The organism is Nocardia sp. NPDC004604 (assembly GCF_040609795.1).
Taxonomy (GTDB): Bacteria; Actinomycetota; Actinomycetes; order Mycobacteriales; family Mycobacteriaceae; genus Nocardia.
This window is the reverse complement of sequence record NZ_JBEXLC010000015.1, coordinates 1-84679: the sequence shown is the minus strand read 5'-3', so window position 1 is coordinate 84679 and position 84679 is coordinate 1. Positions and strand designations below refer to the sequence as shown.

At 66.2% G+C, this 84679-nt stretch carries 74 protein-coding genes and 2 tRNA genes; 42 read left to right on the top strand and 34 right to left on the bottom strand.

Features of this window, described 5'->3' with window-relative positions; genetic code table 11:
• The 3 genes from ABZW16_RS08455 to ABZW16_RS08445 form a co-directional block, all read left to right on the top strand.
• Window positions 1-792 (top strand): acyl-CoA dehydrogenase family protein (locus ABZW16_RS08455; protein ID WP_354953600.1); only part of this gene is annotated, 792 nt, incomplete at its 5' end.
• A gap of 426 nt (window positions 793-1218) precedes the next feature.
• Window positions 1219-1623, top strand: a complete 405-nt coding sequence (locus tag ABZW16_RS08450) for a DUF6875 domain-containing protein (protein WP_354953598.1) — start codon at window positions 1219-1221, stop codon at window positions 1621-1623.
• Between the two features lie 57 nt (window positions 1624-1680).
• A complete protein-coding gene (locus ABZW16_RS08445; RefSeq protein WP_354953596.1) occupies window positions 1681-15096 on the top strand; it encodes an amino acid adenylation domain-containing protein in 13416 nt (4471 codons plus the stop codon).
• Between the two features lie 70 nt (window positions 15097-15166).
• On the opposite strand, the gene ABZW16_RS08440 is transcribed toward ABZW16_RS08445, so the two are convergent.
• Together ABZW16_RS08440 and ABZW16_RS08435 are read right to left on the bottom strand one after the other, a co-directional pair.
• Window positions 15167-15451 (bottom strand): GNAT family N-acetyltransferase, encoded by a 285-nt coding sequence (locus ABZW16_RS08440; RefSeq protein ID WP_354953594.1) that lies wholly within the window; start codon window positions 15449-15451, stop codon window positions 15167-15169.
• Window positions 15452-15486: 35 nt separating this feature from the next.
• On the bottom strand, window positions 15487-16845 hold the full coding sequence (locus tag ABZW16_RS08435; protein ID WP_354953592.1) for an FAD-linked oxidase C-terminal domain-containing protein: 1359 nt from the start codon (window positions 16843-16845) through the stop codon (window positions 15487-15489).
• A gap of 222 nt (window positions 16846-17067) precedes the next feature.
• Here ABZW16_RS08435 and ABZW16_RS08430 point away from each other — a divergent pair, with 222 nt between their 5' ends.
• Window positions 17068-17379 (top strand): hypothetical protein, encoded by a 312-nt coding sequence (locus tag ABZW16_RS08430; protein WP_354953590.1) that lies wholly within the window; start codon window positions 17068-17070, stop codon window positions 17377-17379.
• A gap of 137 nt (window positions 17380-17516) precedes the next feature.
• A complete protein-coding gene (locus ABZW16_RS08425; protein ID WP_354953608.1) occupies window positions 17517-18002 on the top strand; it encodes a GtrA family protein in 486 nt (161 codons plus the stop codon).
• 25 nt (window positions 18003-18027) lie between these two features.
• On the opposite strand, the gene ABZW16_RS08420 is transcribed toward ABZW16_RS08425, so the two are convergent.
• The 3 genes from ABZW16_RS08420 to ABZW16_RS08410 are packed head-to-tail and all read right to left on the bottom strand — an operon-like array spanning window position 18028 to window position 20006.
• Complete coding sequence (locus ABZW16_RS08420) at window positions 18028-18666, bottom strand: Type 1 glutamine amidotransferase-like domain-containing protein (protein ID WP_354953588.1); 639 nt, start codon at window positions 18664-18666, stop codon at window positions 18028-18030.
• 6 nt (window positions 18667-18672) lie between these two features.
• Window positions 18673-19512 carry a maleylpyruvate isomerase family mycothiol-dependent enzyme gene (locus tag ABZW16_RS08415; RefSeq protein WP_354953586.1) on the bottom strand — a complete coding sequence of 280 codons (840 nt, stop codon included), beginning with the start codon at window positions 19510-19512 and terminating at the stop codon, window positions 18673-18675.
• On the bottom strand, window positions 19509-20006 hold the full coding sequence (locus ABZW16_RS08410; RefSeq protein ID WP_354953584.1) for an HIT family protein: 498 nt from the start codon (window positions 20004-20006) through the stop codon (window positions 19509-19511). The genes ABZW16_RS08415 and ABZW16_RS08410 overlap by 4 nt, the downstream gene beginning before the upstream one ends.
• A 395-nt stretch (window positions 20007-20401) precedes the next feature.
• Between ABZW16_RS08410 and ABZW16_RS08405 the strand changes: the two genes are divergently transcribed.
• From ABZW16_RS08405 to ABZW16_RS08395, 3 genes are read left to right on the top strand one after another with little or no spacing between them, the layout of a single operon-like run.
• Window positions 20402-21520 (top strand): Re/Si-specific NAD(P)(+) transhydrogenase subunit alpha, encoded by a 1119-nt coding sequence (locus ABZW16_RS08405; RefSeq protein ID WP_354953582.1) that lies wholly within the window; start codon window positions 20402-20404, stop codon window positions 21518-21520.
• Window positions 21520-21858 (top strand): NAD(P) transhydrogenase subunit alpha, encoded by a 339-nt coding sequence (locus ABZW16_RS08400; RefSeq protein ID WP_354953580.1) that lies wholly within the window; start codon window positions 21520-21522, stop codon window positions 21856-21858. The genes ABZW16_RS08405 and ABZW16_RS08400 overlap by 1 nt, the downstream gene beginning before the upstream one ends.
• Window positions 21858-23288, top strand: coding sequence for an NAD(P)(+) transhydrogenase (Re/Si-specific) subunit beta (locus ABZW16_RS08395; RefSeq protein ID WP_354953578.1), 1431 nt, complete (start codon window positions 21858-21860; stop codon window positions 23286-23288). The genes ABZW16_RS08400 and ABZW16_RS08395 overlap by 1 nt, the downstream gene beginning before the upstream one ends.
• Before the next feature lie 145 nt (window positions 23289-23433).
• On the opposite strand, the gene ABZW16_RS08390 is transcribed toward ABZW16_RS08395, so the two are convergent.
• Both ABZW16_RS08390 and ABZW16_RS08385 read right to left on the bottom strand, forming a co-directional pair.
• Entirely contained in the window at window positions 23434-23673 is a 240-nt protein-coding gene (locus ABZW16_RS08390) for a hypothetical protein (RefSeq protein ID WP_354953576.1), read from the bottom strand.
• Between the two features lie 228 nt (window positions 23674-23901).
• Window positions 23902-24786: a LysR family transcriptional regulator gene (locus tag ABZW16_RS08385; RefSeq protein WP_354953574.1), complete on the bottom strand. Its 885-nt coding sequence runs from the start codon at window positions 24784-24786 to the stop codon at window positions 23902-23904.
• Window positions 24787-24989: 203 nt separating this feature from the next.
• Between ABZW16_RS08385 and ABZW16_RS08380 the strand changes: the two genes are divergently transcribed.
• Together ABZW16_RS08380 and ABZW16_RS08375 are read left to right on the top strand one after the other, a co-directional pair.
• Window positions 24990-25400, top strand: a complete 411-nt coding sequence (locus ABZW16_RS08380) for a VOC family protein (RefSeq protein WP_354953572.1) — start codon at window positions 24990-24992, stop codon at window positions 25398-25400.
• 78 nt (window positions 25401-25478) lie between these two features.
• Window positions 25479-25817: a hypothetical protein gene (locus ABZW16_RS08375; protein ID WP_354953570.1), complete on the top strand. Its 339-nt coding sequence runs from the start codon at window positions 25479-25481 to the stop codon at window positions 25815-25817.
• Window positions 25818-25869: 52 nt separating this feature from the next.
• On the opposite strand, the gene ABZW16_RS08370 is transcribed toward ABZW16_RS08375, so the two are convergent.
• Window positions 25870-27180, bottom strand: a complete 1311-nt coding sequence (locus ABZW16_RS08370; protein WP_354953568.1) for an MFS transporter — start codon at window positions 27178-27180, stop codon at window positions 25870-25872.
• Here ABZW16_RS08370 and ABZW16_RS08365 point away from each other — a divergent pair.
• Window positions 27173-27415 (top strand): hypothetical protein, encoded by a 243-nt coding sequence (locus ABZW16_RS08365; protein WP_354953566.1) that lies wholly within the window; start codon window positions 27173-27175, stop codon window positions 27413-27415. The two genes, ABZW16_RS08370 and ABZW16_RS08365, sit on opposite strands and share 8 nt — an antisense overlap.
• On the opposite strand, the gene ABZW16_RS08360 is transcribed toward ABZW16_RS08365, so the two are convergent.
• Window positions 27403-28251 carry an NAD(P)H-binding protein gene (locus ABZW16_RS08360; RefSeq protein WP_354953564.1) on the bottom strand — a complete coding sequence of 283 codons (849 nt, stop codon included), beginning with the start codon at window positions 28249-28251 and terminating at the stop codon, window positions 27403-27405. The two genes, ABZW16_RS08365 and ABZW16_RS08360, sit on opposite strands and share 13 nt — an antisense overlap.
• Window positions 28252-28331: 80 nt before the next feature.
• Here ABZW16_RS08360 and ABZW16_RS08355 point away from each other — a divergent pair, with 80 nt between their 5' ends.
• Genes ABZW16_RS08355 through ABZW16_RS08340 form a run of 4 tightly spaced genes read left to right on the top strand, consistent with a single transcriptional unit; the run spans window position 28332 to window position 30199 of the window.
• Window positions 28332-29291, top strand: coding sequence for an AraC family transcriptional regulator (locus ABZW16_RS08355; protein WP_354953562.1), 960 nt, complete (start codon window positions 28332-28334; stop codon window positions 29289-29291).
• The gene (locus tag ABZW16_RS08350) at window positions 29288-29710 is read left to right on the top strand and encodes a thioesterase family protein (protein WP_354953560.1); all 423 of its coding nucleotides are present in this window, start codon (window positions 29288-29290) and stop codon (window positions 29708-29710) included. Before ABZW16_RS08355 ends, ABZW16_RS08350 begins: the two co-directional genes overlap by 4 nt.
• 49 nt (window positions 29711-29759) lie before the next feature.
• Window positions 29760-29981 (top strand): type II toxin-antitoxin system HicB family antitoxin, encoded by a 222-nt coding sequence (locus tag ABZW16_RS08345; protein WP_327095706.1) that lies wholly within the window; start codon window positions 29760-29762, stop codon window positions 29979-29981.
• A complete protein-coding gene (locus ABZW16_RS08340) occupies window positions 29978-30199 on the top strand; it encodes a type II toxin-antitoxin system HicA family toxin (RefSeq protein ID WP_354953558.1) in 222 nt (73 codons plus the stop codon). Before ABZW16_RS08345 ends, ABZW16_RS08340 begins: the two co-directional genes overlap by 4 nt.
• An 88-nt stretch (window positions 30200-30287) precedes the next feature.
• On the opposite strand, the gene ABZW16_RS08335 is transcribed toward ABZW16_RS08340, so the two are convergent.
• Window positions 30288-30779, bottom strand: a complete 492-nt coding sequence (locus ABZW16_RS08335; RefSeq protein ID WP_354953556.1) for an Lrp/AsnC family transcriptional regulator — start codon at window positions 30777-30779, stop codon at window positions 30288-30290.
• Between the two features lie 146 nt (window positions 30780-30925).
• On the opposite strand from ABZW16_RS08335, the gene pdhA reads away from it, so the two are divergent.
• Genes pdhA through ABZW16_RS08320 form a run of 3 tightly spaced genes read left to right on the top strand, consistent with a single transcriptional unit; the run spans window position 30926 to window position 34429 of the window.
• On the top strand, window positions 30926-32038 hold the full coding sequence (pdhA, locus tag ABZW16_RS08330; protein ID WP_354953554.1) for a pyruvate dehydrogenase (acetyl-transferring) E1 component subunit alpha: 1113 nt from the start codon (window positions 30926-30928) through the stop codon (window positions 32036-32038).
• On the top strand, window positions 32035-33006 hold the full coding sequence (locus ABZW16_RS08325; RefSeq protein ID WP_354953552.1) for an alpha-ketoacid dehydrogenase subunit beta: 972 nt from the start codon (window positions 32035-32037) through the stop codon (window positions 33004-33006). Before pdhA ends, ABZW16_RS08325 begins: the two co-directional genes overlap by 4 nt.
• A 25-nt stretch (window positions 33007-33031) precedes the next feature.
• On the top strand, window positions 33032-34429 hold the full coding sequence (locus ABZW16_RS08320) for a dihydrolipoamide acetyltransferase family protein (protein WP_354953551.1): 1398 nt from the start codon (window positions 33032-33034) through the stop codon (window positions 34427-34429).
• Window positions 34430-34560: 131 nt separating this feature from the next.
• Here ABZW16_RS08320 and ABZW16_RS08315 read toward each other — a convergent pair whose 3' ends face one another.
• On the bottom strand, window positions 34561-35781 hold the full coding sequence (locus tag ABZW16_RS08315; RefSeq protein ID WP_354953550.1) for a benzoate/H(+) symporter BenE family transporter: 1221 nt from the start codon (window positions 35779-35781) through the stop codon (window positions 34561-34563).
• A gap of 234 nt (window positions 35782-36015) precedes the next feature.
• On the opposite strand from ABZW16_RS08315, the gene ABZW16_RS08310 reads away from it, so the two are divergent.
• Window positions 36016-36822 (top strand): sulfurtransferase, encoded by an 807-nt coding sequence (locus ABZW16_RS08310; RefSeq protein WP_354953606.1) that lies wholly within the window; start codon window positions 36016-36018, stop codon window positions 36820-36822.
• Between the two features lie 73 nt (window positions 36823-36895).
• Here the strand turns inward: ABZW16_RS08310 and ABZW16_RS08305 are convergent, their stop codons facing one another.
• The 4 genes from ABZW16_RS08305 to ABZW16_RS08290 form a co-directional block, all read right to left on the bottom strand.
• The gene (locus ABZW16_RS08305) at window positions 36896-37672 is read right to left on the bottom strand and encodes an HNH endonuclease family protein (protein WP_354953548.1); all 777 of its coding nucleotides are present in this window, start codon (window positions 37670-37672) and stop codon (window positions 36896-36898) included.
• Window positions 37673-37718: 46 nt separating this feature from the next.
• Window positions 37719-38081 (bottom strand): hypothetical protein, encoded by a 363-nt coding sequence (locus tag ABZW16_RS08300; RefSeq protein ID WP_354953546.1) that lies wholly within the window; start codon window positions 38079-38081, stop codon window positions 37719-37721.
• Window positions 38082-38328: 247 nt separating this feature from the next.
• Window positions 38329-39390, bottom strand: a complete 1062-nt coding sequence (locus ABZW16_RS08295; protein ID WP_354953544.1) for an XRE family transcriptional regulator — start codon at window positions 39388-39390, stop codon at window positions 38329-38331.
• Window positions 39387-40334 (bottom strand): helix-turn-helix transcriptional regulator, encoded by a 948-nt coding sequence (locus ABZW16_RS08290; RefSeq protein ID WP_354953542.1) that lies wholly within the window; start codon window positions 40332-40334, stop codon window positions 39387-39389. The genes ABZW16_RS08295 and ABZW16_RS08290 overlap by 4 nt, the downstream gene beginning before the upstream one ends.
• 175 nt (window positions 40335-40509) lie before the next feature.
• Between ABZW16_RS08290 and ABZW16_RS08285 the strand changes: the two genes are divergently transcribed.
• Together ABZW16_RS08285 and ABZW16_RS08280 are read left to right on the top strand one after the other, a co-directional pair.
• Window positions 40510-40749, top strand: a complete 240-nt coding sequence (locus ABZW16_RS08285) for a hypothetical protein (RefSeq protein ID WP_354953540.1) — start codon at window positions 40510-40512, stop codon at window positions 40747-40749.
• Window positions 40746-40901 (top strand): hypothetical protein, encoded by a 156-nt coding sequence (locus tag ABZW16_RS08280; RefSeq protein WP_354953538.1) that lies wholly within the window; start codon window positions 40746-40748, stop codon window positions 40899-40901. The genes ABZW16_RS08285 and ABZW16_RS08280 overlap by 4 nt, the downstream gene beginning before the upstream one ends.
• Before the next feature lie 249 nt (window positions 40902-41150).
• Here ABZW16_RS08280 and ABZW16_RS08275 read toward each other — a convergent pair whose 3' ends face one another.
• Window positions 41151-41702: a helix-turn-helix domain-containing protein gene (locus ABZW16_RS08275; RefSeq protein ID WP_354953536.1), complete on the bottom strand. Its 552-nt coding sequence runs from the start codon at window positions 41700-41702 to the stop codon at window positions 41151-41153.
• Between the two features lie 31 nt (window positions 41703-41733).
• Window positions 41734-42054 (bottom strand): hypothetical protein, encoded by a 321-nt coding sequence (locus ABZW16_RS08270; protein ID WP_354953534.1) that lies wholly within the window; start codon window positions 42052-42054, stop codon window positions 41734-41736.
• 490 nt (window positions 42055-42544) lie between these two features.
• Between ABZW16_RS08270 and ABZW16_RS08265 the strand changes: the two genes are divergently transcribed.
• From ABZW16_RS08265 to ABZW16_RS08250, 4 genes are all read left to right on the top strand, one after another.
• On the top strand, window positions 42545-43054 hold the full coding sequence (locus tag ABZW16_RS08265; protein ID WP_354953532.1) for a hypothetical protein: 510 nt from the start codon (window positions 42545-42547) through the stop codon (window positions 43052-43054).
• Between the two features lie 92 nt (window positions 43055-43146).
• Entirely contained in the window at window positions 43147-44382 is a 1236-nt protein-coding gene (locus ABZW16_RS08260; RefSeq protein ID WP_354953530.1) for a serine hydrolase, read from the top strand.
• 198 nt (window positions 44383-44580) lie between these two features.
• Complete coding sequence (locus ABZW16_RS08255) at window positions 44581-47571, top strand: DEAD/DEAH box helicase (protein ID WP_354953528.1); 2991 nt, start codon at window positions 44581-44583, stop codon at window positions 47569-47571.
• A complete protein-coding gene (locus ABZW16_RS08250; RefSeq protein WP_354953526.1) occupies window positions 47568-48335 on the top strand; it encodes an SWIM zinc finger family protein in 768 nt (255 codons plus the stop codon). Before ABZW16_RS08255 ends, ABZW16_RS08250 begins: the two co-directional genes overlap by 4 nt.
• 7 nt (window positions 48336-48342) lie before the next feature.
• On the opposite strand, the gene ABZW16_RS08245 is transcribed toward ABZW16_RS08250, so the two are convergent.
• Window positions 48343-48825: a hypothetical protein gene (locus ABZW16_RS08245; protein WP_354953524.1), complete on the bottom strand. Its 483-nt coding sequence runs from the start codon at window positions 48823-48825 to the stop codon at window positions 48343-48345.
• A gap of 73 nt (window positions 48826-48898) precedes the next feature.
• On the opposite strand from ABZW16_RS08245, the gene ABZW16_RS08240 reads away from it, so the two are divergent.
• Window positions 48899-49423 (top strand): TetR/AcrR family transcriptional regulator, encoded by a 525-nt coding sequence (locus ABZW16_RS08240; RefSeq protein ID WP_354953522.1) that lies wholly within the window; start codon window positions 48899-48901, stop codon window positions 49421-49423.
• Entirely contained in the window at window positions 49420-50205 is a 786-nt protein-coding gene (locus ABZW16_RS08235) for a helical backbone metal receptor (RefSeq protein WP_354953520.1), read from the top strand. The genes ABZW16_RS08240 and ABZW16_RS08235 overlap by 4 nt, the downstream gene beginning before the upstream one ends.
• Here the strand turns inward: ABZW16_RS08235 and ABZW16_RS08230 are convergent.
• The 3 genes from ABZW16_RS08230 to ABZW16_RS08220 all read right to left on the bottom strand — a co-directional run bounded on the left by ABZW16_RS08230 (window position 50190) and on the right by ABZW16_RS08220 (window position 52433).
• Window positions 50190-50597: a DUF3224 domain-containing protein gene (locus tag ABZW16_RS08230; RefSeq protein WP_354953518.1), complete on the bottom strand. Its 408-nt coding sequence runs from the start codon at window positions 50595-50597 to the stop codon at window positions 50190-50192. The genes ABZW16_RS08235 and ABZW16_RS08230 overlap by 16 nt on opposite strands.
• Before the next feature lie 68 nt (window positions 50598-50665).
• Window positions 50666-51730 (bottom strand): amidohydrolase family protein, encoded by a 1065-nt coding sequence (locus ABZW16_RS08225; RefSeq protein ID WP_354953517.1) that lies wholly within the window; start codon window positions 51728-51730, stop codon window positions 50666-50668.
• Between the two features lie 73 nt (window positions 51731-51803).
• Window positions 51804-52433: a TetR/AcrR family transcriptional regulator gene (locus ABZW16_RS08220; protein ID WP_354953515.1), complete on the bottom strand. Its 630-nt coding sequence runs from the start codon at window positions 52431-52433 to the stop codon at window positions 51804-51806.
• Window positions 52434-52543: 110 nt separating this feature from the next.
• Between ABZW16_RS08220 and ABZW16_RS08215 the strand changes: the two genes are divergently transcribed.
• Window positions 52544-52948, top strand: a complete 405-nt coding sequence (locus tag ABZW16_RS08215) for a Dabb family protein (protein ID WP_354953513.1) — start codon at window positions 52544-52546, stop codon at window positions 52946-52948.
• Between the two features lie 14 nt (window positions 52949-52962).
• Here ABZW16_RS08215 and icmF read toward each other — a convergent pair whose 3' ends face one another.
• Window positions 52963-56181, bottom strand: coding sequence for a fused isobutyryl-CoA mutase/GTPase IcmF (gene icmF / locus ABZW16_RS08210; RefSeq protein ID WP_354953511.1), 3219 nt, complete (start codon window positions 56179-56181; stop codon window positions 52963-52965).
• A gap of 271 nt (window positions 56182-56452) precedes the next feature.
• Between icmF and ABZW16_RS08205 the strand changes: the two genes are divergently transcribed.
• From ABZW16_RS08205 to ABZW16_RS08185, 5 genes are read left to right on the top strand one after another with little or no spacing between them, the layout of a single operon-like run.
• Window positions 56453-57952: a CoA-acylating methylmalonate-semialdehyde dehydrogenase gene (locus ABZW16_RS08205; protein WP_354953604.1), complete on the top strand. Its 1500-nt coding sequence runs from the start codon at window positions 56453-56455 to the stop codon at window positions 57950-57952.
• 29 nt (window positions 57953-57981) lie between these two features.
• Window positions 57982-59121 (top strand): acyl-CoA dehydrogenase family protein, encoded by a 1140-nt coding sequence (locus ABZW16_RS08200; RefSeq protein ID WP_354953509.1) that lies wholly within the window; start codon window positions 57982-57984, stop codon window positions 59119-59121.
• Entirely contained in the window at window positions 59118-60212 is a 1095-nt protein-coding gene (locus ABZW16_RS08195) for an enoyl-CoA hydratase/isomerase family protein (RefSeq protein WP_354953507.1), read from the top strand. The genes ABZW16_RS08200 and ABZW16_RS08195 overlap by 4 nt, the downstream gene beginning before the upstream one ends.
• Window positions 60209-61105, top strand: a complete 897-nt coding sequence (gene mmsB, locus ABZW16_RS08190) for a 3-hydroxyisobutyrate dehydrogenase (RefSeq protein ID WP_354953505.1) — start codon at window positions 60209-60211, stop codon at window positions 61103-61105. The genes ABZW16_RS08195 and mmsB overlap by 4 nt, the downstream gene beginning before the upstream one ends.
• 1 nt (window position 61106) lies before the next feature.
• Window positions 61107-61934: an enoyl-CoA hydratase gene (locus ABZW16_RS08185; RefSeq protein ID WP_354953503.1), complete on the top strand. Its 828-nt coding sequence runs from the start codon at window positions 61107-61109 to the stop codon at window positions 61932-61934.
• 255 nt (window positions 61935-62189) lie between these two features.
• On the opposite strand, the gene ABZW16_RS08180 is transcribed toward ABZW16_RS08185, so the two are convergent.
• A complete protein-coding gene (locus ABZW16_RS08180; protein ID WP_354953501.1) occupies window positions 62190-63248 on the bottom strand; it encodes an Hsp70 family protein in 1059 nt (352 codons plus the stop codon).
• A 128-nt stretch (window positions 63249-63376) separates the two neighbouring features.
• Entirely contained in the window at window positions 63377-63925 is a 549-nt protein-coding gene (locus tag ABZW16_RS08175; RefSeq protein WP_354953499.1) for a MarR family transcriptional regulator, read from the bottom strand.
• A 268-nt stretch (window positions 63926-64193) separates the two neighbouring features.
• Here ABZW16_RS08175 and ABZW16_RS08170 point away from each other — a divergent pair.
• Window positions 64194-64268: transfer RNA gene (locus tag ABZW16_RS08170), tRNA-Cys, on the top strand.
• A 66-nt stretch (window positions 64269-64334) separates the two neighbouring features.
• On the opposite strand, the gene ABZW16_RS08165 is transcribed toward ABZW16_RS08170, so the two are convergent.
• The 10 genes from ABZW16_RS08165 to ABZW16_RS08120 all read right to left on the bottom strand — a co-directional run bounded on the left by ABZW16_RS08165 (window position 64335) and on the right by ABZW16_RS08120 (window position 74559).
• Window positions 64335-65387 carry an ABC transporter ATP-binding protein gene (locus ABZW16_RS08165; RefSeq protein ID WP_354953497.1) on the bottom strand — a complete coding sequence of 351 codons (1053 nt, stop codon included), beginning with the start codon at window positions 65385-65387 and terminating at the stop codon, window positions 64335-64337.
• Window positions 65384-66937 carry an iron ABC transporter permease gene (locus tag ABZW16_RS08160; protein ID WP_354953495.1) on the bottom strand — a complete coding sequence of 518 codons (1554 nt, stop codon included), beginning with the start codon at window positions 66935-66937 and terminating at the stop codon, window positions 65384-65386. Before ABZW16_RS08160 ends, ABZW16_RS08165 begins: the two co-directional genes overlap by 4 nt.
• 2 nt (window positions 66938-66939) lie before the next feature.
• Window positions 66940-67959: an iron ABC transporter substrate-binding protein gene (locus ABZW16_RS08155; RefSeq protein ID WP_354953494.1), complete on the bottom strand. Its 1020-nt coding sequence runs from the start codon at window positions 67957-67959 to the stop codon at window positions 66940-66942.
• A gap of 126 nt (window positions 67960-68085) precedes the next feature.
• Window positions 68086-69492: a metallophosphoesterase family protein gene (locus tag ABZW16_RS08150; RefSeq protein ID WP_354953492.1), complete on the bottom strand. Its 1407-nt coding sequence runs from the start codon at window positions 69490-69492 to the stop codon at window positions 68086-68088.
• A gap of 14 nt (window positions 69493-69506) precedes the next feature.
• Complete coding sequence (locus ABZW16_RS08145) at window positions 69507-70226, bottom strand: hypothetical protein (protein WP_354953490.1); 720 nt, start codon at window positions 70224-70226, stop codon at window positions 69507-69509.
• A gap of 140 nt (window positions 70227-70366) precedes the next feature.
• Window positions 70367-71008, bottom strand: coding sequence for a UTRA domain-containing protein (locus tag ABZW16_RS08140; RefSeq protein WP_354953488.1), 642 nt, complete (start codon window positions 71006-71008; stop codon window positions 70367-70369).
• Between the two features lie 230 nt (window positions 71009-71238).
• Window positions 71239-72249 (bottom strand): asparagine synthase-related protein, encoded by a 1011-nt coding sequence (locus ABZW16_RS08135; protein ID WP_354953486.1) that lies wholly within the window; start codon window positions 72247-72249, stop codon window positions 71239-71241.
• Between the two features lie 416 nt (window positions 72250-72665).
• Window positions 72666-72738, bottom strand: a tRNA-Arg gene (locus ABZW16_RS08130).
• A gap of 126 nt (window positions 72739-72864) precedes the next feature.
• A complete protein-coding gene (locus ABZW16_RS08125; protein ID WP_354953484.1) occupies window positions 72865-73596 on the bottom strand; it encodes a DUF305 domain-containing protein in 732 nt (243 codons plus the stop codon).
• Window positions 73597-74559, bottom strand: a complete 963-nt coding sequence (locus tag ABZW16_RS08120; protein ID WP_354953602.1) for a DUF3105 domain-containing protein — start codon at window positions 74557-74559, stop codon at window positions 73597-73599. It lies immediately after the preceding gene.
• A gap of 112 nt (window positions 74560-74671) precedes the next feature.
• Between ABZW16_RS08120 and argS the strand changes: the two genes are divergently transcribed.
• The 8 genes from argS to rpmE all read left to right on the top strand — a co-directional run bounded on the left by argS (window position 74672) and on the right by rpmE (window position 84673).
• A complete protein-coding gene (argS, locus tag ABZW16_RS08115; protein ID WP_354953482.1) occupies window positions 74672-76330 on the top strand; it encodes an arginine--tRNA ligase in 1659 nt (552 codons plus the stop codon).
• On the top strand, window positions 76327-77745 hold the full coding sequence (gene lysA / locus ABZW16_RS08110) for a diaminopimelate decarboxylase (RefSeq protein ID WP_354953480.1): 1419 nt from the start codon (window positions 76327-76329) through the stop codon (window positions 77743-77745). The genes argS and lysA overlap by 4 nt, the downstream gene beginning before the upstream one ends.
• Entirely contained in the window at window positions 77742-79151 is a 1410-nt protein-coding gene (locus ABZW16_RS08105) for a homoserine dehydrogenase (protein WP_354953478.1), read from the top strand. Before lysA ends, ABZW16_RS08105 begins: the two co-directional genes overlap by 4 nt.
• A complete protein-coding gene (gene thrC / locus ABZW16_RS08100; RefSeq protein WP_354953476.1) occupies window positions 79148-80296 on the top strand; it encodes a threonine synthase in 1149 nt (382 codons plus the stop codon). Before ABZW16_RS08105 ends, thrC begins: the two co-directional genes overlap by 4 nt.
• Window positions 80297-80321: 25 nt before the next feature.
• Entirely contained in the window at window positions 80322-81278 is a 957-nt protein-coding gene (thrB, locus tag ABZW16_RS08095; RefSeq protein WP_354953474.1) for a homoserine kinase, read from the top strand.
• 344 nt (window positions 81279-81622) lie between these two features.
• Window positions 81623-83662 (top strand): transcription termination factor Rho, encoded by a 2040-nt coding sequence (gene rho, locus ABZW16_RS08090; RefSeq protein WP_354953472.1) that lies wholly within the window; start codon window positions 81623-81625, stop codon window positions 83660-83662.
• 223 nt (window positions 83663-83885) lie between these two features.
• Window positions 83886-84008 (top strand): hypothetical protein, encoded by a 123-nt coding sequence (locus ABZW16_RS08085; protein ID WP_354953470.1) that lies wholly within the window; start codon window positions 83886-83888, stop codon window positions 84006-84008.
• A gap of 428 nt (window positions 84009-84436) precedes the next feature.
• A complete protein-coding gene (gene rpmE / locus ABZW16_RS08080; RefSeq protein WP_354953468.1) occupies window positions 84437-84673 on the top strand; it encodes a 50S ribosomal protein L31 in 237 nt (78 codons plus the stop codon).
• Window positions 84674-84679 lie beyond the last annotated feature (6 nt).

The window sequence follows — 84679 nt, the reverse complement described above, 5'->3', positions numbered from 1 at the left end:
GAGATGGCCTCCTACGCGCTGTCCGAGCGTGAGGCGGGCTCCGATGCCGCCAGCATGCGCACCCGCGCCAAGCAGGACGGCGACGACTGGGTCATCAACGGCTCCAAGTGCTGGATCACCAACGGCGGCAAGTCCTCCTGGTACACCGTGATGGCGGTGACCGACGCGGACAAGGGTGCCAACGGCATTTCGGCGTTCCTGGTGCACAAGGACGACGAGGGCTTCGTGGTCGGCCCGCTCGAGCACAAGCTCGGCATCAAGGGATCGCCGACTGCCGAACTGTATTTCGAGAACTGCCGGGTGCCGGGTGATCGGATCGTCGGCGCGCCGGGCACCGGTTTCAAGACCGCGCTGCAGACCCTCGATCACACCCGCCCGACCATCGGCGCGCAGGCCGTCGGCATCGCGCAGGGCGCGCTGGACGCCGCGATCGCGTACACCAAGGACCGCAAGCAGTTCGGCACCGCGATCGCCGACTTCCAGAACACCCAGTTCATGCTCGCCGATATGGCGATGAAGATCGAGGCCGCCCGCCTCATGGTCTACACCTCGGCCGCCCGTGCCGAGCGTGGCGAGAAGAACCTCGGCTTCATCTCCGCCGCTGCCAAGTGCTTCGCCTCGGATGTGGCCATGGAGGTCACCACCAATGCCGTGCAGCTCTTCGGCGGCGCGGGCTACACCACCGACTTCCCGGTGGAGCGGATGATGCGCGACGCGAAGATCACCCAGATCTACGAGGGCACCAACCAGATCCAGCGCGTCGTCATGTCGCGCGCGCTGCTGCGGGGCTGACGGCTCAATCCGACCGGGTGTTCCGAATTCTTCCGAATATGGAACACCCGGTCTTTTTTATGCCCTCGAAACCCCCAATATTTTGGGGCACGGTCTTGCGTCTAAATAATTTCGAAGCCGTTCGGTTGTTTGTTCGTGTCCACAGCAGCAGCGATTCGATACATGGCATCGCGGATAAAGAGTTGCGAAATAGGTCACGGGCCGATTCGGCCGGAATTCACTGGAAATTGGCGCAGCCTCATACGCTGGCCTGCGATGCGCTGAGCACGGTCTTCGTAGTTATGTCGGATCTGATCGGCGAATCGTTACGCTTTCTTGCACCCTACTTTGTGTAAAAGTTGCCCAAGGAATTCGGGCGCTTCGTTACCTATTTAACTAGCTATCATTGGGGGATACTCTATTTCGTAAACAATGCGAGGTGGGGTCATGATCAAGATCGTAATTGGGCCGCGGTCGGGGATGAATTGGGTCCCGCTGTCCATGACCGAAATGTCATGTCCATTCGCGAGAAGCGCGCTGGGTATGGTCCGAATGTGGGCCGAGGACCATTTGACGGCCGATAACCAGGAGTTGGGTCGCGATGGGGCGGTCTGTCGATATGTCGCACCGTCCATGCGCCGAGACCTGATGCGCGCCGGCCGGATACCCGGCGCGCATCCGTGGCCGTCATTCGTTCGGCTGGTGCCTTCCGATGCGATGGAGCCGAGGCTGACCGCGGGGCCGACCGCGGATGTCGAGGCGTATCCGCTCGAACCGGAGGAGGTAGAGATCGAAGCGCTCGCCCGCACCAACGGAAAACCGGTGCCCGCCGGACCGCATCGAAGCGACTGATCCGGGCGGTTCGTCATGGCGCACGGCTGGTCGCCCGCCAAGGCCAGGGCTCCCAGGATGCAGGTTTTCCCGCTCTCACCAGCGCAGCTGGGCATGTGGTACGCCCAGCAGCTGGATCCCGATGTACCGCTCTACGAGGCGCAGTACATCGAGATGTGCGGGCCGCTCGATATCGAGCTGCTGATCCGGGCGGGCTGTCGGGCCGCGCGCGAGTTCGAATCCGGTGTGCTGCGGTTGATCGAGCTGGATGGTCGGCCCTATCAGGTCGTCGACCACCGGATCGAGACCGAGGTCGGGTATCTGGACTTCCGGTCCGCAGCCGATCCGGATGCCGAGGCGCTGCGCTGGATGCGCGCCGATGTGGTCGCGCCGATCGATCTGCTCGGCGATCGGCTCGGGGTATCGACGCTGCTGCGGGTCGGTGCCGACCGGGTGCTGTGGTACACGCGGGTACATCACATCGTTACGGACGGCTTCGGCTCGATGAGCGGACTGTATCGCATTGCGCAGCTGTACAACTCGGAGCTGGCGGGTGTCGAGCCGCCGCCCGCGACGGCGTCGAGCCTGCGCGAGGTGCACGAATCCGAGATGAGCTATCGCACCTCGACGCGGTTCGCGGCCGATGCCGCGTACTGGTCCGAGCGAATGGCTGGTATGCCGCGGCGGTGCAGTCTGGTGGACGCGGTGGCGCCAGCGCATGCGCTCGGGCGTCAGCATCGGATCGAGCTTTCGGAGCTGACGACCCACCGGATCGATACCGCGGCAGCACGTTTCGGCGTCGGATCGCCCGCACTGGCCATGGCGGCGCTGGCGGTGTACTACGCGCGCACGACCGGTCAGCGGGATGTGGTGCTGAGCCTGCCGGTCTCCGGTCGGACCACCGCGATGCTGCGGCGTTCGGGCGGCATGCTGGCCAATGTGGTGCCGTTGCGGATCGAGGTCACCGATCGCAGCACGGTCGCCGATATCGTCGGGTCGGTGCGGCTCGAGCTATCGGGGGCGCTGCGGCACCAGCGGTATCGGCACGAGGAGATCCGGAACGGTACGGGCGATTCCGATGATGTCGTACCCGGGCGGGGATTCGTCGGACCGGTTTTCAACATCATGGTGTTCCCGACCGAGGTCGATTTCACCGGTGTCCGAACCACCCTGCACGTGCTGACCTCGGGCCCGATCGAGGACCTGTTCGTCAACCTGTACCAGCACGGCGCGCACAGCCCGATCCACGTCGATTTCACCGCCAATCCGGAACTGTACGACGCGGATTCGCTGGCCCGGCACCATCATCGGTTCATCGGGCTGTTCGAATCGATGCTCGTGGCCGCACCGGATACGCCGGTTCGCGATCTCGACTACTTCCTCGACGACGAGCGATACCTGAACGGTGCGGTGTGCGGGCCGCGGGCTCTGGCGGCGCGGACGTTGCCCGAGGTGCTGGCGGCGGGACTGCGCGCCGCGGGATCCGATGCGGCCGCGGTGGTCTGTGGCGATCGGACGCTGTCCTATGGCGAACTCGATCTACTGTCGAATCGGCTGGCGGGCAGGCTGATCGGGCTCGGTGCCGGTGCGGAGGTGCCGGTGTTGGTCGCGCTGCCTCGATCGATGGAATCGGTGCTGGCGCTCTGGGGGGTGGCGCGATCGGGTGCGGCGTTCGTGCCGATCGGTGCCGGGAATCCGCGTGCGCGGGTGTCGCAGATGGCGGCGGAATGCGGTGCGCGGCTGGGAATTACCATGTCGGCGCTGGTTTCCGAGTTGCCCGACGAGGTGACTTGGCTGGTGCTCGATGACTCGAATATTGCCGAGTCCGCGCAACCCGGGCATGCCCGAGCCGTGCGGGCAGAGCAGGCCGCCTACGTGGTATTCACTTCGGGGTCGACCGGCGTGCCGAAGGGGGTTGTGGTCACCCATACCGGGTTGACGGGACTTGTTGCCGCAGCTGCTGATTCGTCCGGGGCCGGACCGGGGTCGCGGGTCCTGCATTGTCTGAATCCGAGTTTCGACGCCTCGCTGCTGGAGTTGCTCGGCGCCTTCTCGGTCGGTGCGACACTTGTGGTGGCGGAGGGGGATCACACGGCCGGAGGTGAGCTGGCGCGGCTGGTCCGCGACTTCGGCGTGACGCAGATGTATTCGACGCCAGCGGTATTGGCGACCCTGCCCGCTGGTTCGTTGGACGGGGTGCGATCGCTGTCTTCCGGCGGTGATATCTGCCCGCCGGAGTTGGTGGCGCGGTTCGGAGTCGGGCGGACGCTGCGGAATTCCTATGGGCCGACCGAGGCCACGGTCGCGGTGACCTTCACCGAGCCGTTGACGCTGGCGCGCCCATCCGGCTTGGGTCGGCCGGTGCCCGGGGCCGGATTGCTGGTGCTGGACCGCTGGTTGCGCCCGGTGCCGATCGGAGTCGCCGGTGAGCTGTATATCGCGGGGTCCGCGCTGGCCAGGGGCTATGCAGGGCGTGCGGCAATGACCGCGGAGCGGTTCGTGGCCGATCCCTTCGGACCGGCCGGAACTCGGATGTACCGGACCGGTGATCTGGTCCGCTGGCAGGCCGGTCGGCCGATCGATCCGAGCGGCAACGGGGCGTCCGAGCGCGCGGATTCGGTGCTGGAATACCTGGGCCGCACGGACTTCCAGGTGAAGCTGCGCGGCATGCGAGTCGAGCCGGGTGAAGTGGACGCCGTGCTGGACGCCCATCCCGGGGTCGAGATCGCGGTGACGGTATTGCGGCGCACCGACGCGGGCGGATCGATATTGGCATCGTATGTGGTTCCGGTTGTGCACCGGGAAAACCCGGTGCGCCTGGATATTTCGGCGGTGCGCGAGTACTGCGCACACCGGCTGCCGGGACATCTGGTGCCTGGATCGATCACGGTATTGGACGCGCTACCGCTGACCGGCAATGGCAAGATCGACCGCCGCGCCCTGCCGGAACCCGAACCGGCCGATACCGCCCCGGTGCGCGCGGCAGGTACGGCAACCGAACGCACGCTGTGCACGATGTTCACGGAGATCCTCGGCACGTCCGCGGTCGACGCGGAATCGTCGTTCTTCGCCCTCGGCGGCGATTCGATCATGGCGATCCAACTGGTGTCCCGTGCTCGCGCCGCGGGCCTGATCTGCACGCCACGCGATGTTTTCGAGCATCCGACCCCCGCCGAACTGGCCGGATTCGTCACGACCCGGTCCGAGACCCGTCCGGTGCTGCACGAAGTACCCGGCGCGGGCATCGGCCGGGTACCCCGCACGCCGATCGTCTCCTGGCTGCTCGAACAGCCGACCGACATCCGTCGCTTCGCCCAAACAATGGTCCTTACCCTGCCGGTCGGCATCGAGCGAACTTCGCTGGTGCGCACCGTGCAGGCCGTGCTCGATCGGCACGACATGCTGCGCGCCATCCTCGTCAACGGCGAGCTCGAGGTCCGTCCGATCGGTGCGGTCGATGCCGACACCCTGCTGGTCGGTGCGTCGGGGCGGGTCGGCGTCGCACAGGTGATCGCGGAAGCCACGGATCGTCTCGATCCGGCGCACGGGGTAATGCTGGCCCTGGTGTGGCTGGATGACGGACCGGGGCGGGCCGGTCGCCTCGTCGTCGTCGCGCATCATCTGGTGATCGACGCGGTGTCCTGGCGGATCGTGCTGGCCGATCTGATCGTCGCGTGGGGGCAGATCGCGGCGGGTGCGGAGCCGGTGCTCCCACCCGTCGGCACGTCGATGCGAACCTGGGCGCACGCACTGGCCGTGGTCGCCGCCGACGATTCCGTGGTCGACGAGTTGGACTACTGGTCGGCGGTGCTCGCCACACCCGATCCGCCGATGCACGGTCGTGGCCTCGACTCCCCCGACGGGATGTCGCGCGGTCATCGTGTTGCCGAGGCACATGGTGACTCGATGCGCACACGCGTTGCGGGCGATGGGCGTGGTGCCTCGCCGGGCAGAGACGATGCTGCGCTGTCCGAGCGCCGCGAGCTGGACACTGCGGTGCCGAGCGGGCGCGGTGATGCGGCCGTCGGGGCGCGGCGATGCGATGCTCGCGACGGCGACCCGGTTGTGCTGCCCGGTCGGGTCGATGCCGAGCTGCCCGGCAGGCGCGAGCGGACCGAAGTGCGGCTGTCGGTCGAGGTGAGCAGGACACTCGTCGAGCGGCTGCCGGTGGCGTTCCGGTGTGGGGTGGAGGAGGCGTTATTGAGCGCCCTGGCGACCGCGGTGACGCGGTGGCGCGGGGACCAAGGGCCGGTGTTGGTGGGCGTTGAGCGGCTCGGGCGGGATGAGGGGTTGGTGCCGGGGGCGGATCTTTCGCGGACGGTGGGTTGGTTCACCGGTCAGTTCCCGCTGCGGTTGCACGTCGCGGCGGCGGGTGGGCCCGTTGCGACATTGAAGGCGGTCAAAGAGCAACTGCGTGCGGTGCCGCGTGGCGGTATCGGATTCGGGCTGTTGCGGTATCTGAATCCGGTCGGGCGGGAACAGTTGTCAGGGAAGTGGCCGCAGTTCGGGTTCAACTATCTCGGTCAGGTGGCTGCCCTCGGTACGGGGACGCCGTGGCTGCCGGATTCGATTGTCGAGGCTCTGGGCAGCGGGGATCAGGAACTGCCCGCGGCCGGTGCGGTCACGATCGATGCCGTGACTGTCGAGACCGCCGATGGGCCGGTCCTGCAGGCGGTTTGGCAGTTCCTGCCTGCGGTGCTGGATGGTGCCGAAGTGGATGTGATCGCACGGCAATGGATATCGGAGCTGACCGCGCTCGCGGACCTGCTGCGCGCACCGGATGTGGGTGGATTCACCCCGTCGGATCTGCCGCTGGTATCCGCCACACAACAGCGGATCGAGGAATGGGAGTCGCGGTACCCGGCATTCGAGGATGTGTGGCCGCTGGCACCGCTGCAGCAGGGACTGCTGTTCCACGTGCAGCTGGCTGCCGGTCGCACCGACGGGTACTCGGTGCAGACGGTGATCCAGTTCGAGGGTCCGGTGGATGCCGCGCGCCTGGCGCGGGCCGCCGACGCGCTGGTGCGGCGGCACCAGGTATTGCGCACCGCATTCCTGGCCGGGGACGATGCGCCGGTTCAGCTCGTACTGGCGCAGGCAACCATGCCCTGGACCTATGTCGAGGCGGCTCCGGCGGACTTCGACCGACTCGCCGACACGGAACTGGCGACACCCTTTGTCCCGGATCGGCCACCGCTGCTACGCATGCTGTGCGTCCGGTGCGGCGAGGATGACGTCCGGTTGGTGATCACGAATCACCATCTGATCCTCGACGGCTGGTCGATGCCGCTGCTGTTCGGCGAACTGCTCGCGCTGTACGAAACAGACGGCGATAGTTCGGCATTCGCGCCGATGGTCTCCTATCGCCATTACTTGGAATGGCTCACGGCCCGAGACGATGCCGCCGCCCGCGCCGCATGGGCCGATGCGCTGGACGGTCTGGCGGGACCGACCCTGGTCACCGTCGGGCGGTCCGCCATCGACTCGGCGCCGAAATCCACGCACAAAATCGACGTTGCGTTGACCGCATCGAATGTGTCCGCGCTCCACCGTATTACCGCTGACTATGGCGTGACGCTCAATACGGTCGTGCAGGTCGGGTGGGCGTTACTGCTGGCGGAGTTGACGGGTGAGCACGACATCGTTTTCGGAGCGACCGTGTCCGGACGTCCGCCCGGTCTAGCCGGGGCCGAACGCATTGTCGGCATGCTGGTGAACACCATTCCGGTCCGGATCACCCTCGCCCCCGACGAGTCGGTCGCGGGCCTGCTGGCCCGCGTGCACCGCGAGCAGGCGGCACTGCTCGAGCAGCACACGGTGGGGCTCACCGATATTCAGGCGGCGGTCGGGATCGGCCAGCTGTTCGATACCGCGCTCGTCTTCGAGTCCTATCCGGTGGATGCGGCGGCACTCATGACAGCCGCGCAGCGGGCCGCACTACGGATCAGCGGGTTCCGCGCGTATGACGGCACGCACTATCCGCTGTCGCTGGCGGCGCACGGCAGGGACCGTCTGCGTCTGGTGCTGAACAGTTCGGCGCGGTATTTCGATGCCGCCCAGACCAACCGGCTGGCGGATCGGCTGACCCGGATATTCGCGCGCATGGGGGCGGATCCGAACCAGCTGGTCATCGGGATGAGCGGAGCCGAGCCCGGCGATGTGCTGCGTGCGCGTCCGCAGCCACTGCTGCTGCTCCCCGATATCCTGGCGGGCGGAATCCGGCCGGATCGGGTCGCGATACGTTATGGCACAACGGAATTGATCTACCGTGAACTCGACGAGCAGTCGAATCGATTGGCCAGGGTCCTGATCGATGCCGGTGCGAAACCGGAAACCGCTGTGCTGCTCGCGGTGCCACGCTCACCCGAATGCATGATCGCGGTCTGGGCCATTGCGAAGACGGGCGCGGCATTCGTACCGGTCGATTCGACACAGCCCGCACAGCGCCTCGCGGATATCGCCGCCGACTGCGGCGCGCTATGCGGGCTGACCGTATCGGCGGTGCGGGATCGGCTGCCCGATTCGCTGTCGTGGCTGCTGCTCGACGATCCGGCCGTCGCGGCCCGCACGGCAACTCCGCTGGCGCGCCGGCCATTGCGTGCAGGGCATCCGGCCTACATCGTGTACACCTCCGGCTCGACCGGAGCGCCGAAGGGCGTGGTGGTCACCCATGCCGGGCTGAGTGGGTTGGTGGCCGGTACCGCCGCGCACATCGGAGCCCGGTCCGGTGACCGCGTACTGCACTGTATGAACCCGAGTTTCGATGCCGCCATCATGGTGTGGCTGTCGACCTTCTACTGCGGAGCGACCCTGGTCATCGCGCCGCCAGCGGCGAGTATCGGTGCCGAACTGTCCGCGGTGATCATCGAATCCGCCGCCACTCACGTATTCATACCGCCCGCAGTGCTGGCCACGGTGCCCGCCACCGCGATGGCCGGGGTGCGGGTGCTCGTCATCGGTGGCGAGCCGTGCCCGCCCGACCTGCCCGCGCGCCTCGGCAACGGCCGGATAGTGCTGAACTCGTATGGTCCGGCGGAAACGACAGTGGCGGCGACCTGCACCGGACCGTTATGTCCGGACGAGCCGGTGGATCTCGGCGCACCACTGCCGGGAACCGGTCTGGCCGTACTGGATTCGTGGTTGCGGCCGGTCCCGCTCGGTGCGACGGGTGAACTGTATGTAATGGGGCCCGGACTGGCTCGGTGCTATGTCGGACAGCCAGGGCTGTCGGCGCGGCGGTTCGTGGCGAACCCGTTCGGCACGGCGGGCGAGCGGATGTACCGCACCGGCGATCTGGTCCGTCGCAGCTCCCGACGGCGACTGGAGTACCTGGGGCGCAATGACTCCCAGCTGAAAGTGCACGGCATCCGAGTCGAGCCGGGTGAGGTCGACGCCGTGCTGCGCAAGTGCCACGGGGTCGAGACAGCGATCACGATACCGCGCCGAGGCCCGGCCGGAGATCAGGTGCTGGCCACCTATGTGGTGCCGACCGGGGATGCCGTCCTGACGGCGGCACAATTGCGCGAGTACCTGTCGCACCGTCTGCCGAGATACCTCGTGCCCGCGACGATCACCGTGCTGAGGGAGCTCCCGCTGACCGCGAACGGCAAGGTCGACCAGCGCGCCCTGCCCGAACTCGAACCGGCGGTGGCCGATTACGTCGAGCCGGTCGGCCGGGAGCACATTGTCGCCGATATCTTCGGCGCGGTGCTCGGCCGCGAACGGGTCGGCTCGGCCGATGACTTCTTCGCACTCGGCGGCGATTCGCTATCGGCGACCAGGGTCGCGGCCCGGCTCGGCTCGGCCCTGGCGACCTCGGTGCCGGTCGGCATGATCTTCGAAGAACCGACGGTACGGGCGCTCGCCGCGGCACTCGGCGACACCGTCGCGATGGACACCACCGGTCTGCGCCGTGGGCAACGGCCACCGCGGATTCCGCTGTCACCCGCGCAGCAGCGGATGTGGTTCGTCAACCGATACGATCCGGATTCCGGCGCCTACAACGTACCGATCGCGCTGCGGCTCACCGGCCGGGTGGATCCGGCAGCCCTCGAAGCCGCCATGCGTGACGTGCTGGAACGGCACGAATCACTGCGGACCAGGTATCCGGCCCGCGACGGTGTCGGATATCAGGTCATCGTGCCAACGGATTCCGCTGTGCCGGAGCTGGTTCCGATCGCTGTCGCGGATAAGGAACTGCCCGGCGCGATCATGGCATGTGTCAGTGCGGGATTCGATGTGACCGCCGCGGTGCCGCTGCGCGTCCGGCTGTTCCAGCTCACGCCGGATAACCAGGTACTGGTGGTGGTGATCCACCACATCAGTGCCGACGGCTTATCGATGGGCCCACTGGCCCGCGATGTCATGACGGCCTACGCCGCCCGGCGCAATGGCGCGGCACCCGACTGGACCCCGCTTCCGGTGCAGTATGCCGACTACACCCTCTGGCAGCACGAGCACCTCGGTTCCGAGCAGGATCCGGAATCGCCACTGGCACAGCAGATCCGATACTGGACCGACACACTCGACGGACTTCCCGACCAATTGCCGCTGCCCGCCGACCGCCCCCGCCCGGCAACCGCATCACTGCGGGCAGCCACGATCTACCGCGAATTCGGTGCCGGACTCACCGCCGGGCTCGACGCGCTCGCCAGCGCGAACCAATGCACCCGATTCCAGGTGCTGCACAGCGCACTCGCAGTCTTGTTCGCGCGACTGAGCGGCACCCCCGATATCGCCATCGGCACCCCTGTCGCCGGGCGCGGCGCCGCCGAACTCGACGATGTGGTCGGCATGTTCGTCAATACCCTGGTGCTGCGGACCGAAATACCTGCCGCGGAACCATTCACCGAGCTACTCGGTCGAGTACGACGCATCGACCTCGACGCGCTCGCCCACGCCGATGTGTCCTTCGAGCGGCTCGTCGAACTGCTCGAACCCACCCGCTCGGCGGCCAGGCACCCCTTGATCCAGACCATGCTGGTGTACCAGAACCTCGCCCCGGTCGAACTCGCACTGCCCGATCTGCGCGGCGAGGCACTGGAACTCGATCAGCGCAGCATCCGATTCGATCTGAGCATCACGGTGGCGGAGACCGATTCGTCCGGACTGGGGATCCGGATCGCCTATGCCACCGATCTCTTCGACCGCGCCACCGTCGGGCAGCTGGCCGAGCGCTGGCTGCGGGTGCTGCACACGGTGGTGGCCGATCCCGCGGTACCCGTCGGTGATATCGAATTGCTCGCACCCGCCGAGCGCCGAGATCTGCTGGCGCGACGGACCAGGACCGCGCAGGCACCGCGCGTTCTCGCCGACCTGCTCGCGGATGCGGTCGCCGCGAATCCGGCGGGCGTCGCGGTGGTCGACGGCACCGCGACGCTGACCTATGCCGAACTCGATGCGCACTCGAATCGGCTGGCCAGAGCGCTGATCGGGGCGGGCGCGTGCTCCGAGGCATTGGTCGCGGTGGCACTGCGCCGCTCACTCGAATCGGTGCTCGCGGTCTGGGCGGTCGCCAAAACCGGGGCGGCCTTCGTACCCGTCGATCCCGGCTACCCGGCCGAGCGGATCGAACAGATCATCGCGGATTCGGGTGTAGCACTCGGCATCACCAGCAGCGCGATCGGGCAGCGTCTGCCCCGTGCTGTCAGGTGGCTGACCCTCGATGACCCCGAGGTCATCGAATCGCTCACCACCACATCGGATTCGCCGATCGAACCGCGACGGATATATCCAGCGCACCCGGCCTATGTCCTGTTCACCTCCGGCTCGACCGGCCGACCCAAGGGTGTCGTCGTCACCCACACCGGACTCGCCAACCTCGCGGTGACACAGCGTGACCGCAACGGCACCACCAGCGCCTCGCGCGTCCTGCACGTCGCCTCCCCGAGTTTCGACGCCGCGGTCCTGGAACTCCTGATCGCCGTCGGCGCGGCAGCGACCCTGGTCATCGCGGGACCTACCGCCTTCGGCGGCCAGGAACTCGCGGAACTACTGGTGCGTGAACGCATTTCGCATATCGCCCTGACACCGTCGGCGCTCGCCTCGATCGGCCCGACCGGATGCGACGAACTACGCGTGATCATTACCGGCGGCGAACGATGCCCGCCCGAACTGGCCGCGCGCTGGAGCGCGCCGGATCGCCTGCACTTCAATGATTACGGTCCCACCGAGACGACCATCTGGGCGACCGGCAGCGACCCGCTGCGCACGGGCGCGGAGGTCACCATCGGCGGCCCCATCGCGGGTATGACCGCGCTGGTGCTCGACGACCGGCTGCACCCGGTGCCCGAAGGCGTTGCCGGCGAGCTGTACCTGGCGGGCATCGCACTGGCCCGCGGCTATCACGGGCACGGCGGCCAGACCGCGACACGATTCGTCGCCGATCCGTACGGCCAGCCGGGGGAGCGGATGTACCGCACCGGCGATCTGGTGCGCTGGCGCGGCCGCGACCTGGACTACCTCGGCCGCTCGGATCTGCAGGTGAAGCTGCGCGGTCTGCGCATCGAACTCGGTGAGATCGAATCGGCGCTGCTCACCGACCCGGCGGTGGCTCGAGCGGCGGTGTGCGTGCACCACGATCCAGCGGTCGGCGAACTGCTCGTCGGCTATATCGTCCCGGTGCCGGATGGTGAATTCACTCCCGACATCATCAAGAGCACTGTGGCACAGCGTCTTCCGTCGTATATGGTGCCCGCGGTCGTCATCGCGCTGCCCGAGCTGCCGCGCACCGCGAGCGGAAAGCTCGACCACAGGGCGCTGCCCGCACCAGACCTGCGCAGCGGTCGATACCGCGCCCCCGAGACGCCTACCGAACGAGTGGTTGCCGAGACCTTCGGCGAATTGCTCGGAGTCGGGCGCATCGGCCTCGATGACAATTTCTTCGCCCTTGGCGGCAATTCGTTGATCGCCACCCGCATTGTCGCCCGGCTCGGTGCCGCACTCGATGCCCGGATTCCGGTTCGCGCCGTCTTCGATGCTCCCACTGTCGCCGATCTCGCCGAGGCGATCCGGGCCGGGGCCGCCCCACCTGGCCCGCGGCCCGGACCGCGCAAGCGACCCCGGCACACCCCACTGTCGGCGGCGCAGCGGCGCATGTGGTTCCTCAATCGCTACGACCCGTGCTCGGCCGCCCAAAATGTGCCGATCGCGGTCGAGGTCAAGGGTGAGCTCGAACTGGACGCGCTCCGGGCGGCCATTGCGGATGTGGTGGACCGGCACGAATCGCTGCGCACTGCCTATCCGGTGGATGCGGTGGGCGACCCCTATCAGGACATCCTCCCGGCGGCGAAAGCCGTGGTACCGGTGGTGTTAGCCGATATCGGCACCCAGAGCGCGGTGGAGCTGACCATCCGCGCCGCCGCCCAGGGTTTCGATCTGACCCGCGAAATGCCGGTGCGCGTCTGGCTGCTGCGCCTCGAGCCGCAGCGCTGGATCCTCACCGTCGTCATGCACCACATCGCCGCGGACGGTTGGTCATTGGCGCCGCTGACCCGCGATGTGTTGCTGGCCTACGCCGCGCGGCGGGCCGGTGGCGCACCGCAATGGGCACCATTGCCCCTGCAGTACGCCGATTACGCACTGTGGCAGTACGAATTGCTCGGTGCCGATGATGATCCCGACAGCGCGGCGTACCGGCAGTTGGAGTACTGGCGCGGCGCGCTGGACGGACTGCCGGAAGTATCGGCGCTGCCCACCGACCATCCGCGCCCCGCGGTGGCCAGCCACCGTGCTGGCATGGTCGAGTTCGATATCGATATCGCTGTGCAGCAACGGATTCGGGAGACCGCACGCTGGCACGGCGCGAGCGTATTCATGGTGGCGCATGCCGCCCTCGCCGTATTGCTCGCCAGGCTGTCCGATGCGGCGGATGTGGCGATCGGTTCGGTCACCGCCGGGCGCGGCGACGGTGAACTCGATGATCTGGTAGGCATGTTCGTCAATAACCTGGTGCTGCGCACCCGGGTCGAACCGGACGCGACCTTCGAAACCGTACTCGCCACAACCAAAGACGCTGATCTGGACGCCTTCGGCAATGCCGATCTGCCGTTCGAGCGGCTGATCGAGGTGCTCGCACCGGCCAGGTCGACCGCGCATTCGCCGCTGTTCCAGGTGATCCTTGCGTTCCAGAACTTCGATCGCGAACCGGTTCGCCTGCCCGGCCTGGAGATCGCCCCGATGTCGCTGGCCGCGGTCGGAGCCAAATACGACCTGGAGTGGATGCTGTCCGAGGAGTTCGACGCCGATGGCGCACCCGCCGGGATCACCGGAGCGCTGACCTTCGCCCGCGACCTGTTCGAGGAGACCACCGCGCAGACCTTGGCGCGCAAATTCGTTCAGGTACTCGAGGAGGTGACCGCGGACCCGTCCGTGGTCATCGGCGACCTCGATGTCACCGCACCGCCGGGCACAGTCGTGCACCAGGCTCCGCCGACGACCATGCGGCGTACCGACCTGCTGTATCGTCCCCCGGTCACCAGCACCGAACATCTCGTGGTCGAGGCCTTCGAAGCCGTGCTCGGCGCGGATCGAATCGGATTGGACGACAACTTCTTCGAACTCGGCGGCACTTCCATGGTCGCCATCCGGCTCGTCACCGAAATCCGCGAGCGCAGTGGCTTCACTATGCCGGTGCAGTGGATGTTCGGCGAACCGACCCCCGCCGTCCTCGCGCAGCGCATAACCGACGGTGCGCAGCCAGGGGTCGATCCGGCACTGCGCACCGTGCTGCCACTGCGTGCGGCGGGCACGGGTCCCGGCCTGTTCTGCGTCCACCCCGCGATCGGATTGGCTTGGTGCTACGCCGGTTTGGTGCGATACCTCGATGGCGACCACCCGATCTACGGCCTACAGTCTCCGGCCCTGGCCGAGGGCGTCCAACCCGATATCACCCTCACCGAACGCGCCGCCGGATACGTCGACCAGATCCTGCTGACCCAGCCCGCGGGCCCCTACCGCGTGCTCGGCTATTCCGCGGGCGGCCCGATCGCGCACGCCGTCGCCGTTGCACTCCAACGTCGAGGCGCCGAGGTATCGGCCCTGGTCATCATGGACGGTCGTGCCGATGTGGAACCGGAGAGCGCCGTCGAGATGCCGCCACCGCAGGCACTGCTCGCCGAATTCGGCGGCATCGATCCCGTACTGCTGGGCACCGGTGATACCGACGCCGCGCTCGCCGACCGCGCCGCCGAACTGCTGCGCGCCGCCGGCGGCACCTTCGCGGACCTGACCCCGGCGGATCTCGAACACCTCTACTACGACTACCAGCAGCTGATCCGGGAAGGCGCCGACTACCATCCGCAGGTCTTCGACGGTGACCTGATCTTCTTCAGCGGCATCAACGGCCGACCGGGCGTCGTCCCGAATGCGGAAACCTGGCGCCCCTACGTCACCGGAACCATCGTCGACCACCAGGTCGGCCAGGAGCACAACAAGCTCACCGGCTCCGAAGCTCTCGCAGTGATCGGCCCGATCCTCGCCGACTATCTACGCTGATCTTTTCGAGCGACCCGCAAGCGATCGCTACCGCTGATCTTTTCGAGCGACCCGCAAGCGATCGCTACCGCTAGGCCACCAGATCCGCATATTCGCGGTGGTCGGCGATGTACTTCTCGACATACCAGCAGGTCGGGATGATGCCGAAGCCCTCGGCGCGGGAGTCGTTCAGCGCGTATTCGACCACCTGGGCGGCCACGCCACGGCCACGGAACTCCGGGAAGGTCATGGTGTGGTGGAAGTCGCGGATCTTCTGATCGTCACGTTCGGCGTAGTCGGCGTATCCGGCGAGGGTGTCGTCGAGATAGATCTCGAATCGGGTATCGGCGACATTGTGCTCGAGCCTGGTGGTCATGTTCGGATCAAACTCCTTCGCGGCCGGGAATGTTCCTAGAGGATCGCGCCTGGGTTGAGGATGCCATGCGGGTCGAGCGAATCCTTGATGCGGCGAGTGAGCGCCATCACATCGGGGCCGAGCTGATCGGGCAGCCACGCCTTCTTCAATCGGCCGACCCCGTGTTCGCCGGTAATGGTGCCGCCGAGTTCGATGGCCAGATCCATGATCTCGCCGAAGGCACGGTGTGCGCGCTCGGTCATCGCCGCATCGGCCGGGTCGTGCACGATGAGCGGGTGGGTATTGCCGTCCCCGGCATGTGCGATCACCGAGACCAGCACCTCATTGCGGGCGCCGATGGCCGCGATCCCATTGACCAGATCGGCGAGCCGCGGCAGCGGCACACCGATATCCTCGAGCAGCAGCGTCCCGATCTTCTCCACCGCCGGGATGGCGAAACGCCGTGCGGCGGTGAAGGCCTCGCCCTCCTCCGGATCCTCGGTATGGAAAACCTCGGTGGCACCGGCCTTTTCGCAGATGCCGACCATGACTTCGGCTTCATGCCCGGCGAATTCTCCGGGCGCGTCCGAGCGCGCGACCAGCAGCGCCGCCGCCTCGCGATCCAGACCCATCCGCATTTCGTCCTCGACCGCGTTGATCGCGACCGCGTCCATGAATTCGAGCATGGCGGGGCGCAGCGTTCCGGTGATGCCGAGGATGGCCTCGGTGGCGGCGCTCAGCGTCGCGAAGCTCGCGACCACGGTGGATTGCGGTGGTTGCGCGGGCAGCAGCCGCAGGGTGAGTTCGGTGATGATCCCGAGCGTGCCCTCGCTGCCGACGAACAGCTTGGTCAGCGACAGGCCCGCCGAATCCTTCAGGCGCGGTCCGCCGAGCCGCACCACCGTGCCATCGGCCAGCACCACCTCCATGCCGAGCACGTAATCGGTTGTGACGCCGTACTTCACACAGCACAGGCCGCCCGCATTGGTGGCGGCATTGCCGCCGATCGAGCAGATCTCGAATGACGACGGGTCCGGCGGGTACCACAGACCGTATTCGGCTACCGCGCGCTTGACCTCCGCGTTGAGCAGGCCCGGCTGCACCACCGCAATGCGGGTGACCGGATCGACCGTGATCGCGCGCATGCGTTCGGTGCTGAGCACGATGCCGCCGTCCACGGCCGTCGCACCGCCGGACAGTCCGGATCCGGCCCCGCGCGGCACCACCGCGACCCGGTGCTCGTGCGCCCAGCGCAATGTTGCCGCGACGTCATCGGTGCCGGTCGCACGGACCACCGCCAGCGGCGTGCCCGCATCGGGGTCGCGTGCCCAGTCCTGCCGATAGCCTGCCAACAGGTCGGGGTCGGTGAGCACCGCACCGTCGGGCAGGCGGGAGATCAGGTCATGCAGGTCCACACAACTCACGCTATACGGCGGGAAGGCCGCAGTGGACGGTCGACCCTAACAGTCGCGGCGCCGGTTCTCCCTGGAGGTTTGCTACAACGCGGAGACCGGCGGGATGTGGGCCGGTCCAGTGGTGCCGGGCCGGTTCGACGGTAAGAATTTCGGGCAAAGGCATCCGCGGTATCGGATGGGATGCCCGAATCCAAGGTGCGCAGCGACACCGAGGGAGGTTTCATGCAGGTCGAGTCGCCGGACTACCGCGAACTGGTCGCCGCCGTGTTCTCCTACGAATTCGTCGACGGTGACATCGATACCGATGCGCTGCACCGCATCCACGCGGGCGACGTCAGCGAATGGATCACCGCATTGGATCGTTCCGGCATGTTCGGCAAGACCGCCATCGCCACCCTGTCCGACCGGTGGCAGCGCGACCCCCGCAGGCTCTTGGACGCCCTCCTGGAGGAGGTCGACGACGTCACCCGCCGCCGCTGGCTGGTCGCCTGGTCCGATATGGATCGTCGCTCACCGCTTACCCAAATCGGCTGATCGAGGTCGGGTGAGCGCCGCGGCGGCAGCGTCGAGAAGCCGCCGCCTGATCTTGTTGCAGCGGGCGCGGTTCGCCCGGTGATCACTTGGTGGACACCTGTCGCTGGCATGCTGGCGGCGTGACGAGCACTGAGGCCATGGTGGCCGGCTTCTCCCGGTGGTGTGCGGCGGTGGTCGCACGGTTGCCGTGGGGGCTGAATCGGCTTGTCGCGCCGACCTTTCTCGGCTTCGCGCTGATCAATGGCTTCACCTTCGGCGTCGATTTGGCGCTGCTCACGGCGCTGCACGGCTGGCTGGGGCTGCCGGTGTGGCTCGCGGTGACGGTCGCCTACGTCTGCGCGTTCGGGCTCAGCTTCGTGCTCAACCGCACCTTCAACTTCCACTCGCACGCACCCGTCGGCAGACAGGCCGCGGTCTACGTGCTGGTGGTCATCGTCAACTACCTCGCCTTCATCCTCGGCGTCGGCAGCGGTCTGACCGCGCTCGGCCTGGAGTATCACCTCTCGCGCCTGCTCGCGGGGGCGTGCGAGGCCGTCTACATGTACAGCGCGATGCGCTGGCTGGTGTTCCGCGGCCGCGAGGCGGTGCACCCGGAACCCGAACTCGCACCTGACGCGCCGTGAGGTCCCAGTGTCGGCGGTGTACCGATCACCGCAGCACCTCGGTTCGGTCGCCGTCCACCACGACGACGTCATTATCGGTGAGCGCCCAGTGCGCGACGCCGTCGGCGCGATAGCGGGCGGCAAGTAGCACGGACGCACCATCCGGGTCGGTCGGAGAGTCCAGATGCGGCACGATGCGGTGGTCGACCAAACCCAGTCCGTCCCACTGTGGTTCGACACCGCAGGCGGGTGCGACCTCGGCGGGATCATCGGTGGATTCCAGGCCGTGCAGATCCGGCGTCAGCAGACAGGCGCCGGCGCTGTATCCGGCGTACACCAGCGCATCGGTGGCGAGCAGCTTCGGCAGTACGACATCGGCTCCGCTGCGGGCGAATTGGGCGCGCAGTACGAAGGTATTGCCGCCGCGCACCCACACCAGTGGGTAGTCGGCCAGGGCCAGCTCCAAATCGCTTGCGCGCCCGATGAAATCGCGCAGGTCGAGCACATCGGGGGAGTAGCCGAGCCGACGCAGCGGGGTCACATCGCTGGTGACCGCGCTCGCCCAAGCCGCGGGCCAGGCGTCACATGCGTTGGGGATCACCGCGACTCGGCCCGGCTCGCCGACGAGTGCGGCGAGCCGGTCGTAGTGCGCACCGAATCGGTAGCTGGACAGGAACAGTCGCACCGAGGCTCAGATGGTGAAGGCCAGATTGCGGATCAAGCGGTTGCCGAGTTCCTGGTCACCGGAGACGGTGAACTCACCCGCGTGCGCATCCGCCTCGGCGCGTCCGCCACGCAGTCGGGCGAACAGGCCGGAGTCCATGCCGACCACCACGGTGGCGGGCGCGTCCAGGGCTTCCACGATATTGGCCCGGCCGTCCACCGCGACGTGCAGAGTCTTCGACAGCGGGCCGGTCAGCTCGAAGGTGATCCGGGAGCCATCCGGCGCCTGCGCACCCTTGGCCACCGCCCGGCCGATGCTGTTGGTGAGTTCGATGAAGGCCAGCTCGGCGCGCAGTCCGCCCTCGTCGACGGAAACGCCGAGTCCATCGGCGATATCGAGTTCGTGCATCCAACAGTCGAACAGCCGAACCAGCATGAACCGGCTGTAGCTGACCTTGCCGATCGGCGATACGGTCTCGGCTTCCCATTCGGTATCACCCATACCGGCCAGCGCCGCGCGCCTGCGTTCGGTGACATCGGTATACAGCGCCAGCAGCCGCCTACCCGACAGCGGCCGCAGCCGGTCGACCCAGATCTCGTTGAGCACACCGGTTTCATTGCGCACATGCGGCAGCGTGGTGACATCGGTCTTGGGCCGAATCGGATCATGTGCGGGCGGGCGCTCGCCGAGCAGCCACGATTCGGTGCCGACGACATGGGCGACCACATCGAACAGCGACCACCCCGGCAGCGGAGACGGTGTGCGCCAACGCTCTTCGTCCAGATCGGCGACCAGGGCCGCGATCGCATCCCATTGCTCCGACAGCAGGTTGCTCAGCTCGGCCCGGTGCAGCGCGGGGGCGGTCATCCGTGTTGTCCTTCCTCATCTTGTTGACCAGCCCAGCGTCGTCTTTGCTCGGCGGTTGTCTCGTTATCGTTGTCCAACGCCGATATTCCGGCCTGGATGGCCGCCGCGGTGGACCGTGGATCATGCGGACGTCGCAGCAGCAGTCCGGCGGCGAAGCTCAGTTTGTCGCCGTGTCGGCGCGGGATCACGTGCAGGTGGACATGCGGGACGGTCTGGAAGGCGGCTTTGCCGTCGTTGAGTACCAGATTCGCGCCGTCGGCGGCCAGGCCGCTGCGCCGGATCGCCAGCGCGAGCCGGTGTCCGGCGCGGAAGATATGGGCACCCAATTCGGCGTCCAGATCTGCCAGTTCGGTGGCGTGCCGTCTCGGGATGATCAGCGTGTGGCCGCGCGCGATGGGGCGAATGTCCAGGAAGGCGCACAGCGTGTCGTCCTCGTAGACCTTGGTCGCCGGGGCCTCGCCCGCCGCGATGCGGCAGAACACGCAGTCGTTCACATGGCCGACCATACGACGTACGACTCATTGGCGACAGACTCGGGCATGATGCACATCACGCCACTCGAGTTTTGTGTCGCACTGATCAGGATTCGAACCCGAAGGTTAGTAAGGGACCGCTACGTTCGCTCTTGTGGCCGTTACCTGCGACGACAACTATCGAAACCGATAAAGCCCTGATCAACCGCGTGCGCCGGAGGTACTCGCCATGTCCGTCCCGATGTCGCGAATCCGACATACCGGCGGATTCCGGCCGCAACTTGTGACCGTCATCTCAGCTACGCTCACCGCGAGCCGGGTACAGTTGCGAGGATTTGGACGAACTTACTCTCCAGTAACATCGTCCGGCCGTCGACCGGTTGCTTGAAGCTCAGCCAGAGAAGGAAGTCTGACAAGTGGAGACAACGCAGAGCGTAGGCGACCAGTCGCCGCGCGGAGCGCGTGTCGGAGTCGTTCGCGAGTCAAACGCGGGCGAGCGGCGTGTCGCATTGGTGCCGAAGATCATCCCGACCCTGCTGAAGCAGGGCGTGGAAGTGGTGGTCGAAGCGGGTGCCGGACTCGGCGCGCTCATTCCGGACGCGGCCTATGAAGAGGTGGGCGCCACCATCGGTGATCCGTGGTCGGCCGACGTGGTCGTGAAGGTGGCTCCGCCCAGCGACGCCGAGGTGGCGAAGCTGACCAGCGGGCAGACCCTGATCGGCTTCCTCGCCCCCCGCAATGCCGACAACCAGATTCCCGCATTGAAATCGGCCGGGGTGCAAGCCTTCGCTGTCGAGGCGATTCCGCGGATTTCGCGTGCCCAGGTGATGGACGCGCTGTCCTCACAGGCCAATGTCGCCGGGTACAAGGCTGTGCTGCTGGCCGCATCGGAATCGACCCGCTTCTTCCCGATGCTGACCACCGCGGCGGGCACGGTGAAGCCCGCGACCGTGCTGGTGCTCGGTGTCGGCGTCGCCGGTCTGCAGGCCCTGGCCACGGCCAAGCGGCTCGGCGGCCGGACCACCGGCTACGACGTGCGCCCCGAGGTCGCCGATCAGGTGCGGTCGGTAGGTGCGCAGTGGCTGGATCTGGGCATCGACGCCGCCGGTGAGGGCGGGTATGCCCGAGAGCTCACCGATGACGAAAAGGCCGCCCAGCAGCAGGCGCTAGAGGATGCGATCAAGGGCTTCGACGTGGTGATCACCACCGCGCTGGTGCCGGGACGCCCCGCGCCGCGCCTGGTCACCGCCGCGGCGGTGCAGGGGATGAAGCCCGGCAGCGTGATCGTGGATCTGGCCGGTGAGACCGGCGGCAACTGCGAGCTCACCGAACCCGGTCAGACCGTGGTCAAGCACGAGGTGACCATCGCCTCGCCGCTGAACCTGCCCGCCACCATGCCCGAGCACGCCAGCGAGCTGTACTCGAAAAATATTGCGGCACTGCTGGAACTGATGTTGGTCGACGGGAAGATCGCGCCCGACTTCGGTGACCAAGTGCTCGCGGACTCCTGCGTTACCCGTGAGGTGGATGCCTGATGTACACCGAACTGCTTGCCAATATCGCGATCCTGGTGCTGTCCGGGTTCGTCGGCTTCGCCGTCATCTCCAAAGTCCCCAATACCCTGCACACGCCGTTGATGTCGGGTACGAACGCCATTCACGGCATCGTCGTGCTCGGCGCTCTGGTGACGTTGGGCAATGTCGAGGATCCCTCGATCCTGACCCAGATCATCCTGTTCGTCGCCGTCGTATTCGGAACCCTGAACGTCATCGGTGGTTTCGTGGTTACCGACCGGATGCTCGGCATGTTCAAGGGCAAGAAGGCCGCAGCTGTGAAGGTCGCCGCAGCGGAGCGGTCAGAGGGAGCAGCGTGATGCATACCTTCGACAATGTGACCTACCTGGTCAACGGTCTCTACATCATCGCCTTCGGCATGTTCATCTACGGTCTGATGGGCCTGACCGGCCCGAAGACCGCCGTGCGCGGCAATCTGATCGCCGCCGCGGGCATGGTCATCGCCGTGGTGGCCACCCTGATCTCGATCCGCCACACCTCGAACTGGATTCTGATCGTCGCCGGTCTGGTCGTCGGTGTCGTGCTGGGCGTGCCGCCCGCAAAATACACCAAGATGACCGCGATGCCGCAGTTGGTGGCCGCGTTCAATGGTGTCGGTGGTGGCACCGTCGCGCTGATCGCGTGGTCGGAATTCCTCAACAGTCAAGGCTTTTCGCACTTCGACGAGGAACCGACGGTCCATATCGTGATCGGGTCGCTGTTCGCGGCGATCATCGGTTCGGTGTCGTTCTGGGGATCGCTGATCGCGTTCGGCAAGCTGCAGGAAATCCTCCCCGGGCGTCCGATCGGTCTCGGCAAGCTCCAGCAGCCGCTGAACCTGCTGCTGCTGCTCGGCGCGATCGCCGCCGCGGTGGTGATCGGTATCGGCGCAACCAAAGACGGTGTGCCGCAGTACTGGATGATCGCGGTGCTCGTGCTCGCCGGTGTGCTCGGCCTGATGGTCGTGCTGCCGATCGGTGGCGCGGATATGCCGGTCGTCATCTCCCTGCTCAACGCCCTCACCGGATTGAGTGCCGCCGCAGCGGGTCTGGCGCTGAACAACACCGCCATGATCGTCGCGGGCATGATCGTCGGCGCGTCCGGCACCATCCTCACCAACCTGATGGCCAAGGCCATGAACCGCTCCATCCCCGCCATCGTCGCCGGTGGCTTCGGTGGTGGCGGCACCGCACCCGGCGCCGGTAGTGGCGAGCAGAAGCAGGCCAAGGCCACCTCCGCCGCGGACGCCGCGATCCAGATGGCCTACGCCAACCAGGTCATCGTGGTCCCCGGCTACGGTATGGCCGTGGCCCAGGCCCAGCATGCGGTCAAGGAAATGGCCTCGCTGTTGGAGGCCAAGGGTGTCGAGGTCAAATACGCCATTCACCCGGTCGCCGGTCGTATGCCCGGCCACATGAACGTGCTGCTGGCCGAGGCCGAGGTCTCCTATGACGCGCTCAAGGAAATGGACGACATCAACGGCGAATTCTCCCGCACCGATGTGGCATTGGTGATCGGCGCCAACGACGTCACCAACCCCGCCGCCCGCGAGGACTCCTCCAGCCCCATCTACGGCATGCCGGTACTCAACGTCGACCAGGCCAAGAGCGTGATCGTGCTGAAGCGGTCGATGAACTCCGGCTTCGCCGGAATCGACAACCCGCTGTTCTACGCCGACCACACCTCCATGCTCTTCGGTGACGCGAAGAAGTCGGTCGGTGCGGTCACCGAGGAACTGAAGGCGCTGTAACTCCCTGCCGCGCGGCAACGTTCAAAGCGACGGCCCTCTGTTCGATACGAACAGGGGGCCGTTGCGCTGAACGCCCTCAGCGCTCAGCGCACCGCGCAGTGCCGAGCCGGTTGATCCACTGCGGCATCGTCACAGCGGGAAGCCCTTATCGCAAATGCCGTTCGCGCGCCTCGACCGCATCCTTGGCCTCCTTCAGGCCGCTGCCCGGATTGAGGTCGCGATAGAGCTTGATGGCCTGGATCTTCTTGCCCTGCCGAATGAGTTCGTCGATTTCTCCGGAGGCCGACGCCGGGACGAGATCAGGGAGACCGAGGTGCTTCATGATCATGTCGAGCTTGCGCTCGAGGTGATTGATCCTGCGCTCGAGCCTGTTGTTGTCGAACATCCCTCGAACTTACCGATATCGCTGGGGCGCGGCGCTCTTCGCACGGATGTCGCCCGCGCGGGCCCGACTCCCATCGCCTAGCTGTTGCGGGTCAGGACGTTGTTGACGTTTCTCCGTGTCCGGTGGTCGGCTTCGTTGGTCGAAGGTCGATGCACGACGCGTCCGCAAGGAGGACAATGTGGCGTTGGTCTAGCGCGAGGAGGGTCTTCCTCCCGCGCAAGTCAGGCGCTAGGCATCTCTGGCCAGTCTGTCCGAGACGTGCCGGGTGAAGGCTCGGCCGATTGACGATGGCGGTTGATCGCCGGCCCACAGAATTGACAGGCGTGTTCGGATTGCGACTGGACCGATCGGATGGGCACGTACGCCTGGCGTTCGGGCGACCGGCTCTGGGAGGATCGCGATGCCCAGACCTGCGCGTGCGAGGTTGCGCAAGGTGGCTGGGGTGTTTGCTTCGAACCTAATATCGAGGGCGATGCCTTCCTGGTGGCAGGCGTGATCTAGCGCGGCGCGAGTGCCGGTCCCGATCGGCAAGGTTGCGACCGGTCGGTCGACAAGGTCATGAAGGGTGAGCATCCGGCAGGATGGCCACTGACCGTACGAGGGCGCGGCAATGGCAACAAGTGGTTCGTTTGCGATGAGGATTCCATCCAGTCTGTCTACCGATTCATGGCACGACGCCACCACCGCTGCGTCGAGCCTGTTGGTCAGCAACAGTTCTGTCAGGCGCTCACTGCGATCCTCGACAAGGGATAGTTCGATAGCTGGATGTCGCTCATGGAAGGATGCGACGAGGCCTATCAGATCGAAGTCGACCGATGCGACCGAGCCTAGTCGGAGTCGGCCGCGCAACAGGCCGTTGACCTCGTCGGCCATTGACTGCATCTTGCTCGTCGCCGCCACGGCCAGGCGTGCGTCGCCGAGGACCAACTGGCCGAAGTCAGTGAGGGTCACCCGTCTTCCAGTCCGGTCGAAGAGGCGTTGCCCCAGCTCGTGCTCCAGTCGGCTGATGTGCAAGCTGACTGCCGGCTGGGTCAGATGCTGAGCAGCCGCGGCACGCGTGAACCCCTCCTCATCGACCACCGCGAGAAACGAACGGAGTTGCGCCAATTCCATAACACACTGTTATCACAGGGATTTGAAAGATCACTTGGACTGATCACGGCCCGGCTGTGAGAGTAGTGCGCGGCGAAGACACGCGGCCGATGCCGCTGAGACGCCTGCCCACGACATCGCGATATGGCGGTCTTGGCCGACATTGGCTGCCTACGCGGACCGCGGAGGGCTTAGCTCCAAACGATCAATCAAGGAGTCTCCGAATGGGATCCAAGCTCAACCCCTGCATAGTGTTCGACGGGAACGCCCGGGAAGCGCTTCAGTTCTACCAAAGTGTCCTCGGAGGTGAACTCCACATCGGCACGGTAGCGGACTTCGGATCCCCAGACACGCCCGACGCAGACAACGTTATGCACGCGGTGCTGTCGTCGCCTACCGGATACACAATCATGGGCTGGGATGCTCCGGAGCGCGTGGAATACCGGCCAGGAACGAACGTAGCGATCTTCATCGGTGGCGACGATTCCCAGATCCGCGACTACTTCGAGAAGCTGTCTGCCGATGGCACGGTGACACTGCCGTTGGAGAAGCAGTCCTGGGGCGACGAAGCGGGATCGCTGATCGACAAGTTCGGTATCAGCTGGATGTTCGACATCACCCGGCCCCGATCCTGACCCAACGTCGACCGGTCTTCGACCCCACATTCTCAGCCGACCGCAACCAACCCTGATGTCGTCCAGCGAATCGAAGCGATGCGACGGGACCAGAAGTGGCCCGCCTCGCGAATAGCATTCGAACTCAACGAAACCGGCGCCGCCATAAGCCGTCGTACCGTCACCAGGGTCCTCGCCCAACTCGGCCTCAACCGGCGACGGCTCATCGATCCCGACGGTGACTCGAACCGCACACCTCTGGTGATTGTCGCCAAGCGGCTCGGGCACATGGTGCACGTCGATGTGAAGAAGGTCGGGCGCATCCCCGACGCGGCGGGGCGCGCCCACGGCTGCGACTCCAGCCAAGCCCGTGCCGCCGCACGATCGAAGACCAAAGCGAAGACGGGCGACGTCACCACAGCCAGTAAGCGTGGATAGGTGTACATGCACTCCGCAGTCGACGGCCACACCCGGATGGCGTACCTAGCCGCTATTTCCGCCGAGGGCCGACCACACCGGCGTAGCGGCAGCACAGTAGGACGGCGATGAGGGGGACGACCATGGCGATGGTGAGGGGGACGATGGCAGTGATCCAGCCGATGATGGAGGGGCCGGCGAGCAGGCCGAAGTAGCCGAGGCTGAAGACGCGCGACATATCGGTCGCCGCCGTGCTGGAGCCGAGATTGCCTGCGGCGGTGAAGATTTGCGGTATGCCGCCGGAGAGGCCGAGACCGCATATGGCCCAGCCGAGCAGCGTCAGCGGTACCCATCCGGATGTCATGATCAGCACCAGCCCGCAGGCGGCGATCAAGGTGCCGTAGCGGACCACGGCGACCCGGCCGAAGGCTCCGGCCACCCGGTCGGTGGCGAGGCGGCCCGCGGTCATGGTGCCGGAGAAAGCGCCGAATGCCAGTGCGGCGGTGGCGTCGTCGACGTCGAGGTGGTCGCGGACCTGCAGTGCGCTCCAGTCGGCGGCCACGCCCTCGGTCAGCAAGAGCGCGAATGCGATCGCGGCCAGCGCCAGGACTCTTCGGGAGCGGCCCGCCGAGTCGGCGGCCCCGGCAGCCTCCGATGCGGTTGTGTGGGTGGGCGTTTCGGATCCGTCGCCCGCGTCCTGCGCAACGCGGTCCTGTCGATGGTCCGGCGGAATGTGGCTCTGCGCGTGCGTGCCGATGTTCGGCGGATCTGGGCTGAGCGGGTCCGGATTCGGTTCGTCCACAACCGATCCGGTATCGCCGAGCAGTCGCGGCACAAGTGCGGCGAGCACCAGCAACCCGCTCACCGCCGCGAGCGATAACGTCGAGCGCACATCCCATCCCGCGCGCTGGGCAGCCGCGCCCAACAGCGAGCCGAGTAAGCCGCCACCGGAGAACAATGCGTGGAATGCCGACATGATCGGCCGCTGATACGCCCGCTCGACATGTACCGCCTGGGTATTCATCGAGACGTCGAGCGCGCCGTTGCCGAAGCCGAAGCAGGCCAGTGCGATCGCCAGGGTGACCGGCCCGGTCGCGAGTCCGGGTCCGAGCACCGACACCGCCGTGATCGCCGCGGCGGCTCCGACCATGGTCCGGCTGCCGAAACGGTCCGCCAGCGGCCCCGCGATGCGCATACCGACAATGCCAGCACCGGCCAGCATCAGAATGAACATGCCGAGGGTGGAGTGCGCGATACCGGTGCGGTCGGTGATGGCCGGGATGTGCACCACCCACATGGCCAACAGGAAGCCGTTCAGTGCGAACACCACGAACACTGCGGCGCGCGCTATCCGGGTCTGCGGATCGATCGTCGTGATGGCCACCGATTCGACGGTACCGATTGATCAGCCCGCGCGGTTCGCGATCGGTACCTCGAGCCGGGCGTTATCCGTGGGCGCGTCCTGGCATGCGACCTCCTGGTCGCGGTTGATTCGGGAACCGCGCGGGGAGTCGGTCCGGGACATCATCGGCTCGGTGACCGGCTCCGCGGATCTCGCCGTTGAGATCGGCGTCCGCGCGGTGGTCTCTGTAGCGTTCCAACTATTTTACGAGCCCTGAATGTTCCAGATTCCTGTGGCTGCCGTCACATCGGCGAAATCCCGGAAATCTTTCGGTTCCCGCCCCAGCGCCCGCCGTACGCCATCCTCGGTTTTGGAATTTCTACCGTCCAATACGGTGCCGAACAGGTAGTCGAGCAGGCTGACCACATCGGCGGGGACCTGGTATTCGGTCAGCGCCGCGACGAAATCGGTGCGCGAGATCGGGATGAACTCGATCGTGCGTCCGGTCGCCGCGGCGATCTCGGCGACCGCCTCGGCGAAGGTCAGCGACCTGGGTCCGGTCAGTTCGTAGAGTTCGCCGCCGTGCCCGTCCTCGGTCAGCGCGGCGACGGCGACATCGGCGATATCGTCGGCGTGTACGAACGGTTCCGGTACATCACCATTGGGCAGCGCCACCGCACCGGCGAGGATGTACTCCAAGAAGGCGCCCTCGCTGAAATTCTGGGCGAAGAAACTGCAGCGCACGATGGTCCAGTCCAATCCCGAGCCCTGCACTATCCGCTCGCACTGCTCGGCCTCCGGCTCGCCGCGGCCGGAGAGCAGGACGAGCTTGCGCACGTCGTTGGCCTTCGCCGCGTTGACGAATGCGCGGATGGTCTCGGGCGCGCCGGGCACCGCCAGATCCGGCTGGAATGCGATATATACCGCGTCGACACCGAACAGCGCCGGTGTCCAGGTGCCGCGATCGGCCCAGTCGAACGGGATCTCGGCCGTGCGCGATCCGATTCGGACCGCGTGACCGGCCGCGCGCAGCCGGGCGGCGACGCGGCCACCGGTCTTGCCCGTGCCGCCGGTGACGAGGATGGGACGCTGGTGAGAGCTGCTGTTTGTCATGGTTTCAGTACATCGGCGCTGGCCGCGGCGAGACATAGTTCAGCGGCTCGTGATCATGCGTCAGCGTCTACTGTTGATGTGTGGATGCGCTAGCCAGTCTGCTCGAAGGTCCACGCGCCCGAGGCGCGTTCGTCATGTGTTCACTGCTCGATCCGCCGTGGTCGCTGCGCATCCAGGATCGGGCGCCGCTGACGGTGGTCTCGATGATCCGTGGCACGGCCTGGATCATGACCGATGCGGCTGGTAGTAAGCCGCGGGAGCTGAGCGCGGGCGATATCGCGATCTTCCGCGGTCCCGATCCCTATACGGTCGCCGACGATCCGGCCACCGAACCGCAGATATTCATCGACCCCGGCAATATCACCAAGACGGCCGACGGTGAAATCCTCTGCGAGACACTGAGTCTCGGTGTGCGTCAGTGGGGGACCGACGCGGACGGCGCCACGGTGATGGTGACCGGCACCTATGAGTCCGCGGGCGCGGCCAGTCAGCGGCTGCTGCGTGCCCTGCCGCCGGTAATCGTGCTGCAGCGCGGCGATTTCGACACCCGGCTGCTCGACATCCTGGTCGACGAGGCCACCAAGGACGAGCCCGCACAGGGCGTCGTGCTGGACCGGCTGCTCGATATGGTGCTGATCGCGGCCCTGCGCGCCTGGTTCGCCCGCAATGACGCGCCCGCCTGGTATCACGCCTATAGCGATCCGCTGGTCGGCAAGGCGCTGCGGCTGCTACAGCACAATCCGGCCCACGGTTGGACGGTCGCCAGCCTGGCCGATGCGGTCGGTGTCTCGCGGGCCGCGCTGGCCCGCCGCTTCACCGATCTGGTCGGTGAGCCGCCCATGTCGTTCCTCACCGAATGGCGCCTGGCCCTGGCCGCCGACCTGCTGCAGGAATCCGACGCCACCATCGAATCCATTGCCCGCCAAGTCGGTTACGGCAGCGCGTTCGCCCTGAGTACGGCGTTCAAACGGCACTTCGGCGTGAGTCCGCGCGACCACCGGCAGGGCACCACCCCGGCTGAGCTATCGTCGGCCGGGTGACGCAGCAGTATCCAGTCCTCTGGCCGGTGCCGACCCGCTGGGCCGATAACGACCACTACGGCCACGTCAACAATGTGACGTACTACTCGTACTTCGACACCGCGGTCAATGCCTGGCTGATGCACGCCACCGGCACCGATATCCGCGAACTGCCCGCCCTCGGCGTGGTCGCCCAGACCTCCTGCCAGTACCACGGCTCGCTCAGCTTCCCGGACCAGCTCAGGGTCGGCCTGCGCGTCTCCCGCCTCGGCCGCTCCAGCATCACCTACGACCTCGCCATCTTCCGCGAAGACGGCGACGCCCTCGAACTCGCCGCCACCGGCACCTTCGTCCACGTCTACGTGGACAACGAAACCCGCAAGCCAGTAGAGATCCCCGAAATAATCCGCACCGCCGCCACCACCCTCCTCACCGACTGACCCGAGCCGGACGATGCGGCGGCCGAAGACCTTGTGGGACACTACTTCCATGGCTGATCAGCGAGTATTGACGGCTGCGGTGCACCAGGAAGAGGACTGGTATGTCGCGCAGTGCCTCGAGGTCGATGTCGCCAGTCAGGGCCAGACGATCGAGGAGGCTCTGAACAATCTGCGTGAAGCGGTCGCGCTCTACCTCGCCGAGGCGCCGGAACCCCAGCTAACCGCCACACCATTGGTGACTTCATTCCAGATTCCCGGCACCGCGGCGTGAGCCCGGCGCTGTCGGACCTTCCGGTGCGGAAGGTCTTGCGAGTCTTGGAATCTGTCGGTTTCGAACACGTGCGAACGGCAGGCAGCCATGCGGTCTATCGTCACGAAGACGGCAGGACTGCGGTGGTGCCGCTGCATGGCACCGTCAAGCGCGGCACACTCGCCTCGATCCTCCGGCAGGCCGGAATGACAGCCACTGAATTCCTCAACCTGTTGTAAGCCGTCAGTTCCCGGCGGGGAGCTCTCCGACCAACTCGAGAGCGTGCCGGTTCATCGGTTGCGAAATTCGGGGCGCAGCGGCGAACGATCAGGCGCCCGCCAGCCGATCCAATAGCGGGGCCGTGCGGGGGCCGACCAATTCCCGCATCACCAATGCCATATTCGTGCGCTCCACACCGGGAATCTTCAATATCTGACCGGCGATCCGATACAGATCGTCGGCATCGGTCGCGACCACCCGCACGGTGAGGTCGGTCAGCCCGGTCATGCCGCACACCTCGGTCACCTCGGGCACTTCGGCGAGTTCGTCGACCACCGAATCCAGTCGGTGCTGATCGGCGACGACCGCGACGAAGGCCGCCAGCGGATAGCCGAGTGCTCGCGGTTGCACCCGGCGCTCGAAGCTCGCGAGCACCCCGCTCGCCTCCCAGCGCGACAGCCGCGCCTGCACGGTATTGCGGGACAAACCGAGCCGGGTGGCCAGCTCGACGCCGGTCGCGCGTGGGTTGGCGACCAGTTCCAGCAATAGCCGCGCGTCGGTGGCGTCCAAGGTCACGTCGGCGGGTTCTCTACTGGTCATACGACGCAGTATGACATCAGTTCGCGGTTCAGAATTGGGCATTCTGCTTACTCGCGTATTGATCACTTGCGCACATCGCCTTCTCGTGGATGCTATGTGATATGGGGCACACCCGCCCTGTGCTCGCAGTCAGGAGGCGATCCCGAATGACGAATAAATCCGAGTACCCGGTTCAGTTGGTACAACCCGACGGCCGTCGCGTGTTCGATCGCGAATACGCCGCCCTGATCACCGATATCGGGCCCGAACAGCTGCGTGTGCTGTACCAGGACCTGGTCGTCACCCGTCGGATCGACGTCGAGGCAACCGCGCTGCAACGGCAGGGCCAACTCGGACTGTGGGCGCCGATGCTCGGGCAGGAGGCCGCGCAGGTCGGCTCGGCATACGCCTTGAACCCTGACGATTACGTCTTCTGCAGCTACCGCGAGCACGCCGTGGCCTACTGTCGCGGCGTCCATCCCACCGAACTCACCCGGATGTGGCGCGGGGTCGCGCACTCCTGCTGGGATCCGCGCGCGGTCAATATGACCAATCCGAATATCATCGTCGGCTCCCAAGGCCTGCACGCGACCGGTTACGCGTATGCCGCCCACCTCGACGGCGCGGAGATCGCGACCATCGCCTACTTCGGTGACGGTGCGTCCAGCCAGGGCGATCTCGCCGAGGCACTCGGCTTCGCCGCGAGTTGGAGCGCGGCGGTGGTGTTCTTCTGCCAGAACAATCACTGGGCGATCAGTTCCCCGGTCCGAATCCAGAGTGCGACCCCGATCGCGCGGCGCGCCTACGGATATGGGATTCCGGGCGTACAGGTCGACGGCAACGATGTACTCGCCGTGCTCGCGGTCACCCGACAGGCCGCCGCGCGGGCCAGGACCGGTGGCGGCCCCTCCTTCATCGAAGCCCTCACCTATCGGATGGGCCCGCACACCACCGCCGACGATCCGACGCGCTACCGCTCCGCCGCCGAGACCGAGGAATGGGCCCGCCGCGACCCGATCGAGCGGATGCGCAAGCTACTCGAACGAGAGACGCTGTGGGACACGGCATTCGAGCGTCAGGTCGGTGCCCGCGCGGACGAAGTCGCGCACCAGGTGCGCACCGCGACCATCGACATGCCGGATCCGGCGCCGTCGCAGCTGTTCGATCACGTCTATGCCACCTCGCATCCGCTCATCAGCCAAGAGCGCAGCGAGTACGCGGCGTACCTGGCCGGTGATCCCGGCCAGGCCACCGCGCGACCGGAAGGAGTTCCCACATGATCACGACCTTCGCCGCCGCACTCAACGCCGGGCTGCGACGGGCCATGGACGACGACCCGAAGGTCGTGCTGATGGGGGAGGATATCGGTCGCCTCGGCGGGGTGTTCCGAGTGACCGACACCCTGCAGAAGGATTTCGGGAACAATCGCGTCATCGATACGCCGCTGGCCGAATCCGGCATTGTCGGGACGGCTTTCGGCATGGCACTGCGCGGCTGGCGGCCGGTCTGCGAGATCCAGTTCGACGGCTTCGTCTATCCGGCCTTCGACCAGATCGTCTCGCATGTCGCCAAGATCCATTATCGGACGCAGGGAAAGGTGATCGCGCCCATCACGATTCGCATTCCGTTCGGCGGTGGGATCGGTTCGGTGGAGCATCACTCCGAGTCGCCCGAGGCGTATTTCGCGCACACCGCCGGACTGCGCGTGGTGACGCCGAGCAATCCCGCCGACGCGTACTTCATGATCCGCCAGGCGATCGCGCTCGATGATCCGGTGATCTTCTTCGAGCCCAAGCGGCGCTATTGGGATAAGGCCGAGGTCGACTTCGACGCCGACGCACTGCCACTGCACCGGGCGCGCGTCTGCACCGATGGTGACGACGCCACCATCGTCGCCTATGGCGGCACCGTGGCTTCCGCCATTACCGCCGCGAAAATCGCCGCGGAGGAAGGCCATTCGCTCGAGGTGATCGATCTACGCAGTCTCTCGCCGATCGACTTCGACACCATCGAGGCATCGGTGGCCAAGACCGGCAGGCTGATCGTGACGCACGAGGCGCCGGTCTTCGCCGGACTCGGCGCCGAGATCGCCGCGCGGATCACCGAACGCTGCTTCTACCACCTGGAGGCGCCGGTTCTGCGCGTCGGTGGATTCGACATCCCCTACCCCCCGGCTAAGCTCGAAAAGCACCACCTGCCCGATCCGGACCGCATCCTCGCCGCGGTCGATCGCTCGCTCGCCGCCTGACTACCGCTGACTGAGAGGTGCCCCAGTGGAAGATCGCGCCCCCGCCGAAGATCAGGGTCATATTCTGGAATTCCGACTACCCGATCTCGGCGAGGGACTCGCCGACGCGGAGTTGGTGTCGTGGTCGGTGGGTATCGGCGAGACGGTGCAGCTGAATCAGACGATCGCCGAGGTGGAGACGGCCAAGGCGGTGGTATCGCTGCCCTCGCCCTTCTCGGGCACGGTGGTCGAATTGCTCGCCGAACCCGGCCAGACGATCGCGGTGGGCGCGCCTTTGATCCGGGTGCGCAACGACCTGGAGACCGGAGCCGTGCAGGAAGGGGCGAACGGGCGGACCTCGGTACTGGTGGGGTATGGGCCCGAAGGCGAGCCGGTGTCTCGGCGACGGCGGCCGGTGCCAGCGGAATCCGCTGTGCCGCAGGATGATTCGCAGGTAGCCGGCGCGAAGCCCGGCGACCTGGCGGCGCGCGATACGGCGGGGATGCGCCGGGCCGCGGCTACCCCGGCGGCACGCAAGCTTGCCAAGGAACTCGGGATCGACCTCTGGTATATCGCGGGTTCGGGCCCCGATGGCGCGGTGACGGTCGATGACGTGCGCGGCGCGGTCCCGGTATCGCAGCCGCGGGCCGTGGCGGGCCGCACCGGCGACGGCGACCAGGCCACCGCACTGCCCATGCCGCCCTCGGTCACCGATCCGAACGCGGGGATCATCCGGCCCGCGGTTCGCGAGGAACGCACGCCGATCAGCGGGATCCGCAAACGCATGGCTGCCGCAATGGTGATCAGTGCCCGCACCATCCCGCAGGCCAGCACCTTCGTGACCATCGACTTCACCGCGTCCATGGAACTGCTCGATCACCTGCGCACCACCAAATCCTTCGAGGGCCTGACGCTGACGCCGCTGGCCCTGGTCGCCAAGTCGGTGCTCGCGGCGCTCGCGGAGTACCCCGGTATCAACGCGTTCTGGGACGAGGCGGATCATCAGATCGTCACCAGGCACTATGTGAACCTCGGCATCGCGGTGGCCACCGAACGCGGCCTGATGGTGCCCAATCTCAAGGAAGCCCAGGCATTGAGCCTGCGCGATCTGTGCCGCGAAATCGGCTGGCTGGCCGAGACCGCCCGCTCCGGCGCCGCCACGCCGACGGACCTGCGCGGTGGCACCTTCACCATTACCAATGTCGGCGTCTTCGGTGTCGATACCGGTGTTCCGCTGGTCAACCCGGGTGAGGCGGCCATCCTGTGCCTCGGCTCGATCCGCAAGCGCCCGTGGGTATTTCGCGATGAGCTCGCCGTCCGCTGGGTGACCACCCTCGGTATCAGCTTCGACCACCGGATGATCGACGGTGAGCTCGCCGCCCGGTTCCTCGCGACCGTCGCCGGATTGCTCGAGGATCCGTTGACATTGCTGAGTCGCATGTAGCCCGGCGCAGGCGCGTTGCACCCTGCGGAGGCCGCCGCAGTTCCCCGCTGTTCCGCTTCACCCCAAAGTTCAGGGCAGGACTCTTAGCCCGGGCCGCACTGTCTTTCAGCTCGGGCCATCCCCGAAAAGATTCAGTCTTGGCGGTGAGTAAGGACTTGGCGGACGATCAGACCCGCGACCAGGGCCCAGAAGGCAGCCCCGATGCCGAGGAACCCGACTCCGGATGCGGCGATCAGGAAGGTGACGACACCCGCCTCGCGGTGCTGTTCGGACTTCAGCGCACCGGCCAGCGCCGCGGCGAGGGTGGCCAGCAGGGCAAGTCCGGCAACGGTTTCCAGCGTGCCCCTGGGGGCGGTGGCGATCAGCGTGACGAGTGCGGCCGAGCCGAGCGCGAGGAGCAGGTAGGTGGCGCCCGCAGTGCACGCCGCGATCCAGCGACGCTTCGGATCCGGGTGCGCGGCCGGAGCCGCCGAGAGCGCGGCGCTGATCGCGGCCAGATTGATGGCGTGGCCGCCCGCGGGCGCGCCGAGGATGGTGCCGATACCGGTGACGGTCATCGAAGCGCGCCATGGCACTTGGTAGTCGAAGGACTTCATCACGGCGGTACCCGGAATGTTCTGGGACGCCATGGTGACGATGTAGAGCGGGATGGCGATGCCGATCATCGCCTGCCAGCTCCATTGCGGCACGGTCAATTCGAGCGAGGGTGCCATGGCGGCGAGATCGAGATGTTTGTGCTGCACCGCGATGCTGATGCCCGCCCCGATCGCGGCGGTGGCAAAGGCCGCGATCACCGCCCAGCGTTTGGCGAATCGCTGTAGCACCAGCCACACCGCGATCACCGGGACCACCACCGCCGGACTGGCCTGCACGGCCTTCACCGGTGCGAGACACAGCGGCAGCAGCACTCCGGCGAGCATGGCCTGCGCGATCTCCACCGGAATCGCGGCGACCAGATTGCCGAGCCGCTGCCAGAGTCCGGTGATCACGATCAACACTCCGGTGATCGCGAATGCGCCGACCGCCGCCGCCCAGCCACCAGCAACGGCCCCCGTGCTGGCCAGCAGCGCTGCGCCCGGTGTCGACCAGGCCAGTGTGATGGGCAGCCGATACCGGTAACTCAGCAGCATCATGCCGATGGCCTGGGTCACGCAGAGTGCCAAGAGTCCCGATGCCGCCTGCGCCGAGCTGGCCCCGACGGCGGTCAGGCCACTGAGCACTACCGCGAATGCGCTGGTGAACCCGACCAAAGCGGTCACGACACCGGCGGCGAGCGGCTGGGTGAGCCGCGCCTGCGCGGTAGCCGATGCTGCTGGTGCGGATTCGGCGAGCGCCGGGGAAAGCCTGGACATTTCTGGGATCTTCCCCGGTCATCAGTCCAGTTGTCACAGCCAGTCGCTCGAAACTGGACTGAATTGCTGGCGCACGCACTCCCGAGGGCGTGTGCAGCCGACCGAAAGGGGTCTTGTCTACCCGCCGGTACCTTTCATGGCGCGCTGACATCTGTGCTAGTGAATGCGTAGGGTGAGGAGTGTCGGTGCTCGTAGGGTACGGATTCAGAACTAGGAGCTTTGTTGAGCGCGGTACTGATCTCGACGGATGAACTTCGGGAAGTATTGGCAGACAAGCGGGTTCGTCTACTGGATGTGCGATGGGCACTGGGGGATCCGGACGGCCCGCAGCATTATCTGGAAGGGCATATCCCGGGCGCGGTCTTCGTCGACCTGGAAACCGAACTGGCGGCGCCACCGTCACCGGCGCGCGGGCGGCATCCGCTGCCCGATCCGACACAGCTGGAGAAGTGTGCGCGCAGTTGGGGTGTGTGCAACGGGGATCCGGTGGTCGTCTACGACGCGACCGGCGGTATGGCCGCCGCCCGGGCATGGTGGCTGCTGCGCTGGGGCGGGATCGCGGATGTGCAGATTCTCGACGGCGGCCTGCCCGCGTGGATCAGTGCGGGCGGTGAGATCGCGACCGGCGCGGAGCCCGATCCCGAACTCGGTGATGTCGAGGTGCAGCCGGGGCAGATGCCGGTCATCGATGCCGATGCCGCCGCCAAATGGTCGGGTGTACTGCTGGATGCGCGTGCGGGCGAACGCTATCGCGGCGAGGTGGAGCCCGTTGATCCGCAGGCCGGACACATTCCGGGCGCAGTCAGCGCACCGACCGCGGACAACCTCGACGCCAGCGGCCGATTCCATGCCCTGGACGCATTGCGGGATCGGTTCGCCGCCTTCGGTTCCGGACCGATCGCGGTCTACTGCGGGTCCGGCGTCACCGCGGCCCACCAGGTCGCCGCACTCGCCGCCGTTGGTATCGAGGCGGCCCTGTACCCGGGTTCGTGGTCGCAGTGGTCCAATGACCCGAAGCGTCCGGTCGCCACCGGAGCCTGAGTCCGGCCCCGGTGCGAGGCACAGTACAGGTGAAATTGCATCCTGCCGAGACGCACGCGGCGCCGGACGCGAATCACGGGCAGGTGCGGGCGATATCGTTCAGAACTGCGCTATCGGCGGCCGTCACCGGTAGGTCGTACTGGACCGCGACGGTGAGGTATCTGCCCGCATAGAAGCAATGGTTCGCCCGCGCGGGCGGCAGCCATGCCGACGGCGTGCTGTCGCCCTTGGCCTGGTTGGTGTTCGCGGCGGTGGCGAGCAGGTTCGCATCGATATCGTTGGCGAACCGCACCCGGCGCTCGCGTGGCCAGTACACCGCACCCATATCCCAGGCCGCGGCCAGCGGGTAGACGTGGTCGATTTGGATATCTCCCGCATCGGCTTTGGTGAATGTGATCCGGTTGCCGGTGTACGGATCGTCGAGGGTGCCCGCGGTGACCACACAGTCGTTGGTGCCGGGCCGAAAGCTCACTCCGGTCAGCTGTCTGCTCAGCACGTCGTTGCGGGTATCGCAGCCGTCGCGCCCACCGGGCCCGTCGTAGTCATCTGTCCAGGACGGACCGAATACGCATCCCCGCCCCTCCTGACATCCGCGCTCATAACCACCCGGATGCCCGCGCACGGCGACGACCCGCACCGAGGCGAGCAGATGCTCGAGCTGGGCCCGGCTCGGGCTGTCCGGTGTGCGCGCGACCGGTTCGGAGCCGAGGTCAGCGCATGCGGGCACGGCGAGCAGCACCACCGCGAGCAGGGTGCGCAGCGCGGGCAGGGCATGCAGTCCGAGTGGGGCACGCAGCCATCGTCGAATGTCGGCACGCACGGTGTCAGATGTACCCGCATGCACCGACATTCGTAGCACCTAGCTGGAGCGCCTCGAGAAGCGAGCCGGTCAGGGCTCACAACCAGGCGCGCGCCAGCAGTTCGTCATCGGCGACTTCGCTCGTCCGCGGCGGGAATCTGGTCGCCGATATGGACTCCGGGTGCGCGCCATCGTGCCCGATCAACCACGAGCCTCCGCGTTCCTCGCATTCGGCGATCTTCGCGAAGGTGTTGAGCAGGAACGTGACCGCCTCACGTGGGTCCAGGGTTCGGGCCAGACGCTGAGATTCACCAGGACGCGACAGATCCAGCCAGACGCCGGATTGTCCGTCGAGTCGCATGCCGACGATCTTGTCGGCATTGACGAAGGTGAATTTGCGCCGTTCCCACGGCGTAGTCGGCGTGAAGCTCTGCTCGAGTACCTGGAGCAGAATCGTCATGCTTTGCCCTCCGCTTCCGTTGACACCCAACTGCGGTTCTCTCGCGATGACCAGCGGATATACCAGTATTCTCCGAATTTTGTCCGAGTGGTAGCGATCAGTCCATCTAGTCGAGGTCAGAGACTGATCCGTGTCCAGCCGGTATCACTGTGTCCAATCTATATCTGTCTGTCCCTGCATCCTGGAAACTGTCGTCGACCAGTGATGTCGCTGCCGTCAGGTGTTCAGATCCGCGATGCGCCGTCGGTCAGGATGCGCTCGGTTTCGCCGGGTAGGTGTCGCGAAACGCGTCGCGGACGGTTGCCGCATCCGGTGCGTCTCGGCCTTCGATTCCGGAGACCACCTCGGCGACGCGCCAGAAGTTCGACGGGACCAGGCGGCCGGAAAACACGGCCCTGAGCGTGACATCAGCCGCCTCGTCCGGCTTATCGGCTGCTACCAGGGCCAAGCCCAGATCTATGTGCGCCGTCGCGATTCGACGCGGCCGGACCGCCGCAGCGCCCGCGAGATCGGCAAGGACATTCCGCGCATACGCCTCGGCGGCGGGATCCCCGATCCATGACAACGTCGTGGCTACGTAGGCATCGGACTTCGCGGGGTCATAGCGGAAATGGTGCTCGGGCCGATCGGGGACGCGCATCCCGGATACCAGCCTGGCGACCTTGCGCAGCGCCCCGTATGTGCCCTGGCTGTCCCCGAGGCGTGACAACGCGCGGCCCTCCTGTGCGGTCGCTTGGATGTAGGCCGAGCTATCCACCGGGGCGATATCCTGCGCGGCGCGCGACAGTTCGGCGGCCACGGCGAACTCGCCATTGATGAGCTGTTGCCAGGCGCGTGTTTCCAGGCACCAAGCCGAAATCTCCGGGTGGTTCGCTTCGTCGGCGATATTGCGGGCTACGCGCAGCCGCGCAGCTGCGGCCGACAGCTCACCCAGGTCGATATGGCAGGTACCCGCCAGCAAGGACAGCCAACCGGCTGCGACCAGGAGGCGCCGATGTTGGATCAGGGTCTTCTTGCCGTCCATCAAGCGTGCGGCATAGCCGAGATGCTGCCGGATATCGTTCAGCAGCTCACCGGGTGGACTGGTCGAGTACGCCGACGCCAGATCATCGACAGCCAGTTCGAGGCGGTCGAGGGTGTCACCACCGACATCCGACGCGGCCACGCGCCGAATCCACTCAGCGCCAGCCCGCTCGCCGTCCGCCGATTCGCCCAACGCGGACTCGTACGCGGCGATGACAGCGGCGGGCACAGCACGTTTGCCGGACTCGATCAGCGAGAGGCCAGCGGTGTCGCCGCCATGTGTCATGTCTGCGATGCGACCGAATCGCCCGCGCTCATGTCCGGGTCGACGCGGCGTAGCGCTGATGCCAGCCATTCGGACCTGCGATGCTCGGCTGGCATCGCGGCCAGCCCGTGTGTCGCTTCCTCGATTGCTTCGCCTGTGTACCCCAGCAGCGCCAGAACGCCGCCACGCTGCACAGCTCCGAATCCAGTACTCCACCAGTACATCGACGCGGGGGCCTCGATGCCGTCCGCCGCTTCCGCCGCAGCGTCGGCCAGAGCCAGCGCGCGTCGTGCTTGGCGCGTCTCTCCGTGCGCGGCCAATAGCTCGGCTCGCCGCATCCGTCCGTAGGCCGTGATGACGGGGTGCGCGTCTCGTACCGCCAGCGCGGCGTCCGACAGTGCGAGGACTTCGTCGTAATTCCCCGCGCTGACCGTCACGTAGCCTAGAAAGCCCAGGCTGTGCGCAATCCGGTCCGGGTCGCGGGACTCCTTCGCCAGGCTCGCTGCCGTGCCGAGGCTTCGCCGGGCAGCAGAGTCGGCTCCGATCGCGTGCTCCAGCCATCCCCGATACTGCGTGATCTCCGACGCGAGGCACGCCGCGTCGCTCCGTCCTGCACGTGCCTCACCGGCAAAGGCCTCGGCCATCTCGGCCATGCCCCGCACGGCCGGTAGAACCGTCAAAGCCCCTGCCGCGTCCTCGATTCGGCGCGTAGCCGCCAGCATTACTGCCACGTCGGACAGGGCGACGGGGTCGACGCTGGCTGGCGCTCGCGCCACCGCCGTCAGCCGCTCCAAGTCCGCGCCCAGCACCCTTTCGTAGGCAGCGACGACACCGGCAGGCACCGGGCGCTGGCCGGTCTCGATGAGTGACAGGTACGCCCGGCTGTAGTAGCTCCGCTCGGCCATAGCGCGCAGTGAGATACCCGCCGCTTCGCGAGCGGCGCGCATCAGCGCACCGGGTTCCATAAGACCAGCCTAACGTGCTTTGTGCTGTAGACGCCTGTGGACGCCGAACTACTCCATTCCCGAAAGTCGCACGCCTAGCGCGTTTTTCAGCCCCGCCGCCGGGTCGATGCCGTGCCCTCAACGGCATCCCGGCGGTGGGTGCTCACCACCAACGACGGCTGAAGGGGGACGGGAGATGGAACTCCCCGCGCGATTCGATGACGAAGACGCCAGGAAGCTGGCGATGGCTCCGGACGACGACGAGGGGTACGGCTATCTCCAGCGCGACGACGGGTCATGGTCACTGGTCGATAGCGACGGATGGGAAGTCGAGTTCGCCGAACCCGACGCCGACGTGATTTCGGCGATTGCAGCGGCGATGCGCGCGACGATCGCCGTAGACCCGCTGTCGGTCCTGGACAGCGAGATTCGATGAGCGGCGGATGGATCGTGCTCGGGTACGTCGTTGTGATCGGGCTGCCCTTGGTCGTGATCGTCGCGGTGACCTGCTGGCCTGAGCGCATCCCGAAGGATCGCACGGTGCAGGCGATCCGAGCACGTATCGAGGACGAAGATCGGGACCGCTGAGCGATTGGAGGCCAGAACCGTTTCGCCGCTACCGACTTCGGTTCCGGACGAGTCGTTTTCAGCGAGCCTGGCAAGTGGGTCCGCTGTTGAGAATCGTTCGTTAGCGAGAGGACCACGCCGCGCGCTATGCGGCAACCGTGCTCGTTCGGCGCATCTCGTTCGCTGGTGGGTTCGAGGTTTGTCGCGGCATTCTCGATGGGAGCGACAAGCGCGGGTCTGCAGATCCGCAGAGGTCGATTTCCGCCCGCCTCATTTGGTTTCAGGGTCGGCTGATGGTGGTTCGATGGGGAAGAAGATCGGGCTGAGCAGGTACTGCCCGCGGTCGGGGGTCGGCTGGTTGGCCAGCCGGGGCCAGATCACCTGGCGTAGCTCGGTGATCATCTGTTCCAGTTCCGGCCGGCTGAGCCAGACGGCGTGCTGCCGGTAGCCGACGAGATCGGTTACCGGGTCGGGGTTTTCCCGGTCGAGGTAGGCGTTGAACTCGGCGATCAGTACTGCCAGCGAGGTGGCGAAGATGCGTCGATGGTCCTCGGGCGACAGTGCCGCGGCAGCCTCGGCATCGACGCTCGCCCGGTCCTGGCGCAGCCGATAGTGGCGCTGCACCGCGCCCCGTACCCGCCGCTCCTCGGCGACTTCCAGGATTCCGGCGTCCGCGAGCAGGTCGACGTGCCGGTAGACCATCGCTTTCGATACGTCGGGAAGGCGGGCGCACAGCTCGGCGGTGGTGCGGATCTGCCCACCGCGCATCGCATGCACGATCCGCAGTCGCACCGGGTGTGCCAGTAGTTCGAATGCATCCACTTCCTAACGATCTCACATCATGATACCTTTCTCAAAGAACGAGAAAGGTACGGATATGATGGTTGATGTGAATCCGGCTGCGATTGCCGCGGCCGTGGTCGAACTCGCGCGTGCGCAGCGGTTCGCCGAGATCGAGGACATGTTCGCGCCTCGGCTGCGGGCCGCGGTGTCCGCCGAGACGGTAGAGGTGGCGTGGCGTGGCGAGATCGCCAAAATCGGAGCGGTCCGCACGGTGGGCGCGGCGCTGGGGGAGCCGATCGGAGCCGGTCTGATCAAGATGAGTGTCCCGGTGACTTGCGAGCGCGGCGGGCTCACGGTCGTCGTCTCGGTCGACGACGCCGGCAGGCTGCACGGTTTCCGGCTCGCCCCACCGAGCATGTCGGCGTGGACACCGCCCCGCTACGCCGCGCCGCGCAAATTCACCGAGCAGGAGGTCACGGTCGGATCCGGGGGGCTGGCCGTGCCGGGCACGCTGACCGTGCCCCGAGGACGTGGCCTGCGCCCGGGTGTGGTGCTGCTGGCTTCCGGGCCCACCGACCGGGATTTGACTGTGGGACCGAACAAGCCGTTCAAGGACTTGGCGTGGGGCCTGGCCAGCCGTGGCGTGGCGGTGCTGCGGTTCGACAAGGTGAACTATGTGCACGGCCAGGTGGCGGTCGAACCCGGGTTCACCATGGTCGAGGAGTACCTACCGCATGCGATAGCCGCAGTCGGTGTGTTGCAACAGCATCCGGATGTGGACCCGGCGCGGGTGTTCGTCGTCGGCCACAGCGGAGGCGGGAAGGCCGCTCCGCGGGTCGCGGCGGCCGAGCCGTCCGTTGCCGGCGTCGTGATCCTGGCCGGTGACACGCTGCCGCGCCGCCGTCCGAACCGTCCACTATCTGGCCGCGCTCGACTCCGGCCAGGACATGGCGGGCGCGGTCGAGTCGATCACGCGCCAGGCCGCGCTGGTGGAGAGTGCGAACTTGTCACCCGCGACCCCTGCCACGGAGTTGCTGTTCGGTTGGCCGGCCTCGTACTGGCTGGATCTGCGCGACTACGACCCGGTCGCGACCGCCGCAGAGCTGGACAGGCCGGTTCTCGTCATCCAGGGCGGCCGCGACTACCAGGTGACCGTCGACGCGGACCTACCCCGCTGGCAGGCGGGACTGGCCCACCGGCCCGGCGTCACGATCCGCGTCTACGACGCCGACGACCACATGTTCTTCTCTGGTTCCGGACGTTCCACACCCGCCGACTACCAACGGCCGCACCACCTCGACCCCGCCGTGGTCGCCGACATCGCCGACTGGGTTCTTCCCGGTACCAAGCCCGGCCCGCTGGCCCGATTTCTGTCGAGCCACAAGCGGTAGCGCGGATTCGAATTCCCCTTCCGAACAACAGCCGTATCCCGCGGATGAGCGAAATCGGCTCATAGCAACGACATCACCGAAAGGTCAGCGCAATGATCGAGAGCGCACCCACCACCACAGCACAACTGGACTGGATAGTGTCAGCGTCGACCCGAAGTCCCCTGCCGGACCGGGAGATCCGGGACCATCTGGCATCCGGCCTGCTGGACGCCAGCGGTGGGGCGGACGGATTCAATGCCGCCCTGATGCGGATCGGCCGGCTCGTCGTCGGTGAAATCGTCGCGGCACGACCGGACTTCGTCCAAGCCGCGGTGCACGGTGACACTGGCAACTATCTCGTCACGGTTCGCACGAACACGGCCGGGCTGATCGAAGAAGTGCGCCTGACCGCCGACGTTCCGCCACCAGCATCGTGGGCCGAGATCGATACGCGGCTCGCCCGGCTCGGCCGGCGAGTGTCCTTCGCAGCAGCGGAAATCGAACCGGACGACCACTGCCGGATCGTGCACGGCCTCAACCCCGACACGCTGCGCCCGATCGGTTCGGCGTTCAAGCTCTATGTCTTGGGAGCCCTCGCCCACGCGGTCGCCGAAGGACGCGTCGGATGGGACGAGCGATTGGCGATCAGGGATGACTGGAAAAGCCTGCCGTCGGGCACCATGCAGAACCGTCCAGCAGGCGCCACCGCCTCGTTGGCCGAATATGCCGACCTGATGATCTCGATCAGCGACAACACCGCCACCGACCATCTGATCCACCAGCTGGGCCGGGACGCAGTGGAACGCCAACTGAGGCTGTTCGGTCATCGGCAACCCGACACGAATACCCCCTTCCTGACAACCAAGGCATTCTTCCAGCTCAAGGGAAACAGCGACACGACCCGCGCGCAGCGATACCTGGCGCTGTCACCCCATGACCGAGTCGCCGCGTTGGAACAGTTGGAGCACCGGCCCCTCCCGGACCTGCAGGAGACCTGGCCCGAGCCGACACACATCGACCAGATCGAATGGTTCGCCGCCCCGACCGATATCTGCCACGCCTTCGCCGGACTCGCGCAGCTCGACCAACCCGAAATCGGCCACGCCCTATCGCAGAAAGACGAGGGACTCAACCTCGACACCAGACAATTCCCCACGGTCTGGTACAAGGGCGGCAGCGAACCAGGCGTGGTCACCCTGCACTACCTGGCCCGCACCACCGACGACCGAACCCTGGCAACAAGTCTTATGGTCTCCGACCCACACACCACCCTCGACACACTGTCAGTGACACTTGCCGGCCAGTCCGTCATCCGCGGTGCATTCCACCTGCTGGCTCACGCACAGTGAGCATGCCTGCACATCGGCCGACGTCTTCGAAACCGCCCCGCAGCACCCCCGTCATCGGCGCCGCCCAACACTCTCTGGCCTCGATATAAGCCCCGTGACCAGCGGATACGCCAACATGTTCCGGTTCTGTCCAGAAATCTGGGAAACCGGGCCGGCCGCCGCCCGATCGCTGTCGGAGGCACCTGATTGGATGGGGTGATGCTGCACGGTCTGTGGTCGCCGGGATCGGGGTTGCTGCTGTGGCAGGAGGCCCCGGTTGTCGCGCTGCCCGATCCGCTGGGTGCGGTGCTGGCGGCATCGAAGTTCCGGCATCGGGCGCAGGTGCTGGTCAACGGGGTGGATGTGGAGACCGAGCAGGTGCGGGCGCATGCGATGGTGCCCGCTGCGGCCGCGGCGGCATTGCGCCAGCGGCTGCCCGTCGAGGCGGTTTCGGGGGATCTGCGGTTTCTCGCGCATGTGGCGCACGGGGTCGAGCGGTGGGTGCGGGCCGGGCGGGTGGCACCGGAGCTGCGCCGGGACGACGGGCAGTGGTGGGTGCGATGGCGATTGGTCGGCGGGGAGCGGCAGCGCGCGTGGCTGGCGGAGTTGGCAGTGGCGATGCCGCCCGCGCTGCGCGTCGCGGGGAAGCCCGCCGTGCTGCTCGAGGATATGGTCACCGAGCTCGCCGATCCGATCGCCAGGGAGCTGATGGATCCGCCGCGGTCGGTGCATCCGCTGGTGGCCGCGCTGATCGGTGATGTCGCCCTCGATGGCGGCAGCCATCAGCTGGCCGAAGTACTGGAACGCTGGCGAGCGAGTCTGGCCGGGGACGAGCCGGAGTTGGTGCTGCGCCTGCTGGAGCCGGAGGGCGATATCGCCTTCGGTGCGGCCGATGTCGATGCCGACGCCGATGATTCGGTGGCGCTGTGGCGACTGCAGGTCTGTCTGCGCGCCGATGGTGAGGCGCCGAATCCGGTTCCGCTGCTGGGTGATCCGGTGCTGGTCCGGACGGCGATCGAGAAGCTGGGGCAGGCGACGCGGGCCTATCCGCGACTGCGCGACCTGCCGAACGATCCGCAGTCGATGGATCTGCTGCTGCCGACCGAGGTGGTCGCGGATCTGGTCGAGCACGGTGCGCACGCGTTGCAGGCGGCCGGTGTCCGGCTGCTGCTGCCGCGGGCCTGGAATATCACCGCGCCGACCATGCGGCTGCGGGTGGACAGCGCCGTCCCCGCCGCGGAGAGCGCCGTCGGCATGCGCGGACTCGTCTCCTACCGTTGGGAACTCGCGCTCGGCGATACCGTGCTGAGCAAGGCCGAGATGGCCAGGCTGATCCGCTCGAAATCGGATCTGGTGCAGTTGCGCGGCGAATGGGTGCAGGCCGACCACAAGGTGCTCGCCGCGGCCGCCCGCTATGTCGCCGCCCATCTCGACGACTCCGAAATCACCTTCGCCGATCTGGTCGGCGAACTCGTCACCGGTCATGTCGAGAAGGTGCCGATTACCGAGGTCACCGCGACCGGCTGGGCCGCGGACCTTTTGGACCGGACCCGCGATCCCGAACCGGTCACCCCGCCGGTCGGCCTCAAAGCGCAACTGCGGCCGTATCAGGAACGCGGCCTCGCCTGGCTGGCCACCATGAGCCGCTATGGCGTCGGCGCAATCCTGGCCGACGATATGGGGCTGGGCAAAACGGTGCAGGTGCTGGCCCTGCTGGTGCACGAACGCGAGACCAGCCGCTCGCTGACCGAAGACGGCGCCCGCACCGGCCGAGAGGTACACACCGCGCCACCGGTCGTGGCCAACGAATCTGGGGATGCCGCGCAATACGTTGCGGCGGAAGTCATTTCGCGCGGCGCGGCGCGGCGCGGCGGAGCCGGACGGATCGAGGGCCGCATCCGACCAGACGACGGTGCACCGGGGCCGACACTACTGGTGTGCCCGATGTCGGTGGTGGGCAACTGGCAGCGCGAAGCCGAGCGGTTCGCGCCGGACCTGCGTGTACTTGTGCATCACGGCGCGGGGCGGCGGGTCGGTGACGAACTCGACGAAGCCGTCGCCGATGCGGATCTGGTGATCACCACCTACTCGCTCTTGGCGAGGGACGCGGTCGAATTGGCTCGCCAGCAATGGGACCGCGTGGTGCTCGACGAGGCACAGCACATCAAGAACGCGGGGACCAGGCAGGCGAAGGCGGCCCGCGCACTGCCCGCGCGACATCGGTTGGCGCTCACCGGAACTCCGGTGGAGAACCGGTTGGAGGAGTTGCGCTCGATTCTGGATTTCACGATGCCGAAGGTGCTCGGCAGCGCACAGACCTTCCGTGCCCGCTTCGCCGTGCCGATCGAACGCGATCGGGACGAGAACGCGATCAGCAGGCTGCGCACCATCACCCAGCCGTTCGTGCTGCGCCGGGTCAAGACCGATCCCACCGTCATCAGCGATTTGCCGGAGAAGCTGGAGATGACGGTGCGCGCCAACCTGACCGTTGAGCAGGCGGCGCTGTACCAGGCGGTGGTCGACGACATGTTGGCCAAACTGAAGGATGCGAAGGGGATGGCGCGCAAGGGGGCCGTGCTCGGCGCGCTGACCCGGCTCAAGCAGGTCTGCAACCATCCCGCGCATTTCCTCGGCGATGGTTCGGGCGTACTGCACCGGGGCCGCCACCGCTCCGGCAAGCTCGCACTGGTGGAGGATGTCCTCGATGCGGTGCTCGCGGACGGCGAGAAGGCATTGCTGTTCACCCAGTTCCGGGAATTCGGTGATCTCATCACGCCATATCTCATCGAGCGCTTCGGCACCGCGATTGCCTTCCTGCACGGCGGGGTGCCCAAGAAGCAGCGCGACACCATGGTCGAGCGATTCCAGGAGCCGGGCGGCCCGCCGCTGATGTTGCTATCGCTCAAGGCCGGTGGCACCGGACTGAATCTCACCGCTGCCAATCATGTTGTGCACCTTGATCGTTGGTGGAATCCGGCGGTCGAGAACCAGGCCACCGACCGGGCCTTCCGGATCGGTCAGCAGCGCAATGTGCAGGTGCGCAAGCTGATCTGCGTCGACACCATCGAGGAGAAGATCGACGAAATGATCAGCGGCAAACGTCAACTTGCCGATCTGGCCATCGGCGCTGGCGAGAACTGGATCACCGAATTGAGTACCGACGAACTGCATCAGCTCTTCGCCCTCGGCGCCGAGGCGGTCGGCGATTGAGCCCCTTCGAGGACTACAGCAAGTACGGCAAGCGCCGTCCGGTCAAGGGCGGGGTCGAAGCGCGCAGCCGCCGTGGCGGATTCGGGCGCACCTGGTGGGGTAAGGCGCTCATCGAGGCGGTCGAGGCAATGGCCGAACCCGGTCGCCTGGCCCGCGGCCGCACCTACGCCCGGGCGGGGCAGGTGGTGAGCTACCGGATCGAACCGGGCGCGGTCACCGCGGAAGTGCAGGGGAGTCAGCCACGCCCGTTCACCGCCGTCTTCGCCATTCGGCCGCTGCGCGACGAGGAATTGGAACTGCTCGTCGAAACCATCCGGACCGCGCCGGGCGTGCTCGCCGAAATCGCTTCCGGCGCTTTGCCGATGAGTCTCGGCGAACATCTGCTCCCGACGACGGCCGCGGATCTGGACTTCTCCTGCACCTGCCCGGATCCCGGCTGGCCGTGCAAGCATGTGGCGGCGGTCTGCTATCTGCTCGCCGAACGTCTCGACGAGCGTCCCCGCGAAATCCTCACCCTGCGCGGCCTCGACCTGGATACGCTCATTGTCGGCATCGAACGCGATGTGCGCCCGGCGGTATCCGACGATCTCTACGGCGATCGGACCCAACTGCCCGATCTGCCGAAGGTCGAATTCCGTCCCGCCATAGACGATCTGGATCCGATGCTGCTGCGTCGGGCGCTGCGGATGATCGCCGAGGACGAGCCGATGGCCGCGGCCGGGCTGCGCGATCTGCGCGCGCTCTATCACGCGCTGGAGCCCTGACCGTGTTTCAGCGCCGTTCGACGGGCCCGGCTACCAGTACGGCGGCGAAACACAGTGTTGCGAGCGCGGATACCGCGATCACCGGTTCGGGAAAGTAGAGCGCTGCAATCCAGCAGAGGCCACCGGCCATCGCCACGCAGATGGCATTGAACAACGACCAGCGGGCGATCAACTGCGGTGCGGCGCGGACCGCGCTGATCACCAGTAGCCCGAAAAGCAGTCCGAACAGGCCCATTCCGACGCTGTAACCGGTATCGAGATCGAAGACGCTGATCTGCCTGCCCCCGTCGAACAGCGCGGTCGTCGTGCTCCTGGACAGTTCGTTGATCACCTCTTCGCCAGCGGAGTCATCGCCATTGAAGGCGTGCACGACGAGCAGGTGTGCCGCTCCGATCAGCCCGACGAGTGCGGCACCCGTGATCTGAACGGGTGCCGCCCAGCGGGCGGATGTGCTGGCGCTGGGTGCGGACGATGTGGTTATCGCGGTCATCGCGACCTCCATAAACGCGGAAATTATGATGTGTTCCAGAACAGAACAAAAATTATGTTATAGGCTGGCGAGCGTGGCAGGCAAGACTTCATGGCTGGAATCAGGGCTGGTGATCCTCGGCACAGCCGGGCCGACCGGGCTCACGATCGACAAGCTGGTCGCGGCGACCGGGCTCAGCACCGGATCGTTCTACCACCACTTTTCAGGTATGCCCGGCTACAAATCCGCGCTGCTCGGCTACTTCGAGGAACAGCACACCACGCGGTATCTGCGCGAGATCGAGGCGGCCGACCTCGATCCGCGCGGTCGGCTCGAACTGCTCATCGATCTGGTACTCGAGGATGACGAGCCCGCCAGTATCGAGGTGGCCGTGCGCGCCTGGGCGCTGGACGATCCGATCGCCGCCGCGGCGAAGGAACGTGTGGACAGCACCAGGCTCGATGTCCTGCGCACCCTGCTCATGGACTGCGGGTACGCCGAGGATGCGGCCGAGGAGACGGCGCAGATCCTCTACCTGCTGGTACTCGGCGCGGGCAATGTGCTGCCGACCGTGCCACCCGAACGGCTGCGCGTCCTCTGCCGTCGGGTCCTGTCATGACCGTCGACGATCTCGGCGCAGTCGTCGCGATCGGCCGTCCGGTTCGACGAGTGGTGTCGCTGGTGCCTTCCTTGACCGAAGCCGTCGCGGTGAGCCGTCCGGAAATCCTTGTCGCGGCGACGGATTGGTGCACGCATCCCGCCGAGCTGGACGTCGAGCGGGTGCGCGGCACCAAGAACCCGAATGTGCGCCGAATCATCGAGCTCCGGCCGGATCTGGTGCTGTGCAATCAGGAAGAGAACCGGCGCATCGATGTCGAACGGCTGCGCGGTGCAGATATACCGGTGTGGGTCACCAAGATCGAGACCTTGGCGGAAGGTTTCGGCTCGCTGCGCCGACTGTTCACCGAAGCATTGTGCGGCCAGGTGCCGGACTGGCTCGTCGAAGCCGAATCATCCTGGGCTGCACCACCTCCCGAACCGCCGCGCAACGCGGTGATCCCGATCTGGCGCAATCCCTGGATGGTGGTCGGTCACGACACCTTCACCGGCGACCTGGCCGCGCGCCTCGGACTCCGGCTCGTGCACGCCGACCGCCCTGGGCGCTACCCGCACATCGCCGAGGACGAGTTGACCCGCGACGTCGAACTCGTCCTCCTACCGGACGAGCCCTACGCATTCACCAGATCCGATGGCCCCGAAGCCTTTCCGGGCCTTCCGGTCGCCCTGGTCGAAGGCCGCAGCCTCACCTGGTACGGCCCGTCCCTCGCCACGGCCCGGGACATATTGACCCGTCAGGTCGCCGAGGCCTTCGTCGTCCGAAGCGATCAGTCGAGTTCGTAATCGAACCAGATGTGGTGTACCCCATCGCTATCGACGGTGAGACCGCCTGTGCCGGAAATACCGGTGAGCTCGCCGGTGCCGCTGTTGGCGACGATGATGAAGAATTCGTCGGTGCGGTCGGAGCCGCGCGTGCTCGCCGAATGCGCGAAGTTGAAACTGCCCGCGCGATCGTGCAGCGCGCCCTCGAACGACTCCATCGCGATGTAGGTCCCCGTGCCCGTCACGTGGTCGAAGGCGGAGGTGAACAGGGTGGTGGAGCGTCCGGTGATCTCACCGGCGTACTCCTTCGAGATGGTGGCGATGCCGACCGGCAGCGCGGTGGTGACGGCCGGATCCGGCACGACGTCGGTGGGGACGAAGGAGGCGACGGAGAAGGTACCGGTTGCTTTCATGCGGCACATGCTAACGATCGCCACCGACAAGTCCGGCTCGCGCTATGTCACCTCGGCGCCATCCATCATCAGGATTCGATTCGATAGATCCGCTGGGCATTGGTTCGGAAGATCTGTTCGAGTTCATTGCGGCCGCCGCCGTGCTCGGTGATCGCGGTGGTGATGATCTCGACACCGTCGGGGATGGTCGTAATCGGTTTGTCCACCGGGAAATTGGATCCCCAGAGCAGCCGATCGGGTCCGAAGACGTCATAGGCGTGGTCGAACAGCGGGCGAATTCGGTCCAATAGCACGGGAACTGGAGTCGAGGTGCCGCGTCGTGGCACCGGGTGGCCGAGCACGGGCATCATGAGGCCGCTGACTTTGGAAACCACATTGGCGTTTTCGGCGAGTGCCGTGAGGTCGTCGCGCCAGCGGACGAACAGTTCCCGGCGCTGGCTCGGATTGGTTCCGGTGTGTTTGCCGATCGGACCGAAAATGCCCGCGGGGGTGGCGAGATGGTCGAGCACGATCGGCACCTCGGGATAGCGCTGGGCCAATGCGGTCACATCCGGTAGTGCGTGCGAATACAGCCAGGCTTCGAAGGTGAGCCCGCGCTCGGCCAGCAGTGCGAAACCATTCAGAAATTCCTTCGTGGTGAGGGCACTTTCGATCTTCGTATACGGCCGTACACCCGAATCGGGGTGATGCGCCACATGCGCGCGAATTCCGCGCAGCAGCGGTGATGCGGCGGCGTGCGCATCGAGGAGTTCGGCGAAATCCGGCGCCGCGGGATCGGCATTGCCGATGATCGCCCCGAGGTCGGGGTTGTCGCCACCGAACGGCAGCCCGGCCACCCACGCCGTCTCCTCGGACTTATCCGGCCCGGTCCACGCGACCTCGATGTGCACGATCGTCTCGACCGGCAGGCCAGCGGCATCCACGCGATAGTTCGCTGGCTGGTATTCATGGGCGTAAGCCAAAGGATCTCCGACGAATTCGCGATCCTTACGCGGTGCCAGCCATTTGGCCACGTCGATCGGCAGCGGCACCGCCCGGAACACCTTCGCAACCGCGCTGAATTCGCGGGGCGTGGCGAATGGGTCCCATTGATGAATGTGCGCGTCGACTATCCGGATGTCCGATAGCGCCATGTCCGCCGTCCCCAATCGTGTCGAAGCCCTGACGTCGCGATTGTCACACGCGCGTATTCGCTCGCGTTCGCAATCAGCGGGACCCGTACGCGGACAGGAATGTCCGCACCGCCGAGTCGGCGATATCGCGTTGTTCGGCCTCGCCGACCTCACGGGTGCCGAGCCGGGACCGCGCCTCCAGCGGTGCGGTGAGCAGTGCGAGCAGCTGTTCGGCGGCCTGCTCCGGATCGTTGATCCGCAGACGACCGGAGAGGGCGAGTCGGGCGAGCCGGTCGGCCAGCGCCTCGGCAATGCGTTGCGAGGTGCGCTCCAGCACGGTGTCGGCCAGGTCGGGGAAGACCGCGAGCTGCGCGTAGGTCAGTGCGCGCAGCGAACGGGCGCGCTCGCTCGAACACTCGGCGAGCAGCGCGCGGGCCGTCTCGGTGAGGGTGGCGGCGAGGTCGTCGCCGGGTTCGCGGAGTCGGTCGGTGATGGCCAGGGTCTGGGCGGACACGGCATCGGCGGCGGCGAGTAAGGCCTGCCGGAACAGGGTCTGCTTGTCATTGAGGTGGTTGTAGACCGTCGGCTTGGCGACACCCGCTTCATCCGCGATCTCCTGCACGCAGGTCTTGTCGTAGCCGCGCCGCGCAAAGACGGTGAATGCGACGTCCAGGATCGCCTGCCGCTTATCGATGCGGCCGCGCGCCGCCGTCGTTCCCGTCACTCCTGCATGTTAGCGCCTGCACGGCTTCGAATGAACCCATGAGTTCACTCTTGTGCATTGACTAGACAGTTATCTAGATTGAACACATCAGTTCAAAGGAGGAGGTATCCATGATCGTTCATCTGCTGCGCTTCGGTTTCCGCACAGAGACCACCGAGGAACAGAAGGCCGAGGTGCTCGCACTCATGAAGCGCACGGCATCGGTCGAATCGGTGTCATTCGCCACCGTCGGCCAGAACCTGGGTGAGGCCAGCGGCGAGGGGCTGACCCACGCCTACTGCGTCGGCATCGAAGATTTGGCGGCGCTGGAGCGCTATCTGCACGATCCGGTGCACCTGGCCGGTGATCCGCAGATCATCCCGCACTTCCAGAAGGTCGCCATCGGACCCGACGTATCGGATGATCCGGATCCCGAACTGCGCCAGAAGATCATGGCGCTGCACGAGGCGAAGGTGGCGATGTATCCGGAATGGGCGCGTCAGATGGATTCGATTCCGGAGGTGCGAATCTTCTGAGCGCCCGCCCTATTTCACACGTTGCGCCGGTACTGGCCGCCGACGGTGAAGAAGGTGTCGGTGATCTGCTGCAGGGTGCAGACCCGGGCGGCGTCCATCAGGACCTCGAAGATGTTGTCGTCGGTGCGGGCCACCGCGTCCAGGCGGGCCAGGGCGGTGTGTGCGGCATCGCGATGGTTGTTCTGGAATTCACGCACGCGCTTCAGCTGTGACTGCTTTTCCGCTTCCGTGCCGCGCGCCAGTTCGATGACCCGATGCGGTTCCCCGTGCGGGTTGCGGAAGGTGTTGACGCCGATGATCGGCAGTGAGCCATCGTGTTTGCGGTGCTCGTACCGCATGGATTCGTCTTGGATCTTGCCGCGCTGGTAGCCGGTCTCCATGGCGCCGAGGACTCCGCCGCGCTCACTGATGCGATCGAATTCGGCGAGTACGGCCTCCTCGACGAGATCGGTGAGTTCATCGATGAGAAAGCTGCCCTGGAGTGGGTTCTCGTTCATCGCGACGCCCCACTCGCGGTTGATAATGAGCTGAATGGCCAGCGCGCGGCGCACCGATTCCTCGGTGGGTGTGGTCACCGCCTCGTCATAGGCATTGGTGTGCAGGCTATTGCAGTTGTCGTAGATGGCGATGAGCGCCTGCAGGGTGGTGCGAATGTCATTGAAGCTCATCTCCTGTGCGTGCAGTGAGCGGCCCGAGGTCTGGACGTGATACTTCAACTTCTGCGAACGTTCGTTGGCGCCGTAGCGATCTCGCATGGCAATGGCCCAGATCCGCCGGGCGACCCGGCCGATCACCGAATACTCCGGATCCATGCCATTGGAGAAGAAGAACGACAGGTTCGGCGCGAAGTCGTCGATCTGCATTCCGCGCGCGAGATATGCCTCGACATAGGTGAATCCATTGGCCAGGGTGAAGGCCAGCTGGCTGATCGGATTCGCACCGGCCTCGGCAATGTGATAGCCGGAGATCGAGACCGAGTAGAAATTGCGAACGCCGTTGCGCACGAACCACTCCTGGATATCGGCCATCATGCGCAGGCTGAATTCGGTGGAGAAGATGCAGGTGTTCTGGCCCTGGTCCTCTTTGAGGATGTCGGCCTGCACGGTGCCGCGCACTGTCGCCAGGGTCCGCGCGGTGATGTCCTTGGTCTCCTCGGCGGTGGGCTCGCGGTCCTCGGCGGTCGAAAAGCGTTCCAGGGCTTGGTCGATGGCGGTATTGAGGAAGTAGGCCAGAATGGTCGGGGCCGGGCCGTTGATCGTCATCGATACCGAGGTGGACGGCGCGGTCAGATCGAAGCCGTCATAGAGCGCCTTCATATCGTCGAGCGAGGCGATGGAAACACCCGAGGTGCCCACCTTGCCGTAGATGTCCGGGCGTTCGGCGGGGTCGTGACCGTAGAGCGTCACCGAATCGAAGGCCGTGGAAAGCCTGGTCGCGTCGGCATGTTCGCTGAGCACCTTGAACCGCCGATTGGTGCGGAACGGATCGCCTTCGCCCGCGAACATCCGCGCGGGATCCTCGTTATCGCGCTTGAATGCGAAGACGCCCGCGGTGAACGGGAACCGGCCGGGCAGATTCTCCGAGCGCAGGAACCGCAGCAGCTCACCGTGATCGGTGAATCGGGGCAGCGCGACGCGCGGAATGGAATTGCCGGACAATGTCTCCCGGCGCAGCGGGGTATGGATCTCGCGATTGCGCACCCGCACCACCTGCTCCTCGCCCCGATAGGATTCGGCGAGTTCGGGCCAGTCCGCGAGCAATGCGGCATTATCGGCATGCAGTGTGGCGCGGGCCCTTTCGGCCAGCTCGGCCACCGCGGTGTCCTCGGGCAGTTCGGCCGCCACCTGGTCGAGGCGCTGCAAGCGTTGTGCCGCGACGATTTGTTCGGCGGTTACGGCGTGGTACCCGCGCACCGTTTCGGCGATCTCGGCGAGATAGCGCACCCGGGCGGGCGGAATGATCTGCGCGAATCTGGTGGAGGCGCGAGTATTCACCTTGGGAAGTACGCCGGGCTCCATGGGCAGACCGCGCACGGCGAGCAATCCGGTGAGGTGTTGGTAGAGCGCGGTCACCCCGTCATCGTTGAAGGTGGCCGCGCTGGTGCCGAATACCGGCATATCGTCGGGGGACTTCGTGAACTCCTCGCGATTGCGTACCAGCTGGCGCGACACATCCCGCAGCGCGTCCTCGGCGCCGCGGCGCTCGAACTTATTGATCGCCACCACATCCGCGAAATCCAGCATATCGATCTTCTCCAGCTGGGAGGCGGCGCCGAATTCCGGTGTCATCACATACATCGCCAGATCGACGTGGTCGGTGATCGCGGCGTCGCCCTGGCCGATGCCCGGGGTTTCCAGGATCACCAGGTCGTATCCCGCCGCCTTGCAGGCGGTCACGATGGCATCGATATTCTGCGGCAATTCGTGGCCGCCCCGGGTGGCCAGCGAGCGGAAGAAAATATGGTCGGCATCGAGGGCGTTCATTCGGATGCGGTCGCCGAGCAGCGCGCCGCCGCCGCGCCGCCGGGTCGGATCCACCGCGAGAATCGCGACCCGCAATTTGTCCTGTTGATCCGATCGCAGACGGCGCACCAATTCGTCGGTGAGCGAGGACTTTCCTGAGCCGCCCGTGCCGGTGATGCCGAGGACCGGCACGGTGCGCGCGGCGGCGGCCGTTGCCAGCGCCTGCCGATCGGATTCCGGCAGTGTGTCCTGCTGCAGACAGGTGATCGCACGGGCAAGTGCGGCCCGCTCACCGGCGAGCACCGCGTCCAGCACCGGCGGCTCCGTGGCGAGATCGATATCGCAGGCGCGAATGAGCTGATTGATCATGCCGGGCAGGCCGAGTCGCTGGCCGTCCTCGGGAGAGAAGATCGTGACACCGGATTCGGCGAGTCGCGCGATCTCCTCGGCGACGATCACCCCGCCGCCACCGCCGAAGATCCGAACATGTTCGGCCCCTGCCTTTTTCAGCGCATCGGCGAGATATTCGAAGTATTCGACATGTCCGCCCTGATACGAACTCACCGCGACGCCCTGGACATCCTCGGTGAGCACCGCGTCGACGACCTCGCTGACCGCGCGATTGTGCCCTAGGTGAATGACCTCGGCCCCCTGCGCCTGCAGAATCCGCCGCATGATGTTGATCGCCGCATCATGCCCGTCGAATAGCGCGGCCGAGGTCACGAATCGGACGGGATGGGTGGGCGTGTAGAGCGCGGTGCTATCGGCCACGGGGTCCTCCGGGGGAGATCCTGTATGGCGCCCGATACTAGGACGTCAAACTAATCCTACGGTGATGGCGGTCACAGCGCTAGGTGAACGCGCCCCGGCGGGTTGCGCAGAACCGCCCACACCAGCTGGTCGTGCGGGGGTCGTAGTTCGCTCGACGGTTGCCGTGGGATCGATCACACTCCGCCCGCGCCTCTACTTTACTTGGACATCCAACTATAGGATGACCGTAGATCGCGCGATGCGCGGCGTCGACTACGAGAACAGGACTGGCATGGTTCGCGAACTGACTCATTACATCGGCGGACAGCATGTCGCCGGGGCCTCGGGCAACTTCGGCGATGTCTTCGATCCGAATACCGGCGAGGTGCAGGCGCGGGTGCCGCTGGCGTCCAAGGCCGAGGTCGATGCCGTCATCGCGAATGCCGCCGAGGCGCAGCAGGTCTGGGCCGCGTTCAACCCGCAGAAGCGGGCGCGGGTGCTGATGAAATTCCTGACGCTGGTGCAGGACGAGATGGATTCCCTTGCGGCACTGCTGTCTTCCGAGCACGGCAAGACCATTGCCGATGCCAAGGGCGATATCCAGCGCGGCATCGAGGTCATCGAATTCGCGGCGGGTATCCCACATCTGCTCAAGGGCGAGTACACCGAGAGCGCGGGCACCGGGATCGATGTCTACTCCATGCGTCAGCCGCTCGGCGTCGTCGCGGGTATCACCCCGTTCAACTTCCCGGCCATGATCCCGCTGTGGAAGGCCGGTCCGGCGCTGGCATGTGGAAATGCCTTCGTGCTCAAGCCATCCGAGCGGGACCCCTCGGTGCCGCTGCGGCTGGCCGAACTGTTCCTCGAGGCCGGTCTGCCCGCGGGTGTATTCAACGTGGTCAATGGCGATAAGGAAGCGGTCGACGCGATCCTGCACTCGCCGACCGTCAAGGCCGTCGGCTTCGTCGGCTCCACCCCGATCGCGCAGTACATCTACGAAACCGCCACCGCGAACGGCAAACGCGCGCAATGCTTCGGCGGCGCCAAGAACCACGCGATCGTCATGCCCGATGCCGACCTCGACGATGTTGCCGACCAGCTCATCGGCGCGGGTTACGGCTCGGCGGGCGAGCGCTGCATGGCCATCTCGGTTGCCGTCCCGGTCGGTGCCGAGACCGCGGATCGCCTGCGCGAGAAGCTGATCGAGCGGATCGCCAAGCTGAATGTCGGACGCTCCGATGACGCGGGTGCCGACTTCGGCCCGCTGGTCACCAAGGACGCGCTCGGCCGGGTCGAGAACTACATCCAGATCGGCATCGACGAGGGTGCCGAACTGGTGATCGACGGCCGCGGCCTGGCGGTGGAAGGCGGCGAGGGCGGCTACTTCACGGGCGCGACGCTTTTCGACCAGGTCACCCGGGAAATGCGGATCTACAAGGAAGAGATCTTCGGTCCGGTGCTGTCGATTGTGCGCGCCAAGGACTACGACGAAGCACTGGCCCTGCCCAACGAGCACGAGTACGGCAACGGTGTCGCGATCTTCACCCGCGACGGTGACACCGCACGGGATTTCGCCGCCCGCGTGCAGGTCGGCATGGTCGGTATCAATGTGCCGATCCCGGTGCCGATCGCGTATCACACCTTCGGTGGCTGGAAGCGCTCCGGTTTCGGCGATCTGAACCAGCACGGCCCGGATTCGATTCGCTTCTACACCAAGACCAAGACGGTCACCCAGCGCTGGCCCTCCGGTCTCAAAGACAGCAACCACTTCGTCATTCCGACCATGGACTGACCGAGCGCTTCGACGAGAGGTTGACGATCGTGTTCGCACTCGATGACGACGAGCGCGCCATCGCCGCGATGGCGCGCGACTTCGCCGACGAATATCTCGCCCCGAACGCCCTCGAATGGGATGAGCAGAAGCACTTTCCGGTGGATGTGCTGCGCAAGGCCGGCTCGCTCGGTATGGGTGGCATCTATATCGGTGAGGATGTCGGTGGCTCCGGACTGCGCAGGCTCGACGCCGTGCGCATCTTCGAACAGTTGGCCACCGGCTGCCCGGCCATCGCGGCGTATATCTCCATTCACAACATGGTTTCGTGGATGATCGACAGCTACGGCAATGCGGAGCAGCGCAACCATTGGCTGCCCCGACTGGCCTCGATGGAATGGCTCGGCAGCTACGCACTCACCGAGCCGGGTGTCGGATCGGATGCGGCGGCCTTGAGTACCAAGGCCGTTCGCGACGGTGACGACTATTTGCTCACCGGGGTGAAGCAATTCATCTCCGGCGCGGGCAGTACCGACGTGTACGTCATCATGGCGCGCACCGGCGATGCTGGTGCACGCGGGATTTCGGCGTTCATTGTGCCGGCCGATACCCCGGGAATTTCCTTCGGCGCCAATGAGAAGAAGATGGGCTGGAATGCGCAGCCCACCCGTCAGGTGATTCTGGACAATGCCAGGGTGCCCGCCGCCAATATGCTCGGCATCGAGGGCAATGGCTTCCGTATCGCAATGAACGGACTCAACGGCGGCAGGCTCAATATCGCCGCCTGCTCGCTCGGCGGCGGTCAGTCGGCGCTGGACAAGTCGGTGGCATACCTGGCCGAGCGCAACGCATTCGGCAACCGACTGCTGGACAATCCGGCACTGCAATTCCAGCTCGCGGATATGCGCACCTCGCTGGAGGCGGCGCGGACGCTGCTGTGGCGGGCCGCGGCTGCGCTGGATGCGGACGCCGACGACAAGGTCGAATTGTGCGCGATGGCAAAGCGATTCGCGACCGACGCCGGATTCGAGGTCGCCAATAAGGCGCTGCAATTGCACGGTGGGTACGGCTACCTGGCCGAATACGGCGTGGAGAAGATCGTCCGCGATCTGCGGGTGCACCAGATTCTGGAGGGCACCAATGAAATCATGCGGGTGGTCGTCGCCCGCTCGGTGGTAGGAGCAGCATGAACGAGTCCGAAGTCATTGTCGATAAACGTGACGGGCTCGGTCTGATCACACTGAACCGGCCAAAGGCCATCAATGCGCTGAACCATCCAATGACCCTTGCCATTACCGCCGCACTGCAGGCCTGGGTGGATGATGACGAGGTGCGTACCGTCGTCGTCACCGGGGCGGGGGAGCGCGGGCTGTGTGCGGGCGGCGATATCGTCGCCATTCACAATGACGCGAAAAGTGGTGCCACCACGGCGGATTCGGCTACCGGCGTCTTCTGGCGCGATGAGTATGTGCTCAACGCGTTGATCGGCCGCTATCCGAAGCCGTATGTCGTGGTCATGGACGGCATCGTGATGGGCGGCGGCGTCGGACTTTCCGGTCACGGCAGCCATCGCATCGTCACCGAACGCTCCAAGGTCGGCATGCCCGAGGTCGGTATCGGCTTCATCCCCGATGTCGGCGGCACCTACCTGCTCGCCCGCACCCCCGGCGAGATCGGCACGCACGTCGCACTGACCACCGCGCGAATGAATGCCGGTGACACCATTGCCGCGGGCTTCGCCGACTACTACATGGCCTCGGAAGATATTCCGGCACTGCTGGAAACGCTGCGGACCGAGACCGCGGAGATCGCCATCGCCAAATTCGCCACGGACGCACCGGAGTCCGGACTCCTCGCCCAGCGGGACTGGATCGACGCCTGCTACAGCGCCGATACCGTCGAGGAGATCGTCGATCGGTTGCGGTCGCACGGGTCGCCGGAGGCCGCCAAGGCCGGCACCGAACTGCTCGCCAAATCGCCTGTTGCGCTCAAGGTGACGCTGCGTTCGCTGCGCGCGGCCCGCGCCGCGACCAGCCTCGAGGCCGTCCTGAACGCGGAGTACCGGGTCTCGATCGCCGCGCTGGCCTCGCACGATCTGGTCGAAGGCATTCGCGCGCAGGTGATCGATAAGGACCGCAACCCGCAGTGGTCGCCCGCGACGCTCGCCGATGTCACCGACGCGCAGGTCGACGCGTACTTCGCCGAATTGGGCAATAGGGAACTGGGTTTGCCGCAGCGGAGCCCGCGCGGCGACCGGACAACACCGGAGGAAAGCAAGTGACGAAAAAGATCGGTTTCCTCGGCCTCGGCCATATGGGCGGGCCGATGGCCGCGAACCTGGTCAAGGCCGGCTATGACGTACTCGCCTTCGACCCGGTCCCCGCCGCACAGGAGCAGGCGCGCAAAGACGGTGCCACCGTGGTGGATTCGGCCGTCGCGGCCGCCGCCGGCCGCGATGTCGTGATCACCATGCTGCCCAACGGCAAGCTGGTTCTCGACGTCTACGCCGACCTGCTGCCCGCCGCCGACACCGGCACCCTGTTCATCGACTGCTCCACCATCGATGTCGCCGACGCCAAGGCCGCGGCCGTCCGCGCCAGCGACGCGGGTCATCGCGCACTGGACGCCCCGGTCTCCGGCGGTGTCGCGGGTGCCGCCGCTGGCACGCTGACCTTTATGGTCGGCGGCGGCGCGGCCGACTTCGCCGATGCGCTCGACGTACTCCAGGTGATGGGCGGCAAGGTCGTGCACTGCGGCGGCTCCGGCGTCGGCCAGGCCGCCAAGATCTGCAACAACATGCTGCTCGGCATCTCGATGATCGGCCTGTCCGAGGCCCTGGTCCTCGGTGAGAAGCTGGGGCTGAGCCACCAGTCCTTCTTCGACGTTGTCTCCACCGCCTCCGGCCAGAGTTGGGCGCTGACCAGCTACTGTCCGGTTCCCGGTCCGGTACCGACCAGCCCGGCCAATAACGACTACCAGCCCGGATTCGCCACCGCGCTGATGACCAAGGACCTGGGTCTGGCCGCGAACGCCCTGCGCGATAACGGTGTCGACGGTCAACTCGGACTGCTCGCCGCCGAGATCTACGCCCGTTTCAACCAGGCGCAGGCGGGAAGGGACTTCTCCGCTATCGTCACCGATGTCCGCAACCGATCCGATCAAGAGGGTGCCTAAAGTGGGTGTATCGCGAAGCGATTCCGTGGGGGGTGGCGGTCGGGCGACGGGTGGGCCCGACTTCGAGACGATTCTGCTGGAGCGCAAGGGCCGGGTCGGCTGGATCACGCTGAACCGCCCCAAGGCGCTGAACGCGCTGAATGCGCAGGTCCTCGACGATGTCATTGCCGCGCTCGACGAACTCGAGCACGATGACGCGATCGGCGCCATCGTCATCACCGGTTCGGAGCGGGCCTTCGCGGCCGGTGCCGATATCAAGGAGATGCAGCCCAAGTCGTACATGGATATGTTCATGAACGACTACTTCGCCCGCTGGGACCGGCTGGCGCAGTTCCGCAAGCCGACCATTGCCGCCGTCGCCGGATACGCCCTCGGTGGTGGCTGCGAGCTGGCCATGATCTGCGACATCCTGCTCGCCGCCGATAATGCCAAATTCGGTCAGCCGGAGATCAAACTCGGCGTCATCCCTGGCATCGGTGGCTCGCAGCGCCTGACCCGCGCGATCGGCAAGGCCAAGGCCATGGATCTGGTGCTCACCGGCCGCAATATGGATGCCGAAGAGGCCGAGCGCGCCGGACTCGTCTCCCGCATCGTCCCCGCGGCCGAACTGCTCGACACCGCACTCGAGGTCGCCGAGACCATCGCATCGATGTCGCTCCCGGTGACCATGATCGCGAAGGAAGCGGTGAACCGGTCCTTCGAAACCACCCTGTCCGAGGGCCTGCGCTTCGAACGCCGAGTCTTTCACTCGCTGTTCGCGATCGAGGATCAGAAGGAAGGCATGGCCGCCTTCGTCGACAAGCGTCCGGCGAAGTTCACCAACCGCTGACACCGTGCCGCACTGAGGTATTCGAACAAGCACTGTGCCCGGCCGAGTGGATCTCGGCCGGGCACAGGTGTATTCGATCAGCGGCGGCCACGTTGCCGAAACGATTGCGACAGATCCGCGGTGGCGGTCCCCACATACCGGGTCGCGACCTCGCACACGGTGCACGCAATGCGCGATCCCCACCGAATATGCGCGAGCGTGGGCGCCCTGCTGGAGGGCAGCGAGACGGCGTGTGCGCCCGCTCGTGCTGGGCACTCAGTTGAACGGCTTCGCCGGGATGCCTACGATCTCCACCGGAGTCGGGGCGTTGCCGCCGTCCGGGCGCTGAGCGGCGGTGTGGTCGATGGCGAGGAGGCCGACGATCGTTGCACCCAATGCGATCGTAACCGCAGCCGCGGCAATGAGTTTGCGGCGGTCGACGGTGGTCGGCAGCAGGAAACCCGGCTGCGCTCCGCTGCGCAGTCGCGCCATGCGCACATCGCCGATGGGGCGTTCGGCGGCGAGCAGGACGGCACCGCGGGCCGAGACGTACTCCGGCTCGGAGTCGTAAATGACCGGGAGTTCGATCGTTTCGGTCAGTTCCTCGCGGATGCTGGGGTTGCGGGTGCAGCCGCCGAGTAGGACGAGCGCCTCCGGCTGGACTCCGGTTTCCTCGATCAATTGGCGGACGAACGAGGCCGAATGGTGGATGCCAGCGGCGCACAATTCGGCGAGGTCGCTGCGGGTGACCACGGCGCGCTCGCCGGAGTTGGTGTCCATGGCGGTGATCACACGGGCGCTGCTGAGTTTTTCCCGGTGCCTGCGGCTGGTCGGCTTGTCGGTGAGCACCCCGCCGCGTGCGAGTTGCCAGCGCAGCAGTGCGTCATAGCCGTCGCCGCCGAGCACCGTACTGCGTTTGCTGGACAGGATGGTGTCGGTCCGGCAGTCGGCGTGGGTGATGGTCAGGCCGGAGCTGCCGAGGTCGTAGAGGATGACCGAACCGCTGGTGGGCAGGCGGCCGGTGAAACGCAGGTACCGCAGTTGGGCCAGCGGTTCGTCGACGATGGTGAGCCGGGTGTGGTCCGCGGTGGTTCGGATGGCGTCGGCGTGTAGCGGGCAGCGACAGGTGACGGCGGTTCCGCTGATCAGTTCGTCGCGCCGGTCGGCGGCCGCGCGCATCTGCCGAATCGCCTCGAAGACCGGTTCCTCGACCCCACCACCCGCCCGACGCGGCACCTGACAGCGATCAATCGGAGGGAGGTGCGGCTGATCGGAATGTGTCAGCATCGCGCGAGCACCACCAGCGCCCGCCGAAACCCCCAAGACCAGCACCATGGACTCCATGGTGAACCCTTTCGGGTTCGCTGCCAAGACGACGGGGCGGGGAATTCGCTAGTTGGATGCCAGACCGTTACCGGTTGGTCGTCGGGGTGGTGTACAGACCGACTGGTCTGGCCGGTTTGCTACTCCGCGTGGGTCGACCAGCGTGCCGGTGTGTCACCGGTGTCGAAGTCGCCAGCGGCATGGCGGAATTCGGCGAGCAATTGCAGCAGGGTGTGCAGCCGATCCGGCGGAAGTCCGGGGAGCGCGAAGACTTTCGCATTGAGTTCCTCGGTTGCCTGAGCAACCAATTCCCTTCCGGCAGTGGTGATTTCGATAAGGGTGGCGCGCCGATCGCTGGGATGCGGCACGCGCTCGACGAGTTTCGCGGCCTCCAGTCGATCGACGGTATTCGTCACGCTGGTGGGGTGCACCTGCAGGCGCGCACTGGCCTTCGCCATCGGCAGTGCGCCGGTCTTGCTGAAAGACAGCAGCATGAGAAGTTCATATCGGGAGAAGGTCAGACCGGTCGGTTTCAGTGCTTCGTCCACCCGGGCCATCACGATTTGCTGGGCCCGCACCAGCGAGGTCACCGCCGCCATGCCGTCGGCGACATCGCCCCAGCCGTGGCCGACCCATTGGCGATGGGCCTCCTCGATCGGATCCTGCGGGAGTGGGCGTGGCCGTGACATGGCTCCGATCATTGCATGTTCCCCCGCCTTCCCGGGGCTTCCGCCGACCGGTGAGTGCGGCGAAAGTTGAGTTGCGGACCGGCGGTCGAGTGCCTGGCCGAGATTTGGGCGTACCCGGTGGGTCACTCATGTCCTTGCGAAATCGGTTGCTGCGATGTTCCGCCGGATGGGGCCGCCGTGACGGGTTTCGATCATTGCTCGCCGGTTGAGATCACGGTGAGTGCAATCGTGGGCAATTCGATGCGGCGACGGCAATATTCATGGCGAGGCGGGCGTGGCTGAGTGGTTTAGGCAACGGTCTGCAAAGCCGTTTACGCGGGTTCAATTCCCGCCGCTCGCTCCAAGAAAGGTGCGCCGCCATGGGTGCCCGGCTCGGTGATACGCCACCGCCGAGCCGGGTGTCCGTGGTTCAGGCCGCAGCTTCGAAGGCCACGGCTGTGCCGAGCACATCCAAGTGCACCCGCTGACCCACAGTCGGCGCGGCGACGCTGGCACGGCGCACCAGCACCGGATCGGTGTCACCGTCGAGTGCGATGGTCAGCATCACATCCGCCCCGCGGAACTCCACATCGCACACGATCGCACTGCTCGGTTCACCATCGGAAACCACATGCGCCACAAGCTGTTCCGGCCGGATCATGAGGGTCGCCCGACCCGACGGCGCCGACTTCTGCACCGGAATCCGGCCGAGTGCGCATTTGGCGATATCGCCGTCGACCACCGCGTCGAGCAGCACGCAATCACCGAGGAACTTGGCGGTGAACAGGTCGGTGGGCGCCGTGTAGACCTCTTCCGGAGCGCCGACCTGGGTGAATACTCCCTCGCGCATGACCGCGACCTGCGCGGCGAAGGACAGCGCCTCCTCCTGGTCATGGGTGACCAGAATGCTGGTCATACCCGCCGCACGCAGCGTCTCGGCCACGGCCTGTCTGGTGGTGGCGCGCAGCCCGGCATCGAGTGCGCTGAACGGCTCGTCGAGCAGTATGACATCGGGTTTGCGGGCGAGCGCGCGGGCGAGCGCGACGCGCTGCTGCTGGCCACCGGAGAGCTGATGGGGACGGCGGTCGGCGTAGGACGGATCCAGCGAGACCATCTCCAGCAGTTCGTTCACCCGGCTCTTACCGCGGCGCAGACCGCAGAATCCGCGGTGCAGGCCATAGGCGATGTTCTGGCCGACGGTCAAATGTGGGAACAGCGCACCGTCCTGCGCGACATAGCCGACATTGCGCCGCTGCGGCGGTACCGAAAAGCGGTCGCGGGTTACGGTTTCCGCGCCGATGGCGACCGAACCCGCATCCGGGGCCTCGAATCCGGCGATCACCCGCAGCAGCGTGGTCTTACCGCAACCCGACGAGCCGACCACCGCGGTCGAACTGCCATTGGGCACGTCCAAACTGATTCCGCCCAGCACCTGCTGCTGGCCGAAGGTCTTCGAAACGTCGTCCACGACAAGCCGACTCATAGCCCGGCCGCCTTCCTGGATTGGGTGAACAGCAGATATGTCACCGGAATCGCGGCGACGATCATGATGAGTGCGTAGGGTGCGGCCGCGGCGTAGTCCAATTCGCCCGATAGCGACCAGAATCGCATTGCGAGGGTGCGAGTTCCGCTGGGGGCCAGGAGCAATGTCGCGGTCAGCTCGGTCGCGACGGCCACGAAGACCAGCGCGGCCGCGGCGGCCGCGGCGGGTGCGGTCAGCCGCAGCGTGACGCGAACGAAGGTGACCGGACCGGACTGTCCCAGCGAGCGCGACACTTCTTCCAGCCCGACCGGCACCTGCGCGAGTCCGGCGCGCACGCTGACCAGCGCCCGCGGCAGGAACATCAGCACATATGCCACGACGACCATGGCCACCGTCTGATAGAGCGGCGGCGCCCACCGAATGGTGACGGTCACCATGGCCAGCGCGATCACAATGCCGGGCAGCGAACTCGTAATGTAGTTGGCGCCCTCCACAGTTCGGGCGAATGTCGAGGTGGAACGCACCGCGATCCAGGCCACCGGAAATGCGCACACCGTGGTGATCAGCGCGGCCATCGCCGCCAGCGCGATGGTCTGCCCGAGCGCCGTACCGATCTCGGTGATATCCCAGACCCGCGCACCGCCGATGCGCAGCCAGCGCACGATGGTCCACAGCGGCACCCCGATCGAGCAGGCGACAACCGCGGCCAATGCGAGGAGCACCGGAATCGTGCTCGGTCCCAACGCAACTCGGGTCGCCGCACGCGGCGCACCGCTGCCGATCCTGGCGTAGCGCGCCTTACCGCGCGCTCCGGCCTCGGCCGCGAGCAACACCAGGCAGCACAGCACCAGCACGCCCGCCAGCATGCTGCCCGCCGGACCGGCGAAGCTGGATTGATACTGCTCGAAGATCGCGGTGGTGAAGGTGTCGAACCGAATCATTACGAATGCGCCGTATTCGGCGAGCAGATGCAGCGCGATGAGCAGCCCGCCGCCGAGAATCGCCAATCGCAACTGCGGCAATACGATTCGGGTGAACACCGCGACCGGGCCGGAACCGAGCGCGCGTGCCGATTCCTCCACCGCCGGGTCGAGGCGGCGCAATGTGGCCGCCGCGGGCAGATACACCAGCGGGAAATACGACATCGTGGAGATCACCACGCCCGCCGACAGTCCGTGCATGGTCGGGAAGACGCTGACCCAGCCGTAGCTGTTCACGAACGCGGGCACGGCCAGCGGCGCCGCGAAGACCGGCCCCCACCATGCCGCGCCCGGCACATTCGTCCGCTCCACCACCCACGCCAGCCCGATGCCGAGCACCACGCAGATGGGCACGGTGATGAGCACCAGCGCGGCCGTATTGCGCAGCAGGTCACCGACTCTCGGGCGGAACACCAGCTGCGCGGCTTCGTGCAGGCCGGTGGTGAAGACGGTGGACACGATGTAGCCGAGCGGCACGAACGTCGCCGCCACCAGCAGTAGGGCGACGATCGTGACCAGCGGGCCTGGTCTCCCGACCCGGCGTGCGGCGACAGCGGTCCGAAGGGCCATGACTAGAGCAGACCCGCGTCGGTCATCAGCGCCGTCACCTTCTTGGCGTCGAGCTTGCTCGGGTCGACGGCCGGTGCCTGCAGCGAGGCCAGCGGCGGCAGCGCCGGATTGGCCGCGACATCACTGGCAACCGGGTATTCCAACGAGGTGCCGTCGCGCAGGATCTCCTGCCCCGCCTTGGATGTGATGAACGCCAGGAACTTCTGTGCCGACTCCTGCTTCTTGCTCGACTTCAGCACGCCGCCACCGGAAACCGAGACGAACGCGCCGGGATCCTGGTTCTTGAAGTAGTGCAGCGCGGTGTTGTTGCTGCTCTCCTTGGTGTTGGCCTGGTCGCGGTACCAGTAGTAGTGGTAGATCACACCGCCGTCGGGCTGGCCGGAATTGACCGCCTTCATGGTCGCGACATTGTTCGGGAACGCCGTGGCGTTGTCCTTCATGCCCTTGAGCCACGCCTTGGTGGCGTCCTCGCCCTTGAGCACGAGCAGACCCGCGACGATGGCCTGGAAGTCGGCGCCGGAAACGCCGGCGCCCCAGCGGCCCTTCCACTGCGGCTGTGCCAGATCCAGCAGCGACGCGGGCAGCTGGGCGGCCGCGATCTTATCCTTGTTGTAAACGAAAACCGTTGAGCGGGCTGCGATTCCGGTCCACTTCCCGGTGGACGGTCGGAACTGCGCTGGCACCTGGTCCAGGGTCTTGCTGTCCACATCGGCGAACAGTCCGGCGTTCTCGACCAGTGCCATGGCGGGGGAGTTCTCGGTGAGGAAGACATCGGCGGGGGAGGCGGCGCCCTCGGCGACCAGCTGATTGCCCAGTGCGGTGTCACCGCCCTGGCGCAGCGTGACCTTGATGCCGGTCTCCTTGGTGAACTCGTCCACCCATTCCTTGGTCAGGGATTCGTGCTGGGCGTTGTAGACGGTGATCTCGTTCTTGTCGTCCGAGGAATTCGAGCAGGCCGTCAGGCCGAGCGCCGCGACGCTGACGGCCAGCGCTGCGGAAACCGATTTCCATCTGATCGACATGTTCGAGTCCTTCCGACACCTGCAAGGTTCCACTTCATATGATGAGGCTTACCTAAGCAAGATACCGCGTCCGACGTGCGCGGATGGTATCGGTACGGCTGCGGCGGCCGTGGTTCGCCGCGCGAGTCAGCTCAGTCCCGAGAAGTCCCGCAGCACAACGTGATTGCGATCGGCGAAGGTGCCGAGCGTGTAATCCGGCAGCAGCCCGAAGTATTCACCACGGGTCATCGCGCTCCAGCGGCGCGCGGCGGCGGTGCGGGTTTTGTAGAAATTGATCATGTACCCGCCCTCGTACAGGCGCAGCAGGCTGTAGCCGCCCGGATACTCCTTGACCGCTGCCACCTCGAGGAATTCCACCGCACAGCCGGTATCTGGACGAGTGCGACGGTTGCGGTGGGTATGGCCGCTGTGCTGGAGAAATACTCCGGGAGCGCGTTCGTAGAGCGTCTGGAGTTCGAGGCTGTCGGAGCGGTTGAGGACGAAACCCGGTCCGGCGGTATTGGTCAGACCGGATTCAGTGGTCACCGGGTGGTGGCCGAATACCAGCGTCGGGCGGTCCGGATCGGTGCGCAGCAGTTCGCCGAGCCGGTCGAATTGCGGACGTTCGATGCTGCCGCCGGAACCGTCGAGTTCGCTGGTGTCCAGGCCGAGTAGCCGCAGGCCCCGCACCTCGTGCTCGATCAGTTGCTGGCGTGGATTGAACTGCTCGGCCCAGCAGTCGTGATGATCCGCGGGTGCCGGGAGGCAGCCTTGATATTCCGATCCGATGTGCGGGCGGTCGTGATTGCCGCGCACGGCCAAGTAGTCGCGGCCCGGTATGCCCCAGGTGTCCAGATGTGCGCGGACCGCCCGCGATTCCTCCGGTCGCGCCTCGGCGGTGAGATCGCCCGCGATGAGCAGTGTGTCGGCGCCGCGGTCGGGGCGGCGCAGATCATCGAGCAGTGCGGCCAGCATCACCTCCGGATACGGCGGTAGGCCCGGCTCCTGCTGGAAGCCCGGCGGCAGGCTGTCGACGATGAGCCCGCTGACCTGTTCGCCGTAGTGCACATCATTGGCGAGGGCGATGGTGTGCAGTTGGCGGCCCGGCGGCGGGGTCAGGGTGGTGAATTCGCCTATGGATTCAGGACTTCCAGGGGTGAGGGTGGTCAGCGAGACAGCGGGCGCGGCCTTGGCGCCGTTCGACCAAGCTTCGAATCGGTAGGTGCGGCCGGGGTCGAGGCCATCGATCTCGGCGTAGTGGAACGGGGTCCGCTCGTCCTCGGCGTAGACCGTCCCCGGTGCCAGCGGTGAGTCCGCCGGACCCAAGCGAACCTGGGCGTCGGTATCGACCGGCAGCAATCGTCCGGTGGGATCCGGGGCCACCGTCGTCCAGGTGAGAATCACCGATCGATCGGTGACCGTGACGATCTCCAGATCGGTCGCCAAGAGCGGATTCGGTTGGGCCCGAACCGAACCCGGTGCGGCGAGTGCGATCAACGCGGCCGATCCGACGGCGCTGAGGAAGGTCCGACGCGACGGTCCGCAGCAGCTCATTCGACGAGATTACGTCAGTTCTTACCCGCCTCCGCCGAGCAGACCTTCCACTTCCCATCTTCCTTGCGCAGGTGTTCGGTGGTGCCGGTGTCGGTATCGGGGGTCTCGCCCGGAATGGTCAGCGTGAGTTTGCCGGTGATCCGGGCCGTCGCGCGGTCACCGGTGACGACAATATCGTCGATCTTGTCGATGCTGACCTCGACCTTGGCGCTATCGAAATCCTTCTTCTGCTCATCGGTCAGCGTGTCGAAGTCGGCACGGTCGGCCGCACACGCCTTGGCCGCCGCGGCGGCGAAACCACGCGATCCGAGCGTGTCGTAGAAATCGTGGATGGCCACCTCGATCTTCTTCTCATCCGAGGCCAGTGGCGTCTTGCCCTGCACGGTGAGAACCACGCCCGCTGCCACCGCACCCGCGATGGCGAGCACCAGCACCAGCAGTCCGATGATCAGGCCTGTCCTGCGCTGCTTCGGCGGCTGATAACCCGGGTAGCCCGGCGGATTTCCGCCCGGTGGCGGATATCCGGGCACACCCTGTGGCGCATACCCTTGACCGCCGGGTGGCGGATACCCCTGTGCGCTGGATGGCGGATAACCCTGGCCGCCGGGCGGCGGATAACCCCCTGGCTGCGGATACCCCTGCCCGGTCTGCGGGGGATACGGCTGCCCATAACCCGGTTGCTCCGGTTCCTGCGGCTGTCCGAATGGCGGCTGCCCGCCCGGCGGATATGTCATCGACGTGTCCTCCCACTCACCCCGGCTTATGTGGAAGGTTACGGCAACGTGTACCTGCGCGACCGGAACACCGACCAGCGATCCACTCCCGAATTAGGACAGCTGTCCCAAGGGCCGAGCCGCCTACCGCACACGTTGCGTCATGGCCTGTCCCATCGGCTGAGCTGAGTTACAAATACCAATTCGGTGCGGTCACCCGGCAATATGATGTCGGAGAACTCGATGGTGCGTCCTGTCGTATCGATCATCTGCTTGCGTACGGCCAAGACCGCGACACCGTGCGGGATATCGAGTTCCGCCATCTCGGTCGCGCTCGGCGGATGCGCGGTTATGGATTCCACAATGCGATCGATCTCGATATTCAAGGTCCGCAGCTGGTGCTGGGTGCCACCGGGCCAGGGTTCCTCATCGGCATCGAGCAGCCTCGGATTGGCTGCCACCACGCCGTAGACCAAATACGACGTGGTGAGACTGACCGGGGAACCGTCGCCCTTGAGTCGGGTTCGATAGTCGCGGCGCAAGATGCGGGTTCCGACCGGCACGTCGAAGACGGCGGCGACGCCGCTATCCGCATCGAGCGTCTGGTAGCGGGCGAAGAACTCCAGATCGTCGATGCTCAGTCCGGTGTCGTATTCGGTTGCGCCCGTAGTCCCTCGGACCGCCTCCGACAGCAACGCTCGATCCTTCTCCCACTGATAACGTTCCGCGGCACGCCGAACCCGCCCGCCAGCCGCGATCCTGTGCCGCACATCGCCCGCGATCCGCTCATACTTGGCACCCATTGGCGCTCCTCGAACGTGTCATTGACGCCCATTACCACCATGCACCCAAACCCGCCAAGTGGTCCTCGACTCGTCCGACTTTGGGTGAAGTTGTGTCATCGCGTGTCATCGACGCCAGCTAACTCAGCGGAATGAAGAAGGCTCCGACCGTAACCTGCTGGTCGGAGCCTTCTTCGGTTGTGCCCTCGGCAGGATTCGAACCTGCGGCCCGCGTGAGGGCTCGAGCGCGTTTAGCTCTGCTGGAGGATTGATAGATACAGCCGAGTGGCGACAGCTTCGGCGTCCTCGTTCATTGGATCGGTGTAGGTTCGCGCACCTGGCAAGTTCGCGGCGTAGGTGCGGGCCGAGCTGGCCAGAACGGACATGAGGCCGGATGAGCGCTGAATCGGCGCTTTCGCAGACCAAGCGAGATGTTCGGCACCTGCTGGGAGCTGACTATCACATGCGATGCGCAGGGCGAACTTGTCGATCGAGCGGCCGTCGCGCTCGCCGAAAAGTGCTGTCGGAGCGAAGTGTTCGGCAATCCGCCACCATCGCACGGTCTGAAAGACATGAATCAGCCGTTCGCCGTAGTGGTCGAGCAGGGCGGGATAGAAGTGCGGCACCAGTCGGTCATAGCGGAAGTTTGCAGCCGACTCGGTGCGGATGAGCCGATCTAGTTCCTCCCGTGCTTCTGGAGAAGTTGCTGGGTAGCTGAGCTTTCGTCCGCCACCGAAGATGGCGTCGGCTCCGCTGCCGGTGAGGATAGCGCCCAGATTTGGGATGGTGTCGAAGCTGCGACGAGCGGCAAGCAGCGGTATCCCGGCGGTTACTTCCCAAAGCTCGGATGTGCCGAGTCGACGTATGACATCGCGGGACAGATCGTCAACTTCGTCAGTGCTCAACCGGATGATGTCATGCCGCAAACCCAGCGAGGCGGCTGCGCTACTTGCGTTGGATTCGTCGGACTGGCCGTCGGTCACAATGGTTATGGCAACGGGTTTGACGCCGAGTTCGACAGCGACAGCGGCAACGTATATGGAGTCGATACCTCCGCTCAATAGGACGGCCGGTGTCCCCGCGAATTTGTCCAGGACGGCTGCAATACGAGAGCGAGTCTCCTGGGCAATCTGTCGGGCTGCGTCGGTCGGATCGGTGATGGTGCGAACGGCCGGATTCGGCTCTGCGACGTCGCCGAGTAGATCGGAGACAAACTGGAGCGGCGCCGAGGTTTGGGGCATCAGGTTGGTTTCGTTGGTCATGTCCACCGTTCCAGTTGTGTCGTGTAGATCAGTCGGCCAGCAGCACAGCTGCCCTGTGGGAACAGGTCTGCCACATGACTGGGAATCGGTTCAACACCTGTGAAAACGATCTCGTGCCGGTCGTTGAAGTCGACTGCCGCGATCTCGCGCGGTACGTGTGGTGCTGGATCGTCTTCGGATCGCGCCTACTGGCGATCCTTCCGCATATTCGCCTGTCCGGCGGTCGCGGTTCGACGGCTGCATGGTTGAGAACCCTACCGTTATCGGCTCCATGTCTCGCCGGGCCGAGGCGTGCGATAAACCGTGCAACACAGCGGATGAAGACGGCAAAACGCGGGTACCCACGGTAACTGCACGACACCGAGGTTCGGGCACGAAAAAGGCCACCTACCAGTGGTTCTGGCAGGTGGCCTGCGTGCCCTCGGCAGGATTCGAACCTGCGGCCTTCTGCTCCGGAGGCAGACGCTCTATCCCCTGAGCTACGAGGGCGGGATAGATCTCGAACGGCGCCGGGTGTGGCGGGCGATCGGGCGGGGCCAAGCGTATCGCATTGATCGGCGTCCGCCAAAAAGCGTGCCGGGCCGGGGAGTTTCGGTTCCGGCCCGACACCTGTGATCAGTTCAGCGGCAGTGGCGTCGCGTTGCGTGCGGTGAGCATGGTGGTGATCAGTTGGGCTTCGCCCTGCTGGGTGGTTGCCATGGCGGCGGCGAGGGTGCGCACGGCGGTGGTTTCCGCGTGCTGGGCCGCGTACTGGATCATCGTGAGTCCGCCCTGGTGGTGGCGCAGCATCAGTTGCAGGAACATCGTGTCCAGGGCGGGGCCGGTGGCCTGGCGCAATGCGGTGAGCTCCGCGGTGGTCGCCATGCCCGGCATCGATGACGATGGACCGGACATGGTGTGGCCCGAGGTGGCACCCACGCCGGAGTGCGCGTGGCCGGGCTGCTCGGTCATCCAGCCCATAAAGCCGTCGATATTCTGATTCGGCTTACCCCACATCTGCAGCCACCCCTGCATCCGGCCGATCTGGCCCTGCTGGGTGGTCAGAATGTCGTAGGCCAGCCTGCGCACATCGTTATCGGTGGAGCCGATGAGCGCGACACCGGCCATTTCGACCGCCTGCGCGTGATGCGCCGACATGTCCTGACTGAATCCGATATCGACCGCGCCGGGATCGGGTTCGGAATTGCCGTCCAGCGGGAGCCGAGCGAGCACGCCGACGGCGAATCCGATCAGCAGGATGCCGATCGCGCCGAGTACCAGCAGCGGGGTGCGCTGCCGCTGCGCCTGTGCGCCCAAACCCGCGGAATCGGTGGCAATGTCCGGTTCGATATCCGTATCGGCGGGCATCTACTGACCTTCCGTGGGCTGGGTCGGAATTCCGGTGGGCATGCCCGGGATATTCGGCACGCCGGGGATGCTGGGCACGCCGGGGATGCTGGGCACGCCGGGGATGCTGGGCACGCCGGGGATATTGGGCATGCCGGGCAGCCCACCGGGCGCGCCGCTGAGCTCGGTCTGGTCCTGGCTCAGGCCCTTGCCGTCCATCGGAACCGCGTCGGGTCCGGGCGGCGTCGGGTCATACGGCGTCGGATTGTTCGCGTCGAAGGCGGGGTTGGAGCAGCTCGCGCCCACCTCGGGGTAGGCGTACTGGTTCTCGCGCAGTGCCGTGATGAACTGGTTGACCCGCTTATCGTCGGCGCTGTCCAGCTTCAGCTGGTGACCCCAGGATTGCAGCGAGACCGCCGACGCCAGGCCCGGGAACGGCGACATCAGCGTGAACGGCTTACCCTCGACCTTCTGCTTCAGGGCGTCGATACCCGCGGCGTCGACCTTGTCGGGGTTATAGGCGATCCACACCGCGCCGTGCTCGAGCGAATGCACCGCGTTTTCCACCCGAATCGGCTTGCTGTACACCACGCCCATGCAGTTCGCCCAGACCTGGTCGTGCGGACCGCCGAACGGCGGCGTCTGGTCATAGGCGACGCGCTGTGTCCCGGCGACATGCAGGCCAGCGGGGTAATCCTTCTTGGTCACCCCGGCAATCTGATCCGAGGGATCCTTCTTCTGCGCGGTCGGTGTGAACTTCTCGAGTTCGGCCTTGTCCCGGTACTTCGGCACCAGGCTGAAGGCGAGTGCCCCGATCAGTGCGACGATCACCACGGCGGCACCGATGACCAGCCATGGGATCTGGCGCTTCCGCAACGGGCCTTTGCCCATCGGTACCTTGCCGTCACCTTTTTTGCGGGAAGGTGCGACCTTTCCCGCGGCCCGGACGGCCTTGGCCGATTTGGCGCTCGTGCTGCTCGGCATAGCTCGCTGTGCTCTTTCCATGTATTGATCCATGGTGCTGGGTGGTTGCGGAGTACTCCGCCGAGGTGCCCACTCGAGGCGTACACCTGCCCAGACCATAGGATAGAGACTCGTGACTCCAGCTGACCTTGCAGATCTCCTTCGCGCGACCGCGGCGAAGGTGCTCGTCGAACATGGACTGGACCCTGCGGTCCTGCCCGACGAGGTCAATGTGGAGCGCCCCCGTAATCCGGAACATGGCGACTATGCCACGAATGTGGCCATGCAGGTAGGCAAGAAGGCCGGAACGAATCCGCGCGAGTTGGCGACCTGGCTCGCCGAGGCCCTTGCCAACGCCGATGCCGTCGAAACCGCCGAGGTCGCCGGTCCCGGCTTCCTGAATATCCGGCTGGCCGCGTCCGCGCAGGGCGCGATTCTGAGCCAGGTGCTGACCGCGGGCGCGAGCTACGGCACCTCGGACGCCCTGAAGGGCACCCGGATCAACCTGGAATTCGTCTCCGCCAATCCGACCGGTCCGGTGCATCTCGGCGGCACCCGCTGGGCCTCGGTCGGTGACGCGCTGGGCCGCATCCTGGCCGCGCAGGGCGCCGACGTGACCCGCGAGTACTACTTCAACGACCACGGCGCGCAGATCGACCGCTTCGCCAAATCGCTGGTCGCCGCCGCCACCGGCGCGCCGACTCCGGAGAACGGCTACGCGGGCGAGTACATCGGCGAGATCGCCGCCAAGATCGTGTCCGAGCACCCAGAGGCGCTGACCCTGTCCGAACAGGAGCAGATGGAGCTGTTCCGTGCCGCGGGCGTCGAGCTGATGTTCGCCCACATCAAGGAGTCGCTGCACGAATTCGGCACTGACTTCGATGTGTACTTCAATGAGAGTTCGCTGTTCGCATCCGGTGCCGTCGAACAGGCCGTCACCAAGCTCAAGGATTCCGGCGATCTCTACGAGAAGGACGGGGCCTGGTGGATCGCCAGCTCCGAATATGGCGATGATCAGGACCGGGTGGTCCTCAAGAGCGACGGCAATGCCGCCTATATCGCCGGTGATATCGCCTACTTCCAGAACAAGCGTTCGCGCGGGTTCGACCTGTGCATCTACATGCTCGGTGCCGACCATCACGGCTACATCGGCCGGTTGAAGGCCGCCGCTGCCGCGTTCGGCGATGATCCGGCCACCGTGGAGGTGCTGATCGGGCAGATGGTCAACCTGGTCAAAGACGGTGTGGCAGTGCGGATGAGCAAGCGCGCTGGCACCGTGGTCACCCTCGACGACCTGGTCGAGGCCATCGGCGTCGATGCCTCCCGCTACTCGCTGGTGCGCAGTTCGGTCAACTCGAGCATTGATATCGACCTGAACCTGTGGACCAGTCAGAGCAACGAAAACCCGGTCTACTACGTGCAATATGCACACGCCAGGACCGCGTCCATCGCGCGCAACGCCGCCGAATTCGAATACGACACGGTGACACCGGATTTCGGTCTGCTCACCGCCGATGAAGAGGGCGAACTCATCCGCACCATCGGCGAGTACCCGCGTGCGGTCGCCAGTGCGGCGAGTCTTCGAGAACCGCACCGCGTCGCACGGTATCTGGAGGAACTGGCCGGTGCCTACCACCGGTTCCAGACCAATAAGAATCTGCGCGTGCTGCCCCTCGGCGATGAACCCGTCACCCCGACCAATGCCGCCAGGCTCGCCCTGGCCAATGCCACCCGTCAGGTGCTGAGCAACGGCCTCGGGCTGCTCGGCGTTAGTGCACCGGAGCGCATGTGAGTGTCCATCCTGCCGGTCCCCGGCACGCAGAAATCCCGCACGCACCCAGCCTCGCGGAGCGTCCGAGCGGTCCCGGGCAGATGATCGATCTGCCCGCCAATGTCTGGCCGCGCAATGCTTCTCGTGACGCCGACGGCGTCGTGCGGTTGGCCGGGGTCTCGGTACAGGAACTCGCCGCCCAGTTCGGCACCCCGCTGTTCGTCATCGACGAGGACGACTTCCGTTCCCGCTGCCGCGATATGGTCGCCGCCTTCGGCCCGGACGCGCGAGTGCACTACGCCTCCAAGGCATTCCTGTGCGGTGAGATCGCCCGCTGGATCCGCGACGAGGGCCTGTCACTGGATGTGTGCTCCGGCGGCGAACTGGCCGTCGCGCTGCACGCGGGTTTCCCGGCGAACCGAATCGCCTTGCACGGCAACAACAAATCCACCGCCGAGTTGACGGCCGCGGTCGAGGCGGGCGTCGGTCATGTGGTGGTCGATTCGCTGATCGAGATCGAGCGCCTCGAGGCCATCGCGGGCCGCGCCGGTGTCGTGCAGGATGTGCTGGTTCGGGTCACCGTCGGTGTGGAAGCCCATACCCACGAATACATTTCGACCGCACACGAGGATCAGAAGTTCGGCTTCTCGATCGCGGGCGGCGATGCCATGGCGGCGCTGGCTCGCGTCTTCGAGGCAGATAATCTCCGACTTGTCGGTCTGCACAGCCATATCGGCTCGCAGATCTTCGAAATCGATGGTTTCGAAATCGCCGCGCGCCGCATGCTCGGCCTGCTGCGCGAAGCCATCGATAAGTTCGGCATCGAGCGCACCGTGCAGATCGCCACGCTGGATCTCGGTGGCGGCCTTGGTATTTCGTATCTGCCCAATGACGATCCGCCGCCGCTGGACGAATTCGCGGCGAGCCTGCGCAAGTTGGTGGTCACCGAGGCCGGCCGCGCCGGACTGCCCGAGCCGAAGATCGCCGTCGAACCGGGCCGCGCCATCGCGGGTCCGGGCACGGTCACCCTCTACGAGGTGGGCACCATCAAGGACGTCTCACTCGACGGCGGACTGCGCCGCCGCTACGTCAGCGTCGACGGCGGTATGAGCGACAATATCCGCCCCGCGCTGTACCAGGCCGACTACGACTGCCGCCTGGTCTCGCGCTCCTCCGAGGCCGGGCCCGTGGTCGCCAGGGTCGTCGGAAAGCATTGTGAGAGTGGGGATATCGTCATCCGCGACACGTGGATGCCCGCCGATGTCGGCCCCGGCGACCTGGTCGCCGTCGCCGCCACCGGCGCGTACTGCTATTCGATGTCCAGCCGGTACAACCAGCTGACTCGTCCGGCGGTCGTCGCGGTGCGCGATGGCGTAGCGCGACTCATTCTGCGCCGGGAAACGGTGGCGGATCTGCTCAGCCTGGAGGTGCAATGAACGCAGTATCGCGTAGCGATTCGATCACGGGCGGTGGCCGGGTGGCGAGTGTGCCCGGAGCCGCGAAGTTCGGAGTGTGGGGAACCGATCGCCCGATCGGCGTCGCGGTCCTCGGGATGGGCAATGTCGGCACCGAGGTGGTGCGGATTCTGCGCGACCACGCCGATGACCTGCGGGCCCGGGTCGGCGCGCCAGTGGTGCTGCGCGGTGTCGCGGTGCGCAACCTGGACGCCGACCGCGGCATTCCGGCCGAACTATTGACCACCGACGCGGACGCGCTGGTCGCCCGCGACGATGTCGAACTGGTGGTCGAGGTCATCGGCGGCATCGATCCGGCCCGCCGCCTCATCCTGGCCGCGCTGAACGCGGGCAAATCCGTGGTGACCGCCAATAAGGCCCTGCTGGCCGACTACACCGGCGAACTCGCTGCCGCCGCCGAGCGCAGCCGCGCCGACCTGTACTTCGAGGCCGCCGTCGCGGGCGCGATCCCGGTGGTGCGCCCGCTGATCCAGTCGCTGTCCGGTGACCGGGTGAACAAGGTCGTCGGCATCGTCAACGGCACCACCAACTTCATCCTCTCCGCCATGGACGAGACCGGTGCCGACTACGAGGTCACCCTGAAAGAGGCCACCCGCCTCGGCTATGCGGAGGCCGATCCGACCGCCGATGTCGAGGGCTACGACGCCGCTGCGAAGGCCGCGATCCTGGCCTCGCTGGCCTTCCACACCCGCGTGACCGCGGCCGATGTGTACCGCGAGGGCATCTCGAAGATCACCGCGGAGGATCTGGAGACCGCCTCCGCGCTGGACTGCACGGTCAAACTGCTCGCCATCTGCGAGCGGGTCGCCGCTGGCCCAGGTGAACCCGGTCCGAACGAGGGCGGCAAGGAGCGCGTCTCGGTGCGCGTCTACCCGGCCCTCATCCCGCGCAAGCATCCGCTGGCCGCGGTGACCGGTGCGTTCAACGCGGTGGTCGTGGAGGCCGAGAACGCCGGTCGGCTGATGTTCTACGGTCAGGGCGCTGGCGGTGCCCCGACAGCCTCCGCGGTGCTCGGCGATCTGGTGATGGCCGCGCGCAATAAGTTCTACGGTGGCCGTGCTCCGGGCGAGTCGGTTTATGCTGAGCTACCGATCGCGCCGATCGGTGATACGCCCACGCGTTACCACGTGAACCTGCAGGTGGCAGACCGTCCCGGGGTGCTGGCCAAGGTGGCGGGCGAATTCGCCAAGCATGAGGTGAGCATCTCCACCGTCCGTCAGGAAGGGCACGGCGAGGGTGCGCGCCTGGTCGTGGTCACCCACCATGCGTCGGAGTCGGCGCTCGCGGATACCGTCGCCGCCTTGGCGGAGATGGAGTCCGTCACATCCGTGACCAGCGTTCTGAGATTGGAAGGCACCAAAGAATGACGACAGCATCGCGCAGCGATTCTGTGAACGGTGGCGGCCGGACGACGGGTGGGCAGACGACTGGCGTCGCGCCACAGGTCGGAGTCCACTCCCGGTGGCCCGGCCTGATCGCCGCCTACCGCGATCGGCTGGCTGGCGCCGCCGACTGGGACCCGGTCACCCTGTACGAGGGCGGCACCCCGCTGGTGCCGGCACCGCACCTGTCCGAGCTGACCGGCTGTGATGTGTATCTCAAGGTCGAGGGCCTGAATCCGACCGGGTCCTTCAAGGACCGCGGCATGACGATGGCGATCACCGATGCGAAGTACCGCGGTCAGCAGGCGGTGCTCTGCGCGTCCACCGGCAACACCTCGGCATCGGCCGCCGCCTACGCGACCCGCGCCGGTATGAGCTGTGCCGTGCTGATCCCGCAGGGCAAGATCGCCATGGGCAAGCTGGCCCAGGCCGTCATGCTCGGCGCGAAGATCATCCAGGTCGACGGCAACTTCGACGACTGTCTGGAGCTGGCCCGCAAGGTCACCGCGGAATTCCCGACCGTCGGTCTGGTGAATTCGGTGAATCCGGCCCGCATCGAGGGCCAGAAGACCGCGTCGTTCGAGATCTGCGATGTGCTCGGCAAGGCCCCCGATGTGCACGCCCTTCCGGTCGGCAACGCGGGCAATATCACCGCCTACTGGCGCGGTTACCGCGAGTACTACGCCGATGGCATCACCAGCGGGCTGCCGCGCATGCTCGGTGTGCAGGCCGCCGGTGCCGCGCCGCTGGTCAACGGTGCCCCGGTCAAGGAGCCGGAGACCATCGCCACCGCCATCCGGATCGGTGCGCCCGCGTCCTGGAACGGCGCGATGGAGGCCAAGGAGCAGTCCGGTGGCGCCTTCCGCGCCGCCACCGATGACGAGATCCTGGCGGCATACCGACTGGTCGCCGCGACCGAGGGTGTCTTCGTCGAGCCCGCGTCGGCGGCCAGCATCGCGGGCCTGCTCGCCGCGCGCAACGAGGGCTGGCTGGATTCCGGGCTGACCGTCGTATGCACGGTGACCGGCAACGGTCTCAAGGATCCGGATAACGCACTCGCGGGAATGCCGCAGGTACAGGCTATTCCGGTCGACCCGATCGCGGTCGCCCACGAACTCGAGCTGGCCTGAGTTGAATTCGCGCGAGAGCCAGCTGATGACCAGGACGCTACCCGCCGGTCTGTCCGTGACCGCGCGGGTGCCCGCGTCCAGTGCCAACCTCGGCCCCGGATTCGATTCGCTCGGTATGGCTTTGGGCATCTGCGACGAGATCGAGGTGCGCACTACCGATTCCGGCCTCACCATCCGAGTGGAGGGTGAGGGCGCCGACGATGTGCCATGGGGCCCTTCGCATCTCGTGGTACGTGCGATCGAGCGCGGCCTGGAGGCGGCGGGCGTCTGGGCCGATGGTCTCGATGTGGTGTGCCGCAACGTGATTCCGCATTCGCGCGGTCTCGGTTCGTCGGCATCGGCCGTGGTCGGCGGGCTCGCCGCCGGGTGTGGTCTTGCCGCGAAACTGGATCCCGCACTGGCCATCGGCAGTGCTCAACTGGTGCAGCTGGCCTCGGAATTCGAGGGTCATCCGGATAACGCCGCGGCCAGCGTGCTCGGCGGAATCGTGGTGTCCTGGACCGAAACCGCCGCGGACGCCGCCAATGATGGTGTCGCGGCATCCGATCACGGCCGCGTCTACCGCGCGGTGCGCCTGGATCCGCATCCGGCGCTGCGTCCGGTGGTGCTGATTCCGGAAGAGCGCTCATCGACCGCGCATACCCGCGGCCTGTTGCCCGAGGTCGTGCCGCACGGCGATGCCGCGTTCAACGTCAGTCGTGCCGCACTCGCGGTCATCGCCCTGACGCAGCGTCCCGACTTGCTACTGCCCGCGACGGCAGATCGTCTGCACCAGACCCAGCGTGCGCCCGCGCTGCCGCTGACCACGACGTGGATCGCTCGCCTGCGGGCGGCCGGTATCGCAGCCACGGTATCCGGCGCCGGACCCACCGTACTGGCCTTGGGTACCAGCGAATTCCCCGCCGAACTCCGTGAACTCGCCGCCATCGACGGCCTGCGTGTGGTCGAGCCGGGACTCGCGGAAGGCGTCCGGGTCGACTGACGGCGAGTCTGCCTTGCCGAGATTCCAGGTTGCCAGCTATCCTGAGCACGTCCGTACATCGTGCGCATCAGACGCCGGTGCTTCATCAGGGCAATCGCTCCAGCAGGCTCCAGGCTCGAGCCTCCAGGCCATGGGGGTGCTGCGTAGCTGCGCAACTGGAATGATCTCTTCCACCTTTCAGGAACTGGTGGCGAAGCCGCCGGTCCGGCGGGGCAGGTGATACGGCAAAAGCGCCGGTCCGAACTTTGCGTTCGGCCCTCGCATCCGAGTCCGGCACAACGCCCGGACTGCGGGACGAAACCCTCGAAACGGCACACGGCAATCGAGGGAAGGAAAGGATTTCCGTGACAGATACGGACCTGCTCGCGACACCCGGGGTGGATTCCAACCCAACGGGGGACCGCGAAAGTGACTCCGGACAGATTTCGAAGATGAGCGAACAAACCGACGTCGCACGATCGGGGCTGACTGGAATGTTGTTGCCGCAGTTGCGCGCGCTCGCGGGGGAGCTCGGTATCCGAGGCACCTCTGGAATGCGCAAAGGCGATTTGATCGCCGCCATCAAGGAGAATCAGGCCGGAAAGTCGGCGAAGCCGGAGAAGTCCGCGCGTGGCGAGGTGAAGTCCGATGCGGATGCCGCCAAGGCGGCGCCGGTAAAGGCGGAGCAGGGCACCCTCGATGTGGCGCCCGCTGCCGCCGCCGCGGTGAAGGAGGCTCCTGCCCCGGCGAAAACCGCCCCGGCCAAGGCCGCTCCCGTGCAGGAGACCGTCGCGGAAGCCGCGGCGCCGAAGTCTGCTGACAAGTCGGCCGAGCCGAAGGCCGAGCAGGCCCAGGCCGAGGCCGCGCCGTCGGAGACCACCGAGGATTCCGGTCGCGAGGCCGGTCAGCGCGGTCGCGGCAGGCAGCGCCGCGGGCGTGACCAGGCGCGCGCCGGTGGCGAGGCCGCTGCGGGCGAGGCCCGTGGTGACGAGCCCAAATCGGACCAGGAGCAGGGCGAACGCCGTCGCGAGCGAGGCCAGGGCGGCGAGCGTGGCCAAGGCGAACGCAGTCAGAACGGCAGTGCCAATGGCGGCCGTGGCGGCGAGGGCGGTGGCCGTAGCGACGCCAACCGTGGCGGTGACGAGGACGAGGGCGGTCGCGGACGGCGGGGACGTCGCTTCCGGGAACGTCGTCGTGGTCGCGACCGCGAGGGCGGCGCCGGTGGCGGTGAGGCCCGCGAGCTCGAGATCCGCGAGGATGACGTTCTGCAGCCGGTCGCCGGCATCCTCGACGTGCTGGACAACTACGCCTTCGTGCGCACCTCGGGTTATCTGGCCGGACCGAACGACGTCTACGTCTCGATGAACCTGGTCCGCAAGAACGGCCTGCGCCGCGGTGACGCGATCACCGGTGCGGTGCGCGCTCCTCGCGACGGTGAGCAGAGCAACCAACGCCAGAAGTTCGATCCGCTGGTGCGGCTGGACACGGTCAACGGTGGTGAGGTCGAGGCGGCCAAGCGGCGCCCCGAATTCTCCAAGCTCACCCCGCTGTACCCGAACCAGCGGCTGCGGCTGGAGACCCAGCAGAACAAGCTGACCACCCGCGTCATCGACCTGATCATGCCGATCGGCAAGGGCCAGCGCGCCCTGATCGTCTCCCCGCCCAAGGCCGGTAAGACGACGATCATGCAGGACATCGCCAACGCCATCGCCATCAACAACCCCGAGGTCTACCTCATGGTCGTGTTGGTCGACGAGCGTCCGGAAGAGGTCACCGATATGCAGCGTTCGGTGAAGGGTGAGGTCATCGCCTCCACCTTCGACCGGCCGCCGTCAGATCACACCTCGGTCGCCGAACTCGCCATCGAGCGCGCCAAGCGCCTGGTGGAAATGGGCAAAGACGTCGTGGTGCTGCTCGACTCGATCACCCGATTGGGCCGTGCGTACAACAACTCCTCGCCCGCCTCGGGCCGCATCCTCTCCGGTGGTGTCGACTCGACCGCGCTGTACCCGCCCAAGCGGTTCCTCGGCGCGGCGCGCAATATCGAGAACGGCGGCTCGCTCACCATCATCGCGACCGCCATGGTCGAGACCGGTTCCACCGGTGACACGGTGATCTTCGAGGAGTTCAAGGGCACCGGTAACGCCGAGCTCAAGCTGGACCGCAAGATCGCGGAACGGCGCGTCTTCCCGGCCGTGGACGTCAACCCGTCCGGTACTCGTAAGGACGAGCTACTGCTGAGCCCCGACGAGGCCGCGGTGCTGCACAAGCTGCGCCGCGTACTGTCCGGCCTGGACTCGCACCAGGCGATCGATCTGCTGATCGACCGCCTGAAGAAGTCCAAGAACAACCTCGAGTTCCTGATGCAGGTCAGCAAGACCGCGCCGGGTGCGCTGGACGAGTGAATGAACGGGGACTCCGCTCGAGCGGAGTCCCCGTACTTTTTGCGCATACACCACAACTGATTTCGTGCGCACATGGGTAACTCGTCGGGTACGCCCAGAACTGGAGTTCGCTGGCTGCCGCCGGTCCGCAACGAGGGTCTCCACGCACGCGACGTCCGGCAAAAGGCGCGGGGAGGCGGGGGAGCGCCCTTTCGGCGTTCCGGGGCTGAAGAAGGCGAGGCCGATGCCTGCCGCGCCGGCGATCATGAAGGCCAGGATGATCGCCGTCGTGGCGGCCGGGCTACCGGTGCTCGCGGCGGTGTTGGCCGGATCGAACTGTGCGGCAGTGGGTTTCGCGTACGCGTAGGTGTCCGGGCGATCCGGAGCGGTAAACCAGCCGACCGCGGCAGTGAGAATCAACGAAACGAAGACCGCCAGCGCAACGCGGCTGTTCACAGGGTTCTCCTTTCTGTCTCGGCACGCCGATGTGCATCAGGCCTTTAACTCTATGAACAGTGGTGTTCGTATCCACGAGTAGCGCACTACCCGAATTAAGGGTTCCGTAAGAACACGATTACCGCGTGCCAATAGTTCAACTGGCAATGAGAACCTGGGGACTACCTGGGCGGGAACAAATCCGGGGGCCGGGGGCGTTTTGGGAGCGTAACCGCCGTTCTGGCATACTGAACGGCTGTTGCGTCTGCTCTGGTGAGCAGACCTCCCGCCTAGTCGGTTCCGGTTCACGTCCGCGCGATCTGCACGGGCGACCCGGCGACCAATATCGAGAGGACACCCATGAAGGCAGGAATTCATCCGGCGTATGTCGAGACCACGGTCGTCTGTGGTTGCGGCAACACCTTCCAGACTCGCAGCACCAAGGAGTCGGGACACATCACCGTCGAAGTTTGCTCGCAGTGCCACCCCTTCTACACCGGCAAGCAGAAGATCCTCGACACCGGTGGTCGCGTGGCCCGCTTCGAGGCTCGCTACGGCAAGCGTGCGGGCAAGAAGGCCGACGCAGACAGCAAGTAGCTTCCT

What these genes read in the sequence shown, in the direction of transcription:
- ABZW16_RS08160 (WP_354953495.1), bottom strand. Translation starts at nt 66,937, where the DNA reads ATGGCCCTTCGGACCGCTGTCGCCGCACGCCGGGTCGGGAGACCAGGC.
- ABZW16_RS08120 (WP_354953602.1), bottom strand. Translation starts at nt 74,559, where the DNA reads ATGCCGAGCAGCACGAGCGCCAAATCGGCCAAGGCCGTCCGGGCCGCG.
- ABZW16_RS08150 (WP_354953492.1), bottom strand. Translation starts at nt 69,492, where the DNA reads ATGAGCTGCTGCGGACCGTCGCGTCGGACCTTCCTCAGCGCCGTCGGA.
- ABZW16_RS08300 (WP_354953546.1), bottom strand. Translation starts at nt 38,081, where the DNA reads ATGACGATTCTGCTCCAGGTACTCGAGCAGAGCTTCACGCCGACTACG.
- ABZW16_RS08255 (WP_354953528.1), top strand. Translation starts at nt 44,581, where the DNA reads ATGCTGCACGGTCTGTGGTCGCCGGGATCGGGGTTGCTGCTGTGGCAG.
- ABZW16_RS08445 (WP_354953596.1), top strand. Translation starts at nt 1,681, where the DNA reads ATGCAGGTTTTCCCGCTCTCACCAGCGCAGCTGGGCATGTGGTACGCC.
- ABZW16_RS08245 (WP_354953524.1), bottom strand. Translation starts at nt 48,825, where the DNA reads ATGACCGCGATAACCACATCGTCCGCACCCAGCGCCAGCACATCCGCC.
- ABZW16_RS08215 (WP_354953513.1), top strand. Translation starts at nt 52,544, where the DNA reads ATGATCGTTCATCTGCTGCGCTTCGGTTTCCGCACAGAGACCACCGAG.
- ABZW16_RS08285 (WP_354953540.1), top strand. Translation starts at nt 40,510, where the DNA reads ATGGAACTCCCCGCGCGATTCGATGACGAAGACGCCAGGAAGCTGGCG.
- ABZW16_RS08105 (WP_354953478.1), top strand. Translation starts at nt 77,742, where the DNA reads ATGAACGCAGTATCGCGTAGCGATTCGATCACGGGCGGTGGCCGGGTG.
- ABZW16_RS08140 (WP_354953488.1), bottom strand. Translation starts at nt 71,008, where the DNA reads ATGGGTGCCAAGTATGAGCGGATCGCGGGCGATGTGCGGCACAGGATC.
- ABZW16_RS08390 (WP_354953576.1), bottom strand. Translation starts at nt 23,673, where the DNA reads ATGTTCGACAACAACAGGCTCGAGCGCAGGATCAATCACCTCGAGCGC.
- ABZW16_RS08260 (WP_354953530.1), top strand. Translation starts at nt 43,147, where the DNA reads ATGATCGAGAGCGCACCCACCACCACAGCACAACTGGACTGGATAGTG.
- ABZW16_RS08165 (WP_354953497.1), bottom strand. Translation starts at nt 65,387, where the DNA reads ATGAGTCGGCTTGTCGTGGACGACGTTTCGAAGACCTTCGGCCAGCAG.
- ABZW16_RS08125 (WP_354953484.1), bottom strand. Translation starts at nt 73,596, where the DNA reads ATGCCCGCCGATACGGATATCGAACCGGACATTGCCACCGATTCCGCG.
- ABZW16_RS08395 (WP_354953578.1), top strand. Translation starts at nt 21,858, where the DNA reads ATGCATACCTTCGACAATGTGACCTACCTGGTCAACGGTCTCTACATC.
- ABZW16_RS08365 (WP_354953566.1), top strand. Translation starts at nt 27,173, where the DNA reads ATGGCCACCGATTCGACGGTACCGATTGATCAGCCCGCGCGGTTCGCG.
- pdhA (WP_354953554.1), top strand. Translation starts at nt 30,926, where the DNA reads ATGACGAATAAATCCGAGTACCCGGTTCAGTTGGTACAACCCGACGGC.
- ABZW16_RS08305 (WP_354953548.1), bottom strand. Translation starts at nt 37,672, where the DNA reads ATGTCGGTGCATGCGGGTACATCTGACACCGTGCGTGCCGACATTCGA.
- ABZW16_RS08235 (WP_354953520.1), top strand. Translation starts at nt 49,420, where the DNA reads ATGACCGTCGACGATCTCGGCGCAGTCGTCGCGATCGGCCGTCCGGTT.
- ABZW16_RS08375 (WP_354953570.1), top strand. Translation starts at nt 25,479, where the DNA reads ATGCGACGGGACCAGAAGTGGCCCGCCTCGCGAATAGCATTCGAACTC.
- thrB (WP_354953474.1), top strand. Translation starts at nt 80,322, where the DNA reads ATGACCAGGACGCTACCCGCCGGTCTGTCCGTGACCGCGCGGGTGCCC.
- ABZW16_RS08230 (WP_354953518.1), bottom strand. Translation starts at nt 50,597, where the DNA reads ATGAAAGCAACCGGTACCTTCTCCGTCGCCTCCTTCGTCCCCACCGAC.
- ABZW16_RS08325 (WP_354953552.1), top strand. Translation starts at nt 32,035, where the DNA reads ATGATCACGACCTTCGCCGCCGCACTCAACGCCGGGCTGCGACGGGCC.
- rpmE (WP_354953468.1), top strand. Translation starts at nt 84,437, where the DNA reads ATGAAGGCAGGAATTCATCCGGCGTATGTCGAGACCACGGTCGTCTGT.
- ABZW16_RS08380 (WP_354953572.1), top strand. Translation starts at nt 24,990, where the DNA reads ATGGGATCCAAGCTCAACCCCTGCATAGTGTTCGACGGGAACGCCCGG.
- ABZW16_RS08225 (WP_354953517.1), bottom strand. Translation starts at nt 51,730, where the DNA reads ATGGCGCTATCGGACATCCGGATAGTCGACGCGCACATTCATCAATGG.
- ABZW16_RS08440 (WP_354953594.1), bottom strand. Translation starts at nt 15,451, where the DNA reads ATGACCACCAGGCTCGAGCACAATGTCGCCGATACCCGATTCGAGATC.
- thrC (WP_354953476.1), top strand. Translation starts at nt 79,148, where the DNA reads ATGACGACAGCATCGCGCAGCGATTCTGTGAACGGTGGCGGCCGGACG.
- ABZW16_RS08180 (WP_354953501.1), bottom strand. Translation starts at nt 63,248, where the DNA reads ATGGTGCTGGTCTTGGGGGTTTCGGCGGGCGCTGGTGGTGCTCGCGCG.
- ABZW16_RS08295 (WP_354953544.1), bottom strand. Translation starts at nt 39,390, where the DNA reads ATGACACATGGCGGCGACACCGCTGGCCTCTCGCTGATCGAGTCCGGC.
- ABZW16_RS08085 (WP_354953470.1), top strand. Translation starts at nt 83,886, where the DNA reads ATGCCTGCCGCGCCGGCGATCATGAAGGCCAGGATGATCGCCGTCGTG.
- ABZW16_RS08145 (WP_354953490.1), bottom strand. Translation starts at nt 70,226, where the DNA reads ATGACATATCCGCCGGGCGGGCAGCCGCCATTCGGACAGCCGCAGGAA.
- ABZW16_RS08430 (WP_354953590.1), top strand. Translation starts at nt 17,068, where the DNA reads ATGCAGGTCGAGTCGCCGGACTACCGCGAACTGGTCGCCGCCGTGTTC.
- ABZW16_RS08205 (WP_354953604.1), top strand. Translation starts at nt 56,453, where the DNA reads ATGGTTCGCGAACTGACTCATTACATCGGCGGACAGCATGTCGCCGGG.
- ABZW16_RS08315 (WP_354953550.1), bottom strand. Translation starts at nt 35,781, where the DNA reads ATGTCCAGGCTTTCCCCGGCGCTCGCCGAATCCGCACCAGCAGCATCG.
- ABZW16_RS08345 (WP_327095706.1), top strand. Translation starts at nt 29,760, where the DNA reads ATGGCTGATCAGCGAGTATTGACGGCTGCGGTGCACCAGGAAGAGGAC.
- ABZW16_RS08135 (WP_354953486.1), bottom strand. Translation starts at nt 72,249, where the DNA reads ATGACCAACGAAACCAACCTGATGCCCCAAACCTCGGCGCCGCTCCAG.
- ABZW16_RS08175 (WP_354953499.1), bottom strand. Translation starts at nt 63,925, where the DNA reads ATGTCACGGCCACGCCCACTCCCGCAGGATCCGATCGAGGAGGCCCAT.
- ABZW16_RS08290 (WP_354953542.1), bottom strand. Translation starts at nt 40,334, where the DNA reads ATGGAACCCGGTGCGCTGATGCGCGCCGCTCGCGAAGCGGCGGGTATC.
- ABZW16_RS08280 (WP_354953538.1), top strand. Translation starts at nt 40,746, where the DNA reads ATGAGCGGCGGATGGATCGTGCTCGGGTACGTCGTTGTGATCGGGCTG.
- ABZW16_RS08195 (WP_354953507.1), top strand. Translation starts at nt 59,118, where the DNA reads ATGAACGAGTCCGAAGTCATTGTCGATAAACGTGACGGGCTCGGTCTG.
- ABZW16_RS08415 (WP_354953586.1), bottom strand. Translation starts at nt 19,512, where the DNA reads ATGACCGCCCCCGCGCTGCACCGGGCCGAGCTGAGCAACCTGCTGTCG.
- ABZW16_RS08335 (WP_354953556.1), bottom strand. Translation starts at nt 30,779, where the DNA reads ATGACCAGTAGAGAACCCGCCGACGTGACCTTGGACGCCACCGACGCG.
- ABZW16_RS08155 (WP_354953494.1), bottom strand. Translation starts at nt 67,959, where the DNA reads ATGTCGATCAGATGGAAATCGGTTTCCGCAGCGCTGGCCGTCAGCGTC.
- ABZW16_RS08400 (WP_354953580.1), top strand. Translation starts at nt 21,520, where the DNA reads ATGTACACCGAACTGCTTGCCAATATCGCGATCCTGGTGCTGTCCGGG.
- ABZW16_RS08450 (WP_354953598.1), top strand. Translation starts at nt 1,219, where the DNA reads ATGATCAAGATCGTAATTGGGCCGCGGTCGGGGATGAATTGGGTCCCG.
- ABZW16_RS08385 (WP_354953574.1), bottom strand. Translation starts at nt 24,786, where the DNA reads ATGGAATTGGCGCAACTCCGTTCGTTTCTCGCGGTGGTCGATGAGGAG.
- ABZW16_RS08425 (WP_354953608.1), top strand. Translation starts at nt 17,517, where the DNA reads ATGGTGGCCGGCTTCTCCCGGTGGTGTGCGGCGGTGGTCGCACGGTTG.
- ABZW16_RS08360 (WP_354953564.1), bottom strand. Translation starts at nt 28,251, where the DNA reads ATGACAAACAGCAGCTCTCACCAGCGTCCCATCCTCGTCACCGGCGGC.